99 protein-coding genes and 2 pseudogenes (2 of these 101 only partly in view) are annotated in these 113,630 nt (G+C 61.8%); 52 read left to right on the forward strand and 49 right to left on the reverse strand.

The features are described from left to right. On the reverse strand, positions 1–672 hold the 5' portion of the coding sequence (locus HBO19_RS05825) for a 3-hydroxyacyl-CoA dehydrogenase NAD-binding domain-containing protein (protein WP_170042795.1). The gene continues 189 nt to the left of window position 1, outside the view; 672 of the gene's 861 nt are visible here — the first part of the coding sequence; its start codon is at positions 670–672; the stop codon falls past the left edge of the window. Positions 673–978: 306 nt separating this feature from the next. Between HBO19_RS05825 and HBO19_RS05830 the strand changes: the two genes are divergently transcribed. Continuing rightward, the gene (locus HBO19_RS05830) at positions 979–1,314 is read left to right on the forward strand and encodes a helix-hairpin-helix domain-containing protein (protein ID WP_170042796.1); all 336 of its coding nucleotides are present in this window, start codon (positions 979–981) and stop codon (positions 1,312–1,314) included. Positions 1,315–1,331: 17 nt separating this feature from the next. Here the strand turns inward: HBO19_RS05830 and HBO19_RS05835 are convergent, their stop codons facing one another. From HBO19_RS05835 to eat, 3 genes are all read right to left on the reverse strand, one after another. Then, the gene (locus HBO19_RS05835) at positions 1,332–1,922 is read right to left on the reverse strand and encodes a TetR/AcrR family transcriptional regulator (RefSeq protein WP_169952712.1); all 591 of its coding nucleotides are present in this window, start codon (positions 1,920–1,922) and stop codon (positions 1,332–1,334) included. 134 nt (positions 1,923–2,056) lie between these two features. Then, positions 2,057–2,224 carry a DUF2897 family protein gene (locus HBO19_RS05840; protein ID WP_003172675.1) on the reverse strand — a complete coding sequence of 56 codons (168 nt, stop codon included), beginning with the start codon at positions 2,222–2,224 and terminating at the stop codon, positions 2,057–2,059. Between the two features lie 111 nt (positions 2,225–2,335). After that, entirely contained in the window at positions 2,336–3,700 is a 1,365-nt protein-coding gene (gene eat / locus HBO19_RS05845; protein ID WP_170057046.1) for an ethanolamine permease, read from the reverse strand. A 377-nt stretch (positions 3,701–4,077) separates the two neighbouring features. Here eat and kdpF point away from each other — a divergent pair, with 377 nt between their 5' ends. From kdpF to HBO19_RS05875, 6 genes are all read left to right on the forward strand, one after another. After that, the gene (gene kdpF, locus HBO19_RS05850; protein ID WP_032863112.1) at positions 4,078–4,167 is read left to right on the forward strand and encodes a K(+)-transporting ATPase subunit F; all 90 of its coding nucleotides are present in this window, start codon (positions 4,078–4,080) and stop codon (positions 4,165–4,167) included. Between the two features lie 8 nt (positions 4,168–4,175). Then, positions 4,176–5,870, forward strand: a complete 1,695-nt coding sequence (kdpA, locus tag HBO19_RS05855) for a potassium-transporting ATPase subunit KdpA (protein ID WP_170057047.1) — start codon at positions 4,176–4,178, stop codon at positions 5,868–5,870. An 11-nt stretch (positions 5,871–5,881) separates the two neighbouring features. Then, a complete protein-coding gene (gene kdpB, locus HBO19_RS05860) occupies positions 5,882–7,939 on the forward strand; it encodes a potassium-transporting ATPase subunit KdpB (RefSeq protein WP_169952707.1) in 2,058 nt (685 codons plus the stop codon). Positions 7,940–8,053: 114 nt separating this feature from the next. Beyond that, on the forward strand, positions 8,054–8,599 hold the full coding sequence (gene kdpC / locus HBO19_RS05865) for a potassium-transporting ATPase subunit KdpC (protein ID WP_170057048.1): 546 nt from the start codon (positions 8,054–8,056) through the stop codon (positions 8,597–8,599). A 256-nt stretch (positions 8,600–8,855) separates the two neighbouring features. Then, a complete protein-coding gene (locus HBO19_RS05870) occupies positions 8,856–11,513 on the forward strand; it encodes a sensor histidine kinase KdpD (RefSeq protein ID WP_170057049.1) in 2,658 nt (885 codons plus the stop codon). Between the two features lie 49 nt (positions 11,514–11,562). Beyond that, positions 11,563–12,258 (forward strand): response regulator, encoded by a 696-nt coding sequence (locus HBO19_RS05875; RefSeq protein ID WP_170057050.1) that lies wholly within the window; start codon positions 11,563–11,565, stop codon positions 12,256–12,258. Between the two features lie 229 nt (positions 12,259–12,487). Here HBO19_RS05875 and HBO19_RS05880 read toward each other — a convergent pair whose 3' ends face one another. After that, positions 12,488–13,525 carry a patatin-like phospholipase family protein gene (locus tag HBO19_RS05880; RefSeq protein ID WP_169952699.1) on the reverse strand — a complete coding sequence of 346 codons (1,038 nt, stop codon included), beginning with the start codon at positions 13,523–13,525 and terminating at the stop codon, positions 12,488–12,490. Positions 13,526–13,741: 216 nt separating this feature from the next. Between HBO19_RS05880 and HBO19_RS05885 the strand changes: the two genes are divergently transcribed. The 3 genes from HBO19_RS05885 (at position 13,742) to HBO19_RS05895 (ending at position 15,776) form a co-directional block, all read left to right on the forward strand. Beyond that, entirely contained in the window at positions 13,742–14,020 is a 279-nt protein-coding gene (locus HBO19_RS05885) for a hypothetical protein (protein WP_029300795.1), read from the forward strand. A gap of 95 nt (positions 14,021–14,115) precedes the next feature. After that, on the forward strand, positions 14,116–14,877 hold the full coding sequence (locus HBO19_RS05890) for a CHAD domain-containing protein (protein ID WP_170042802.1): 762 nt from the start codon (positions 14,116–14,118) through the stop codon (positions 14,875–14,877). Between the two features lie 101 nt (positions 14,878–14,978). Continuing rightward, positions 14,979–15,776 carry a thioesterase family protein gene (locus HBO19_RS05895; protein WP_169952696.1) on the forward strand — a complete coding sequence of 266 codons (798 nt, stop codon included), beginning with the start codon at positions 14,979–14,981 and terminating at the stop codon, positions 15,774–15,776. Between the two features lie 7 nt (positions 15,777–15,783). Here the strand turns inward: HBO19_RS05895 and HBO19_RS05900 are convergent, their stop codons facing one another. The 3 genes from HBO19_RS05900 to HBO19_RS05910 all read right to left on the reverse strand — a co-directional run bounded on the left by HBO19_RS05900 (position 15,784) and on the right by HBO19_RS05910 (position 18,676). Further along, the gene (locus HBO19_RS05900; protein ID WP_170042804.1) at positions 15,784–16,146 is read right to left on the reverse strand and encodes an Mpo1-like protein; all 363 of its coding nucleotides are present in this window, start codon (positions 16,144–16,146) and stop codon (positions 15,784–15,786) included. A 145-nt stretch (positions 16,147–16,291) separates the two neighbouring features. Further along, positions 16,292–17,773, reverse strand: a complete 1,482-nt coding sequence (locus tag HBO19_RS05905) for a methyl-accepting chemotaxis protein (protein WP_169952692.1) — start codon at positions 17,771–17,773, stop codon at positions 16,292–16,294. Between the two features lie 96 nt (positions 17,774–17,869). Then, positions 17,870–18,676: a TatD family hydrolase gene (locus HBO19_RS05910; RefSeq protein WP_169952689.1), complete on the reverse strand. Its 807-nt coding sequence runs from the start codon at positions 18,674–18,676 to the stop codon at positions 17,870–17,872. Between the two features lie 235 nt (positions 18,677–18,911). Between HBO19_RS05910 and HBO19_RS05915 the strand changes: the two genes are divergently transcribed. The 3 genes from HBO19_RS05915 to HBO19_RS05925 all read left to right on the forward strand — a co-directional run bounded on the left by HBO19_RS05915 (position 18,912) and on the right by HBO19_RS05925 (position 21,427). After that, positions 18,912–20,333 (forward strand): transglycosylase SLT domain-containing protein, encoded by a 1,422-nt coding sequence (locus tag HBO19_RS05915; RefSeq protein WP_170057051.1) that lies wholly within the window; start codon positions 18,912–18,914, stop codon positions 20,331–20,333. Between the two features lie 103 nt (positions 20,334–20,436). Continuing rightward, the gene (locus tag HBO19_RS05920) at positions 20,437–20,871 is read left to right on the forward strand and encodes a DoxX family protein (RefSeq protein ID WP_057439195.1); all 435 of its coding nucleotides are present in this window, start codon (positions 20,437–20,439) and stop codon (positions 20,869–20,871) included. A 247-nt stretch (positions 20,872–21,118) separates the two neighbouring features. Beyond that, entirely contained in the window at positions 21,119–21,427 is a 309-nt protein-coding gene (locus HBO19_RS05925; protein WP_169952685.1) for a class I SAM-dependent methyltransferase, read from the forward strand. Between the two features lie 10 nt (positions 21,428–21,437). On the opposite strand, the gene HBO19_RS05930 is transcribed toward HBO19_RS05925, so the two are convergent. The 3 genes from HBO19_RS05930 to HBO19_RS05940 are packed head-to-tail and all read right to left on the reverse strand — an operon-like array spanning position 21,438 to position 24,893. After that, on the reverse strand, positions 21,438–23,207 hold the full coding sequence (locus tag HBO19_RS05930; protein WP_346266479.1) for a Gldg family protein: 1,770 nt from the start codon (positions 23,205–23,207) through the stop codon (positions 21,438–21,440). Positions 23,208–23,244: 37 nt separating this feature from the next. After that, a complete protein-coding gene (locus tag HBO19_RS05935) occupies positions 23,245–23,970 on the reverse strand; it encodes an ABC transporter permease (RefSeq protein ID WP_169952681.1) in 726 nt (241 codons plus the stop codon). After that, positions 23,967–24,893, reverse strand: coding sequence for an ABC transporter ATP-binding protein (locus HBO19_RS05940; protein WP_170057053.1), 927 nt, complete (start codon positions 24,891–24,893; stop codon positions 23,967–23,969). The genes HBO19_RS05935 and HBO19_RS05940 overlap by 4 nt, the downstream gene beginning before the upstream one ends. 300 nt (positions 24,894–25,193) lie before the next feature. Between HBO19_RS05940 and HBO19_RS05945 the strand changes: the two genes are divergently transcribed. Further along, positions 25,194–26,339, forward strand: coding sequence for a hypothetical protein (locus HBO19_RS05945; protein WP_178121056.1), 1,146 nt, complete (start codon positions 25,194–25,196; stop codon positions 26,337–26,339). Between the two features lie 139 nt (positions 26,340–26,478). Continuing rightward, entirely contained in the window at positions 26,479–26,952 is a 474-nt protein-coding gene (greB, locus tag HBO19_RS05950; RefSeq protein ID WP_170057054.1) for a transcription elongation factor GreB, read from the forward strand. A gap of 70 nt (positions 26,953–27,022) precedes the next feature. Here the strand turns inward: greB and HBO19_RS05955 are convergent, their stop codons facing one another. Both HBO19_RS05955 and HBO19_RS05960 read right to left on the reverse strand, forming a co-directional pair. Then, positions 27,023–29,533, reverse strand: a complete 2,511-nt coding sequence (locus HBO19_RS05955; RefSeq protein WP_170057055.1) for an ABC transporter permease — start codon at positions 29,531–29,533, stop codon at positions 27,023–27,025. Beyond that, positions 29,533–30,216, reverse strand: coding sequence for an ABC transporter ATP-binding protein (locus HBO19_RS05960; RefSeq protein WP_029297972.1), 684 nt, complete (start codon positions 30,214–30,216; stop codon positions 29,533–29,535). The genes HBO19_RS05955 and HBO19_RS05960 overlap by 1 nt, the downstream gene beginning before the upstream one ends. A gap of 10 nt (positions 30,217–30,226) precedes the next feature. Here HBO19_RS05960 and HBO19_RS05965 point away from each other — a divergent pair, with 10 nt between their 5' ends. From HBO19_RS05965 to HBO19_RS05975, 3 genes are read left to right on the forward strand one after another with little or no spacing between them, the layout of a single operon-like run. Further along, positions 30,227–30,832: an arylesterase gene (locus tag HBO19_RS05965; protein WP_169952673.1), complete on the forward strand. Its 606-nt coding sequence runs from the start codon at positions 30,227–30,229 to the stop codon at positions 30,830–30,832. Positions 30,833–30,888: 56 nt separating this feature from the next. Beyond that, positions 30,889–31,185 (forward strand): hypothetical protein, encoded by a 297-nt coding sequence (locus HBO19_RS05970; RefSeq protein ID WP_029297976.1) that lies wholly within the window; start codon positions 30,889–30,891, stop codon positions 31,183–31,185. A 59-nt stretch (positions 31,186–31,244) separates the two neighbouring features. Continuing rightward, positions 31,245–32,213, forward strand: a complete 969-nt coding sequence (locus HBO19_RS05975) for a L,D-transpeptidase family protein (protein WP_169952671.1) — start codon at positions 31,245–31,247, stop codon at positions 32,211–32,213. Between the two features lie 134 nt (positions 32,214–32,347). Here the strand turns inward: HBO19_RS05975 and oprI are convergent, their stop codons facing one another. Continuing rightward, positions 32,348–32,599, reverse strand: coding sequence for an outer membrane lipoprotei OprI (gene oprI / locus HBO19_RS05980; RefSeq protein ID WP_003172710.1), 252 nt, complete (start codon positions 32,597–32,599; stop codon positions 32,348–32,350). 614 nt (positions 32,600–33,213) lie between these two features. Here oprI and HBO19_RS05985 point away from each other — a divergent pair. After that, positions 33,214–33,495 carry a GNAT family N-acetyltransferase gene (locus HBO19_RS05985; RefSeq protein ID WP_029297992.1) on the forward strand — a complete coding sequence of 94 codons (282 nt, stop codon included), beginning with the start codon at positions 33,214–33,216 and terminating at the stop codon, positions 33,493–33,495. Between the two features lie 56 nt (positions 33,496–33,551). Here HBO19_RS05985 and HBO19_RS05990 read toward each other — a convergent pair whose 3' ends face one another. Beyond that, positions 33,552–34,628, reverse strand: coding sequence for a 3-deoxy-7-phosphoheptulonate synthase (locus HBO19_RS05990; RefSeq protein WP_099169512.1), 1,077 nt, complete (start codon positions 34,626–34,628; stop codon positions 33,552–33,554). Between the two features lie 187 nt (positions 34,629–34,815). Between HBO19_RS05990 and HBO19_RS05995 the strand changes: the two genes are divergently transcribed. From HBO19_RS05995 to cysB, 5 genes are all read left to right on the forward strand, one after another. Next, entirely contained in the window at positions 34,816–35,151 is a 336-nt protein-coding gene (locus HBO19_RS05995) for a thioredoxin (RefSeq protein WP_346266478.1), read from the forward strand. Beyond that, positions 35,148–36,110 carry a putative 2-dehydropantoate 2-reductase gene (locus HBO19_RS06000; protein WP_170057056.1) on the forward strand — a complete coding sequence of 321 codons (963 nt, stop codon included), beginning with the start codon at positions 35,148–35,150 and terminating at the stop codon, positions 36,108–36,110. Before HBO19_RS05995 ends, HBO19_RS06000 begins: the two co-directional genes overlap by 4 nt. A 9-nt stretch (positions 36,111–36,119) precedes the next feature. Further along, positions 36,120–37,037: a 5'-nucleotidase gene (locus tag HBO19_RS06005; protein WP_169952665.1), complete on the forward strand. Its 918-nt coding sequence runs from the start codon at positions 36,120–36,122 to the stop codon at positions 37,035–37,037. Between the two features lie 70 nt (positions 37,038–37,107). After that, on the forward strand, positions 37,108–37,608 hold the full coding sequence (locus HBO19_RS06010) for a universal stress protein (protein ID WP_169952663.1): 501 nt from the start codon (positions 37,108–37,110) through the stop codon (positions 37,606–37,608). A gap of 104 nt (positions 37,609–37,712) precedes the next feature. After that, positions 37,713–38,687: an HTH-type transcriptional regulator CysB gene (gene cysB / locus HBO19_RS06015; protein WP_010176165.1), complete on the forward strand. Its 975-nt coding sequence runs from the start codon at positions 37,713–37,715 to the stop codon at positions 38,685–38,687. A gap of 5 nt (positions 38,688–38,692) precedes the next feature. Here the strand turns inward: cysB and HBO19_RS06020 are convergent, their stop codons facing one another. Both HBO19_RS06020 and HBO19_RS06025 read right to left on the reverse strand, forming a co-directional pair. After that, entirely contained in the window at positions 38,693–39,175 is a 483-nt protein-coding gene (locus HBO19_RS06020) for a GreA/GreB family elongation factor (RefSeq protein WP_170042812.1), read from the reverse strand. 13 nt (positions 39,176–39,188) lie between these two features. Then, positions 39,189–39,557 carry a hypothetical protein gene (locus tag HBO19_RS06025; RefSeq protein ID WP_170057057.1) on the reverse strand — a complete coding sequence of 123 codons (369 nt, stop codon included), beginning with the start codon at positions 39,555–39,557 and terminating at the stop codon, positions 39,189–39,191. A 132-nt stretch (positions 39,558–39,689) separates the two neighbouring features. On the opposite strand from HBO19_RS06025, the gene earP reads away from it, so the two are divergent. Together earP and HBO19_RS06035 are read left to right on the forward strand one after the other, a co-directional pair. Further along, positions 39,690–40,823, forward strand: a complete 1,134-nt coding sequence (gene earP / locus HBO19_RS06030; protein WP_170057058.1) for an elongation factor P maturation arginine rhamnosyltransferase EarP — start codon at positions 39,690–39,692, stop codon at positions 40,821–40,823. A gap of 49 nt (positions 40,824–40,872) precedes the next feature. Further along, entirely contained in the window at positions 40,873–41,445 is a 573-nt protein-coding gene (locus HBO19_RS06035) for an elongation factor P (protein ID WP_170042815.1), read from the forward strand. 61 nt (positions 41,446–41,506) lie between these two features. Here HBO19_RS06035 and HBO19_RS06040 read toward each other — a convergent pair. Continuing rightward, positions 41,507–41,686: pseudogene (locus HBO19_RS06040) on the reverse strand (organic hydroperoxide resistance protein); the annotation flags it as partial. A gap of 38 nt (positions 41,687–41,724) precedes the next feature. After that, positions 41,725–42,675, reverse strand: coding sequence for a LysR family transcriptional regulator (locus tag HBO19_RS06045; RefSeq protein ID WP_170057059.1), 951 nt, complete (start codon positions 42,673–42,675; stop codon positions 41,725–41,727). A gap of 110 nt (positions 42,676–42,785) precedes the next feature. On the opposite strand from HBO19_RS06045, the gene HBO19_RS06050 reads away from it, so the two are divergent. Further along, entirely contained in the window at positions 42,786–43,535 is a 750-nt protein-coding gene (locus HBO19_RS06050) for a sulfite exporter TauE/SafE family protein (RefSeq protein WP_169952650.1), read from the forward strand. On the opposite strand, the gene HBO19_RS06055 is transcribed toward HBO19_RS06050, so the two are convergent. Further along, a complete protein-coding gene (locus HBO19_RS06055) occupies positions 43,525–44,406 on the reverse strand; it encodes a LysR family transcriptional regulator (protein WP_169952647.1) in 882 nt (293 codons plus the stop codon). The genes HBO19_RS06050 and HBO19_RS06055 overlap by 11 nt on opposite strands. Positions 44,407–44,476: 70 nt before the next feature. Here HBO19_RS06055 and HBO19_RS06060 point away from each other — a divergent pair, with 70 nt between their 5' ends. Both HBO19_RS06060 and HBO19_RS06065 read left to right on the forward strand, forming a co-directional pair. Beyond that, complete coding sequence (locus tag HBO19_RS06060) at positions 44,477–44,683, forward strand: DUF1127 domain-containing protein (RefSeq protein WP_169952645.1); 207 nt, start codon at positions 44,477–44,479, stop codon at positions 44,681–44,683. 43 nt (positions 44,684–44,726) lie between these two features. Next, the gene (locus HBO19_RS06065; protein WP_170057060.1) at positions 44,727–45,959 is read left to right on the forward strand and encodes a winged helix-turn-helix domain-containing protein; all 1,233 of its coding nucleotides are present in this window, start codon (positions 44,727–44,729) and stop codon (positions 45,957–45,959) included. An 89-nt stretch (positions 45,960–46,048) separates the two neighbouring features. Here the strand turns inward: HBO19_RS06065 and HBO19_RS06070 are convergent, their stop codons facing one another. Then, the gene (locus HBO19_RS06070) at positions 46,049–47,395 is read right to left on the reverse strand and encodes a 3-deoxy-7-phosphoheptulonate synthase class II (protein ID WP_169952641.1); all 1,347 of its coding nucleotides are present in this window, start codon (positions 47,393–47,395) and stop codon (positions 46,049–46,051) included. Between the two features lie 142 nt (positions 47,396–47,537). Here HBO19_RS06070 and HBO19_RS06075 point away from each other — a divergent pair, with 142 nt between their 5' ends. Further along, positions 47,538–48,293, forward strand: a complete 756-nt coding sequence (locus HBO19_RS06075; RefSeq protein WP_169952639.1) for a spermidine synthase — start codon at positions 47,538–47,540, stop codon at positions 48,291–48,293. Between the two features lie 122 nt (positions 48,294–48,415). Here HBO19_RS06075 and HBO19_RS06080 read toward each other — a convergent pair whose 3' ends face one another. After that, a complete protein-coding gene (locus tag HBO19_RS06080; protein WP_169952637.1) occupies positions 48,416–49,207 on the reverse strand; it encodes a crotonase/enoyl-CoA hydratase family protein in 792 nt (263 codons plus the stop codon). Positions 49,208–49,629: 422 nt separating this feature from the next. Between HBO19_RS06080 and HBO19_RS06085 the strand changes: the two genes are divergently transcribed. Beyond that, a complete protein-coding gene (locus HBO19_RS06085; protein WP_017136163.1) occupies positions 49,630–51,303 on the forward strand; it encodes a DEAD/DEAH box helicase in 1,674 nt (557 codons plus the stop codon). Between the two features lie 97 nt (positions 51,304–51,400). Here the strand turns inward: HBO19_RS06085 and HBO19_RS06090 are convergent, their stop codons facing one another. Next, on the reverse strand, positions 51,401–52,168 hold the full coding sequence (locus HBO19_RS06090) for a class III extradiol ring-cleavage dioxygenase (protein WP_170057061.1): 768 nt from the start codon (positions 52,166–52,168) through the stop codon (positions 51,401–51,403). Positions 52,169–52,271: 103 nt separating this feature from the next. Between HBO19_RS06090 and HBO19_RS06095 the strand changes: the two genes are divergently transcribed. Next, the gene (locus tag HBO19_RS06095) at positions 52,272–52,928 is read left to right on the forward strand and encodes a thiopurine S-methyltransferase (protein WP_170057062.1); all 657 of its coding nucleotides are present in this window, start codon (positions 52,272–52,274) and stop codon (positions 52,926–52,928) included. Positions 52,929–52,985: 57 nt separating this feature from the next. Here HBO19_RS06095 and htpX read toward each other — a convergent pair whose 3' ends face one another. Together htpX and HBO19_RS06105 are read right to left on the reverse strand one after the other, a co-directional pair. After that, on the reverse strand, positions 52,986–53,873 hold the full coding sequence (gene htpX / locus HBO19_RS06100) for a protease HtpX (protein ID WP_029298042.1): 888 nt from the start codon (positions 53,871–53,873) through the stop codon (positions 52,986–52,988). Between the two features lie 313 nt (positions 53,874–54,186). Beyond that, positions 54,187–55,398 carry a pyridoxal phosphate-dependent aminotransferase gene (locus tag HBO19_RS06105; protein WP_029298044.1) on the reverse strand — a complete coding sequence of 404 codons (1,212 nt, stop codon included), beginning with the start codon at positions 55,396–55,398 and terminating at the stop codon, positions 54,187–54,189. A 203-nt stretch (positions 55,399–55,601) separates the two neighbouring features. Here HBO19_RS06105 and msrB point away from each other — a divergent pair, with 203 nt between their 5' ends. The 3 genes from msrB (at position 55,602) to HBO19_RS06120 (ending at position 57,072) form a co-directional block, all read left to right on the forward strand. Further along, a complete protein-coding gene (msrB, locus tag HBO19_RS06110) occupies positions 55,602–55,994 on the forward strand; it encodes a peptide-methionine (R)-S-oxide reductase MsrB (RefSeq protein WP_029298046.1) in 393 nt (130 codons plus the stop codon). Positions 55,995–56,128: 134 nt separating this feature from the next. Further along, on the forward strand, positions 56,129–56,614 hold the full coding sequence (locus HBO19_RS06115) for a glutathione peroxidase (protein ID WP_169952630.1): 486 nt from the start codon (positions 56,129–56,131) through the stop codon (positions 56,612–56,614). Beyond that, entirely contained in the window at positions 56,611–57,072 is a 462-nt protein-coding gene (locus HBO19_RS06120; protein ID WP_169952628.1) for a MarR family transcriptional regulator, read from the forward strand. Before HBO19_RS06115 ends, HBO19_RS06120 begins: the two co-directional genes overlap by 4 nt. Here HBO19_RS06120 and HBO19_RS06125 read toward each other — a convergent pair. Continuing rightward, the gene (locus HBO19_RS06125; protein ID WP_169952863.1) at positions 57,056–59,380 is read right to left on the reverse strand and encodes a response regulator; all 2,325 of its coding nucleotides are present in this window, start codon (positions 59,378–59,380) and stop codon (positions 57,056–57,058) included. The two genes, HBO19_RS06120 and HBO19_RS06125, sit on opposite strands and share 17 nt — an antisense overlap. Before the next feature lie 166 nt (positions 59,381–59,546). Here HBO19_RS06125 and HBO19_RS06130 point away from each other — a divergent pair, with 166 nt between their 5' ends. Next, positions 59,547–60,437 carry an ATP-binding protein gene (locus HBO19_RS06130; RefSeq protein WP_170057063.1) on the forward strand — a complete coding sequence of 297 codons (891 nt, stop codon included), beginning with the start codon at positions 59,547–59,549 and terminating at the stop codon, positions 60,435–60,437. Continuing rightward, a complete protein-coding gene (locus tag HBO19_RS06135) occupies positions 60,434–60,916 on the forward strand; it encodes a GAF domain-containing protein (protein WP_169952624.1) in 483 nt (160 codons plus the stop codon). Before HBO19_RS06130 ends, HBO19_RS06135 begins: the two co-directional genes overlap by 4 nt. Positions 60,917–61,015: 99 nt before the next feature. On the opposite strand, the gene HBO19_RS06140 is transcribed toward HBO19_RS06135, so the two are convergent. From HBO19_RS06140 to HBO19_RS06175, 8 genes are all read right to left on the reverse strand, one after another. After that, positions 61,016–64,639 (reverse strand): transporter substrate-binding domain-containing protein, encoded by a 3,624-nt coding sequence (locus HBO19_RS06140; protein ID WP_170057064.1) that lies wholly within the window; start codon positions 64,637–64,639, stop codon positions 61,016–61,018. An 8-nt stretch (positions 64,640–64,647) separates the two neighbouring features. Further along, positions 64,648–65,274 (reverse strand): response regulator transcription factor, encoded by a 627-nt coding sequence (locus tag HBO19_RS06145; protein ID WP_169952620.1) that lies wholly within the window; start codon positions 65,272–65,274, stop codon positions 64,648–64,650. A 355-nt stretch (positions 65,275–65,629) separates the two neighbouring features. After that, complete coding sequence (locus tag HBO19_RS06150) at positions 65,630–66,031, reverse strand: response regulator (RefSeq protein WP_169952618.1); 402 nt, start codon at positions 66,029–66,031, stop codon at positions 65,630–65,632. A 247-nt stretch (positions 66,032–66,278) separates the two neighbouring features. Then, entirely contained in the window at positions 66,279–67,610 is a 1,332-nt protein-coding gene (locus tag HBO19_RS06155) for a deoxyguanosinetriphosphate triphosphohydrolase (protein ID WP_169952616.1), read from the reverse strand. A gap of 72 nt (positions 67,611–67,682) precedes the next feature. After that, a complete protein-coding gene (locus HBO19_RS06160) occupies positions 67,683–68,846 on the reverse strand; it encodes an EAL domain-containing protein (RefSeq protein ID WP_169952614.1) in 1,164 nt (387 codons plus the stop codon). Between the two features lie 94 nt (positions 68,847–68,940). Next, complete coding sequence (locus tag HBO19_RS06165; RefSeq protein ID WP_170042825.1) at positions 68,941–69,282, reverse strand: hypothetical protein; 342 nt, start codon at positions 69,280–69,282, stop codon at positions 68,941–68,943. Continuing rightward, complete coding sequence (locus HBO19_RS06170) at positions 69,279–69,665, reverse strand: phage holin family protein (protein ID WP_169952610.1); 387 nt, start codon at positions 69,663–69,665, stop codon at positions 69,279–69,281. Before HBO19_RS06170 ends, HBO19_RS06165 begins: the two co-directional genes overlap by 4 nt. 2 nt (positions 69,666–69,667) lie before the next feature. Beyond that, on the reverse strand, positions 69,668–69,982 hold the full coding sequence (locus HBO19_RS06175) for a YqjD family protein (RefSeq protein WP_029298079.1): 315 nt from the start codon (positions 69,980–69,982) through the stop codon (positions 69,668–69,670). Between the two features lie 355 nt (positions 69,983–70,337). On the opposite strand from HBO19_RS06175, the gene HBO19_RS06180 reads away from it, so the two are divergent. Further along, entirely contained in the window at positions 70,338–71,546 is a 1,209-nt protein-coding gene (locus tag HBO19_RS06180; RefSeq protein ID WP_169952608.1) for an ammonium transporter, read from the forward strand. Here the strand turns inward: HBO19_RS06180 and HBO19_RS06185 are convergent. Beyond that, positions 71,533–73,263, reverse strand: coding sequence for a monovalent cation:proton antiporter-2 (CPA2) family protein (locus HBO19_RS06185; RefSeq protein ID WP_170057065.1), 1,731 nt, complete (start codon positions 73,261–73,263; stop codon positions 71,533–71,535). The genes HBO19_RS06180 and HBO19_RS06185 overlap by 14 nt on opposite strands. A 154-nt stretch (positions 73,264–73,417) precedes the next feature. Between HBO19_RS06185 and HBO19_RS06190 the strand changes: the two genes are divergently transcribed. The 3 genes from HBO19_RS06190 to HBO19_RS06200 all read left to right on the forward strand — a co-directional run bounded on the left by HBO19_RS06190 (position 73,418) and on the right by HBO19_RS06200 (position 75,004). After that, positions 73,418–73,654 carry a glutaredoxin family protein gene (locus HBO19_RS06190; protein ID WP_170057066.1) on the forward strand — a complete coding sequence of 79 codons (237 nt, stop codon included), beginning with the start codon at positions 73,418–73,420 and terminating at the stop codon, positions 73,652–73,654. Between the two features lie 75 nt (positions 73,655–73,729). Further along, the gene (locus HBO19_RS06195) at positions 73,730–74,065 is read left to right on the forward strand and encodes a transcriptional regulator (RefSeq protein ID WP_169952600.1); all 336 of its coding nucleotides are present in this window, start codon (positions 73,730–73,732) and stop codon (positions 74,063–74,065) included. Between the two features lie 48 nt (positions 74,066–74,113). Continuing rightward, positions 74,114–75,004, forward strand: a complete 891-nt coding sequence (locus HBO19_RS06200; protein WP_169952597.1) for a pseudouridine synthase — start codon at positions 74,114–74,116, stop codon at positions 75,002–75,004. Positions 75,005–75,072: 68 nt separating this feature from the next. Here HBO19_RS06200 and HBO19_RS06205 read toward each other — a convergent pair whose 3' ends face one another. Together HBO19_RS06205 and mobA are read right to left on the reverse strand one after the other, a co-directional pair. Then, a complete protein-coding gene (locus tag HBO19_RS06205; RefSeq protein ID WP_029298091.1) occupies positions 75,073–75,294 on the reverse strand; it encodes a YgdI/YgdR family lipoprotein in 222 nt (73 codons plus the stop codon). An 81-nt stretch (positions 75,295–75,375) separates the two neighbouring features. Then, on the reverse strand, positions 75,376–75,978 hold the full coding sequence (gene mobA, locus HBO19_RS06210) for a molybdenum cofactor guanylyltransferase MobA (protein ID WP_170042826.1): 603 nt from the start codon (positions 75,976–75,978) through the stop codon (positions 75,376–75,378). Between the two features lie 76 nt (positions 75,979–76,054). Here mobA and moaB point away from each other — a divergent pair, with 76 nt between their 5' ends. The 3 genes and pseudogenes from moaB to yegS form a co-directional block, all read left to right on the forward strand. After that, the gene (moaB, locus tag HBO19_RS06215) at positions 76,055–76,594 is read left to right on the forward strand and encodes a molybdenum cofactor biosynthesis protein B (RefSeq protein WP_029298095.1); all 540 of its coding nucleotides are present in this window, start codon (positions 76,055–76,057) and stop codon (positions 76,592–76,594) included. Further along, positions 76,578–77,804, forward strand: coding sequence for a gephyrin-like molybdotransferase Glp (gene glp, locus HBO19_RS06220; RefSeq protein ID WP_169952592.1), 1,227 nt, complete (start codon positions 76,578–76,580; stop codon positions 77,802–77,804). Before moaB ends, glp begins: the two co-directional genes overlap by 17 nt. A gap of 87 nt (positions 77,805–77,891) precedes the next feature. Then, positions 77,892–78,816 (forward strand): annotated as a pseudogene (gene yegS, locus HBO19_RS06225) (lipid kinase YegS); the annotation flags it as partial. On the opposite strand, the gene HBO19_RS06230 reads toward yegS, so the two are convergent. From HBO19_RS06230 to HBO19_RS06240, 3 genes are all read right to left on the reverse strand, one after another. Continuing rightward, a complete protein-coding gene (locus HBO19_RS06230; RefSeq protein WP_169952586.1) occupies positions 78,778–79,437 on the reverse strand; it encodes a response regulator transcription factor in 660 nt (219 codons plus the stop codon). The pseudogene yegS and the gene HBO19_RS06230 overlap by 39 nt on opposite strands. Further along, on the reverse strand, positions 79,434–80,327 hold the full coding sequence (locus HBO19_RS06235; protein ID WP_170042827.1) for a sensor histidine kinase: 894 nt from the start codon (positions 80,325–80,327) through the stop codon (positions 79,434–79,436). Before HBO19_RS06235 ends, HBO19_RS06230 begins: the two co-directional genes overlap by 4 nt. Before the next feature lie 332 nt (positions 80,328–80,659). Continuing rightward, positions 80,660–81,109, reverse strand: a complete 450-nt coding sequence (locus tag HBO19_RS06240) for a hypothetical protein (RefSeq protein WP_169952581.1) — start codon at positions 81,107–81,109, stop codon at positions 80,660–80,662. A 551-nt stretch (positions 81,110–81,660) separates the two neighbouring features. Between HBO19_RS06240 and HBO19_RS06245 the strand changes: the two genes are divergently transcribed. Then, positions 81,661–82,596, forward strand: a complete 936-nt coding sequence (locus tag HBO19_RS06245; protein ID WP_057960227.1) for a chemotaxis protein CheV — start codon at positions 81,661–81,663, stop codon at positions 82,594–82,596. A gap of 91 nt (positions 82,597–82,687) precedes the next feature. Beyond that, positions 82,688–83,494, forward strand: a complete 807-nt coding sequence (locus HBO19_RS06250) for an MOSC domain-containing protein (RefSeq protein WP_170057067.1) — start codon at positions 82,688–82,690, stop codon at positions 83,492–83,494. Between the two features lie 63 nt (positions 83,495–83,557). Here the strand turns inward: HBO19_RS06250 and HBO19_RS06255 are convergent, their stop codons facing one another. The 8 genes from HBO19_RS06255 to HBO19_RS06290 form a co-directional block, all read right to left on the reverse strand. Then, positions 83,558–83,842, reverse strand: coding sequence for a pyrimidine/purine nucleoside phosphorylase (locus HBO19_RS06255; RefSeq protein WP_169952573.1), 285 nt, complete (start codon positions 83,840–83,842; stop codon positions 83,558–83,560). A gap of 48 nt (positions 83,843–83,890) precedes the next feature. After that, a complete protein-coding gene (locus HBO19_RS06260) occupies positions 83,891–84,433 on the reverse strand; it encodes an exonuclease domain-containing protein (protein ID WP_169952571.1) in 543 nt (180 codons plus the stop codon). A gap of 70 nt (positions 84,434–84,503) precedes the next feature. After that, a complete protein-coding gene (locus HBO19_RS06265; RefSeq protein ID WP_170057068.1) occupies positions 84,504–86,438 on the reverse strand; it encodes an acetyl/propionyl/methylcrotonyl-CoA carboxylase subunit alpha in 1,935 nt (644 codons plus the stop codon). A gap of 147 nt (positions 86,439–86,585) precedes the next feature. Next, entirely contained in the window at positions 86,586–87,368 is a 783-nt protein-coding gene (locus HBO19_RS06270; protein WP_170057069.1) for an enoyl-CoA hydratase-related protein, read from the reverse strand. Beyond that, positions 87,365–88,522 (reverse strand): citronellyl-CoA dehydrogenase, encoded by a 1,158-nt coding sequence (atuD, locus tag HBO19_RS06275; RefSeq protein ID WP_170042830.1) that lies wholly within the window; start codon positions 88,520–88,522, stop codon positions 87,365–87,367. The genes HBO19_RS06270 and atuD overlap by 4 nt, the downstream gene beginning before the upstream one ends. Before the next feature lie 20 nt (positions 88,523–88,542). Then, on the reverse strand, positions 88,543–90,159 hold the full coding sequence (gene atuC / locus HBO19_RS06280) for a geranyl-CoA carboxylase subunit beta (RefSeq protein WP_170057070.1): 1,617 nt from the start codon (positions 90,157–90,159) through the stop codon (positions 88,543–88,545). A gap of 3 nt (positions 90,160–90,162) precedes the next feature. Then, entirely contained in the window at positions 90,163–91,035 is an 873-nt protein-coding gene (locus HBO19_RS06285) for an SDR family oxidoreductase (RefSeq protein WP_170042832.1), read from the reverse strand. 12 nt (positions 91,036–91,047) lie between these two features. Then, a complete protein-coding gene (locus HBO19_RS06290; RefSeq protein ID WP_170057071.1) occupies positions 91,048–92,826 on the reverse strand; it encodes an acyclic terpene utilization AtuA family protein in 1,779 nt (592 codons plus the stop codon). 157 nt (positions 92,827–92,983) lie between these two features. Between HBO19_RS06290 and HBO19_RS06295 the strand changes: the two genes are divergently transcribed. The 3 genes from HBO19_RS06295 to HBO19_RS06305 all read left to right on the forward strand — a co-directional run bounded on the left by HBO19_RS06295 (position 92,984) and on the right by HBO19_RS06305 (position 95,597). Continuing rightward, entirely contained in the window at positions 92,984–93,607 is a 624-nt protein-coding gene (locus tag HBO19_RS06295) for a TetR/AcrR family transcriptional regulator (protein ID WP_169952556.1), read from the forward strand. A 97-nt stretch (positions 93,608–93,704) separates the two neighbouring features. Further along, entirely contained in the window at positions 93,705–94,502 is a 798-nt protein-coding gene (locus HBO19_RS06300; protein ID WP_170042834.1) for a transporter substrate-binding domain-containing protein, read from the forward strand. 81 nt (positions 94,503–94,583) lie between these two features. Beyond that, positions 94,584–95,597: a GNAT family N-acetyltransferase gene (locus tag HBO19_RS06305; RefSeq protein WP_170057072.1), complete on the forward strand. Its 1,014-nt coding sequence runs from the start codon at positions 94,584–94,586 to the stop codon at positions 95,595–95,597. An 89-nt stretch (positions 95,598–95,686) separates the two neighbouring features. Here the strand turns inward: HBO19_RS06305 and HBO19_RS06310 are convergent, their stop codons facing one another. Beyond that, positions 95,687–96,238 carry an RNA polymerase factor sigma-70 gene (locus HBO19_RS06310; RefSeq protein ID WP_029298131.1) on the reverse strand — a complete coding sequence of 184 codons (552 nt, stop codon included), beginning with the start codon at positions 96,236–96,238 and terminating at the stop codon, positions 95,687–95,689. A gap of 312 nt (positions 96,239–96,550) precedes the next feature. Between HBO19_RS06310 and HBO19_RS06315 the strand changes: the two genes are divergently transcribed. From HBO19_RS06315 to HBO19_RS06325, 3 genes are all read left to right on the forward strand, one after another. Further along, on the forward strand, positions 96,551–97,309 hold the full coding sequence (locus tag HBO19_RS06315; protein ID WP_169952550.1) for an alpha/beta fold hydrolase: 759 nt from the start codon (positions 96,551–96,553) through the stop codon (positions 97,307–97,309). Positions 97,310–97,379: 70 nt separating this feature from the next. Continuing rightward, positions 97,380–110,324, forward strand: a complete 12,945-nt coding sequence (locus HBO19_RS06320) for a non-ribosomal peptide synthetase (RefSeq protein ID WP_170057073.1) — start codon at positions 97,380–97,382, stop codon at positions 110,322–110,324. 186 nt (positions 110,325–110,510) lie between these two features. Then, positions 110,511–113,630 carry the 5' portion of a hypothetical protein gene (locus HBO19_RS06325; RefSeq protein ID WP_170057074.1) on the forward strand. 291 nt of this gene lie beyond the right edge of the window, so the window shows 3,120 of its 3,411 coding nt (coding positions 1–3,120); its start codon is at positions 110,511–110,513; its stop codon lies off the right edge, out of view.

Genomic DNA, 113,630 nt, shown 5'->3' on the forward strand with positions numbered 1-113,630 from the left:
ATAGCGCATCGCCTTATCAATTTCTTCGGCTGTGGCGACGCCCTCCGCGAGAATACCAATGGCCTCGTTGATCATAGGGATCAACATCCGGTTTACGATAAATCCTGGAGCTTCGTTAACAATTACGGGTTCTTTTCCCAGACCTTTGGAGAAGTTGACCGCCCAATCCAATGTGGCACTTGAGGTAGCAAGCCCCGCGATAACTTCAGTCAGTTTCATGACCGGCGCCGGATTGAAAAAGTGCAGGCCTACCACGTTTTCAGGGAAAGCGCACAGCGACGCTAGGCCAGTGATGGAGAGCGAGGAGGTATTTGACGCGAGGATCATATCGGCCGACGATATGGTCGAAAGTTCTTTGAATATTGCTTGTTTGGCATCCATGTTCTCTGCAATAGCTTCAATGATCAGCTTCGAGTCAGACAGGGATGTGTAATGCTCAACAGTAACTATTTTTTCGCGATATTGGCGGGCAAGTGATTCTTCGAGTCTGCCTTTTTTAACTTGGCGACTCCATTGGCTTTCCAATTCAACTAGAGAGTCATTAACAGAAGCCAGGCTGCGCCCTTTCCAGAATACGGTCGAGATTTGATTCGACTGCGCGAGGATCTGTACTATTCCTTTACCCATAGTGCCTGTTCCAATTACCGCTACAGAGTACAGGTCTGTCGACATTCGCATTTCGTCCCGGCTCGCTTCTTTTCGAAAAATTCCATGATATCCAATTCACCTGGCAAGATGAAGCAATCAGTGCGTGCTCTGGCACAGCGCGTTTAGATAAACGTTGATATTTTCGGGCAGGTGTTGATTGTGCCTTGCCCGCTCGGCTCCTTGCCCCGAGGCCGCTTGAGGCGGTACGCGCTTATTTTCAGCTGCCATATGTTGTAACTCACCCATTTTTGACTATCCCCCCACATCACCTAAGTTTGAAAAGCAGCTTCGCAAAGCTGCTTTTCCCACTGATGTCATGGAGCGTCTCCAATGCGTAGATCGGTTTTTTCCTCCCTGTTTTTTGCCATTCTCACCAGCCTTTCCATCACGGCCATCGCCGCCCCATCGTCCAAACCCGAGGCGCCTGTACCGCTCGCGGCCCAGTTGAGTGCAAGCGAACAAGCAACCCCCAAGGTCAACCTCAATGCAGCAGACGCTGAAACCCTGCGCCGTGATCTGTTCGGCATTGGCGCCGCCAAGGCCAAGGCGATCATTGCTTATCGCGAGTCCAATGGATCGTTCACGGCGGTGGATGAGTTGCTGGAAGTGAAGGGAATTGGCAAGTCGCTGCTGGAGAAGAATCGCGACAGGCTGGAAGTTAAGTAATCAAGGCACGAGGCCGGTCATTGACCGGCCTTTTTTATGTCTGCAGAGGCTGTATTGACCCCGGTTTTCAGGCTTTCTCGCACCACGTCGAGAATGCGTGTCGCCAGTTCCGGGTTTTCGACGCTACGCGCCAGGACCAACGCGCCCACCAGTGTGGACATCATCACCAGGCTTTGCTCGTCTGCGTTGGGGTTGCCCAATGCGGTTTCGATTTGATTGAGACGGGCGCCGAGAACTGTATCGGTGGTGGGGCTCTGTTGCCCGCGCTGTCCCAGTTCCGAGGACATGGTGGGTAACGGACAGCCTTGGTCCGGGGAGGTGTGGTGCCACTCGGACAGGTAACTGTCGATGAAGGCTTCCAGCGGTCGTTCCTGGCTGAAGAGCATCGCACAATGTGCGTCCAGCTCGGCGGAGGCCGCTTGCAGGGCCTTTTCCACCAGTTCGTCCTTGGATTTGAAGTGGGCGTAGAACCCGCCATGGGTCAGGTTCAGGGCTTTCATCAGGGGTTGCAGACCGGTGGCGCCGATGCCATCGCGACGAAACCGGACCGACGCCTCTTTAATGATGCGCTGGTGGGTTTGAGCTTTGTGATTTTGCGAGTAGCGCATAAGAAGGCCCTCTGAAACATCAGGCCATATTAACCAAGGTTTGGCGGCGTTTCTCGGTGCGATTACAAATTTGCACTACTCTAAATCGATTCGCCTGGCGTGCTGCCAGTAGCGGTCAGCACGAGGCGTTTGTTTCAGCGATCCTGCGCATCCTTGGCGTCCGCCTGAGCATTGCGCTCGGCGACGCGTTTGCGTTGTTCGTCGGTCAGTTCCACTTTGTTGGCGCTGTCACGCAGCATCATCAAGCCACCGACGATCGAACCGATAGCGACCACCATGATCAACCAGGCATACCAGGGCATAGGGCTCTCCTTGAGGCCGACTGCCATGGGGAAAATTCCCCACGGCACTATCAGCTTTGAGTGACGGCATTCGTCAGTCGTTCCATTGTAGGCCCGTTCTGCCTCGCTGGTTTAGAGCCCGGTCAACATTGCATCTGCCGGTGCATCGGCGCGGTCTTGGGCGGTTAGTTGGAAGTAGATGAAACCTGCGGCCATGAACCCGAGGAAGATCAGGCCGATCAGGGTGTTGAACCACGCCATGGCCACCAGGCACACCAGCGCCAGGATCAGGGCGATGGCCGGCACGATAGGGTAGCCCGGCGCGCGGAAGGTGCGCTCCAGCAGCGGTTCGCTCTTACGCAGTTTGAACAGGCTGAGCATGCTCATGATGTACATGACGATGGCGCCGAACACGGCCATGGTGATCATCGCGGCGGTCAGGGTCATGCCGCCAAGGTTGATCAGGCCGTCGCTGTAGATTGCGGCGATGCCCACCACGCCGCCGGCGAGGATGGCCCGGTGGGGTGTCTGGAAGCGTGACAGTTTGGCCAGGGAGGAGGGCAGGTACCCGGCGCGGGCCAGGGCGAAGAACTGCCGCGAGTAGCCGAGGATGATGCCGTGGAAGCTGGCGACCAGGCCGAACAGGCCGATCCACACCAGCATATGCAGCCAGCCGGAACTGTCGCCCACCACGGTTTTCATCGCCTGGGGCAGGGGGTCGTTGATGTTCGACAGGGTGCGCCAGTCGCCCACGCCGCCGGCAAAGAACATCACGCCCATGGCCAGGAACACCAGGGTCAGGATGCCGCTGATGTAAGCCCTGGGAATCGTGCGTTTCGGGTCCTTGGCTTCTTCGGCGGCCATGGCGGCGCCTTCGATGGCGAGGAAGAACCAGATGGCAAAGGGGATCGCCGCGAACATCCCGGCAACGGCCGGTGCGCCAAAGGTGTCGGCGCCCGCCCAGCCGTTGAGGGCGAAGTTGCTGAAGCTGAACGCCGGGGCGACCACGCCCATAAACACCAGCAGTTCGGCCACGGCCAGCACGCACACCACCAATTCAAAGGTCGCAGCCAGTTTGACCCCGAGAATGTTCAAGCCCATGAACACGAAGTAGGCCCCGACCGCTGCGTGTTTCGGGTCGAGTGCCGGGAACTGCACATTCAGGTAGGCGCCGATGGCCAGGGCAATCGCCGGGGGCGCGAAGACGAATTCGATCAAGGTGGCCAGCCCGGCAATCAACCCACCTTTCTCGCCGAACGCTCGGCGGCTGTAGGCAAACGGCCCGCCTGCGTGGGGAATCGCGGTGGTCAGTTCGGTGAAGCTGAAGATAAAGCAGGTGTACATGGCGGCGACCATCAATGACGTCACCAAAAAGCCCATCGTCCCGGCCACGCCCCAGCCATAGCTCCAGCCGAAGTACTCGCCGGAGATCACCAGCCCGACGGCGATGCCCCACAGGTGCAAGGTGCCCAAGGTGGGCTTGAGTTGTGTGTTCATCGTGCTGCTCCCTGAACGGTTTGGAATGTTTCAGGACATTGCAGCGGCCATGCCAGCTTGGAAAAGGGCGTCGTAAAGGGCAGCAACTGTCGCCTGGGAGATAGTTTGTTGTTTGAGACTGTTATTTCGTGCACCAGGGTAGGGCGGTGGTGACTGCACTGGCGCTATCGCGGGCAAGCCCGCTCCCACATGGGCTCGGTGAACACGCTCAAGCGCAGGCGCCGGGCTTAGCCGCGATAGCCATCTCGCAGACCTAAGCCCAGCCCACTCTTTACGCCGTCTTTACGCCTCCACCACCCACTCGCCCTCGCTCCTTTACGCGCCTCCTGCGGACAATGCCCCATACGCGGCAGTGGCCGTTTGACGGAGAAACTTCCATGAGTGTTCTGGACGGGGTGTCACTGCTACTGGCCGTGGCGCTGTTCATTTATCTGCTGGTTGCGCTGTTGCGCGCGGACCGGGGTTAGGAGCGGCTATGCACAGTTATGACTATTGGCTGATCATCGCCTTCTTCGCCGTGGTGCTGGTTCCGGCGCCATTTCTGGGGCGGTTCTACTACAAGGTGATGGAAGGGCAGCGCACGTGGCTGACGCCGGTGTTCGGGCCGGTGGAGCGCGTGTGTTATCGCGTGGCCGGGGTTGATGCGCAACAAGAGCAAAGTTGGCAGAAGTACACCCTGGCCCTGCTGGCCTTTAACCTGGCGGGCTTTTTGTTGTTGTTTGCAATCCTGTTGTTCCAGGGTTACCTGCCGCTCAACCCGCAGCAATTGCCGGGTCAGGAGTGGACGCAGGCGTTCAACACCGCCGTCAGTTTCATGACCAACACCAACTGGCAGTCCTACAGCGGTGAAGCCAGCCTCAGCTACCTGAGCCAGATGGTGGGCCTGACCGTGCAGAATTTTGTCAGTGCGGCCACTGGCCTTGCGGTGCTTGTCGCCCTGTGTCGTGGGATCGGTCGCAAGTCTGCCAGCACCCTGGGCAATTTCTGGGTGGATATGACCCGCGCCACCCTCTATGGCCTGCTGCCATTGTGCCTGGTGCTGGCGTTGTTTCTGGTCTGGCAGGGCGTGCCTCAAACCTTCGCCCACTATGTCGACGCCCTGACGATGCAAGGCGTCGATCAGGTGATCCCGCTCGGTCCGGCCGCCAGTCAGATTGCGATCAAGCAACTGGGGACCAACGGCGGCGGCTTCTTCGGGGTCAACTCGGCGCATCCGTTTGAAGACCCAACCGCCTGGGCCAACCTGTTTGAACTGGCGGCGATCATCATGATCCCGGTGGCGTTGGTGTTCACCTTTGGCCACTACGTCAAGGACCTGCGCCAGAGCCGCGCGATCCTCGGCTGCATGTTGGCGCTGTTCCTGATCGGTGGCTCGGTGTCGTTGTGGTCTGAGTACCAGCCCAACCCGACCCTGAACAACCCGGCCGTCGAGCAGGCTGCGCCGCTGGAAGGCAAGGAATCGCGCTTCGGTACCACCGGCACCGTGTTGTGGTCGGTGACCACCACGGCGGCGTCCAACGGTTCGGTCAACGGCATGCAGGACAGCCTCAACCCCCTGAGCGGGATGGTCGCGCTGGTCAATATGATGGTCGGCGAAGTGATCTTCGGTGGCGTCGGTGCCGGTATGTACGGGATGTTGCTCAACGTGCTGATCGCGGTATTCCTCGCCGGCTTGATGATCGGCCGCACCCCGGAATACCTCGGCAAGAAACTTCAGGCCCGGGAAGTGCAGTTGCTGGTGGTGACGCTGCTGGTGATGCCTGTCGGCGTACTGGTACTCGGCGCGATTGCCGCCAGCGTGCCGGCCACCGCCGCGACCATCAGCAACCCCGGCCCCCACGGCTTCAGCCAGTTGCTTTATGCCTACACCTCGGCCAGTGCCAACAACGGTTCGGCCTTCGGTGGCCTGGGCGCCAACACCCCGTTTCACAACCTGATGCTGGGCCTGGGCATGTTGATCGGCCGCTTTGGCTACATCCTCCCGGTCCTGGCCCTGGCCGGCAGCCTGGCGATGAAGAAAAGCGCACCGATTGGCCAAAACAGCTTCCCGACCCACGGCCCGTTGTTCGTGACGCTGCTGACCGTGACCATTTTGCTGGTGGGCGGCCTGACGTTCCTGCCGACGCTGGCACTGGGCCCTATTGCTGAACACCTGAGCATGGGCTTCTAAGGGGTATGAACATGAATATGCCTGTAAACAATACCGCTGCGGTCAAGACCCAGGAGTCGGCCAAGACCGCGATCTCGGCCCTGTGGCGCCCGGCGCTGATCCAGGCGTTCGTCAAGCTGGACCCGCGCCAGCTGAAGCGTTCGCCGGTGATGCTGGTGGTCGAGCTGACCGCGATCCTCACCACCGTGTTGTGCCTGGTGCCGGACAGCAGCGTACCGACCTTTGTCGCGGTGCAGATCGCCCTGTGGCTGTGGTTCACCGTGCTGTTCGCCAACTTCGCCGAAGCCTTGGCCGAAGGCCGTGGCAAGGCCCGCGCCGATAGCCTCAAGGCTGGCAGCGAAGGCCTGAGTGCGCGGCGCCAGGAGGCCGATGGCAGCTTCACGGTAGTGCCTGCCACCAGCCTGCGCAAAGGCGATGTGGTGCGGGTCGCGGCCGGGGAAATGATCCCTGGCGACGGCGAAGTCATTGAAGGCATCGCGGCGGTCAACGAGGCGGCGATCACTGGTGAGTCCGCGCCGGTCATCCGCGAGTCCGGCGGCGACCGCTCGGCCGTCACCGGCAATACCCGGCTGGTCTCGGACTGGCTGCTGATTCGCATCACCGCCAACCCCGGTGAGTCGACGCTGGACCGCATGATCGCCCTGGTCGAAGGTGCCAAGCGCCAGAAAACCCCCAACGAAGTGGCGCTGGATATCCTGCTGATCGGCCTGACCCTGATCTTCCTTTTGGTCGTGGTGACCTTGCAGCCCTTCGCCCATTTCGCCAATGGCAGCCTTCCGCTGGTGTTTTTGGTGGCACTGCTGGTGACGTTGATTCCCACCACCATCGGCGGCCTGTTATCGGCCATCGGCATCGCCGGCATGGATCGCCTGGTGCGCCTCAATGTGATCGCCAAGTCCGGGCGCGCCGTGGAGGCGGCGGGGGACGTGCATGTGCTGCTGCTGGACAAGACCGGCACCATCACCTTCGGTAACCGTCGCTGTGCAGGCATTTATGCCGCGCCTGGCGTCAACGGCAAGGAACTGGCCGAAGGCGCGCTGCTGGCCTCGCTGGCCGACGATACGGCGGAAGGCAAATCCATCGTCGAATACCTGCGCGCCCTGCATCCGTACAACGAGCCCTCCGTGCAAGAGCTGACAGGCGTGCCGTTCAGCGCCGAAACGCGCTTGTCTGGTGTGGACTATCAGGGCCGGGTCTACCGTAAAGGTGCGGTCGATTCGCTGCTGGCGTTTATCGGCCTGCAACGCCAAGACCTGTTGCCCGCGCTGTCCCGGGAAATCGACAAGATCGCCCAGAGCGGCGGCACCCCGTTGCTGGTGTGTGCCGACGGTAAATTGCTTGGCGCAATCCACCTCAAGGACGTGGTCAAGCCGGGTATCCGTGAGCGCTTTGCCGAGCTGCGCAAGCTGGGGATCCGCACGGTGATGGTGACCGGCGACAACCCATTGACCGCCGCCGCGATTGCCGCTGAAGCCGGCGTGGATGATGTGCTGGCAGAAGCCACGCCGGAGAAAAAACTGGCGCGCATCCGCCATGAGCAGAACGACGGGCGCCTGGTGGCCATGTGTGGCGACGGTGCCAACGACGCCCCGGCCCTGGCCCAGGCGGACGTGGGCATGGCCATGAATGACGGGACCCAGGCGGCCCGCGAGGCGGCGAACATGGTCGACCTCGACAGCGACCCGACCAAGCTGCTGGACGTGGTGCAGATCGGCAAGGAATTGCTGGTGACCCGGGGCGCGCTGACCACCTTTTCCATTGCCAACGACGTGGCCAAGTACTTCGCGATCCTGCCGGCGCTGTTTGCCTCGATCTACCCGCAACTGGGGGTGCTTAACGTGATGCACCTGAACAGCCCGCAGAGCGCGATCCTTTCGGCGATTGTGTTCAACGCGCTGATCATCGTGGTGCTGATCCCGCTGGCCCTGCGCGGTGTGCGGGTGCAGGCGGCGAGTGCGGCGGCGCTGCTGCGACGCAACCTGTTGATCTATGGCGTGGGCGGGCTTGTGGTGCCGTTCGCCGGGATCAAGGCGATCGACATGCTTTTGACCGCGCTGCACCTGGTCTGACCCAACCCTGTAGGAGCCGGCTTGCCGGCGATCCGCTTGACGCGGTGTAACTGACACACCGCTGTCGCCGGCAAGCCGGCTCCTACAGGTCCCGAATCAATTGAGGAAGATGAAATGTCCAGCATGATCCGTCCGGCCTTGAGCCTGTTGGTATTGATGACCCTGATCACGGGCGTGGCCTATCCGTTGGTAGTGACCGGTGTCGCCCAGGTGGCCTTTCCCGACCAGGCCAATGGCAGCCTGGTGCGTGACGACCAAGGCAAGGTGCGCGGTTCCAGCCTGATTGCCCAGGAATTTACCGGCGAGCGCTGGTTCCACTCGCGGCCTTCGGCGGGTGCGTTTGCCACCGTGTCCAGCAGCGCCAGCAACCTCGGCCCGAGCAACCCGGCGCTGGCGACGCGGGTGTTTGACGACGCCGCGAAAATCCAGGGCCCCGGCCAGGGCCCGGTGCCCCTGGCGCTATTGACTACCTCCGGCAGCGGTCTTGATCCACACTTGCCACCGCAGGCGATTGCCTATCAACTGGTGCGGGTAGCGGCGGCACGCCAGTTGCCGGTGTCGACCCTGGAGCGCTTGATGGACGAGCATATCGAACAGCCGCTGGTTGGGCCGCCGGTGGTGAATGTACTGGCGCTGAATATGGCGCTGGAAAAGTTGTAGACCGTTGCGCCGCCATCGAGGGCTTGCCCTGGTGCCGATCAGTTAAGCGAACGCAATGCTCAAAGCAGTGAAGATCAAATGTGGGAGCGGGCTTGTCGGATCGCCGCATCGCCGCGAAGACGCCGGCCCATGACCCACTGCTTTCGCGAGCAAGCCCGCTCCCACAGGGGGTCTGCGCTTAACTGACTGGCATTAGGGCAAGCCCGCGATGGCGCCAACCTGTTCCCAACATCCCTAACTGAAAGAAGACTGCCCCATGAGTGACTCCGGCCGCGCCGACGCCCTTCTAGCCGACCTACCCAAGCACGGCCGTGGCCGGCTCAAAGTGTTCCTCGGTGCCGCACCGGGCGTGGGCAAGACCTACGCGATGCTCCAGGCCGCCCACACCCAACTGCGCCAGGGCGTCAAACTGGTGGCCGGCGTCGTGGAAACCCACGGCCGCGCCGAGACCGAGGCCTTGCTCAGTGGCTTGCCCCAGCAGCCGCTGCTGCGCTCCGAATACCGTGGGGTGATGCTCGAAGAAATGGACCTCGACGGCTTGCTCGCCACCAAGCCCAAGCTGGTGCTGGTGCTGGTGGACGAGCTGGCCCACAGCAACGCCCCCGGCAGCCGCCACGAAAAGCGCTGGCAAGACATCCAGGAGCTGCTCTCTGCCGGGATCAACGTGTTCACCACGGTCAACGTCCAGCACCTGGAAAGCCTCAATGATCAGGTACGTGGCATCACCGGCGTGCAGGTGCGTGAAACCCTGCCGGACTGGGTATTGCAGGAAGCCGATGAATTATTGCTGATCGACCTGCCATCCCGCGAGCTGCTGGAGCGCCTGCGTGACGGCAAGGTCTACGTGCCGGAGCAGGCGCGCGCGGCCATCGATGCGTTCTTTACCCAGACCAACCTCATGGCCCTGCGCGAGCTGGCGATGCAGACCGCCGCCGCGCACGTCGATGACGATCTGGCCCAGGGCTACCGGCAACTGGGCCAGGCCGCGCCCACCGTGCGCGGGCGCTTGCTGGTGGGGGTGGATGGCGATGCCGAGGCCGAACGCCTGGTGCGCCACGCCAGCCGTGTGGCCCAGCGCCGGCATTTGCCCTGGAGCCTGGTGCATGTGGACAACGGCCGGGTACGTGACGAACAGTCGCGGCTGCGCTTGCAAAACGCCCAGCAACTGGCCGAGCGCCTGGGCGGCGAAGTGGTGTTGCTGCGGGCCGGCGAAGTGGCCAAGACCCTGATCCAGCACGCGGCCGAACGCCGTGCCAGCCTGGTGCTGGTGGGGCAGTCGCGCCCGCGCTGGCGCCGCCGGCTGTTCGGCGGTGGCTTGGCGGCGCGCTTGTTGCGCAATGCCCGGGGCCTGGAGATCAACGTCCTCGATAGCGATGAAACGCCGGTGCCGCCGCGCTTGCCCGATGTACGTGGTCTGGTGTGGTTCGACTACGCCCTGGCGCTGCTGGCAACCGTGCTGGCCAGTGCATTGGCATGGGGCGTGTCGAGTGTCCTGCCGCTGCCCAATATCTCCCTGGTGTTCCTCGCGGCGGTGCTGCTGGTGGCGGTCCGCAGCAGCCTGGGGCCGGCATTGGCGTGTGCGGCGTTGTCGTTCATGACCTATGACTTTTTGTTTATCCCGCCGAATTTCTCCTTCGCCATCCAGCGTGAAGAGGATGTGCTGACCTTGCTGTTCTTTCTGCTGATGGCGGCGCTGACTGGCAACCTGGCTGCGCGCCAGCGTCGGCAGTTGCAGGCATTGCGCGACACCCAGGAAGAAACCAGTGAACTGCTCGACCTGTCGCGCAAACTCACCGCCGCCACCGATCGCCAGGCGGTGGTCAGCGCGGCGGCCCACCATCTGCAGGGCTGGAGCGATTTGCAGCTGTGCCTGGTCAATCGCGACGGGCCCAGTGACTGGAAGGTCGAGACCGGTGGGCCGATCACCTTCACCGAGGCTGAACGTGCCGCCGCCGACTGGGCCTGGCAGCACGATCAGCCAGCGGGCATGGGCACCGGCACCTTGCCGTTTGGGCGTTGGTGGTGGTGGCCGTTGTCTGCTGAAAACGGTCCGCTGGGCCTGCTCGGCGTCAGCCCCAAGGCCGGCCTGGAACTCAGTGGCCAACGCCGGCGCTTGCTCACGGCCTTGAGCCAACCGTTGGCCCAGGCACTGGCCCGCGCGCAACTGGCCCAGAACCTGGAGGCCGCCCGTTTGCACGGCGAGACCGAACAACTGCGCAGCGCCTTGCTGGCCTCGGTGTCCCATGACTTGCGCACGCCGCTGACCTCCATGCGCGGCAGCATCGACAGCCTGCTGGCGCTGGGCGAAGCGATTCCCCTGGAAGATCGGCGTGAGTTGCTGGAAGGCACCCGCGATGAAGCCGAGCGCCTGGACCGCTACATCCAGAACCTGCTGGACATGACCCGCCTGGGCCATGGCGCCTTGAAGCTGGCGCGGGACTGGGTGTCGCCCGGCGATATCGTCGGCAGTTCCCTCGCCCGTTTGCGCGCGGTGCTGGCGCCGTTGCAGGTGAGCACCGATGTGCCGCCCGAGTTGCCGTTGCTTTATGTACATGCCGCGTTGATCGAGCAGGCACTGGTGAATGTGCTGGAAAACGCTGCACGCTTTTCACCGCCCCATGGCCGCTTGCAACTGCGCGCCGGCGTCGCCGAGCAGGCGCTGTTTTTCTCGGTCAGTGACGAAGGGCCGGGGATTCCCGAAGACGAGCGGGCGAAGATTTTCGATATGTTCTACACCGCCGCACGGGGCGACCGGGGTGGGCAGGGCACCGGACTCGGCCTGGCAATCTGCCAGGGCATGGTTGGCGCCCACGGCGGGCATATCAGCGTGGCCGAGGGCATCGAGGGGCGGGGCACTTGCATCACCTTGTTCCTGCCGTTGCAGACGCAGCCGAGCCTGGAGAGTGAAGCGTGATACCCGCTGCGCTACTCTTATCTTTTTTCAGCGATTGTGATGGAACACCATGAGCCAGACTGCGACGATTTTGGTCATTGACGACGAGCCGCAGATCCGCAAGTTCTTGCGCATCAGCCTGGCCTCCCAGGGCTACAAAGTGATTGAGGCCGGGACCGGCGCCGAAGGGCTGGCCCAGGCGGCCTTGAGCAAGCCGGACCTTGTGGTGCTGGACCTGGGCCTGCCGGACATGGACGGCCAACAGGTGCTGTGCGAGCTGCGCGAATGGTCGAGCGCCCCGGTGCTGGTGTTGTCGGTGCGTGCCAGCGAAGGGCAGAAGGTCCAGGCCCTGGATGGGGGCGCCAACGACTATGTGACCAAGCCATTTGGCATCCAGGAGTTCCTCGCCCGGGTGCGTGCGCTGCTGCGCCAGGCGCCCACCGGCGAAGCGCAGCAAGCCGCACTGAGTTTCGGCCCGCTGACGGTCGACCTGGCGTATCGGCGGGTGCTGCTGGACGGTGTCGATGTGGCCCTGACCCGCAAGGAATACGCGGTCCTGGCGCAACTGGCGCGTCATCCGGGCCGGGTGATCACCCAGCAGCAACTACTCAAGGATATCTGGGGCCCGACCCATACCGAAGACAGCCACTACCTGCGGATTGTGGTGGGGCACTTGCGCCAAAAGCTGGCGGATGACCCAACCCAGCCGCGTTTTATCGTGACCGAGGCGGGGGTGGGGTATCGGTTGTTGGGGGGGGAGTGCTGAAAGATTGTGGTTGCTGGGCCGGCCCTATCGCGGGCAAGCCCGCTCCCACATTTAGCTGTGTGAATACATGCAAAAGGTGGGGTATTGGTTGTTGGGGGCTGCTGAGGGACTGTGGTTGCTGGGCCGGCCTCATCGCGGGCAAGCCCGCTCCCACATTTAGGTGTGTGAATACATGCAAAAGGTGGGAGCGGGCTTGCCCGCGATGAGGCCATAAAACCCGCCGCAGAGCTCAACTCTGCTCACTCTCATACCGATCCAGCGTATCACTGGCAATCTCCCGCCCCAACGCGATCAGTTCCGGCGCCTTGTAGAACTCAAAGAACCGGCACACGCGCTTGGGCACGTTGATCAGCACATCCGGCGGGTAGCCGGCAATTTTGTACTGGGCCAGCGACGTCTGCATCACCTCGAAACTCTGGTTGATCAAGTCCAGCAGCGATGCCGGCCCCACGTTGTCGATGATGAACGAACCGGTGGCCGACTTGGGGGCGCCGGGCGTTTCCGGGGCCGCAGCCGGTTGCTGGGATTCGGGCTCGGCGCCTTCGAGCCAAGGGTTGATATCGGCGGCTTGCGCCTGCAGTGCTTCCTGTTCCAGCAACAATAATTGCTCGGCCTGCTTGCGCCGAAACGGCAGGTGCGAGCCCAGTGAACGCACCAGGTTATCGAAGCGGCTCTTGAACGCCGGCGGGCGCTGGATCACCGGCAGGGTGTAGTGTTTCTGGTTGGTGGCGTTGAGGTTGACCGCAATGATCAGGTCGCAATGGCTCGACACCACCGGCACGATAGGCAGCGGGTTGAGCAGGCCGCCGTCCACCAGCATGCGGTTGCCTTGCATCACCGGGGTAAACAGGCTGGGGATCGCTGCCGAGGCACGCATGGCCTGGTGCAGGCAGCCTTCCTGGAACCAGATTTCCTGCTGGTTGGTCAGGTCGGTGGCCACCGCGGTGTAGGGAATGCGCAGGTCTTCGATATTGATCTCGCCGACGATCTTGCGGATCTGCCCGAAGACCTTCTCGCCGCGTATCGCCCCCAGGCGAAAGCTCACATCCACCAGGCGCAGCACATCCAGGTAATCCAGGCTTTCGATCCAGTTCCGGTAGTCCTGCAGCTTGCCCGCCGCATAGATCCCGCCCACCACCGCGCCCATGGAACAGCCGGCGATACAGGCGATTTCATAGCCTCGTTTTTCGATCTCTTCGATCACCCCGATATGGGCATAACCCCTTGCTCCGCCGGAGCCCAGGACCAATGCAACGCGTTTTTTCATGACCGGATCCTTCGCAAAACAGCTGTCCACAATGCACCTAACCAGGGGGCTGCTTCAATCCTAGTTGACCGGAGCGATAAATTTCGTAAACCGACCTATTTGCTCGGGTATGCTTTGGCTATCAGTACTGGGCATTTCAGGCTGTGTGACAAGGCACTTTTCGATGTAGGCAGCGTCTACATCCCACGACTGTTTTCTTTTCTTGAGGTGTCATTGATGAAAGCCTGGATGTGTTTGCCTGTGATTGTGTTGGCCCTGGCCGGTTGTGCCGGCAAAACGGCCTATCGCGATAGCTGTGGCAGCCAGTTGGATGCTGCGTGGCACGAACTGGACCTGGCCAAGGCCGAAGGGTTTGCCGGCACGGTCAGCTATTCCAAGGCCCTGTCGTTGCTGACCGGCGCCAAGACCCAGCAGCAATTCGAAGCGTTTGAAGGCTGTGCCAGCAAAGCCGAAAAAGCCCGTTTCTATATCCGTGAGTCGCGCGCCGGGCGTTGATCCGAGTCAGCGCAACCCGCGGGGGGAATGGTTAAGGTGGTTCCAGACACCTGTTTTGCGCAGGTGCATGGACGTTGTTTAACAGGGGAAGCAGCATGTCGGCGTTGGTGGATCAGTTAGTCGCCCAGGTCATTGGCCTGGAAGTCGGATTGTTGAGTTGCCAGGCGCGCCTGGCGGCGGTTACCGATGACGAAGCGTTGCACGACCTGCGCACCACCGTGCGCCGTCTGCGCAGCCTGTTGCGGCCCTTGCGCGGGCTGCCCGGCGTCGAGCAACTGGAGACGGCCGCCAGCGCAGTCGGCCAATTGACCACGCCGCTGCGCGACCGCGAGGTGTTGGCGGCGTATCTGCAGCAGCACGGTTATCACCAAGCAGCCGCCCGGCGCCTGCGCCTGCAGTCGCAGACCTATCAACAGGTGGCGAAAAGCCCGGAGTTGGCGCGACTGCTGCTGATCCTCGAAGCCTTTCCACGATTTATCCGCGCATCCCAGCAGCAAAAACTGCTCAAGGGCCTGCGCACGCGCATCGAAAAGCGCCTGGCCAAGCAATGGCAGGCACTGGAAGTGGCACTGCACGATCCCGATCACGATCGCCATCGCCTGCGCTTGTTGATCAAGCGCGTGCGCTACGCGGCCGAGGCCTACCCGCAATTGGGCCAGGTGCCGGCCAAGGCCATGTCCCGCCTCAAGTCTGCCCAGGGCGCGCTGGGGGATTGGCATGACTGCTGGCAATGGCTGGCGCAAGCCGCGCAGCAGGCCGATCTACAGCCCTGTGTCGCGGTCTGGCAGCGCACCATGGCCCAGGCCGAGGGCAAGGCGGACCGGGTCCTCGACAAGCTGGCGGCGGACTGTTTCTGAGTCTGCGGCTTATCTGTCTGGGTATTTGGCCGGAATAAGTGCTGTACCGGGCTGGCGCGCTGGTTAAGATCGCTCATCGGTTTTCTTGATGTGAGGTCGCCATGCGCTTTAGTGATTTGCTCGACGCTGCCCGTAACAACCCGTTGGACGTGTCTATTCCGGCCGAGTGGGCCCAGGGTCGCGCCACGTTTGGCGGGCTGGTTGCCGCCTTGCAATACGAAGCGTTGCGCGCCCAGGTGCCGGCTGATCGCCCATTGCGTTCGTTGGCCGTGACCTTTGTCGGGCCAGTGGCGCCAGATCTATCGGCGAGCTATCAAGTGGAAGTGTTGCGCGAAGGCAAGGCGGTCAGCCAGTTGCTGGGGCGGGTGGTGCAGGGCGGTGAAGTGATGACCCTGGCCCAGGCCAGCTTCGGCGCATCGCGGCCTTCAGAGATCGACGTGCCGGCCTTGCCCGCGCCGGCCTTCAAGCATTGGGACGAGTGCCAGGAACTGCCCTATATCAAAGGCGTGACGCCTGAATTCATGCGCCACCTGGCGATGCGCTGGAGTGTCGGTGGCTTGCCGTTCACCGGCAACAAATCCCGGGAAATGGGCGGCTGGGTGCGCTTGCGGGGGGATGTGAAAGAAGAGCCTCTGACCGAAGCCCATATCCTCGCCCTGGTGGATGCCTGGCCGCCGGCGCTCTTGCCGCACCTGAAGAAGCCGGCACCCGGCAGCACCCTGACCTGGACCATCGAATTCATCCAGCCCCTGGCGCAGTTGACGACGCTGGACTGGTGCCAGTACCACGTCCAGATCGAGCATGCCCGCGACGGTTACGGCCATGCTGCGGCGATGTTGTGGGGGCCTGACGGCCAATTGATCGCCATCAGCCGCCAGACCGTGGTGGTCTTCGCCTGAGCCATCCTCAGTGGCGGTGGCGCTGACGCCAGGCCTGCCACCAGCCACCGCTGAGGACAAAGCGCGGGAAGGTCACGAACTGCTCGACCACCAGGCGCTGCACTGCATCTTTACGATCACTGAACGGCTCGCTGGCCTGGGCTTCCAGGCTATGGCCGTGGCGTTGCAGCGCCAGGCCGGCCATTACGCCGACCACACCGATGGCGAAACTGGCCAGGCTCAGGCTGAACACGCCGGACACAATCAGCAGGAACCCGACGATGAACAACGGCACGGCAATCAGGTGCAATACCAGGTTGGTCGGGTGCTGATGGTTTTGCGGGTAGGCGCGCCATTGCCAGGCCGGGAGATTGGGGTGACGTTTGCCCATGATGATAAATCCTCTGTCCATTGATACTTGATGAACAGAGTTTAGGTCGGGCGGGCAGGGGTGGCGAATTGGGGTTGGCTATGGGGGTTATAGCGTTTTGATGGAGCAAGCCAGCGGCGTGCGCTGGCTGATCGGTGGGCAAACGTTACAGTTTGAGCTGGCCGATAGCCTTGCTCAACTCGCCGGCCAGGGTCGCCAGTTCGTTGCTGGTGGTGGCCGAATCCACAGTCTGTTGCACGGTGTTTTCCGTGACATCGCGAATGCTCACCACCGCGCGGTTCATCTCTTCGGCCACATGGCTCTGCTGCTCGGCGGCAACGGCAATTTGCGTGTTGCTCTCGCGCATCTGCGCCACGGCGCTGGTGATTTCGGCGAGTGAAGCGCCGGCTTCCTGGGCCTGCTGCACGCAGTCGTCGGCCTTGAACGAGCTTTCCTGCATAAAGTCCACCGCATCCCGGGTACCGGCCTGCAGGGCAGAGACCATGCGGGTGATCTCATCGGTGGAGCTTTGCACGCGCTTGGCCAGGTTGCGTACTTCATCGGCCACCACCGCAAAGCCGCGGCCCATTTCCCCGGCGCGCGCGGCTTCGATGGCGGCGTTGAGGGCCAGCAGGTTGGTTTGTTCGGCGATGCTGTGGATCACGCCGACCACGCCATTGATTTTCTGGCTGTCCTCGGCCAGCTTCTGGATCATCTCGGCGGTTTGCTGCACTCCGGTGGACAACCCGGCAATCGAGCGCTGGACCCGGCTCACCACTTCCTGGCCGCTGCCGGCCAGGGTGTCGGCGGTCTGGGACAAGTCGCGGGTGGCACCGGCGTGTTGGGCGATGTGATACACGGTGGCGGTCATTTCATTGATCGCGGTGGCCGCCTGGTCGGTCTCGCTTTGCTGGCCGAGCATGCCGTGCTGGACCTCATTCATGCTGCTGGCCAGGCGCGCGGCGCCATCGTCCAACAGCTTGGCGGTGCGTGCCACGGTGCTGACCACCCGCTGGTACCCGGCCTGCATGGCGTTGAAGGCACTGGCCATCTGCCCGACTTCGTCCTTGCACGCCAGGGGCACGCGGGCCGAGAGGTCGCCGGTTTTCTCGACGTGCAGCATTACGTCTTTCAAGGTGTTGAGTTGGGCCAGCAAAAAGCGGATCAGTAACTGCGAGGCGCAGAGCATGGCGAGCATCAGGATCAGCACCGCCACCGCGTAGTTGGTGAAACGTTCGGTAAACACCTGGCTCAGGCTCGGTGCATAGGCCAATACGGCGACTTGCTGGCCATCGGCGCGGGAGACGACTTCGGCGCCCATCAACGGGTTCTCGCCGAACAGCGGCATGTGATTGAACTCGACCCAGCCGCTGGCTTCGCTGAGGGCGGACAAGTCCTGGTCCGCCAACTCGGGAACCTGGCCCCGGGCAAATGTCAGCCAGTGCTCGCCTGTGGGCAGCGCTTGCCCGGCCGGCCAGGCACCGAGCAAGCGGCCCTGGGCTTGTGCCGAGGCTTGGGAGGCATGGCTGCGGGCCTGTTGTTCAAGCTGCACGGCATACAGCACCAACAGCAGTGTGGTGATGAACGCGACCGCATTCACGGCCCAGAATTTGTACTTCAGCGAGATATTGCTAAGCCAGGCACCCATGGAAGGTTTTCTCTGATAGCGGAAACAGTATTGGCAAGGTGCCATTATTGTGCCGCTATCCGGGAAATGGGTGTTGATATGGGTCAATGCACCGCGTCAATCCAACGCAGGCAGGCCGAAAAAGGCGCGGGCGCAGGCGGTGCTGTGTTGGGCCAGGTCTTCCAGGCTTTCTTCGCGGTGCAGGGCGACTTCGCGCAAGACTTCCGGCAGATAGGCCGGCTCATTGCGCCCGTTCTTCGGTTTGGGGCGCAGGGTGCGTGGCAGCAGGTAGGGCGCGTCGCTTTCCAGCATCAGGCGGCCCCGAGGGATTTCCCTTACAAGCGGGTGCAAGTGCATTCCACGGCGTTCGTCACAGATCCAGCCGGTGATACCGATATGCAGGTCCAGATCGAGGTAGCTGAACAGCGCGCGTTGCTCGCCGGTGAAGCAGTGCACCACGGCGGCGGGCAGTTGATCACGGTAGTCGCGCAGGATCTCCAGCAGGCGCTGGTTGGCGTCCCGTTCATGGAGAAACACCGGCAACTGCAATTCGACGGCCAATGCCAGGTGGGCTTCGAGGACTTTTTCCTGCTGGGGGCGGGGTGAGAAGTCACGGTTGAAGTCCAGCCCGCATTCACCCACCGCGCGTACCCGGTCCTGGCTGAGCAGATCACGCAGTTGCCGGGCGCTGTCGGCGTTCCAGTCGCTGGCACTGTGGGGGTGAATGCCCGCAGTGGAGAACAGTCGCCGGGCGCTTTCATCCCAACGCTGGCACAGTTCCAGGGCCTGTTCGCTGCCTTGCACACTGGTGCCGGTGACGACCAATTGGCCCACGCCAGCGGCATAGGCGCGGTCGAGCACGGCCTGGTGCTTGTCGTCGAAACTGGGGTTGGTCAGGTTGACGCCAATATCAATGAGTTGCATGGTGCTATCTCCGCCTGCGGCCGGAAAGTCTATCAGAGCTGTAGATTTATAAGAAAAACCAAGAACTACAACGAGTTATCGCTGTCTTTGAACGTCGCAAGTAACACCGTGGTTGGCCGATGGCCTGCTGCTGTGACACCCTTGCGTGCAAAGTCTGCGCCTCTGGCGCTCTGTTTCTGTCCCCCAATGCGGCGTTTTTCGCGGTGCATGGGGCCTTGTTCTTTCCGGAGAGCGGATGATCCGACCCTCGGTAATGCTCATGGTGTGCCTGACCCTGCTGCTGCCCACTGCGGCGGTTGCGCGTCTGGACGGGCCGCTGGAAGTGACCAAGCCGAGCAAAGTCCGGGACCTGGCAGAAATCCGCAGCAGCCGCACCTTGCGGGTGCTGGTCAACCAGAGCCGTAACAGTTCCGGTGAGGTCCAGGGCCAGTCCATTGGCGTTGAGTACCACCGCCTGCGCGCCTTCGAACACTACCTCAATGGCCGTGCCCGCGATGGCCAGGAAATCAACCTCAAAATCATCCCCAAGGCCAAGGATCAGTTGCTGGGCGCGTTGGCCCGTGGTGAAGGTGACCTGGTGGCGCCCGGTGAACTGCTGGATGCGACGGCGGCCCACAAGATCAGCAGCAGTGACCCGATTGCCAGCGATGTGCCGCTGTGGCTGGTGGGCCTCAAGGGCGAGCGACGGGTTACCCGCTTGGAGCAGTTGTCGGGGCGCACCCTGGCCCTGACGACGGGGAGTGCAGCGGGGGAGGCGGTCAACCAGATCAACCAGAAACTGGCGCTGCGCAAACTGCCGCCGGTCAAGGTGGAGTGGGTGGACCCCAGCCTGGCGGTGGAAGATGTATTGGAGATGGTCCAGGCGGGGATCTTCCACCTGACCATTGTCGAGCGGCCGATTGCCGAGCGTTGGTCGAAGATCCTGCCCAAGTTGCGTTTTGACAAGCAAGTAGCGATCAGCGAGCCGGGGGAGGAGTACTGGTTCGTACGTCAGGATGCCTCGATGCTGCGGGCGAGCATCGATCGCTTCCTGAAAACCTACAAGACTCCGTCAGACCAGGATGTGGCCTTCCAGCGTATTTATCGCCGCCTCTATCAGGTGCGTTACCCCTTGGCACGGGCGGATCGACAGCGCCTGGAGAAACTGCGCCCGGTCCTGCAAAAGCATGCACGTGAGCAAGGCATGGACTGGCTGAACCTGGCGGCCCTGGCATTCAAGGAATCGTCCCTCAATCCCGGCGCGAAAAGCGGCAGCGGGCCAACCGGCCTGATGCAGATCACTCCGTCGGCCGCCCAGCGGGTAGGGGTCAACAATATCCAGACCCTGGACAGCAATGTGCAGGCGGGTGCGCGCTACCTGGCGTTGATTCGGCGCAAGTTCTTCGCCAGCCCCAAGCTCAATGAGCGCGAGCGCATGGCGTTCGTCCTGGCGGCCTACAACATGGGCCCGGAACGGGTGCAGGGCATGCGCGCCGAGGCGCGACGCCGGGGCTTGAACCCCAATCAGTGGTTCTTCCAGGTCGAGCGCATCGCCATGGAGCAGGTCGGAATGGGCGGCGTCAGCTATGTTAATAGCGTGAACAAGTACTACTTGGCCTTTGATCGGGAGCGGGACTCCCTGGAGCCGGTGGGGGCCAAGATCGTCTCACGCAAATAATCTAATTTATCGATATTGATTAGCGCTTTTTTCGGCTTTTATCATTATTTAAACTGATTAATATAGCGGCCAACCAACCCCTACTTCGAAAAGGATTATCACTATGAGCCCAATGATCAAAAACCTTCTGTCCACCCGCGCAGGCTACGGCCTGACAGTCCTGCGGATTTTCGTCGGTATCATTTTTGCCGCCCACGGTTCGCAAAAACTTTTCGGCTGGTTTGGCGGCGGCGGCCTGGCAGGCACGGCGCAGTGGATGGAGAGCATCGGCCTGGCCCCGGGTACCCTGATGGCACTGTTGTCGGGCGGTACTGAGTTCTTTGCCGGGCTGGCGCTGATCATTGGCTTGCTGGCACGTCCAGCGGCGCTGGGCTTGACCATTGTCTCGCTGGTGGCGATCTTCTCGGTGCATATCAGCAACGGTTTGTTCATGGCCAACAACGGCTATGAGTTCGCCCTGGCATTGCTGGGTGGCACAGTGGCGGTGCTGTTCGAAGGTGCTGGCAAACTGTCTGCTGACCGCGCCATCGCCAATTGATCGCGCTGCACACGTGTTAAAGGCCCGCCCCGTGCGGGCCTTTTTCGTTGTACGGGATTCTTGACACCGCCCCACCGGCTTCTCTAGGATGCTGCATGCGCCGATTTAAACAGCTAATTGCGGGGCGCCACAGGGACTCGCTGCAGTTCCGACAGAAGCCTGCTCCAGGTTTCGAAATACCGCTAAAGCGCTGGTTCGGTGTTGCCTCTCACCTGCCCGCAGACTTTTGAGGCAGAGACACGACACGATGAATGCACTACGACCTCTTGTACGCCTGGCCCCGATCACTGCGGGCCTGACTCAGCGCAACCCGAAAATCCTCCTTGGCGGCAAGCACCAGCCGACGCTATTGCGTTACCTGGATGGCTGGCCCCGCCGCACTGGCCGTCCTTCGGCGTTCCTGATCCAGTTTGTCGAGGACGGCGAGTCCCTGGCGCGCTTTGCCACCAACAGCTTTGACCTGGCGGTGATCCAGGCGCCGAACGCCGAGGATGCCAGCGAGTTCATCCGCCACCTGACCCGCGTGGCGCGCCAGGGTTTGATTACCCGGCGTTAAGCCGCGACGCTCAGTAGAACGCTGCGGCAGGCGGGTGTTGGCGACGGCGACGCGAGACGAAGATCCCCAAGCCCAACAGGCTTACGATCAGCGCAACGGTGATGCTGGTGAGCACCACCACGCTGAGCTCCAACTGGCGGACGCTCTTGTAGGCCGTATTTTCCAAGGTGTGAAGCTCCATGCGTAATCGCAGGCGTTCTTTGTTCAGCGCCTGCAACAGCGCGCTCGAAGGGACAGCCTGCCCCCCCAGCATTGATGGCGGCGTGTTCAGCGATTGCCATTCCTTTTCTGCCTGGTCCAGGCGTTGTTCCAGCAGGGCCGCCTTTTTTCGGTAGGTCTGTGCAGCCTCGTTGCGCAGCCGGTCCAGCAACCCGGGTGGTTGCTGGTCACTCGCACGCGGGCTGATCGCGCGCAGCATGTCGGGTGCTGCGAGGTTGTCCAGGGTATTCAAGACAAACCTGGCATTGCCTGGACGCGGCGCTTTTTGCCCGTTGGCATTGCGTGGGGCCAGCCAGACGCGATCGCTGAGCAGGTCAATGTCGGCAACCACAACTACTTGGATATTCGTGGCCTTTTGCAGCGTAGCTTTCTGGCCGTTGATACCGTCCGCAAACGCGGAATAGGCGGGCCCTTCGATACGGGCGGCGATTACATTCCTCCGACCACGATTGGCCGCCTCGCCGAGCATGGCGTCGAAAGCGTCCTTTTGAGTGAAACGTGCCCCATCGAACGTGCTGGCTTGCTCGGAACTTTGCAGGAGCGGGGTGAAGGTGGTGCGGCTTTTTTTCAGTGGTATGAGTGTGCCGGGATTTAACAGCGTCACACTGTCGACGCCCCAGCTACTGATATCGTGCTGCGCCATCGCCTCTCTGGGCAGGGTAATTGCCCCGGGGTGGCGTACAGGCGGCTGGCCGCTGGTCATGACTACCGGGGTTGCATAGAGGCTGTCCGCCAATACCATATTCGCCGGCATCTGCACGCCCCAAGCCGCGAGCAGGCTTTGCTGGATGGCGGTGTGGGCGGTCGAGTCCAGATCGTTCAGCGGGTCGATAAACATCATCAACCTGCCCCCTGCCAGGACAAATTGGTCAATGGCAAAAAGTGTCTGTTGCGCCAGTCGAGCGGGTTGGACGACCATCAAGGTCTTGATGTGTTCGGGGATGCGCGGGATGTCGTTGCCCAGGCTCATCAGGTTGAAATGGCTGCGCAACTCCTTGAGCAGCTGCCACGGCGGCGCGGTGGCCTGATTGAGCTCGTCCCGGCTGCCATCTATGGGTAATCCGGAGATCAGCCCGATAGTCGGTTGCTCCTGGCGGGCGACGTTGTGGATCAGGCGGCTGATCTCATATTCCAGGAAGTCCGCTTGGCTGGGGTCGAACCTTTCGATTTTCTGCGGCTCCTGGTTTGCACGGATGCCGATCAGGCCAAACAGTCCTTGTTTACTGTCCAGTCCCAATACCTGCGCCTTATATTCATCTTCGGAAAAGGGCCGGGGGTCGATCAGGTGCAGATTGATGTTGCCGTTTGCCGCGCTCTCATAAGCCTTGAGCAGCATTGCGATGTGTTCGCCATGATTGTTCAAAACTTCACTTTTACGGGGGTGGCTGGCGTTGAAAAAGTACAGGTCCATGGGCATTTCAAGTGTCGCGAGCAGGGCATCGGTGGAGGGAGACAGGGTATGGATTTGGTGCCCGGAAAGGTCCAGGCGATAGTTGGGCAGTTTCAGGACCCAGACCAGATTGAAGGCGAGAAAAAGCAGGGCGATGACGACCAACGTCACGCCAAAGTTTATAAGGTTCCTCATGGGATATCCGTTCTCAGCCTTTTCTGAAATTTAAAGTGAGGGTGGTTGCAGTGAGGAAAGCGATGATCATGCTGACGAAGTACGAGGTGTCCTGCAGCGTCAACAGGCCGCTGTCGATGGCGCTGAAACGTAGCCGTGGATTGAGTGAGATCAAACTGTCAATAATCCAGATCGGTGTCTGATGGGCCAGCATATCCAGCACGGATGATAAAGTGCTGGTTATTAATAGCAACGTAAGGGTGAGGCTGAAGATAATCAGTCGGTTACAGGCCAGTACGCAGATAAGACCGGAGAACGAAAGATAGGCCCCAGCCAGCAGCCAACTCCCGATACATTGCGCGAGGATCGTTGAGTTGTCCGCCGGGGCCAGATAGTTGATGGCAATAATCAGCGGAAAGTTTAACAGCAGGGTCAGGGCACACAGGACCCATGCGGCGAAAAATTTGCCCAATGTCAGTTCTAATGCGGAAACTGGCAGGGTGTTGGTAAAGACCAGTGCAGTGTCTTTATGCTCATCCAGCCAAAGTAATGTGGAAATAAATGGAATGAAAATTAGATAGAGCCAGGGATGGAACTGAAAAAAAGCATGTAAATTAGTCGGGGCTTTATCTAAGAAGTGTCCTACATAAAAACCCAGCGCAGCATTGGTCAGCAGGAAGAGTGCGATGCCGAAGTAAGTGGCTGGGCTCGACAAGTAACTGCTGAGTTGGCGCTTGAATATCACGGGTAGACGTTTCAATTGGGTGCCTCCTGGCTCATATGGTGGATGACATCGCTTAGGCGTCCCGGCTCAATGCTCAAGGCGTTGATCTTCCAACGACGATTGGCGACCAGGGCATTGACGTGGGGATAAATGATTTGCCCCGGCATCGCGAGTACCGTCACGCTGCCGTCGGCATGCCGGTCTTCTTCAATACCGGCCACCCCAGGAAGTACGGCCAGCGCCAGCAGGTCCAGGGGAGCATCGGCGGCCAGGGTGATTGCCTGGTAATGACGCGAGCTGCGCAGCAGTTGCGTGACCGGGGCATCAGCCAGTAGGCGGCCTTCGGCCAGGACCAGCGCCCGCTGGCAGATCGAGGAAAACTCCTCGGGGTTACGCGAGGCGATCATCACGGTCATGTCTTCGGTCAGTGACTGGATGAGCATCCCGACCTTATGTTTTTGCAGGGCGTCCAGGCCTTCGGTGGGTTCATCGAGCAGCAGCAGCTTGGGGTCATGCACAATGGCCTGGGCCAGTGCCACTTTGCGTCGGTGCCCCGCAGGCAAGGCGGCGACGGGTGAGTTGAGTACCCGCCATAGCTCCAGGCGGGTGATGGCGCGATCCACCATCTTGCGTTTTTCCAGGCCCCGGAACCCACGAACTTCAGCCATGAAACCCAGAAAGCTCTTAACCTTCATGCTGCCATGGCTTAGTGCGGATTCAGGCTGGTAACCTATTATCTTTCTGGTCTTTATAGGGTGTGTGGATATAGCCAGATCGTATATTTTTATATTTCCGGAAGTTGCCGGAATGCCACCTGAAAGTAGTTTTAGTAGGGTGCTTTTGCCGGCGCCATCATGTCCGAACAATCCTATGCATTCCCGGGGCTGAGCGCTGAATGTCAAGTTGTCGAGGATCGTAGTGCGTCCGGCTTTCTTTGTTAGATTTGTTATTTTGATCATTATTCTTTTCTGCTTGGTTGTTTGCCAGGACGCGCCAGGTTGGACACGGCCTCAATTAACCTGTGTCTTCAGGCTGCGAGTTGCCAAAGGTTTAAGATGAAAAGTATTGATCTGCGGCATTGTTAAAAAATGGTACGTTCAATGGGGGCGCTTGGAAACGCTAGGACGCGCGAATAAGGTAAGTCCTACATGTGCCCCAATCACTCGCTGAAACAATTGCATTGCTCTTGGTGTGGTGTTGATTTTTGATTTTATAGATGGCGTGTATATGAAGTACTACCGTAATGGAGTTCGACACTCATGATGCTTCTACGTACTCTTGTTCTTGAACACTCTGGTCATGATTCCCCGGTTAACGGTGCATTGCTCTGTTGTTTTGCGGTACCGCAAATCGCATCGAACTTTCTTGTCTATAGCCTGGATGAAGAGGTCGAGCCCGGAAGCTCCCGGGTCTATCTCGCCGCCTTGCGCAAAAAAGCCGAGCGGTATTTTCTTGGAGGCATCGAGTCCAAGGAGAGCCTGCAACTGGCAATGAGCGTCCTCAAGCAGATCATCACCCTGGCCACGGCATCTGGCGCTAAGGATGGCAACGCCTCAGAGTCGCAGGTGCCTTATCACTTCATCGACCTGAAGGGCAGCAAGCTGCCGACGGCTCGGCCGGAGGATCACCATTCGCTGATGATCAAGAAAGCATTGGTGATGAAGGTGATCACCCTTGGGACGTCAGTCATTGGCTTGCCCGCGATTGAGAGCACCGAGTTGATTGTGCCGTCTATTCGCTTCTCATCAAAAATGGTGTCGCCACCCGGTATAGCAAGTCATGCGGAGGATTTGCCGCCTGAGTCCCAGGAAGAACCGCCGGTGGTGGTGCCCGCCATCCGGGCCGTTGAGTCCTTGCCATTGCCGACGCCAACCGCCCCCGTTCAGCAGGTGCAGGAGCGGCCACCTGTAGTCGCGGATCAGTCGACCCTGGTTGAAGTAGACACCACCCTGACCAATCTGGCCCGAGTGGCACATGAGTTGACGCAGCAAAAGCGCGCGGTGCTCCAGCAACAGGAGGAGTTGGAGGAACAGCGCAGCCAGTTGCTCCAGGAAAAAGCAACATTGGAGCGGGCTCACCAACAAGTCAGCGCCCAGGAAGTTACCTTGCAACAGCGTACAGAAGCCTTGGATAGCCGCGAGGCAAATCTGGTCCGGGATACGCAGTTGCAGGAGGCGGAACAACGGCGCCTGGAAGATTGGGCGCGACAGCTGGAAGATGAGTCGTTCAGGCTACAGGCCCATGACAGGGCATCCCAACAGCAGGCTGAACAGTTGGCGAATGGCCTGGGGCAATTGTCGGGTTTCAGGGGGGATCTAAAGGCGTTGCTCTATCGCCTGGATGGAACCTTGTTTCCTGTGGGAAAGGTCGAGCAGGAGCCGGGCAACGTGCCTAGGGCCGACTGACCTGAGGGAATCAGGCCTGGCTACTTTTTGGCGTTCATTTATTATCAAACCTGACCGGTTGCCGGCAGCCAGCCAGTGCATCCGTGGCTGATGCAAGGCTGGTTTGAACCAATGGATATTTCCTGGGGATGTGACGCTTTTGAGTACCAAGCTGATTACCAAAGAAGGTCATGAGGCGCTGAAGAAAGAGCTGGATTACCTGTGGCGAGAAAAGCGTCCGGATACTACGCGCAAGGTGACCTGGGCCGCTTCGCTGGGAGACCGCAGCGAGAACGCCGACTACCAGTACAACAAGAAGCTGCTGCGCGAAATCGATCGCCGGGTGCGTTACCTGCGCAAGCGCCTGGAAGACATGCGGGTGGTGGAGTACATGTCCGAGCAGGAGGGCAAGGTGTTCTTCGGGGCCTGGGTGGATATCGAGAACGAGCAGGGCGAGACCAAGCGTTTCCGGATCGTGGGTTATGACGAGATCTATGAGCGCATGGACTACATCTCCATTGACTCACCCATGGCCAGGGCCTTGTTGCGCAAGGAGGTGGACGATGAGGCCATTGTGCAGACGCCAGGCGGCGAAGTGTGCTGGTGGATCACCGGCATCGAGTACATCACGTAGGAGCCGGCTTGCCGGCGATGGCGCCTGCAAGATTGCCGTCCCGGCTCCCAGAGGGGAGCCGGTTTTTTCCTCAGCCTTCGCGCAGTACCGCCAGCGGGCTGGCGTTCAACGCGCGGCGGGTGCCGAATACCCCGGCACCGCCGATCAGCACGGCGCCGATCAGCGGAAGCACTAGCAGCCACGGGTGTGGGTGCCAGACCAGGTCGAAGGCATAGCGATACAGCACCAGGGTCACCAACTCGGTACCCAGCGCCGCCAGTAGTCCGCTGACCGCCCCCAGCAGCCCGAACTCGATACGCCGGGCCTTGACCAGCAACTTGCGTTCCGCCCCCAGGGCGCGCAACAGGGCACCCTGGCGAATGCGCTCGTCCAGGGTGGCCTGCAGGCCGGAGAACAGCACCGCCATGCCCGCCGCCAGGACGAACAGCAGCACGTATTCCACAGCCAGCGTGACCTGGGCCAGGATGCTGCGCAGTTGGGCCAGCAGTGCCTCGACCTGCAGGATGGTCACTGCCGGGAAAGCCCGGGACAGATCGACGATCTGCTGGTCATGCCCGGCGGCCAGGTAGAAGCTGGTCAGGTACGTGGCCGGCAGGTCTCTCAAGGTGCCCGGTTGGAAAATCATGAAGAAATTGGGTTGGAAGTTATCCCAGTTGATTTCCCGCAGGCTGGTGACCCGAGCCTCACGGTTTTCCCCACCAACGGTGAAGATCAGGTGGTCGTTGAGCTTGAGCTTGAGGCTTTCGGCGACCTTGGCTTCTACCGATACTCCAGGTATTTCATCGCCCGGCTGATCCGCCCACCAGGCGCCCGATGTCAGGGTGTTACCAGGGGGCAGGTCCGCCGCCCAGGTCAGGCTCAGGTCCCGTTGTATCGCACGATCGCCACTGGAATCCTTGCTGACTATTTCCTGCACCGGCTCACCGTTGATGCTGATCAGGCGCCCCGGCACCACCGGATACAAGGGCGCGGCCTGGGCCTGCAGTGCAAGCAGGCGAGCACCGAAGGCATCCTTGTCGGCCGGCAGGATGTTGAGGGCGAAATAGTTGGGTGCATCCTTGGGCAACTGGTTCTGCCAGGTGTCGAGCAACTCGCCACGCAGCAGGGCGATCAAGCCCATCGACAGCAGGATCAGGCCGAACGCCAGGGACTGGCCCGCCGCCGCCAGCGGGTGACGCAACAACTGGCCCAGCCCCAGGCGCCAGGGCAGGGCGGCGCGCGCCAGCAGGCGGCGCAGGCTTTGCAGCAGCAACAGCAGCAGGCCACCGAGGATCAGCGCGGCGATCACCCCACCGCCCAGCAGGGCGAAGGTCAGCACCAGGTCCAGGCTCAGGCGCCACATGATCAGGCCCAGGGCAAACAATGCCGCGCCATACACCATCCAGGTACTGGAGGGGATCGGCAGCAAGTCGCGGCGCAGAACCCGCAGCGGCGGCACTCGGCCCAGGGCGGCCAATGGCGGCAAAGCGAAGCCGGCCAGGGCCACCAGCCCGGTACCGATGCCGGCGACAGCGGGCAGCAATCCGCCGGGTGGCACGTCTGCCGGCAGCAGATCATGCAACAGGTAAAACAGGCCCAGTTGCGCGAGCCAACCCAGCGCCGCACCGGCGAGGCTGGCCAGCAAGCCCAGGACGGTCAGTTGCAGGCTGAACAGCAGCATGGTTTCCCGGCGCGACAGACCCAGGCAGCGCAACAGCGCACTGGCGTCGAAGCGGCGGCTGGCAAAGCGGTTTGCCGACAGGGCCACAGCCACCCCGGACAACAGCACAGCGACCAGGCTGGCCATGTTCAGGTAGCGCTCGGCCTTGCCCAGGGCGCCGCCGATCTGTTGGTTGCCGTCCCGTGCGTCTTGCAGGCGCTGGTTGGCGGCCAGCCCCGCGGTGATCTGATCGCGGTAGGTTTGCAGGGCGGTGCTGGCTTGTTGCGCGCGCCACAGTTCGCGGTAGCTGACCCGGCTGCCCGGCTGGACTACGCCGGTGGCCTCAAGGTCGGCCAGGTTGATCATCACCCGTGGGGTGAGGCTATAGAAGTTGCCCGCCCGGTCTGGCTCATAGGTGAGCACCCGGGCCAGGCGCAGGGTTTTCATGCCGACATCGATACTGTCGCCGACTTTCAGGTCCAGTGCCGTCAGCAGGCGTGCCTCGACCCAGGCCTCGCCGGCTTTCGGCCCGCCGCCCGAGGTTTCTTCGGCGAAGGGTTCGGCCGCGCTTTTCAGTTGGCCGCGCAGCGGGTACTGCTCGTTGACCGCCTTGATACTCGATAACTGAATGCCGTTGTCAGTGGCGATAACGCTGGAGAATTCCACCACCCTGGCGTGCGTCAGGCCCAGTTGTGTGCCGCTGGTTATCTGCTCGGGACGGGCTGGGGAACTGCCCTCCAGCACCAGGTCGGCGCCAAGGAACTCGGTGGCGCGCAGCAGCATCGCACCGTTGAGCCGTGCACCGAAGTAGCCGATGGCAGTGCTGGCGGCCACCGCCACCAGCAGGGCGAAGAACAGCACACGCAATTCACCGGCGCGGGCATCGCGCAGTAATTGGCGTAGGGCAAGGCTGAACAGACGCAACAGCGGCAATCGTGCCATCAAGGCTCCAGGGGCTCGACCATCAGGCCGGCTTCAAGGCGGATCAGGCGTCGGCAGCGATGGGCCAGGCGCTCGTCGTGGGTCACCAGCACCAGGGTGGTGCCGTTCTCTTTATTGAGCTCGAACAGCAGGTCGCTGATGCGTTCGCCGGTATGGCTGTCGAGGTTGCCGGTGGGTTCATCGGCAAACAGTACGTCCGGCTCGGCCGCGAACGCCCGGGCAATCGCGACCCGCTGTTGTTCGCCACCGGAAAGCTGGCGGGGCGAATGGGTCAGGCGCTGGCCCAGGCCGACCCGCTCGAGCAAGTGCCGGGCGCGTTCGCGGGCATCCTTACGACCGTCCAGCTCCAAGGGCAGCATGACGTTTTCCAGGGCATTGAGGCTGTCGAGCAATTGGAATGACTGGAACACAAAGCCGACGTGTTCGGCGCGGATACGTGCCCGTTGGTCCTCATCGAGGACGCTCAGGGCCTGGCCGGCGAGGGTGACTTCACCGCTGCTGGGCAGGTCGAGCCCAGCCAGCAGCCCAAGGAGCGTGGATTTTCCGGAACCGGAGCTGCCGACGATAGCCAGGCTATCGCCCTTGTTCAGTTCCAGGCTCAGTTCGTGCAGGATGGTCAGTTCACCTTCCGCGCTGGGAACCACTTTGCTAAGGTTCTGCGCGGTGAGAATGCATGCGCCCATGGAGAATCCGATGCGAATATGGTTTTTGAGTGCTGGCCTGGCCCTGATGTGCATGGCCCAGAACGCAGCGGCGGGTACTGTCCTGATCGTTGGCGATAGTATCAGTGCCGGTTTCGGCCTGGATACCAGCAAAGGGTGGGTAGCACTGCTGGAGCAACGGCTCAAGAAGGAGGGTTTCGACGATAAGGTGGTCAATGCCTCCATCAGCGGCGACACCAGCGCCGGAGGCTTGGCGCGGCTGCCGGCGGCGCTTGCAGAGCATAAGCCGGACGTGGTGGTGATCGAGTTGGGCGGCAACGACGGCTTGCGCGGGCAGCCTCCAGCGCAATTGCAACAAAATCTTGCGTCGATGATTGACCAGTCCAAGGCCGGTGGCGCCAAGGTGTTGCTGCTGGGGATGCAGTTGCCGCCCAATTATGGCCCGCGATATACCACGGCATTTGCTGAGGTCTATGGTGTGCTGGCCAAGGAAAAAAACGTCCCGCTGGTGCCGTTTTTCCTGGAGGGCGTGGGTGGCCATCCGGACATGATGCAGGCTGATCAGCTGCACCCGGCAGTCGGTGCCCAGGCCAAGTTGCTGGAAAATGTCTGGCCGACGCTAAAACCGCTGTTATGACGCTTTTCTAGCAGCGGCCTTTCGGCTAAGGTGGCGCCCCCGATTTGGAGCCCCCGATGTCGTCGCGTCCCGCCTGGTCCCTGTTTGCCTACCAACTGATCGAGCCCGACGAGCAGTTGGATCTGTTCGCCTGCCAGGAAGTGAAGGTACACCTGGTGACGCGCCAGCTGGAACTGGGCGGTACCATCGACCGGACGCTCTGCGGCACATTGCTGCCAGCCCAGCCACGCTGGTCCTCGGTGGATCGCTCGATCTTCCAGGACCAGCGCCTGTGCCCCTTGTGCCGGGCGATTCTCGAATCGCAAAAACGTGGTACGCCGCCTATCTGGCCTGAGCTGCGCTTCGAGCTTTAAGGGCAGGTACACGCTACAATCGCCATTTTACCCCCGTCGATCTGCGAAGGATTTTCCGGATGTTGTCGCGCTTGCCTGTCGTCACCCGTTGCCTGTCTCTCGCTGCCTTGTGTGCAGCCGGTCCTGTCGCGGCCCTGCAACTGCCCCTGCCGCCGCCGGGTGAAGACATTGTCGGCCAGGTCCAGGTGATCAAGGCCAAGTACGAAGACACCTTTGCCGACCTCGGTGCTACCTATGACCTGGGCTATTCGGAGATGGTCGCGGCCAACCCCGGCGTGGATGCCTGGTTGCCGGGGGCTGGGGCGGAGATTGTGCTGCCGACCCGTTTCATTTTGCCACCGGGTCCCCGGGAAGGCATCGTGATCAACCTGGCCGAGTACCGTCTGTACTACTACCCCAAGGGCCAGGACGTGGTGTACACCTTCCCGTTGGGGATCGGTCGTGAAGGCTGGGGCTCGCCGATTGCCCATACCAGCATCATTGCCAAGACCCCCAACCCGACCTGGACCCCGCCCGCGTCGATCAAGGCCGAGCACGCGGCAGACGGCGACCCGCTGCCCAACGTGGTACCGGCCGGTCCCGACAACCCCCTGGGTCCGTTCAAGTTCACCCTGGGGACGCCGGGCTACCTGATTCATGGCTCCAACAAGAAGTTCGGCATCGGCACCCGTACCAGCCATGGCTGCTTCCGCATGTTCAACAGCAACGTGCTGGAGATGGCCAAGATGGTTCCGGTGGGCACGCCTGTGCGGATCATCAATGATGCCTACAAGTTCGGTATCAGCGGCGGCAAGGTCTACCTGGAGGCGCACGCGCCCTTGAATGACGACGGTACGCCGTCGGTGGTCGACAAGCACACCGCTGTGATCAACGCCATGCTTAAGCGTGAAGACCTGGCCAATAACCTGCGGGTCAACTGGGATGAGGTGCGTGATGTGGTGGCGGCCGAAGATGGCTTGCCTGCGCAAATCGGCGAGCCGGGCACGGCGCCGATGGTCAGTAGCATGCCGGTCGATCTGCAGCAGTAGTGACTGGTGCCAGACGAAGCCCGCCACGGATTGCCCCTGGCGGGCTTTTTATTGCCTGGAATCTGAAGCCCAATCCCGGGCAATAAAAAGCCGATCCAAAAATGGATCGGCTTGATAACAACCCCGAAGGATTATTACTTGCGGCTAGCTTTTTCAAGCATGCGCAGAGCGCGCTCGTTAGCTTCGTCAGCAGTCTGTTGTGCTTTTTGAGCAGCAGCCAGAGCTTCATCAGCTTTACGGTAGGCTTCGTCTGCACGAGCCTGGGAGCGAGCTGCTGCGTCTTCAGTTGCAGTCAGACGAGCTTCGGTTTCTTTGGAGACGCTGCTGCAACCGGTAGCCAGAACTGCGGCCAGAGCCAGAGCAGAGAATTTCAGAACGTTGTTCATCGTGTTCCCCTTCAAGGACTTTCTATTTAATGGCTAGTATCTCAGAGTGAGCTAATAGCCGGCGTACATACTACCCATTACTTGTAGTAAGTAAACTGACGTAGCGCAAGAAGCAAAAAAAATTCTTGTGCCGAATCTATTTTGGCTAATCTTTAGCGAGTTTGTATAAAAAATATCCAGTTTTTGCTGCGCGGTCAAAGATTGGATCCAGGCTGAAAGCGCCGCCTGGCAAGTGTTAAACGTTGTAAGTCGATGTCAATTTATATATCTGCGCCAATACTATTGTTCAGATTGTCCAGACGCTGATGGGCATCTTTCGCGCATGTAGAGGTGACTTTAAAAGCGGTGGTTCGTCTCAAGCTTCAACTGTCGGCAATGTTCAGGCTATCGACCACAGGATGTTCGATCAGCCCTTTCTATGTCCGCCAGCCCGATGGTTGACGAGCGTCTCTTGAGCAATGACAGGATTGGTGCCTACTATTCCTTGGTGCGGGGCGTGAGTACTGTAGGGCTTTTCTCGTTGTCGAAACCGGCACGGGGTGGCGTAGATGTTCCTTCGCCGGAAAAACATCGGTAAGGTAGGGGTCAGAAACCAAGACCCGCGAGGAGTAGTGATGAGCGAGGCGTTGTCCATCCACCATGACCAGGCTGGTCATCAGTTCGAGACCAATGTGGACGGTCATCGTGCCTATCTGACCTACATGGACCTGGGGAAGCAGACCCTGGATATCTACCGCACGTTTGTGCCCAATGCCCTGCGTGGGCGTGGCATTGCCGCTGCGTTGACCGAAGAGGCGCTGCAATACGCCGAGAGCATGGGCTATACGGTAATCCCGTCCTGCTCCTACGTGGAGCGCTACATGGAGCGCCACCAGCGCCACGCCGCGAAGCTGTAAAAGCCAGCATGCAGGCATAAAAAAACGCCGGGCTTAGCCCGGCGTTTTTGTGTGCGTCAGGTGCGTTTGCGCTTGGGCAATACGTCCTTGAGCTTGGCGTGCATGCTGCGCAGGGTGGTCTCGGTGGCGGACCAGTCGATGCAGGCATCGGTGATCGATACGCCGTATTGCAGGTCGGCCAGATCCTTGGGAATCGCCTGGCAGCCCCAGTTCAGGTGACTCTCGACCATCAGGCCGATAATCGACTGGTTGCCTTCCAGGATCTGGTTGGCCACGTTCTCCATCACCAGCGGCTGCAGGGCCGGGTCCTTGTTGGAGTTGGCGTGGCTGCAATCGACCATGATGTTCGGCTTGATCTTCGCCTTGCTCAGGGCCTGTTCGCACAGGGCCACGCTGACCGAATCATAGTTGGGCTTGCCATTGCCGCCACGCAGTACCACGTGGCCATAGGCGTTGCCCTTGGTGGTGACGATGGACACGCCACCTTCCTGGTTGATCCCCAGGAAACGGTGCGGGCTGGAAACCGACTGCAGCGCGTTGATCGCCACGGTCAGGCCGCCATCGGTCCCGTTCTTGAAACCCACGGCCGAGGACAGGCCAGAGGCCATTTCGCGGTGGGTTTGCGATTCGGTGGTACGCGCACCGATCGCCGACCAACTGATCAGGTCCTGCAGGTATTGCGGGGAAATCGGGTCCAGGGCTTCGGTGGCCGTTGGCAGGCCCATTTCAGCCAGGTCCAGCAGCAGCTTGCGACCGATGTGCAAGCCGTCCTGGATCTTGAACGAGTCGTCCAGGTACGGATCGTTGATCAGGCCTTTCCAGCCGACGGTAGTGCGCGGCTTCTCGAAATACACGCGCATCACCAGGTACAGGGTGTCGGACACTTCCGCCGCCAGCACTTTGAGGCGCTCGGCGTACTCGTGGGCAGCCTTGAGGTCGTGGATCGAGCAAGGGCCGATCACCACGAACAGGCGGTGGTCAGTGCCGTCGAGGATGTCACGAATGACTTCGCGGCCCTTGGTGACGGTCTGCAGGGCAGCGTCGCTCAAAGGGATTTCGCGCTTGAGCTGATCGGGCGTGATCAGGGTCTCGTTGGATTCGACGTTTAGGTCGTTGATCGGTAAATCAGCCATCGTGTTACTCGTCAGGGTCACGGGTGCCGGCCGCCAGCGAACCCCGTGCGGCGGAGCACAGCATGATTTAAATGCAGCGGGGAGCCGAACCTTAGCGCGTACAAGCCTGCTCGACAATGGGCAATTGCGCGCGTTGTCGTGCGGCCTGATAGTGTGTTGCCTGGTTGAAGGTCGTGGTGCAGATCGAGTGAAAGCGTTTGAATTGACGGATTTGGATATCGACCAGCAGTTGTTGGCGCTACCTGGCGCTTCGCTGCTGGTATTTACCGGCGCTGGCTGTGCCAGTTGCCGCTGGGCACGCCAACAGATGCCGGGGTGGAACCTGCCGGTTGCGCGCATCTGCTGGGTCGACGCTGGGCATAATGGTGGCGCAGTGCAGCGTTACGGGATCTTTCATTTGCCGGCCATATTTGTAGTGTGCGAGGGTCAACTGCACGGTGCGCTACAGGTTGGCCTGAACGCCGGCGAGCTCAGTGCCGCTATAGATGAGGCGCTCAAACAGGAACCAGAGGAGTTGCCATGACGAATGCAGTTGAGCCAGGGCCACGCATTGGGATTATCGGCACCGGTGCCATCGGTGGTTTTTACGGGTTGATGCTGGCGCGCGCCGGGTTCGACGTACATTTCCTGCTGCGCAGTGAGTTCGCAGCGGTCAGTGAGCGCGGCTTGCAACTTAATAGCGCGGTGCATGGCGCCTTGAGCCTGCACCCGGTCCAGGCCTACGCCAATGCGGCCGACATGCCGCCTTGCGACTGGCTATTGGTGGGCACCAAGACCACCGGCAACGTTGAACTGGCGCCAACCATTGCCCAGGTGGCGGCGCCCGATGCCAAGGTTGTCCTGTTGCAAAATGGCCTGGGTGTCGAAGATGGCCTGCGCGAGCATCTGCCGCCGTCCCTGCATTTGCTTGGCGGTCTTTGTTACATCTGCGTGCACCGTTCCGGGCCGGGGATCGTCGAGCACCAGGCCATGGGCCGGGTCAGCCTTGGCTATCACAGCGGCAACGCGACGGATGATGCTGTACGCCGCCAGGCGATTGTCGAGGAGGGCGCGGGCCTGTTCCGCCAGGCCGGGATCGACTCCCAGGCCATGCCAGACCTGGACCAGGCGCGCTGGCATAAACTGGTGTGGAATGTGCCGTACAACGGCCTGTCGGTGTTGCTCGGTGCCAATACCTCGCAGTTGATGGCCGACGAATCCAGTCGGGAGTTGATCCAGGGCCTGATGGCCGAAGTGGTGCAGGGCGCCCACGCGTGCGGCCATGAGATCGCGCCGGGGTACGCTGAGCAGATGTTCAGCATGACCGAGCGTTTGACGGATTACTGGCCCAGCATGTATCACGATCACCTGCACCAGCGCCCCCTGGAACTGGCCGCGATCTACGCCCGCCCGCTGGCCGCCGCCCGGGCCGCCGGCTGCCAATTGCCGCGGATGCAGGCGCTGTATCAGGCCTTGGGCTTTATTGATCGACGCAAGAGCTGAGGAGCAGACATGGCCAAAGGCATGAGCGACAAACTGGTACTGGCGATTTCCTCGCGGGCCCTGTTCGACCTGGGCGAAAGCCATAAGGTTTACCTGGCCCAGGGCGTCGAGGCCTACCGCAAATACCAGATCGACCACGAGGAAGAAATCCTTGAGCCGGGGGATGCCTTCCCCCTGGTCAAGAAACTCCTGACCCTCAATGCCAGCCTCGGCCGTGCGCGGGTCGAAGTGGTGCTGGTGTCGCGCAACAGTGCCGATACCGGCCTGCGCGTGTTCAATTCGATCCAGCACTACGGCCTGGATATTTCCCGCGCAGCCTTTGTCGGTGGGCGTAACCCCCACCCTTATCTGGCGGCGTTTGGCAGCCACCTGTTTCTCTCGACTCACGCCGAAGATGTGCGCAGCGCGCTGGATGCCGGTTTTGCGGCAGCGACCATTTTGTCCGGCGGCGCCCGTCGCGCGTCCAGTGCCGAGCTGCGGATTGCCTTTGACGGTGACGCGGTGCTGTTCTCCGACGAGTCCGAGCGCGTCTACCAAAGTGGCGGCCTGGAAGCCTTCCAGGCCAGCGAGCGGCAAGCGGCCCGCGAACCGCTACGGGGTGGGCCATTCAAGGGATTCCTGGCGGCCCTCAATCTGTTGCAGCGCGAGTTCCCCGATGAGTCATGCCCGATCCGCACGGCGCTGGTGACGGCACGTTCGGCGCCGTCCCACGAGCGGGTGATCCGCACCTTGCGTGAGTGGGATATCCGCCTGGACGAGTCGCTGTTTCTCGGTGGCCTGGAAAAATCAGCGTTCCTTGAAGCGTTCGCTGCCGATGTTTTTTTTGACGACCAGGCCGGCCATTGCGAAAAAGCCAGGGAGGTCGTGGCCACCGGACATGTGCCCCATGGCGTGAGCAATGAGCCCAAAGTCCAGGTCCAGAGCTAAGTTCATCGCAGTCGCGGAGGCGCTGCTAAGCTGAAACAATCCCCGCCATCCTGGCAGTCCAGGAGGTTCTATGATTCGGTCGATGTTGTATGCCTCAGACCTGGGTGTGTATGCGCCTTACGTGATGCAACATGCGCTGGCGATGGCGCGTACGTTCAAGGCGGACCTGTATGTGATTCATGTGGTGGAGCCGATCGGACTGTTCGCAGAATCGGTGCTGCAAACCTATCTTGATGAGCAGGCCTTGAGCGAATGGCAGAGCCAGGGGCTGAACACGGTAATGGCGAACATCGAACAGCGGGTGCTGGACAGTTTTCGTGAAGAGTTGCAGGACGGCGAGCAGGACTTGCAGGCGATTCGTTCGGTGCGGGTGATCCAGGGGGACCCCGCCCAAGTGATTCTCGACCAGGCGCAGAAACTCTCGGTGGATTTGTTGATCGTAGGAAGTCATAGCCAGGGCGCAGGAATCTCGACCCCGTTGGGGCGGACGGCGGCGCGGGTGTTGCAGTTGTCCCAGGTGCCGGTGTATCTGGTGCCTTTGTTGCAGCGTCGACGCAGTGAAGATGTGTGATGGGGCGTAAACGATAAAAAGTTCTAGATTTATCAATCCAACCTTTAATATAGTTATATACCGTCGCTGATATCCGTGGCGTCTATCTGCTTTGAGGGACACATATGAAGCTTCAACAACTGCGCTACATCTGGGAAGTGGCGCACCACGACCTCAACGTTTCCGCCACGGCTCAAAGCCTCTACACCTCGCAACCGGGTATCAGTAAACAGATCCGCCTGCTCGAAGATGAATTGGGCGTCGAAGTGTTCGCCCGCAGCGGCAAGCACCTGACCCGTGTCACGCCTGCCGGTGAGCGCATCATCACCACTGCCGGCGAAATCCTGCGCAAGGTCGAAAGCATCAAGCAGATCGCCCAGGAATTTTCCAACGAGAAAAAAGGCACCCTGTCGATTGCCACCACCCACACCCAGGCCCGTTACGCGCTGCCGCCGGTGATCAGTTCGTTCATCAAGCAGTACCCGGACGTGGCCCTGCACATGCACCAGGGGTCGCCGATGCAGATCGCCGAGATGGCGGCCGATGGCACCGTCGACTTCGCCATCGCCACCGAAGCCCTGGAGCTGTTCGGTGACCTGGTGATGATGCCGTGCTATCGCTGGAACCGCTGCGTCGTGGTGCCCCAGGGCCACCCACTGGCCAAACTGCCGAAGCTGACCCTAGAAGCGCTGGCGGAATACCCGATTGTGACCTATGTGTTCGGCTTCACCGGCCGCTCCAAACTCGACGAAGCCTTCAGCCATCGCGGCCTCACGCCAAAAGTAGTGTTCACTGCGGCTGATGCCGACGTGATCAAGACCTACGTGCGCCTGGGCCTGGGCGTCGGCATCGTGGCCAAGATGGCCGTCGACACCAAGCTCGACAGCGACCTGGTGGTGCTGGATGCCAGCGAACTGTTCGAGTCCAGCGTGACCAAGATCGGCTTCCGTCGGGGCACGTTCCTGCGCGGCTTCATGTGCGATTTCATCGAGAAGTTCGCCCCACACCTGACCCGTGAAGTCATGGCCAAGGCGATCCAGTGCCATAACAAGCAGGAACTCGAAGAACTGTTCGACGGCGTTGAACTGCCGGTTCACTGATCGGCCTAGCGGGCCTCGGTCACCACGAATTGTTGCCGGGCGCCTGCCACCAGAATCTCCACCTCATCGCCCTCGAACTTGCCCAGCAGGCTTTTGCCCAGCGGCGAGCGAGGGGTGATGACGGTCACCAACTGTCCTACTACATAGACTTTCAGGCCTGCCGCGTCCGGCGCGAGGAACAGCCATTGCTGACGGCCGTTGTCATCTTCCAGGCCGAGCAGGGCGCCCACCTCGATCCCCCGTTGTTCCTCGTAGGGCCGCAGGTTGAGGTTCTGGCACACCACCAGTGACTGCTTGATTTCCTCGACGCGCTTGGCTTGCCCGGCGGCCAGGTAAGAGGCTTCCAGGCCCAGGGTGTCGTACTTGTTCTCGGCGATGTTTTCTTCGTGGGTTGCGGTTTCGTAGGCGGTTTGCGCGGCGCGTTGCGCCACATCCAGGTCGGCGGCGAGTTTTTCCAGGATCAACTGGAGGACGGCGTGTTTATTCATGGGGGCTTACAGCTCAATCACAAAATTGCAGGACGTTGGCCCGGCTCTTGTCGTTGGGGGCGTTCTGGTCCTGCTGGAGCCAGAACTGGCATTTGGGGTTGGCCAGGTTGCGCGGGTTGTCCCGGGCCTGATCCAGCGCCTGTTGTTGTTCCTGCTTGTGCAGGTTTTGCTGGTATTGCTCGAACATCCGGTTTGGCGGCTCTGGGGTTGCGGCTGGCGGCTTGCCCAGTTGTTGAACGGCCTGGGTGACGGCGGCCACGGGTTGTTCAAGCAGGTAGCGCGAGGCCAGCCAGCCTGTCAGCGCGATGGCGACAAAGCCCAGCCACAGGCCCAGGGCCACGGCAATACTGAGTTTGAACATCGACAACGGACGATCGGACATGACGGCCTCCTGGCGGGCGGTTGCGGCAAGCTTTGGATTGTCGCACAGCCTGTGTGCAGAATAATCGCGATCAACCCTTCTGCCTGGCGGCATTTATGCGGACAATCGAGCCTTTGACTGATGGAGCCCGGAATGAAAGCCCGCTGGGATATTTTTTGCAGCGTCGTCGACAACTACGGCGACATTGGCGTGACCTGGCGCCTGGCCCGGCAACTGGTGGCAGAACAGGGCTGTGCGGTGCGACTGTGGGTCGATGACCTGCGGGCATTCGAGCGCATGTGCCCCGAGGTGGATGTGCAGTTGGCGCAGCAGTGGCGCGAGGGTGTGGATGTGCGCCACTGGCCCGCAGACTGGCCGGCCACGCCGACGGCGGACGTGGTGATCGCCGCCTTCGCCTGCCAATTGCCACCGGACTACATGGAGGCCATGGCAGCCCGCGAGCGCATGCCATTGTGGATGAACCTGGATTACCTGAGTGCCGAGGAGTGGGTGGTCGGCTGTCACGGTCTGCCATCGGTCAAGTTCAAGGGCGTGCAAAAGTACTTCTTCTTTCCAGGCTTCCGTCCGGGCACAGGCGGCTTGCTGCGTGAGGCCGGGTTGATCGAGCGGCGTCAGGCGTTTCAGGGTGATCCCCAGGCCCAGCAACAGTTCCTACAGTGCTTGGGTGTTTTTCCGGCGGTGGGCGCGCGGTTGATCTCGCTGTTTGCCTACGAAAATGCCGGCCTGGCCAGTTGGCTGCAGGTATTGGCAGCGGACGGGCAAGCCACCCATCTGCTCGTGCCGGAAGGGCGCATCCTCGGCGATGTGCAGCGCTGGCTGGGAGTGGAGGCATTGGCGGCAGGGGATATTCATGTGCGCGGTATGCTGACGGTGCAGGTGCTGCCGTTCGTGCGCCAGGAGCAGTACGACCGCTTGCTGTGGTGCTGCGACTTCAATGCCGTGCGCGGTGAAGACTCCTTTGTGCGCGCGCAATGGGCTGGGCGCCCGTTGCTATGGCATATCTACCGCCAGGATGAAGACATTCACCTGGACAAGCTCGATGCGTTCCTCGCGCTGTACACCCAGGACCTGTCTGCACCCGCGAAAACTGCGCTGATTGCCCTATGGCAGGCCTGGAACACGGATAGCGACATGGCCTCAAGCTGGGAAACCGTGCTTGAACATTGGCCGGAACTGACCGTGCATGCCGAGAAATGGTGTCTGGAACAGGCCTCGCAGGCTGATCTTGCGACGGCGCTGGTACAGTTTTATGAAAATTGGATATGATACGCCACCTTGATTTTTGTCAATCCCATCCAAATTTCGGATATATGCAATGAAAACTGGTAAAGAACTGAAACCCGGTACCGTAATTAAGATCGACAACGATCCATGGTTGGTTCAAAAAGCTGAGTTCACCAAATCGGGCCGTAACAGCGCGATCATGAAGACCAAGCTGAAGAACCTGCTGACCGGTTACAAGACCGAAACCGTTTACAGTGCCGATGACAAGCTGGAAGACGTGATCCTCGACCGCAAGGAAGCGACCCTGTCCTTCATCAGCGGCGACACCTACACGTTCATGGACACCACCGACTACACCATGTACGAACTGAACGCTGAAGATATCGAAGGCGTTCTGCCGTTTATCGAAGAAGGCATGACCGACGTCTGCGAAGCTATTTTCTTCGAAGAGCGTCTGGTTTCCGTAGAGCTGCCGACCACCATCGTGCGTAAGGTTGCCTACACCGAAGGTTCCGCTCGCGGTGACACTTCGGGCAAAGTGATGAAGCCTGCCAAGCTGGCTAACGGTACCGAACTGCAAGTTGCTGATTTCATCGAAATCGACGACATGATCGAGATCGACACCCGTGAAGGTGGTTCGTACAAAGGTCGCGCCAAGAAGTAATTCTGGCGTCACTGATAAAAAACCCGGCCAAGAGTCGGGTTTTTTTATGCCTGCTGGCCAGTCACACGGTGATATGCAAACGCACATCGACATTGCCACGGGTCGCGTTGGAGTACGGGCAGACCTGATGCGCGGCGTCCACCAGGCTTTGCGCTTCGTTTTACTCCCGTCCGTGGAGGGATACGTAAAGGTCGATATCCAGGCCAAAACCACCGGGAATCTGGCCGATGCCTACATGAGCGGCGAACAGTTGCTCCGGGTTGCTTGCTACAGCAGCAGTCAGCCCCAGCCACTTTGCAACGCCAGATCCCACGGTGGGACGGGGCTGAAACGGCTCTTGAGGTACTCCAGCAGCAGGCGGCTGCGCGCGTTGGCCTGCTGCTCCAGGCGCAGGGCGTAGATGCCGGCACTTTCTGCGGTCGGTAGGCCATTTTCGCAGAATAACGGCACCAGTTCTCCGCGAACCAGGTATTCGCTGGCCAGCCAGGTAGGCAGGTGAGCGATGCCCAGCCCGGCCAGGGCACCGGACAGCAAGGCTTCGGCATTGTTGGCACTCATGCGGATACGCTGCGGACGGTAAATGTTCTTGCGCCCATCAAGTTCAAAGCGCCAGGCGAACATCGGCGCCAGGCCTTCCCAATCCAGGCCGTCGTGTTCGTTGAGCTGGCTGGGATGGGTCGGTGTACCACGGTTTTTCAGGTAGGTTGGGCTGGCACAGGCGATTCGCACAATGCTGGCCAAGGGTGTGGCGATCAACCGCGTGTCGACGATATGCCCCGCGCGCAGCACCAGGTCCACCTTGCCCAGGTGCTCGCCCTGCATGTCGACAAAGCTGTCGATCAGATGCAGGTGTACGTCCAGGCCCGGGTAGACCGTCAGGAAGTCCGCAATTGCCGGCGCCAGGTGTCGCCGGCCAAACGCGGCGGGTGCGTCCACGCGAATCAGGCCTTCGGGCGCATGGCTCAGCGACACGGCCTCGGCCCGAGCCAATTGCAGCTCCCGCACAATCCGCCGCGCGCGCTCGGCAAACGCGAGCCCGGCAGGGGTGGGCAATACCGCATGAGTACTGCGCAGGAACAGTTGGCTGCCCAAGGTGCTTTCCAGGCTGTCGATGCGCCGGGCCACGGCGGAGGGGGTCAGCGGATGGCGTCGCGCGGCTGCGGAAAAACTGCCGGCCTCCAGCACATCGAGAAACAGTCCCAGTTGATCGGTCAGGGTAGTGGGGCTCATAGGGCGCTCGCTTGTGCGGATTTGGCATAGCCATTGTGCGTTGCTATGCGTATCCATGCCAGAGTGGACTGCGTAGCATGCAGGGCTTGAGACAGTGCAGGGGTGTGGTTGTGGTGGATATGGCGATGTATGTGGTGCTGGGCATAGCCCTGGGTACCGTGGGCGGGCTATTTGGCATTGGTGGCGGGCTGATCGCGATTCCGGTGCTGGGCGTGCTGTTTGGCCTGGATCAGCAGATTGCCCAAGGCACGGCGCTGGTGATGGTCGTACCCAATGTGATGCTGGCGCTGTGGCGTTATCACCAGCGCAATCGCATTGAGCTGCGCCATGCCTTGCCGCTTGGAATCACGGGTTTTTGCTTTGCCTGGCTGGGGTCGATCTGGGCGGTGGGCATCGATGCGGGCGTGATGCGCATTGGCTTTATCGCATTTTTGCTGGCCCTGTCGGCATACAACCTGTTGCGCATGGTCACCAGCAATGCGCCACCTTCTGCGCAGATGCGCTATTCCTGGCCATGGCTGGGTGTGTTGGGCGCGGCGTCGGGATCCATGGGAGGCCTGTTCGGTGTCGGCGGCGCGGTGGTTGCAACGCCGGTCTTGACCAGTGTGTTCGGCACCACCCAGGTGGTTGCCCAGGGCCTGTCCCTGGCACTGGCCTTGCCCAGTACCGGGGTGACCCTGGTGACCTACGCATGGCACCAGGAAGTGGACTGGCTGATCGGCGTGCCCCTGGCGGTCGGCGGGCTGCTGAGTATCAGTTGGGGGGTGAAAATCGCCCACGCATTGCCAGAGCGCCTGCTGCGCGGTCTGTTCTGCGGCTTCCTGGTGGTGTGCGCGGTGATGTTGACCTTTAAAGTCTGAAGCCGTCGAGGATGTACTCGGCCAGGCATTCGGTGATGGGCGAGGTCATGTTCGGGTTGCGCAGCAGGCGCAGGTTGACCGTATGCAGCGGGCCGAAACCTTCGTCGCTGCCAAGTATGCGCAGGTCTTCGGTGACCAGGCTTTCCATCATGACCGTCACCGCCAGCCCGGCTCCGACCACTGCCTGGATCGCCGCGCCGTTGGAGCTGTGATAGGCCAGGCGGTACTCGCGCCCCACGGCGTCCAGCGAGGCGCGGGCCCATTGCGTGCAAAAGCTGTCCAGGCCGGCGATCGCCAGGGGTAGGGTCTCGTGTTCATCCACGCAGAAGCACGGTGACGCTACCCAGACCATGCGCTCGTTGCGCAGCAGTTCGCCGATTTCATTTCCCGGTTCGCGGCTGACCACCGTCAACGCCAGGTCACGTCGCTGCATCAACACTGGCGTGCCTTCGCAGTGCATCTCGATCTGGATCAGCGGGTAGGCCTTGGAAAAGCGCTTGAGGATACCGGGCAGGTAGCGCATCACGTAGTCGTCCGGCGTGCCGATGCGCACCAGCCCGACCATATGCGGCTCGCGCAAGGTATTGAACACCTCGCTGTGCAGCTTCAGGATGCGCCGCGCATACCCCAGCAACACCTGGCCCTCGGGCGTGAGCCGGACCTGCCGGCCGTCGCGCTCGAACAGCTTGCGTTGCAGCACGTCCTCCTCCAGGCGCTTCATTTGCATACTCACCGCCGACTGGGTGCGATTGACTTTCTCGCCGGCGCGGGTGAAGCCACCTTGGTCGGCGATGGCGACGAAGGTGCGCAGCACGTCGGTATCGATGCTCGGGTAGTGGTTCAATTGATCAATCTCAGAGATGTATTGCATAAGAAACATTCGTTGGATTGATCATAGTCCTGGGCACAGACTTTAGTCATCCCCACTGGAGGGCGAGATGATGAAAGGCCAAAAAGGTTATGTGTTGCTGGTGAGACGTCCATTCGCCGGGCTGTTTCAAAGGGTATTTCGTTGGTACGCCATGCAGCGCGAGCGTCAGGTGCTGGCGCAAATGAGCGATGACTCACTCAAGGATATTGGCTTGACCCGGGCCGATGTCGAGCAGGAACGCCACCGCCATTTCTGGAACGACCCGTTGGGTAAATGACCGGCATCGCGCTACAGTTCGCGGGCGCAATCAGGAGATGCACATGCCCGCAGAACTGAGTTTTTCCCTCAAGCAGGCGCGCCGCCTGGCACTGGCGGCCCAAGGCTTTTCCGGGCGCCAGCCGCCCGCGCAGATCAAGGCCGCCCAGGTTAACCGTGTGATCGAGCGCCTGGGCGTGTTGCAGATTGATTCGGTCAATGCCGTGGTGCGCTCCCACTACCTGCCGCTGTTTTCCCGCCTGGGCAGTTACTCGCCGTTGTTGCTCGAGCAGGCGGCCTGGAGCCAGGGGCGCCAGCGCACGTTGTTTGAGTATTGGGGGCATGAAGCCTCGCTGCTGCCCATGGCCCTTTATCCACTGATGCGCTGGCGCATGCAGCGTGCATCTGAGGGGCAGGGGATCTATCAGCAGATGGCGCGTTTTGGTCGCGAGCAACAGGCCACTATCCGCCGCGTGCTGGCCATCGTCGAGCAGCAGGGCGCGTTGGGCGCGGGCAGCCTGTCGACCCGTGAAGAGCGCGCCGGGCCATGGTGGGATTGGAGTGATGAAAAGCACGCGCTGGAATGGCTGTTTGCCGCAGGCCTGGTGACGGTGGCCGGGCGCCGTGGTTTCGAGCGCCTGTACGACCTGCCGGAGCGGGTCATCCCGGCGGCGATTCTGCAACAGGCGCCCTTGAGTGAACACAGCGCCCAGCGTGGCCTGCTGCGGCATGCCGCGACGGCGCTGGGTATCGCTACGGAAAAGGACCTGCGCGATTACTTTCGCCTGGACCCAGCAGACAGTCGTGGGCGCCTCGCCGAATTGGTCGAGGACGGGCAATTGCAGGTGTGCCAGGTCCAGGGCTGGAAACAGCCAGCGTATTGCCTGCCCGAGCCAACCGTCCCGCGCAAGGTCGCGGCCAGTGCCTTGCTGTCGCCCTTTGATTCATTGATCTGGGAGCGTAGCCGTACCGAGCGCCTGTTCGACTTTCGCTATCGCCTGGAAATCTACACCCCGCAGGACAAGCGGGTGTACGGCTATTACGTGCTGCCGTTCCTGCACAACGAACGGATCGCCGCACGGGTGGACTTGCGCGCCGAGCGAGCCAATGGCCGGCTGGCGGTGCATGCCGTGCACGAGCAAGAGCCGGGGTTGGATGAGGCGGGGATGTTGGCGCTGGCATTGAACCTGCGGCAGATGGCGGATTGGTTGGGGTTGGAGCAGGTGCAGATCAATTGTCAGCGGCATAGCGCGACCCGGTTGCGGGTGGCGATGCTGGCACTGGAGGCTGGCAGATAGGGCGCTATCGCGGGCACGCCCGGCTCCCACATTGACCACGGTGGGAGTCGGGTTTGCCCGCGATAGCGGTGGATCAGGCCACGCCTGCCCTAGCGTTTGACCTGCTTGAGCGTCTCGGCAATCAAGAACGCCAGCTCCAGCGACTGATCGGCATTCATCCGCGGGTCACAATGGGTGTGGTAGCGGTCCGACAAGCCATCCTCGGTAATCGGCCGCGCGCCACCGATGCACTCGGTGACATTCTGCCCGGTCATTTCGATATGAATCCCACCGGCATAAGTGCCTTCGGCTTCATGGACCTGGAAGAATTCCTTCACTTCGCTAAGGATCTGCGCGAAGTCCCGGGTCTTGTAGCCGCTGCTGGCCTTGATGGTGTTGCCATGCATCGGGTCGCTGCTCCACAACACCTGCTTGCCTTCGCGCTGCACGGCGCGGATCAGGTCGGGCAGGTGATCGCCGACCTTGTTGGCGCCCATGCGCGCGATCAGGTTCAGGCGGCCGGGGTCGTTATCCGGGTTGAGGATGTCGATCAGGCGAATCAGGTCGTCGGGGTTCATGCTCGGGCCGACCTTGACCCCGATCGGGTTGTTCACCCCGCGCAGGAACTCGACGTGCGCGCCATCGAGTTGGCGCGTGCGGTCGCCGATCCACAGCATATGGGCCGAACAGTCGTAGTAATCGTTGGTCAGGCTGTCACGACGCACGAAGGCTTGCTCGTAATTGAGCAGCAGTGCTTCGTGGGCGGTGAAGAAGCTGGTCTCGCGCAATTGTGGCGAGCTGTCCATGCCGCAGGCGCGCATGAAGGCCAGGGTCTCGTCGATACGGTCTGCCAGTTGGCTGTACTTGTCGGCCAGGGCGGAGTTGGCGATAAAGTCCAGGTTCCACTTGTGCACCTGGTGCAGGTCGGCAAAACCGCCCTGGGCGAAGGCGCGCAGCAGGTTCAGGGTGGCGGTGGACTGGTGATAGGACTGCAACAGGCGGTCGGGGTCCGGGACGCGGCTTTTCTCGTCGAAACCAATACCGTTGACGATGTCGCCACGGTAGGCAGGCAGGGTGATGCCATCGATGGTTTCATCGTTGGCCGAGCGCGGCTTGGCGAACTGGCCGGCCATGCGCCCGACTTTGACCACCGGACAGCCTGCGGCGAAGGTCATGACAATGGCCATCTGCAGCAACACTTTGAAGGTGTCGCGGATTTTCGCGGCAGAGAACTCGGCAAAGCTCTCGGCACAGTCGCCACCTTGCAGCAGGAACGCGCGACCCTGGGTCACCTCGGCAAACTGGCGGCGCAGCTCCCGGGCTTCGCCGGCGAACACCAGCGGCGGGTAGCTGGCCAGGCTCTGCTCGACCTGCAGCAAGTGCGCGGCGTCGGGGTAGCGGGGTTGTTGCTGGATCGGCAGGGCGCGCCAGCTGTCGGGGCTCCAGGGTTGGCTCATCGTGAACTCGAATGAATGTCGGGAGCGTGCATGTTATCAGCAATTAGTGCGTGACCTGCTGGCGCCGCTTGGCCGACAATCGCGCCTTTCCCGCTTGCTACCAGGCGGCTTGAACCCGTGCCCGGGCCCATTAGGAGATGAAATGACTGAGGAGCGCGTCGAGCGCCTGTTGGCTGAGGTCCATGATGACTTCGGCTTGATCCGTGTGCTGGAAGTGGCTGACTACCGCTTTCTCGAGTTTGGCGATGCCATCGAACAGAGCTGTGTGTTCACTGCCGACCCCAGCTGGCTGGAGTACGACTACACCCGCGCCATGTTGATTGGCGCCTTGTGCCATGAGCAGCCCGAAAGTGCGCTGTTTCTTGGCCTGGGGGCTGGGACGCTGACCCAGGCCTGCCTCAAGTTCCTGCCGCTGGAAGACGTCGAGGCCATTGAGCTGCGCCCGGATGTGCCGCGCCTGGCCATTGAATACCTGGGGCTGGATGATGATCCACGGCTGTACATCCGTGTTGGCGATGCCCTGGAATTGCTGGAGACAGCGGAGCCGGCGGACCTGATTTTCGTCGACTTGTATACCGATGTCGGGCCGGGGGTTGGTCACCTGGCCTGGACTTTCCTGGAAAACTGCCAGAAGAAGCTCAATCCGGGTGGCTGGCTGGTGATCAACCAGTGGGCCACCGATGATGGCAAGCCCCTGGGCGCTGCGTTGTTGCGTGGGCTTTATCATCGACATTACTGGGAGTTGCCGGTGAAGGAGGGCAATGTGATCCTGATCGTGCCGGCGGACCTGGACCAGACGCTGGACCTGGCGGCGGTTTCTGCGCGGGCCGAGGCGCTGGCGCCGCGCCTGGGGTATTCGTTGCAGGCGTTGATCAAGGCGGTTCGGCCGGCGACTTAGGTGCCTGCACTGGCCTCATCGCGGGCAAGCCCGCTCCCACATTTGTTCTGTGGCTATTCTGCATGGCCAAGATCTCCCCCTGTGGGAGCGGGCTTGCCGGCGATGAGGCCATCACTGTCTGTTCACAACCCCTTGAACACCCCCGGCCGCTTCTCCAGCATCGCCCGTACCCCTTCCTTGGCATCCTCGCTGCCCAGCAGTTTCTCCACCAGCGCCGGCAACCCGGCCGCCGCAGCGGTCTCGCCCTCATCCCGCGCCTGGCGTGCCGATGTCAACGTCGCCTGCACGCCCAACGGCGCCTGGCTGGCAATCCGGTTGGCCAGCGCCAGCGCCCGGGGCAGCAGGTCTTCGCTGGCCATGACCTCCTGCACCAACCCCAGGCGCAGGGCCTCATGGGCATCGAACTCGTCACCCGTGAGCAGCCAGCGCATGGCGTTGCCCCAGCCGGCAATCTGGTGCAGGCGCAGGGTGGCGCCACCAAAAGGAAAGATCCCACGCTGTACTTCCATCTGCGCAAAGCGCGTATTGCTGGCACACAGGTTGATGTCTGCTGCGAGCATCAATTCGATACCGATGGTCAGGCAGTAGCCCTGGGCGGCCACGATCACCGGTTTGCTGACCCTGGGCCCGGCGAACACACCCCACGGATCGCAGCCGCCCAGTGGCGGTTGCCAGCCTTGGGCCATGGTGTGCGCGACGTTGATCAGGTCCAGCCCGGCGGTGAAGTGGTCGCCATGCCCGAACACCACGGCCACCCGTGCTTCTTCGTTGCGGTCGAATTCGCCATAGGCCAGGCTCAGTTCGTTGAGCAGGTCGAGATCAAAGGCGTTGCGCTTGGCTACCCGATCGAGCCCCAGCAGCAGGACATGCCCTTGTAGTTCACGGCTGACGCGGCTGCTGCTGGCTTGACTCATGGCTGGATCCTCGGGCGCGAAAGGCAGTTTCGGACCGAAGGGCCCGCTGCAAAAGGTGAAGCGTTTAAGCGCAATGACCAACAGGGCCGGGCCTTTGAAAAATAGACGCTCCTGCGAGGATGCGCAAAGCCTGTGACGCAGAGCAGTCGAATGGTCTTTTCCGATAAAAAAAGCTCCCTTTTTCAGGGATTTCCGGTATAGTGCGCGCCGGCCTTTAACCGGGCCGCGTTTAGGTAGCGCAATTCCCCGAAGTCAGCTTCGGCTGCACGTCCGCACAGCGGACTCTCCCTTGACGAATCTTTTTCATTCATTCGTTTTCGCAAATCCCCGCCGACAAAGCAGCCAGGGCGACTCTTGAGTCTCAACACGGCATGCGCAGCTTTGGAGCATGGGTCTTTGCGGATGCACTTAGAGGCAGACCCATGACCCAGGAAACCGGCGGCTTCGCCGCTTTTAATCTTAACCCGAACATTCTTGCTGCCGTCATCGCGACCGGCTACGAAGAACCTTCGGCTATTCAGCAGCAATCGATCCCGATCATCATGGCCGGCCAAGACATGATTGGCCAGGCGCAAACCGGTACCGGTAAAACCGCCGCGTTCGCCCTGCCTATCCTGCACTGCATCGATCCTGCCAAGCGCGAGCCGCAAGCCCTGATCCTGGCGCCAACCCGTGAGTTGGCGCTGCAAGTAGCAACCGCTTTCGAAACCTACGCCAAGCAAATGCCAGGCGTTACCGTTGTGGCCGTTTACGGCGGCGCGCCTATGGGCCCACAACTGAAAGCAATCCGTAATGGTGCACAGATCGTTGTCGCCACCCCGGGCCGTCTGTGCGACCACCTGCGCCGTGACGAAAAAGTACTGTCGACCGTGAACCACCTGGTTCTCGACGAAGCTGACGAAATGTTGAAGCTGGGCTTCATGGATGACCTGGAAGTCATCTTCAAGGCACTGCCACCGACCCGTCAGACCGTACTGTTCTCGGCTACCCTGCCACAGTCTATCCGCGCCATTGCCGAACGCCATCTGCGCGATCCGCAACACGTGAAGATCCAGACCAAGACTCAGACCGTTACCGCGATCGAACAGGCTCACCTGTTGGTTCACGCTGACCAGAAGACCTCGGCTGTATTGAGCCTGCTGGAAGTCGAAGACTTCGACGCCCTGATCATGTTCGTGCGCACCAAGCAAGCGACCCTGGACCTGGCCAGTGCCCTGGAAGCCAAAGGCTACAAAGCCGCTGCGCTGAACGGTGACATTGCCCAGAACCAACGTGAGCGCGTGATCGACTCCCTCAAGGATGGCCGTCTGGACATCGTTGTGGCGACCGACGTAGCGGCTCGTGGTCTCGACGTTCCGCGTATCACCCACGTGTTCAACGTGGACATGCCGTACGATCCAGAGTCCTACGTTCACCGTATCGGCCGTACTGGCCGTGCCGGTCGCGAAGGTCGTGCACTGCTGCTGGTGACTCCACGTGAGCGCCGCATGCTGCAAGTGATCGAGCGTGTAACCGGTCAGAAAGTTGCTGAAGTCCGTCTGCCGGATGCCCAGGCTGTTCTCGATGCGCGCATCAAGAAACTGACCAACAGCCTGTCGCCGCTGGTGGCTGACGCTGAATCGACCCACGGCGACCTGCTGGACCGCCTGACCGCCGATATCGGTTGCACCCCGCGTGCCCTGGCTGCGGCCCTGCTGCGCAAGGCTACCAACGGTCAGGCCCTGACTCTGGCAGCGATCGAGAAAGAACGTCCACTGGTGCCGAACAACGCTCCGCGCGGTGATCGTCCAGAGCGTACCGGTGATCGTCCAGACCGTGGTGATCGTGAGCGTCGTGCTCCGGTTCCATTGGCCGAAGGCCGTGCTCGCTGCCGTACCGCGCTGGGCGCGCGTGATGGCATCGCAGCCAAGAACCTGCTGGGCGCTATCCTCAACGAGGGTGGCCTGGCACGTGAAGCGATCGGTCGCATCCAGGTGCGTGACAGCTTCTCCCTGGTGGAGCTGCCGGAAGATGGCCTGGAGAAATTGCTGGCCAAGCTGAAGGACACCCGTGTTGCTGGCAAGCAGCTCAAGCTGCGTCGCTATCGCGAAGATTGATCGACCCTTGGGTTGATTGATCGAACATAAAAAATCCCCGACTGGTTCGGGGATTTTTTATGCCTGGGTTTTACCGGGCCCCTACAAAAAGCCGCGGCTAATCAAAGCGATAGATATCCATCCCCAACGCGCCCAGGGTGAACCCCTGATGGGCCACACTGAACTGCCCACCCGCGCCGCGGGCGAAGTACAGCGGCAATAAGTGCTCATCGCTGGGATGGCTGCGCACCGCGTGGGGCGCCTGGCGGCGGTAGTCGTGCAAGGCGGCTTCATCCTGGGTGTCGAGTTTGTCGACGACCCAGTCGCGGAACTCTCGTGCCCAGGGCTCGATGCTTTCCGGGCCGGCCCGCCAGTCCAGCTCACCGAGGTTATGGGTGATGCTGCCCGAGCCGATCAACAACACGCCTTGTTCGCGCAAGCTGCGCAATGCCTGGCCGATTCGGGTTTGCAGCGCCGGGCCCATGTGGCTGGGCAGGGAGACCTGCACCACAGGGATATCGGCCGTCGGGTACATCAAAGACAGCGGCACCCAGGTGCCATGGTCGAACGGGCGCTGGTGGTCTAGGCGGGCGGGCAGGCCATCGGCGGCGAGCAGCTCGACGATCTGTTGCGCCAGTGCCGGATCGCCGGGCGCTGGATACTGCACCGCAAACAGCTCGCGAGGGAAACCACCGAAGTCGTGCCAGGTCTCTGGGGCAGGGCTGGCGCTGACCAGCAGTTCACGGCTTTCCCAATGTGCGGACATCACCACGATTGCCTTGGGGCGGGGCAGGGTGGCGGCCAGGCGTGCAAGAGCCGGCCCGCTGGCGCCAGGTTGTAGGGCAAGCATGGGCGAGCCGTGGGAAATAAACAGGCTGGGCAGCATGAGCAGGGTCCTCAAGGTTAAGATGGGACCATCTTTAATCAGATCATTGATCTAAATCTAATATAAGTTTTAGCGCCATTTGATCGAATTTTCTGGGCTATTCATGGAATCCACCTTTTGGCATGACCGCTGGGCACGTAATCAGATCGGCTTTCACCTGCCTGAGGTCAATCCCTATTTGCAGCGACACTGGCCGCGGCTGGGGTTGGTCAGCGGGGCCCGGGTGCTGGTGCCGCTGTGCGGCAAGAGTCTGGACCTGATGTGGCTGGCGCAGCAGGGCTGCCGGGTCCTGGGTGTGGAACTATCGGAAAGGGCCGTGGAGGAGTTTTTCCAGGAGCAGTGCGTGGCTGCACAAATCAGCCAGCGGGACAGTTTCAAGGTTTATCAGGCTGGCACTATCGAGCTGTGGTGCGGCGATTTCTTCGAATTGAGCCGTGAAGATGTGGCAGGGTGCGCCGCCCTGTATGACCGTGCGGCGCTGATTGCCTTGCCGCCGTTGATGCGTGAGCGCTATGCCGCGCATTTGCAGGCGATTGCGCCCCAGGTGCAAAGTGGCCTGTTGATCAGCCTGGATTATGAGCAGGCCCTGAAGGCCGGGCCGCCGTTTGCGGTCAGTGATGAGGAAGTCCGGAGGCTGCTGGCAGGACGCTGGCGCCTGAGCGTCCTGGAGCAGCGGGATATCCTGGCCGAGAGCCCGAAGTTCGCCCAGAGCGGTGTCACGCGCCTTGAGGAGCGGGTTTACCAGTTGGCGCAGCGGTAAAACACGCACCCACAAAAAAGGGGCGATTCAGTCGCCCCTTTTTCTACCCTTTGGCTGTCAGCCGCGACGACGCAGTGCGTCGATCCGCTCTTCCAGTGGCGGGTGGCTCATGAACATCCGCGCCAGGCCTTGCTTGACGCCACCGTTGATGCCGAAGGCATTCAGGGTGTCAGGCATGTGCACTGGCAGGCCCTGTTCGGAGCGCAGGCGTTGCAGGGCACCGATCATCGCGGCAGTACCGGCCAGTTGGGCACCGGCTTCGTCGGCGCGGAACTCGCGTTTGCGCGAGAACCACATCACGATGGAGCTGGCGAGGAAGCCCAGTACCAGTTCGGCAAAGATGGTCGCCACGTAGTAGGCGATACCCTGGCCGCCTTCGTTCTTGAAGATCACCTTGTCGACAAAGTTGCCGATGATCCGCGCAAAGAACATCACAAAGGTGTTCACCACGCCCTGCACCAGTGCCAGGGTAACCATGTCACCGTTGGCTACGTGGCCGATCTCGTGGGCCAGCACGGCCTTCACTTCGTCGGGCGAGAAACGCTCGAGCAAACCCTGGCTGACGGCAACAAGAGCATCGTTCTTGTTCCAGCCAGTGGCAAAGGCGTTGGCCTCGTAGGCCGGGAAGATCCCGACTTCAGGCATCTTGATCCCGGCTTCGCGGGACAGTTGCTCGACGGTTTGCAGCAGCCATTGCTCATGCCGGGTGCGCGGCTGGGTGATGATCTGGGTGCTGGTGCTCATCTTCGCCATCCACTTGGAGATGAACAGCGAGAAGATCGAGCCGGCAAAACCAAAGACGGCACAGAAAACCAGCAGCTGATTGAGGTTCAGATCAACCCCGTTGGCCGCCATGAACCCGTTGAAGCCGAAAAGGCTCAGGGTGATGCTGGCAATCAGCACGACCGCCAGGTTAGTGGCCAAGAACAGCAGGATGCGCATCATGGTTGTAGAATTCTCCTCATGCTTAATATGTCGCGTACTGCGGGGTATATAAGGTGCGGCAGTGGGCTATTCAACCGGGCGACTATTTCAAACTGTGTCCTACAGCGCGAACGTAGAACCTTGCAGGGATTTTCCGAGGCTTTATGCCCATGGAAATTCCCCTCCGTAAGCCGTTGGGCCCCGTGATTACTGGAAAGTGCAGGATAAAAGGGACGAGAGTGAAGCCAACGGGTGTTTCTGCCAGTGTGGCGCGTAGATGTGTTGCCAGATACTCGCTGTACGACCTCTTGTGGGTCGTACAGCGAAAGCGAGGTCACTGGCGATAGGACTTCAGGAAGTTGCCGATGCGGCCGATGGCCATGTCCAGGTCATCCACACGGGGCAAGGTCACCACGCGGAAGTGATCAGGCCACGGCCAGTTGAACGCCGTACCCTGGACCACCAGCAGCTTTTCCGAGAGCAACAGGTCGAGGACGAACTTCTCGTCGTTGTGGATCGGGCAGACTTTCGGGTCGATCCGCGGGAACGCATACAAGGCGCCCATGGGTTTGACGCAACTGACGCCGGGAATATCGTTGAGCAGCTCCCAGGTGCGGTTGCGCTGCTCCAGCAGGCGGCCGGCGGGCAGCACCAGGTCGTTGATGCTCTGGTAGCCGCCCAGGGCGGTCTGGATCGCGTGCTGGCTCGGCACGTTGGCACACAGGCGCATATTGGCCAGCATGTCGATGCCTTCGATGTAGCTCTGGGCATTGTGCTTGGGCCCGGAGATGGCGACCCAGCCGGAACGGAAGCCCGCGACCCGGTAGGACTTGGACAGGCCGTTGAAGGTCAGGCATAGCAGGTCCGGGGCCAGGGAGGCGGTGCAGATGTGCACGGCGTCGTCGTAGAGGATCTTGTCGTAGATCTCGTCGGAGAACACCACCAGGTTGTGCTGGCGCGCCAGTTCGAGCATGCCCAGCAGCACTTCCTTGGAGTACACCGCGCCCGTCGGGTTGTTCGGGTTGATGATCACCAGCGCCTTGGTGTTGGGCGTGATCTTGGCCTTGATATCGGCCAGGTCCGGCCACCAGTTGGCTTGCTCGTCACACAGGTAATGCACCGGATGGCCACCGGCCAGGGTCACGGCAGCGGTCCACAGCGGGTAGTCAGGCGCCGGCACCAGCACTTCGTCGCCGTTGTTGAGCAAGGCCTGCATGGCCATCACGATCAGCTCGGAGACACCATTGCCCAGGTAGATATCTTCAATACCAACCCCTTCTACCTGCTTTTGCTGGTAGTACTGCATGACTGCCTTGCGCGCGCTGAACAACCCCTTGGAGTCGCTGTAGCCCTGGGCGGTGGGCAGGTTGCGGATCACGTCCTGGAGGATTTCGTCCGGTGCTTCGAAACCAAAGGGCGCCGGGTTGCCAATGTTCAGCTTGAGGATGCGATGGCCTTCCTCTTCCAGGCGCTTGGCGTGCTTGAGCACTGGGCCGCGAATGTCGTAGCAGACGTTGGCGAGCTTGTTCGATTTGCTGACCTGCATGGCGATGTGATCCCGAAAATGAACGATCCAGACGATGTGAAGACTACCGTGCTGGGAATCCTGCGTGTGGCCTGACCCATAAATACGTTTGAATGCCGATAACGCGGGTGCCAGACTGGCGCTTTGAAGAGGCGCAATCATACGTGCCGCCTGATCCATGGAAAAGACACAGATCAGGCTTTTTCAGTTGTCGAGGTGCATTGATGGAAAAGTTGGATAAAACCCTGGATGAATGGCGGGAAATGCTCGACCCGGCGCAGTATCAGGTGTGCCGTCTCAAGGGCACCGAGCGGCCGTTTTCTGGCAAGTACAACGCCACTACGACCGATGGCGTGTATCACTGCATTTGTTGCAATGAGCCGCTGTTCGACTCGAAGACCAAGTTCGATGCCGGTTGTGGCTGGCCCAGTTTTTATGAGCCGATTGCTGATAGCGCGATGATTGAGATTCGGGATGTGAGCCACGGGATGATCCGTACGGAAGTGACCTGTGCCAAGTGCGATGCGCATTTGGGCCATGTGTTCCCTGATGGCCCGCCGCCTACAGGCCTGCGCTATTGCATCAACTCGGTGTGCCTGGACCTGGTTCCACGCTGACACCATGCCCCTCGTAGGGGCCGGCAAGCCGGTTCCTGCGGGGTGATGTCGAGTCATTAGTCTGGTCAATTAAATTGCATGCAATTTAATCGTACACTATGTTTCATGTTCTTCTTTGTGTCCGAGGCGATCTCATGAGCGATAACCTGCTGTCCATCCCTTGCACCACCATCAAGGGCGAGCAAAAGACCCTGGCGGATTTCGCCGGCAAGGCGATCCTGGTGGTCAACACCGCCAGCAAGTGCGGCTTCACTCCACAGTACAAAGGCCTGGAGCAGCTCTGGCAGCAGTACAAGGACCAGGGCCTGGTGGTGCTGGGCTTTCCGTGCAACCAGTTCGGCAAGCAGGAGCCGGGTGACGAGGGGGCTATTTCCGAGTTTTGCGAGCTGAATTTCGGCGTCAGTTTCCCCCTGTTCAAGAAGGTCGATGTCAACGGGGGCGAGGCCCATCCGCTGTTTGTGCAACTCAAACAGCGCGCGCCGGGCCTGCTGGGTTCCAAGGGCATCAAGTGGAACTTCACCAAGTTCTTGATCGGCCGCGACGGCCAGGTGGTCCAGCGTTTTGCCCCGACCACCAAACCCCAGGAATTGACCCAAGAGATCGAAGCGCTGCTCAAATGACTGACTTGCCTGCCGTATCCCTGGCCCTGGATGACCAGCTGTGCTTCAAGCTGTACGCCGCCTCCCGGGCGGTGACACGAGCCTATAAGCCAATGCTCGACCAGTTGGGCCTGACGTATCCGCAATATCTGGTGATGTTGGTGTTGTGGGAGTGGCATGCCGCTGCCCCGCCGCAGCCGACGGTCAAGGCGCTGGGGGAACGGCTGTTGCTCGATTCCGGGACGCTGACGCCGCTGCTCAAACGCCTGGAGCAACTGACGTTGATCACGCGCCGGCGCAGTACCCATGATGAGCGTGAAGTGCACTTGAGCCTTGCCGAAGCGGGCCAAGCGCTGCGTGAGCGCGTCCAGCCGCTGAAGGCTCGCCTGTTGTGCGACAGCGGCGTGGACCTGAGCCAGGCAGATACCCTGCGCCATGGCCTGGACCAGTTGCTCCGGCAGATCACAGATTTGTCGTAGTCGGCACCCAGAGGTCGAGTAGGGCGTTGAGTTCTTCGCGGCGAAAGGGTTTGGCCAGGTAGTCGTTCATGCCGGCGGCCCGGCACCGTTCGCGTTCCTCGGCCAGGGCATTGGCGGTCAGCGCGACGATCGGCAGCTGCGGCCAGCGCCCGCTGCGGCGAATCTGCCGGCTCGCCTCGTAGCCATCCATGACCGGCATGTTGCAGTCCATCAGCACCATATCGAAACGTTGTTCTTCCAGCTGCTTCAGCGCCTCGCCGCCATGGGCCGCGACCACCACCTCGCAGCCCAGCTTGCCGAGCATGCCCTTGGCCACCAGTTGATTGACCGGGTTGTCCTCCACCAAGAGGATACGCGCCCGATGGGCAACCGGGCTGGTCTCCAATTGGGCCAGGTCGAGGACGATTTCGCTGTCGGCGCGCAGGGTACGGTGCAAGACCTGATACAGCGCCGTGCGACTCAGCGGGCGCGCCTGCTGTTGCAGCGGTGCCAGGGCGGCCACTTCTTCGCTGGGCATGAAATTGCCGTAGGCGGTGACCAGCAGGATCGGAGCGCTGACGGTCGGCCGCAGGCGGAACAGGCATTCGGGGCAGTCGGTGATCAGGATGTCCGGTGCCAGGCCCGTCAAGTCATCGTCGATGGTGTAGCAGTGCGGCGTCAGCCCCCAGTGCGGCAACAGGGTGTGCAGCAGTTCTGCCAGCCCGCTGCTGGCCCCGGTAATCACCGCGACTTCGCCGCTCAACGGCGCCAGTCGTGTCGCCGGGGTGTGGGCGGGGAGTGGCAGTTCGGCGCAGAACTGGCTGCCGAAGCCGGTTTCCGAACTGATGGTCAGCCGACCGCGCATGGCTTCGCAAAGATTGTGGGTCAGCGCCAACCCCAGGCCGGTCCCGCCAAACTGGCGGGTAATGCCGGCGCCCGCCTGGGTGAAGGGTTTGAAGATCCGCGCCTGGGCTTCCTGCGCAATGCCGATGCCGGTGTCGCACACTTCGATGCGCACGCCGTCGGGTTGCGCACTGAGGCGCACATCGACGCGCCCGAACCGGGTGAACTTCAAGGCATTGGACAGCAGGTTACTGACAATCTGCCGGACCCGCGTCGGATCACCCACGACCTGGGCAGGAAACTGCGGATCGATCAGGCAGGTCAACTCCACGCTGGGCGCAGCGTTCTGCGACAACAGGTTGGCGGTGTCTTCCACCAGGGAGCCGAGGTCGAAGGGGATGCTTTCGAGTTCCAGTTGCCCGGCGTCAAACTTGGACAGGTCGAGAATATCGTTGAGCAGTTCTACCAAAACCTTGCCGGAGTCATGGGCGATCGACAATTGTTGGCGCTGCTCGGCGTTCAGCGCGCTGTCCAGAGACAGCGCGATCATGCCAAGCAGCCCATTGAGCGGGGTGCGGATTTCATGGCTCATGTTGGCAAGGAACGCCGCGCGCGCCTGGGCCATGCCCAGGGCGTTGATTTTCGAGGCCTCCAGCTCTTCGTTGGATTGGCTTAGCCGGTGGTTGATCGCCTTGAGTTCGGTGGTACGCGCCGAAACAATGTCTTCCAACTGGCCAAGGTACTCGGTCAGGCGGTCCTCGGCGTGGCGCCGCTGCTGGATTTCGGTTTCCATGTTCTCGAACTGTTGGTTGGCGACGTTGACCAGCACGCCGATCTCATCGTGTTCGTGCCCCGGCGGGCAATCCAGGCGAGCCAGGGGCGCGCTGCCGGGGCTGCGGGTGCTCAACTCACGGATGATCCGCACCAGGGGCTGGGTCAGCATCACGTAGAACAGGCCCAGGAGGATGCCGGTCAGGATCAGGCTACGGGCAAAGCCATTGAGTAGGGTGATCTCTGCTCGACGTAGGAATCGGCTGCCGAATGCGTAGGTGTCGACGTCAAGGCGTAACACGCCGAGGGATTCGCCGGGCATATGGGTGAGGTACAGGCGGTCTTCGAACTGGCGGTTGGCGCCGAACAAAAAGTCGCTGATAGGACGGTAGCTGCTCTCCTTGCGGGGCCGATCAACGTCAGCCAGCACCAGGCCATTGTTGTCGACCAACTGTGCCCGCGTGATGGCGGGGGAGTGCAGCAGGCCCAGGGTCAACTCCTGGGCCAGTTCGGCGTCGATGTTGTAGGCAATACGTGAGGCGGGGTTGTGACTGATTTCAAGCAGCGCGTGTATTTCACGGTTGATGGACGCGTCTTCGCTGGCATAATCAATGCCGATTTGGATCAGGCTGAGTAAGGTTCCCAACACGAAACCAACCAGCACAGTCAGTCTGGCTTGTTTATAAGACAAGCGGTGGGCGAACTTGATATCCATTGGGTGCTGAGCCACTTCACGTTTCCCTTCGCCCGGCAAGCATAGCTGAACATCCTCAGCGCCAGCCTTGCCCGGTATGAATCGTTTTTTAAGGTGCAGCCGTCTGGCAACTGCGTCAGGGTTGCCAATACGCCATCTTTTTCAAGAACTTGCCACAGGAATAGTCATGGATTCTCGATTGAATGCCTTTCTTGAGCGGGCCGATGCGGTGCTTGCTCGTCTGGAACCCCTGTTGCCCGCACCTCGCGTGGCGGTTGACTGGAACCACTGCCTGGCGGCCCGCTGGCAGCGCGAGGGGCGCAGCGGCTTTTTGCTGCCCCTGGAAGTCAGCCTGGATATGCGCCTGTCCGACCTGATCGGTGTCGACAAACAGCGCGAGCAATTGGCGCGCAATACCCAGCAGTTTCTCGACGGCCTGCCCGCCAACCATGCGTTGCTCTGGGGGTCGCGTGGCACGGGCAAATCGTCGATGGTCCGCGCCTTGCTGGCCCAGCATGCCAAGGCCGGCTTGCGCCTGATCGAAATCGAGCGTGACCACCTGGCCGATCTGCCGCGTGTGGTCGAGCAACTGCTCAAGCTGCCGCAGCGTTTTATCCTGTTCTGCGATGACCTCTCGTTCGAGGCTGGCGAAGGCGACTACCGTGTGCTCAAGAGCGTGCTCGACGGCTCGCTGGAGCAGGCCCCGGAAAACGTGTTGCTGTACGCGACCTCCAACCGTCGTCACCTGGTGCCGGAAAACCAGAGCGACAACGACAACTGGAAACGTGTGGATGGTGAGTTGCATCCCAGTGAGGCGGTGGAAGACAAGATCGCCTTGTCCGACCGTTTTGGCCTGTGGTTGTCGTTCTACCCGTTCACCCAGGAACACTTCCTGGACGTGGTGGAGCACTGGATCGGCGAGCTGGCGAACAAGGCGGGTTTGCAGTGGCAGCGCGATGAAGCCCTCGACATCCTTGCTGTGCGCTGGGCCACGGGTCGCGGCAATCGCAACGGCCGGTGCGCCTACCAATTCGCCCGGTACTGGGTGGGCCTTAAATTGCTGGAGCGCCAGCCATGATCGATTTACAGAAGGCGGGCAGCGGCCTTGATGGCTACGCCATGCTTTGTGCGCAACTGGAATCGCTGCTGGCCGATGAGCGTGACTTTATCGCCAACGCGGCGCAGTTTTCGGCGTTCCTGTTCAACCAACTCGATGACTTGAACTGGGCGGGCTTTTATCTCAACCGTGATGAGGAACTAGTCCTCGGGCCTTTCCAGGGGCAGATCGCGTGTGTACGGATTCCGTTTGGTCGAGGGGTGTGTGGTGCGGCGGCGGCTTCGCGGCAAACCCAGCGGGTGGAGGATGTACATGCGTTTGCTGGGCATATTGCCTGTGACAGTGCTTCCAACAGCGAGTTGGTGGTGCCCTTGGTCAAGGATGGGAGGTTGATTGGGGTGCTGGACCTGGACAGTCCGAAGCTGGCGCGTTTCAGGCCTGAGGATCAGGCGGGCATTGAGCGGCTGGCGGCAATTTTTCTGCGGTTGACTGCCTGCTGAATGAGCTGCATTGCCTGTGGGAGCTGGCTTGCCTGCGATGGCGTGGGGGTCTCAGGTGCCCCACGTCTTCGTTAGCGACCATCGCCGGCAAACCGGCTCCTACAGGGTGAGGGAATCCAGTTGTTCTTGCAGCACTTGCTCAAGATCGAACATGGCGTTTTCGATGGCCTTGACCCAGATGGCCAGTTGGGCCCGATCCGCGTCCTCGCCAGCCTGCTCCAGCATCTCGCATTGCTCGGCCAGCGTGCGGGCCTGGACGATCCTGGCGGCGCCCTTGATCTTATGGGCCTGGTCGATCAGGTCCTGGTGAGCGCCTTGTGCGAGCAATGCCATCAGTTCCTCGCGATCACGACGGCTGCTGCTCAACAGTTCTTCCAGCAGGCGCCGGCTTAACAACGGATCTCCGCCAGTCAGGGCGTTCAGGCTATCGAGATCGAAGATCCGCGCTGGCGCCAGCGGGGTGATCTCGGCCAGGTGGCGCTCCAGTGTCGTAAGGCTGATGGGCTTGAACAGGCAGTCACTCATCCCCGCATCCCGGCAGCGCTGTTTTTCCTCCGGCTGGGCATTGGCGGTGAAGCCCAGGATGATGCAGGGCGTCATGTTTTCCCGTTGTTCATGTTCACGGATCGCACGGGCCAGTTCATAGCCGTTCATGACCGGCATGTTGCAGTCGGCGATGATCAGGTCGAAGTGTTCCTGGCGCCAGGCCTGGAACCCCGCCGCGCCGTGCTGGACCGCGGTGAACCGGTGCCCGAGGAAGCCCAGTTGCTGGCACATGAGCAGGCGGTTGGCCGGATGGTCGTCCACCACCAGCACATTCAGGATTGCCGCCGCATCCTGGGGCGCAGGCTTGAGCTCGATCAGCGGGTAGGCAGGTGCCAGGCTGGTCATCTGCAGCGAGACAAATACCTGGGTGCCGACACTGGGCACGCTGCTCAAGGCCAGTTGCCCGCCCATCATCTCGCACAGGCTGCGACAGATCACCAGTCCAAGACCCGCGCCGCTCCTGGCCAGGTGCCCGGAATTGTCGGCCTGGGAAAAAGGTTCGAACAGGCGTTGCTGGTCGTCGCGGCTGATACCGATGCCGGTGTCCTCGACCACCAGTTTCATCTGGATTTGCTGCGGCTGCCCGGTGGCCTGGATATCCACCTTGATCTTCACCTCGCCCTGTTCGGTGAACTTGATGGCGTTGCTCACCAGGTTGGAGAGGATCTGCTTGAAGCGCAGCGGATCGATCTGCACGTCACGCTCGTCGACGCCGGGATTGAACGCCAACAGCAGGTTGAGATTCTTCTGGCGTGCCAGGCCATCGAACACCCGCACTACCGACTCGATCAGTTCGCGCAGGTTGACGCGCTCCGGCGCCAGGCTCAGGCGGCCCGACTCGATGCGCGCGATGTCGAGAATATCGCCAATCAACTCCAGCAAGTCCTTGGCCGAGTTGTAGGCCACCTCGATGGCCGGGCGGTCCAGGTGCCCGTGGTCGGCACGCTTGAGGGTCAACTCCAGCATGCCGATCACCGCGTTCATGGGGGTGCGGATCTCATGGCTCATGGTTGCCAGGAACGTGCTTTTCGCGCGATTGGCCTCATCGGCGCGGTCCTTGGCTGCGCGCAGGTCATCGAACAATTGGCGACGTTCGCTGATGTCGATCCAGCCGCCGATGATGCCCTGGACCTCACCAACGGAGTTACGGTAAGGCAGGATCCAGTGGTAGATCGTCAGGTGTTGCCCGCGAATATGCAGCGGGCGGTCAACGATCAGCGGCTTGCCTTCGGCCACCACCCGCAGATAGTCGGCATGATACTGGTTGGCTTGCGCCTCGCTGGCCAGGCTGCTCTGCATGACACTCTTGCCGATGACCTCCTCGCGCTTGACGCCGAAGACCTGCAGGTAACTGTCATTGCAGGTCTGCAGCAAACCGTTGCGATCGCGCACGTAGATCGGGTGCGGGGTTTCATTGACCAGGGCACGCATGAACTCGTATTGATCGCTCAGGGCCCGCTCTGCCATCTGCCGGTGCTTGATTTGCCGGCGCATATAGCCGTTCCAAGCCAGGGATGTAAACAGCAGCAGCCCGGCGGCGCTGATGATCTGGATAATCAAGCGGTGGTAGTTGCGCCAGTAGCTGTCGGACGCGGCTGTGTAGCCACGCCAGCGGTTGTTGATCACCCCAAGTTCATCCGGCGCGATGCTCAGCAGTGCTTTGTCGAGGATCGAGGCCAGTTCGGTGGCGCTGCGTGAGGTGGCCAGGGAGAACGAGGCCAGTTGTGTACCGATACTCGAACTGATCTGCAATTGGCCCTGGAAGAAATGAGATGAGAGGAAGTAGTTGGCAATAACCAATGAGTTGACGGCCCCATCCACATGCCCCTGGGCCAGCATTTCCGAGGCCTTGAAGGTATCGCTGGCCTCCACCAGGGTGATCTGCGAATACTCCCGGCGCAGATAGTCCACCAAGGGGTTGCCTTCGGTGATCGCGAGTTTTTTTCCCGCTAGTTGCTCAAGAGTCGAGGGCGCTCCAGGCTCCTTGCGTGTCAGTAGAACGTAGGAGTTCTGCAGGTAGGGACGGCTGAAGTCGAGCTTGGCTTCGCGTTCGCGGCTGGGACTGATGGCGGCAATAATATCGGCGTTGCCGTTTTCGACCTGCTCGATCATTTGGTTGACGTTACGGGTGTTCTGGAACTCCAGGTGCAAGCCCGTGCGTAGCCGTATCAACTCCAGCAGGTCAGCGGTCATGCCACGCAACTGGCCGTCGGAATCGATGAACGTCAGTGGCGCGAGGGTTCCGTTGATGACCACTTTTACCACCGGGTGGTCCTTAAGCCAGCGCTCTTCACGTTGGCTCAACTGCAGCTTGTGGTCGGTCAACAGGATATCGCTACCCGCACTCCAGCGTTTGGCGATGTTTTCCCGCTCGTAGGTCCCTACGCCTGCCAGGACCGCATCGACGATGCCCAGCAGGGTTTGCTGGTTGCGGTGTACGGCAAAGCTGAAGCCGTAGGCTTCGTGCTTGCCGAAAGTGGCCATGCGGATGTTCTTCAGGTAGCCCTTGTTGATCATGTAATGGGTGGAAATAGTATCGCCGAGGAACACGTCGGCCTGGTCGAAGGCCACGGCGTTCAGCGCATTCAAATAAGACGGATAGACCTGGATGATCGCATTCGGGTACAGCGCTTCGACGTCCTTTAGCGGCAGGTAGTGGTAGACAAGGCTCAAGCGCATGCCCGCCAGCCCGTCATTGAGCGGGCGGGTTTCTGCGTCACGGGTGACCAGTACCGGCTGGTCGACCGCGTAGGGCGTTGACAGGACAATGTCGGCGTTGCTCGCTTCAAATCCGTTGGCGCTGCCCAGCAAGTCGATTTTCCCGTCTTCCAGCGCCTGGATGGCCGCCTCCCGCGAGGGGTAGCGCAACACCGTGACGGGCAATGCCAGGGCTTTGGCCAGGATCCCCGCGTAGTCGGCAGTAATACCTTCGTAATCGTGGCCGCTGGCGGTTATGTCGAAGGGTGGGTAGTCGGGTGTCGAGGTTCCCAGCACCAACTCACGTTTGTTTTGTAGCCATTGGCGCTGCGTGGGGTTCAGTTGGGTGTCCAACTGAACGGTACCGGCACGACTCAGCAATGAGTAGCGTTCTGGAGCGGTTTGAGTGGCTGACACGGCTGTACTCAAGCACAGCCCGGCACTCAAAATGATTAGATAGTCCTTTAAACGCCTTGGCATCCTGTTTCTCACACTAACGCGTTGCGTTTTGCCATCTCGATAAGTTCTACCAAGGACTTGGCCTTGAGTTTTTGCATTAGTCGTTTTTTATAAGTGCTGACCGTTTTATTGCTGAGGAACATACCTTTGGCAATCTCCTTGTTTGTACGGCCTTGTGCAAAAAGTTGTAAGACCATAAGTTCTCGGTCATTGACTGACTTGAAAAGATTCAGTTCTTCATTTTCGCCGAGTTCGGCGCCGGTGGTGTTCAATGCTTGACTTGGGAAATAGTTGTAACCTGAAAGTACAGCCCTGATGGCACTTAGTAGTTCACTCAGATCACCTTCTTTGCAGACATAACCATCGGCTCCTGAACGCATGCAGCGTGTGGCAAAAAGTGTCGGGGACTGGGCGGTCAGAATCAACGTTTTCATTGGAGTACTCATTGCATTGAACCTGCAGAGAACCTCCAGTCCGTCGAGCTTGGGGATGCTGATATCAAGTATGATGAGGTCTGGCAGACATTCGCGGACCATTTGTATTGCATCACAACCGTTATCTGTTTCGCCGACAACTTTGTAACCTTCATGTTCCAGCAACATTCGGATTGCAAGTCGAATAACCGGGTGGTCGTCAATAATAAAGACTGTATTCATGAGCCAATTCCATACTAGTGCAAATAAGCGCGCACATTAGCTCAGAAGGTAGGGTAGGAGCATGAAGGGAAGGCTGAGCAGATATAAAACAGGAAAATTCCTACCATAAAAAAGGTATTGGACTACAACGCGCTAAGGCTTTGTTGGCCGTGTTGTAAGAGTTTCCTAGGTGAAAGGTTTGAAAGCTGTGCAGTGTTATTTGTAAGAGGGATGGGGGCGATATTTCATTTGTGAATGCGTTTAATGTCCTACGTTAAATTTTGAAAAGTTACTTTGGCAGCTCTCGGTATGTTGATGCAGTAGGGTACTTCAGCTTTGCCGGGTGATTTGGGGGTAAATGCCAGATGGGGACTCGTTAGTCGTGGGCTAGCGCTGATTGGTTGATCAATTCGATCCAGGCTTCTTTGTTCAAGGGCTTAGCCAAATATCCAAGCAGACGCAAGTCACGTTGTATTGCCAGGGTTTTCAAATATTCCAGTTCGAGGGCGGGCAGGCCACTTAGCAATACAGCACTTTTGACAAAGCCTGCATGGCTGGCTATCTCCACCAGCTCCAACCCGGTGAGGTCGGGCAGGCATTGATCACATAACATCACGTCGAAGGGGACCTCGGTTGTACGCATCAACTTGATTGCCTGCTCGGCATTTGCGGCGGGTGTCAGTTGGTCGTAGCCGAAACTCTTGAGCAGGCACTGAATGGCCAGGAGTTGAAACGGGTGATCTTCCACCAGCAGGATGCGCAATTGTCGTTCGGGCATAGGAAGTTCCGTGGAAGTAGCTGTAGGCGCAAAGATGCCAGCCAGTGCCTGTGTCTGTTTGCCCTGTGAGCAAGACGTCGGGCTATCTTGGGTTTGCGTGAATGTAGGAGCTGAGCGCTGGGGTGGATAAGAGAGGGGTGATTATTCATCGGGTGTTGGGGCAAATTCGATCAGGCTGCTCTGGTGCTTGCGTAGGTCGATTCTTCGAGGCAAGCGCCCAGGCAGGAAAACCTGCCTGGGCCATGGGTCATTGAGGGTAGGAACGCCCGGTCATTTCCCGGGCCATCTCACTGGCGTAGCTATCGGTCATGCCGGCGATGAAGTCGATCATGCGCAGGAATGAGCGATGCAGCGGCCAGTCAGGATGGGGTGCGCTGTTGCCCAGCAAATCCAGGACGCGTCGATTCTTGAAGGATGGAGTACGGCCGCCATGCTGTTCCAGGGCAGCGCCGCAGAAGGTGTTCAGCAGGATCTCCAGGGTGGTGTAGGCGCCGATCTCATGCAGGGTCTTGCGCTTGTCCTGGAAGATTTTCTTGCGTGCCATGTCCTTGGCATTCAGTACACAACGTTTGGCCGGGCCATGCATATGTTCCACCAGGTCGCCTTGCAAGGTCCCGGCCAGCAGCGCCTGCTGTTGCTCGACGAACGCCCGCGCGGCGGCGTTGGTCAGGTGCTCGATGGCCTTGCCCCGCAGGATCGCGAGTTTGCGTCGCCTGGAGTCCTGGGGCCCCAGTTGCCGGTAGGTTTCCGGCAGGTCATCGCCCACCAGGTTCAGCAGCAGCGACTCGACCTCGGCGTACTCCAGCAAGTCCATCTCCAGGCCGTCTTCCAGGTCGATCAAGGCGTAGCAGATGTCGTCGGCGGCCTCCATCAGGTACACCAGTGGGTGGCGTGCCCAGCGTTGTTCCTCGAGTTGCGGCAGGCCGAGTTTCTGGGCGATCTGTTCAAGGATCGGCAATTCGCTCTGGTAGCAGCCGAACTTGTGTTTCTTGTAGCCCAGGGAGTCGGCGTGGCGGGCGGTCCATGGGTATTTGAGGTAGGTGCCCAGGGTGGCGTAGGTCAGGCGCGTACCGCCGTCGAACTGGTGATATTCCAATTGCGTCAGCACGCGGAACCCTTGCGCGTTGCCTTCGAAATTGAGGAAGTCATTGCGCTCGGCGCTGCTCATGTCGTCCAGCCAGCCACGGCCGGCTGCCTGCTGGAACCAGTGGCGGATCGCATCTTCGCCGGAATGGCCGAACGGCGGGTTGCCGATGTCATGGGCCAGGCAGGCCGATTGCACCACCATGCCCAGGTCGCTGGGGTCGCACCAGTCAGGCAGGGCGCTGCGAATGGTTTCGCCCACGCGCATGCCCAGGGAGCGCCCCACGCAACTGACTTCCAGCGAATGGGTCAGCCGGGTGTGGATATGATCGTTGCTGGTCACCGGATGGACCTGGGTCTTGCGGCCCAGGCGCCTAAAGGCCCCGGAGAAGATGATCCGGTCATGGTCTTTGTGAAACGGGCTGCGGCCCAGCTCTTCTGGGCTGTGCAGCGGTTTTCCAAGGCGTTCGCGGGTAAGCAGGGTAGGCCAATCCAAGGCGAGGGCTCTCCGTGGGATGAATGTCGACCCCCAGCTTCCCGGTTCGGCGGGCCTGGAGCAAGCGAAAAACTACAGGCCGGCGGCGTCAATATCGATTAACAGCAGGCGCTGACCGTTATCGAAGAATTGTCCTGCTGTCAGGCAGTATTGATTGGTCGTGGCATCGCGGTAGGTACTGGACAGAATCAAACGGCGTTCCTCCCAGCCTTCGGCCAGCAGGTGATAGAAGTAAGGGCGCCATGACCAGTTGTGGCCCAGGTAGTGGCTGTCGGCTTGCCAGGCATCCTGGCGCCACTCGAAGTTGGGGGTCAGTTGGGTGCCGTGGCGATCGCACTGATAAAACCGCAGCAGCCGGGGAAAGCCCGGCAGCCAGGGCAATTGACTGAGAGGCTCCTGGGCCAGCGCCCAGCCTTGCAGGATCTGCATCAGTTCGATCAGTTGCTGGCGCAGCAGCATGATTCGCCCGCGCTCGGCCAGTTTGTGCTGCACGTAAGCCTGGCGCAGCACGGCGAAACGCGGGACGAATGCGTCGGCGGCGAACCACTCCAGTTGCGCCTGGGCAAACAGGTAGCCCTGGACATACCGTGCGCCACATTCAAGGGCAAAGCGCAGTTGCGCTTCGGTTTCCACGCCTTCGGCAATGATCCAGCATCCGGTTTTTTCCGCCATTTGCGCCAGGGCGCGCACCACCTCACCGCTGGGTCCGCCGAGGGCCGCTGCCTGGAACAGGCGCATATCCAGCTTGAGGATATCCGGGCGCAGGGCAAGGACCCGATCCAGTTGGGAATACCCGGCACCAAAGTCATCAATGGCAATCCGCGCTCCCGCCTCGCGGTAGCGGGCGACGACCTCGGCCAGGCGCTGGCTGTCGCCTCCCAGTTCAGTGATCTCAAACACGATGCGCTTTGGATCGACGTCATGGGCGTGTAGCTGTTTCAGGCTGGGCAGGGCTTGACCCGGTCGCAGCAGGGTGATCCAGCGTGGCGAGATATTGAGGCTCAGGAACCAGTCTTCAGGCGCTTCATGCAGGCGGCTCAGGGCGTTGTCGCGGATCTTGCGATCCAGGCGCCGCAGCGCCGAAGTGGGCGTGCGGGCATCGGCGAACAGTGGGCCGACCGAGTGCAGTTGGCCATCTGCCTGGCGCAGGCGGCCCAGTGCTTCCACCCCGGCAATGCGCCCGGTGGCGGTGTCGATAAATGGTTGGAAACAGGCGAGCGGTTGCCCGTCAATCACAGAGCCTCCTTAGGGTGCTTCGGCATGAAAAAAGCCCGGTACCTGTAGGGAGGGAACCGGGCCTGATCCGTTTGCAAGAATGCAGCCAATTGTCTCAGGACTTGCGGGAGGCACCCTGCATCGCGAGCTTGATCAAGGGAATCAGCCCCGCACCGAGCCTTACCAGGCGGGTCATGGTGCCGATGCTGCCACCCTTGGCGCCTTTGCCGGTGAAGAATCCCAGCAGGGTCACAGCGGCGACGCCCCACAGCGGCGCATGTTTGATCCCGAACCCGTCCTGCCAGCTTTGGCCCAGGTTGCGCACCTTTTGCAAGGGCAGCAGCAATTGCTGGGACTCGTGGCGAATTTCCTGGCGGTGCATTTCCATGCGCAGGCGGATCAAGGCCTTGCGCATTTCCCGCCGGGAATTGGTTTGCGGCAGTTCAGTCAGGCTCATGGCAGCAGGCGCTCCCGGTCGTTGGCCAACTCTTCGAGGGTGGCGTGGAAAGGCGTGGATTCATCGAACACCGCGGCCTTCAAGCGCAACCCGCAGAACGCTGCGGCGAGTACGTAAAACACGCATAGGCTGATGATCCCGGTCAGGCGATAGGTATCCCAGACCAGGATCATGACCAGCGCCGACAACCCCACCAGCAGCAACAGGGCGAACACCAGTGCCAGTCCGGCAAACAGCAGCAGGCTGACGGTGCGTGCCTTCTGTTCCTGCAACTCGATGCCGAACAGCTCGACATGGCTGTGCAGCAAGCCCAGGACAGCCGCGCCGAGGCGCCGCGATGAGGAACTTGGGCCCGTGGACGAGCCGGTTTCGCCGATAGACATGATTAGCGCCTTGTAGCCAGCAGGCCGATCAGAAAGCCCACGCCGGCAGCGATGCCAACGGATTGCCAAGGGTTGGCCTGTACATAATCTTCGGTGGCGGTGACCGCCGCCTTGCCGCGTTCGCGCAGGGAATCTTCGGTCAATTTCAGGGTTTCCCGGGCCTGCAGCAGGCTGTCGTGGATCTTCGAGCGCAGTTCATCAGCCTGGTCACCGGCCAGAATCGCGGTGTCATCCAGCAGCTTTTCGGTGTCGCTGACCAGGGTCTGGAAATCTTCCATCAGTATTTCTTGAGCAGTCTTCGCCGTTTTTCTGGCCATGGTTATCTCCGTGAGTGGCTGTCTGGTGCTTGAGCGGGGTTTTGCTTGAGAGTCGCCGGCATTGCTGAAGGTTCACTGCAATTGTCTGGTACAGCTTTTGCTTTGCCATGGTGCGCCAGCCCAAAGGTTTGCGCGCAATGTGGGCGGTTTCGGCCAAAGCCTTGAAAAACCTTACCCTAAATCACTAAAACCCGTGGAAAAACCCGCAAGTCATTGCTGTCTTCAACAGTCGTCGCGCCAAAGCGGTTCATATCCTCTGTAGAAGGGTAGAGCACGCAGTGCCAATTTAGTGCGCGATCGTTGGGCGATGAACTGCTTTGGTGCTTTTTCCTCAACTGCAGGCCTGCCAATCCCCATGGAAAATGTGCAAAGCGCGGTGGACACCTTGGTCCACAGCTCCAATACGCTGTTTATTCTGATCGGCGCGGTGATGGTCCTGGCGATGCATGCCGGCTTCGCGTTCCTGGAAGTCGGGACGGTACGGCAGAAGAACCAGGTCAACGCGTTGTCGAAAATCCTCAGTGACTTTGCGGTCTCGACCCTGGCCTATTTCTTTATAGGCTATTGGATCTCTTATGGGGTCAGCTTTATGCAGCCGGCCGCGGTGCTCAGTGCCGACCATGGCTACGGCCTGGTGAAGTTCTTCTTCCTGCTGACCTTCGCAGCGGCCATCCCGGCGATCATCTCCGGGGGGATTGCCGAGCGGGCGCGCTTTGTTCCACAGCTGTGCGCCACGGCGTTGATCGTGGCGTTCATCTACCCGTTTTTCGAGGGCATGGTGTGGAATGGCAACTTCGGCCTGCAAGCCTGGTTGCTGGCGACCTTTGGTGCGACGTTCCACGACTTTGCCGGTTCCGTGGTGGTGCACGCCATGGGTGGTTGGCTGGCGCTGGCAGCGGTGTTGCTGCTGGGCCCACGCCAGGGCCGCTATCGCGATGGGCGCCTGGTGGCGTTCGCGCCTTCGAGCATCCCGTTCCTGGCGCTGGGTTCGTGGATATTGATCGTCGGCTGGTTCGGTTTCAACGTCATGAGCGCGCAGACCTTGTCCGGGGTGAGCGGGTTGGTGGCGGTCAATTCGCTGATGGCCATGGTGGGCGGCACCGTGGCGGCACTGGTGATCGGGCGTAATGACCCGGGCTTCCTGCACAACGGCCCGTTGGCCGGGCTGGTGGCGATCTGCGCGGGCTCCGACCTGATGCATCCGGTGGGCGCGCTGGTTACCGGTGTGGTGGCTGGCGGCTTGTTCGTCTGGTGCTTTATCGCGGCCCAGGACCGGTGGAAGATCGATGATGTGCTGGGTGTCTGGCCGCTGCATGGCCTGTGTGGCGTGTGGGGCGGGATTGCCTGCGGGATTTTCGGCCAGAGCGCCTTGGGTGGGTTGGGCGGCGTAAGCCTGATCAGCCAGTTGATCGGCACCGCCCTGGGAGTGGTGGTGGCCCTGGCTGGCGGGTTGCTGGTGTACGGCGTGCTCAAGCGCATCTGCGGCCTGCGCTTGAGCCAGGAAGAGGAGTACTACGGCGCGGACTTGTCGATCCATAAGATTGGCGCCGTCAGTCAGGATTGATCGGGGCTGCACGGTTGTCGTCGGTGTGCTGGTAGAAACCGTGGAGCAAGCGGTAGCGGTTGCGCCGCACTTCGTCGACCCGGTCGCGCACCTGCTGGTCGGGCAGGCCGAGCATGATCATCGCGTGCGAGGCGAGCATCAGGCTTGACTCCAGTAGCTCGGGCACCACTTCACTGGCCCCGGCGGCTTTCAGTTCAGTCAGCTGGCTGTCGTCGCGGGTGCGCACCAGGATCGGCACTTTATGGTTGATCCGCCGTGCTTCCTTGAGCACCGCCAGGGCCACGTCGCTATTGTCCACGGCAATCACCACCAGGCGCGCGCGCTCCAGGCCGACGGCGCTGAGCAGGGCACCGCGCCGGCAATCACCATAATGCACGCTGCTGTCCTCGGTGGCGGCTTCCTGCACGCGCTCGGGGTCATCGTCCAGGGCAATGAACGCTTGTTGTTCACGGCGCAGGAAACGCCCGATGGATTGACCGACCCGGCCATAGCCGCAGATCACCACATGCCCGCGTAGCTCGGCATTGAGCGCGGTGATGGCCTCCAGTTGCACTTGCTGGTTGGGTTTGCGATGCAGGCGCAGCGCGATCGCGGGCGCGGCCCGCAGCAGCAGGGGCGTGAGCAGCATGGAGCAGAACGTCGCTGCCAGTAGCAGGCTGCTGATTTCGCCGGGCAGCATATTGCTCAATTGCATCTGCGCCATCAGCGCAAAGCAGAACTCGCCGCCCTGGGCCAGCGCCAGGCCACTGCGCCAGGCGGTTTCGCTGTCGCTGCCGCGCAGCTTGACCAGCGCGGCGACGATGCAGCCCTTGATCAACATCAGCGCCAGGGTCAGCCCGAGGATCTGCAGGCTGTGGCTGATGAACAGCTGCAAGTCGATCAGCATGCCGATACTGACAAAGAACAGCCCCAGGAGAATGTCGCGAAACGGTCGGATATCCGCTTCGATCTGGTGCCGGTAATGGCTTTCCCCCAGCAGCATGCCCGCCAGGAACGCGCCGAGGGCCGGCGACAGGCCCAGCAGGTGCGTGAGCCAGGCCGTGAGTAGCACGATCACCAGGGCCAGCAGTACGAACAGCTCCGCCGAATGCGAGGCGGCCACTTCGTGGAACAGGCGCGGCAGCAGCCAACGGCTTGCAAGCAGCAGGCCGAGGAACAGCACCACGGTCTTGCCCAGGGTCAGCGGCAGAGCCCAATACCAGGCCTGCTCGCTGCTGCCGGCGAACACCGGCACCAGGGTCAGCAACAGCACCGCGACCACGTCCTGGAACAACAGCACGCCTATTGCGTTTTGCCCATGGCTACTGAAAATCTCCCCCAGGCTGGTCAGCTCCTTGCTCACAATCGCGGTGGATGACAGCGCGAGCCCTGCCCCCAGCAGCAATGCGGCCACCGGCGACATGCCCATCAACAGCAGCAAGGCGCCCAGCACCACGGCGCAGCACAACACTTGCAGGCTGCCGAGGCCAAACACCACCCGGCGCAGGCTGAGCATCTTGGACAGGGAAAACTCCAGGCCCAGGGAAAACAGCAGGAACACCACGCCCAGTTCGGCGAGGTCTGGCAGGTCTTCGCTGTCATTGACCCAGTCCAGGGCGGTTGGCCCGACGGCCAGGCCCACGCACAGGTAGCCGAGCACCGGCGGCAGTTGCAGCCGGCGGAACAGTGCAATGACGACCAGGGATGAGGCAAGAATGATCAGCAGGTTGGCAAACACAGACATCTCCGTCGGGGTGTTGCAGGAAAAAAGCCGCGAGAATCGCTGAATCAGTTATAGGCCATGGTGATCTGGATCAGGTCTTTGGCATGACTCGACGAGGTTTTTCCCGCGGCCTAGAATGAGGACCTGTTTCTTATCGGGTCTGTACATCATGCCTCCTGAATGCCAGTTGTTCGGCACCCTGGGCTGCCATCTGTGTGAGCTTGCCGAAGATGAAATCATGCCGTTGGTCGAACATGGGCTGTTGGTCGAGTTGGTGGATATCGCTGATTCCGAAGCACTGTTCGAAGCCTACGGCCTAAGTATTCCGGTGCTGCGCCGGGTGGATACCGGGGCGGAACTGGGTTGGCCGTTCGACACTAAACAGGTGGTCGCCTTTCTAATCTAGCGCCATCCCCATGGCAGGTTGCTGATTATTCGGTTACTGTATGTTTGTACAGCGATTGAGTGAGAGGGAACGCCCGTGGTGAATGTCGAACAACTGAAAAGCAGCGTCAACCGCATGTCTGTCGACGTCGTGCGCGATGCGGTGAATGAACTGCGGCTCGATGGCCTGGTCACGGAAGGCAAGACGCCGTTCAACAAAGTGCATTTCAATACCTGCTTTGCCGAAATCGAAGCATTGTTTCAGCGCGCCGGTTATCACAAGCAACTGGACGTGGTGGGATACCAGGGATTGCTGTATGCCTTGTACGACCCTGGCCGCTGGGAGGCGGTGGACGTGCTGCGCTGGCTCAAGGAATTCACCGAGGCTGCCAGTGCTTCGCCGGTGTTGCGGGCCGAATTGGTCAGGGCTTGAGCTTCTGGGGGATAATGCCCCCTTTGTTTCCAGGCCTTGAGCGTACGCATGTCCGATACCGGTTTTTCCGCTGCCCAGAACCAAGCCAGTACCTTGTACCTGCCGCCTGGCCCCTGGGTGACGGTACTCGATTGCCTGTGCGAGCATTTTCGCGCCATCGGCCGCGAGCAATGGCTGGACCGCATCGCCCGTGGTCGGGTGCTGGATGGCAACGGCCAGCCCATCGCCGTGGATCTGGCCTACAAGGAAGGCTTGCGCATCCACTACTTTCGCGAAGTGCCGGATGAAAAACCGATCCCGGTGCAGGAAACCATCCTGTACGCCGATGAGCATCTGGTGGTGGCCGACAAACCACACTTCCTGCCAGTGACGCCCGCCGGCGAATATGTCGAGCAGACTTTACTGCGCCGCCTGATCCGTAGCCTGGATAACCCGTCGTTGGTGCCGCTGCATCGCATTGATCGCCATACCGCAGGGCTGGTGTTGTTCTCGGCCAACCCGCAAAGCCGCTCGGCGTATCAGCAACTGTTCCCCACCCGCCAGATCGATAAAATCTACGAAGCCATTGCCCCGGCCTTGCCTGCGCTGACATTCCCGCTGGTGCACAAGAGTCGCCTGGTGGAGGGCGAACCGTTCTTCCGCATGCAGGAAGGGCCCGGTGCAAGCAACACGGAAACGGCGGTGCAGGTGCGCGAAAAAAACGGCGACCTGTGGCGCTATGGCCTGTTTCCGGTGACCGGCAAGAAGCATCAACTGCGCGTACATATGACGGCGCTGGGCGCGAGCATCTGCAACGACCCGTTTTATCCCGAGGTCATCAAGGATGCCGTGGATGACTACGCCAACCCGCTCAAGTTGCTGGCCCAGGGTGTACGGTTTATCGACCCGGTAACCGGCGAGCAGCGCAGTTTCAGCAGCAGAATCGTGCTGGACTGGTGATATTTCCCACGCGCCAGATAAAACAAAGCCCGCTCAAAAGCGGGCTTTGTTGTATCTGGCGTTAAGACTTACAGGTCTTTAACGGTGCGAACCTGATCCTTGTTGATGCGGGTACGCTTACCATCCAGTTGTTCGAATTCGTAGAAGCCCGAATCCTGATCGAATTTAGGGGTGTCGACAGCCTGGATTTCGCGACCGTCATTCAGGGTGATCACTGTTGGCGAGGCGCAACCGGCGAGGGTGGCAAGGCCCAGTGCAAGCATGAGAGCGGCGATGGTCCGTTGAGTCATGAGTCTTCTCCGAGAGTAATGCTGTGTTGAGTTCTGACCTTGTGACGTGTGCAACGTCGGCAAAGTTCCTTGTTCTAGCACTCATTCTGACACGCCGGGGCGTGGGTGCAACAACTCTGGTGTATTGAGGTTGGCCAGGCGCGGATCGTTTTCGGCGCATTCGAGCGCCTTTGCCCCCAGTTTCAGCAGGATCTGGCGCGGGCTGCGCTCTGCAGCCTGCCAGGCGCGCTCCACATCACCGCGCAGGCGCGTCGGTATGACGCAGAGCAAAGGCTCCCAGAACTCGCCATGGCGGATCATCACCGGCACCTGTGGGTGTTGCCGTGCGGTGTCGAGCAGGTCTGCCAGCAACTGCCCATCGATGTGCGGCACATCACAGGGCAAGATCAATAGATGTTCATGGCGCGCGGCGGCCAGCCCGGCGCGGATACCGGCCAAGGGGCCCGGGAAGTCCGGACTGTCGTCGCTTACCAACTGGTCGGCATAGGCGGCGTACTGCACCTGGTTGCGGTTGCAGGAGATGATCAAGTCATCGGTCAACGGCCGCACCAACTGGTGCAGGTGAGCAATCAGCGGTTGCCCGTGCCAGTCGAGCAGGCCCTTGTCCAGGCCGCCCATACGCTGGCCGCGACCGCCGGCCAGCAACAGGATCGAGCAGGGCAGGGGCGAAGAATTGAATGGCATGACGGCTCCGCGCAGGCAGTGAAATAGGGGCCTGTGATATAACATCGGGCTGTTTCTTAGACAACCGGACCGAGCCATGAAAGCCAAGGCTGATGCGCCTTTCGTACCTCTTAACATCGCTGTACTGACCGTCAGCGATACCCGCACCCTGGAAACCGATACCTCCGGGCAAGTCTTCGTTGACCGCCTGCTCGCGGCCGGCCACCGCCTGGCCGAGCGGGTACTGCTCAAAGATGACCTCTACAAAATCCGTGCGCAAGTGGCGCACTGGATCGCCGAGGACGTGGTGCAAGTGGTGTTGATCACCGGCGGTACCGGCTTTACCGGCCGCGACAGCACCCCGGAAGCTGTCAGTTGCCTGCTGGACAAGCAGGTGGATGGGTTTGGCGAGCTGTTCCGGCAGATCTCGGTGGCCGATATCGGCACCTCCACCGTGCAGTCCCGCGCCCTGGCCGGCCTGGCCAATGGCACCCTGGTGTGCTGCCTGCCGGGCTCCACCAACGCGGTGCGTACCGGTTGGGACGGGATTCTCGCCGAACAACTGGATGCCCGCCATCGCCCGTGCAATTTTGTGCCGCACCTCAAGCTGGCCGAACCGTGTGAATCCCGTGGATAAGCCGGGCAAGACCGGCGCGTTGATGCCGGTAGAAGAAGCACTTGAGCGCTTGTTGAACATGGCCGAGGCCGCGCCAATCCGTGAGCAGCAATACCTGCCATTGGCTGAGTGCGACGGGCGCGTATTGGCCGAGGCGCTGGTCTCCACCCTTGACCTGCCGCCCTGGCCCAACAGTGCGATGGACGGCTACGCCTTGCGCACTGCCGATTGGACGGGTGAGCCGCTGCCGGTGAGCCAGCGTATTTTCGCCGGGCAAGCCCCGGAGCCCCTGGCGGCGGGGACCTGCGCGCGGATCTTCACCGGCGCCCCGGTCCCGCAAGGCGCCGACTGCGTAGAAATGCAGGAAAACGCCGAGGTGCAAGCCGACCAGCGCGTGCGCTTCACCCAGGCGCTGCACGTAGGGCAAAACATCCGGCCCAAGGGCCAGGAGACTACGGTCGGCGAAGAAGTCCTGACGGCGGGTACGCGGCTCGGCCCGATTGAACTGGGCCTGGCGGCCTCCCTGGGGCGCGACCGCCTGGCGGTGGTGCGGCGCGTGCGTGTGGCGGTGCTGTCGACGGGCGATGAATTGATCGAGCCCGGCCTGCCGTTGGGGCCGGGGCAGATCTACAACAGTAACCGGCGGGTGTTGTGCAGCTGGTTGCAACGCCTGGGTTGCGAGGTGATCGACGCGGGTATCCTGCCCGATGACCTGGAACTGACCCGTACCCGCCTCGGCGCACTGGGTTCGGTGGACCTGATTTTGTCCACCGGCGGGGTCTCGGTGGGAGAGGCGGATTTCCTCGGTATCGCACTGCGCGAGGAGGGCGAACTGGCCTTGTGGAAGCTGGCGATCAAGCCTGGCAAACCGCTGACTTTCGGCCACTTTCGCGGCGTGCCGGTGATCGGTCTGCCGGGGAACCCGGCGTCCACCCTGGTCACGTTCGCCCTGTTGGCACGGCCATACCTGTTGCGCCGCCAGGGGGTCGAGGTGGTGCAGCCCCTGCGTTTCGAGGTGCCGGTAGGGTTCGTCTGGGCCAAGCCGGGCAACCGTCGCGAATACCTGCGCGGGCGCCTGGAGCAAGGGCGGGCGGTGATCTACCAGAACCAGAGTTCTGGTGTATTGCGCAGCGCCGCCTGGGCCGAGGGTTTGGTGGAAGTACGGGAGGGCAGCACCTTGGCCATCGGTGACCGGGTGAATTTCATTCCCCTGAGTGAAGTGTTGGGCTGAAGAATTAATTTACAGCCCAATGGCTTTTTTCTGACTGCTGAAGGTCAACATCCCTCAGGTCCCCTCCAAAGATAGGAGCTTCACCCCATGAGCAAACCCAAGGCACTGTTGATTCTGCACGGCAAGCAAGCCCTCAACGAAGACGTGCGGGCGGCAGTGCAAGGCAAGCGCGAGCAGGGGTGGGAGCTGGCGGTGCGTGTCACCTGGGAGGGCGGCGATGCCCAGCGCCTGGTAGGTGAAGCCCTGGATGCCGGCTACACACGCCTGATCGCGGGCGGCGGCGACGGCACCTTGCGCGACGTGGCCGAGGCCATGGCACGCGCCAAGACTGACGCCAGCCTGGTGCTGATGCCCCTGGGCACCGCCAATGACTTCGCCCGGGCGGCCGGGGTGCCGCTGGAGCCGCGCCTGGCGCTGGAGCTGCTGGACGTGGCGCCGCAAGCCATCGACCTGGGGGAGGTGGGCGGGCAGGTGTTCCTCAATATGGCCACCGGCGGCTTTGGCAGCCAGGTTACCGCCAACACCTCCGAAGACCTGAAAAAGGTATTGGGTGGCGCGGCCTATCTGTTCACCGGCCTGTCGCGTTTCAGCGAGCTGCGGGCCGCCTATGGGGAACTGGTGGGCCCGGACTTCCATTGGCGCGGCGAGTTGCTGGCCCTGGGCATCGGCAACGGTCGCCAGGCCGGGGGCGGGCATGAGCTGTGCCCGGGCGCCCTGGCCGATGATGGCCTGCTGGATATCAGCATCCTGCCCGCGCCCCAGGAAGTGGTCGGCACCTTGCGCAGCCTGATGACCGACGGCTGGGGCCTGGACAACCTGTTCGTACGGGCACGCCTGCCGTGGGTGGAGATCAAGGTGGCCGAAGGGTTGGACATCAACCTCGATGGCGAGCCGCTCAAAGGCGATGACCTGCGTTTTTGCGCCTTGCCCAAGGCCTTGCAGGTGCACTTGCCGGTGGATTCGCCGTTGCTGGCTAATCGTCCAGGCTGATGATTTGTTCGCGCACGGCAAACAGCACCAGGCCGGCCACATCGAAAATCTGCAAGCGCTTCATGATCTGCGAGCGGTGGGCTTCCACGGTCTTGATACTCAGGCCCAGGCCGTGGGCGATTTCCCGGGTGGACTTGCCGCGCACGATCAGGCGCAGGATTTCCAGCTGGCGTGCCGTCAGGTTGTGGCGCTGTGTAGGAGGTGCCGGGTGGGACTGGCTGTGGATCAAGGCCTGGTTGATCACCGTGTGGGCGATCGCCGGGCTCAGGTAGCGCTCGTTGTTGCGCAGTGCCAGCAGCGCGTGTTCCAGCTCATTGGCGGTGGTGTCCTTGAGCAGGTAGCCGTGGGCACCGGCCTCCAGGGCCCGCATGATCAATTGCGGGTCGGTGTGCATCGAAAGGATCAGCACCTTGCTCTTGGGGTAGGCGTGCTTGAGTTGCTGCAGCGCATCCAGGCCGCTGGTGTGCTTCATCGACAAATCCAGCAGGACGATATCGGGCTGCAAGGCGTCGAATTGTGCGAGCACTTGCGCGCCGTCGTTGGCTTCGCCAATCACCGCATAGCCGGGGATATCGAGGATCAGCGCGCGCACGCCGGCGCGGATCAGTGCGTGGTCATCTACCAGGAGTAAATTGCAGGTCACTCTAGAACCTTAGGGGGACTGGCCCGCTCGAGGGTGCGCGGCGCCCAGGGGAACAGCGCTTCGATCCGCGTGCCAAAGCCGGGTTGGCTATTGACCGTCAGCAGGCCGCCCAGTTGATCAATGCGCTCGGACATGCCCGCCATCCCGCTTTGCCCTGCAAGGCCTGGGTCGGTGGCGGGCGAGAAGCCCTGGCCGTCATCGCTGATAAACAGCGAGAGCCCCTGGGGCAAGCGTCGCAGGCGCACCAGCAGGTTGCGCGCCTGGGCGTGGCGCAGCATGTTGGTCACGGCCTCCTGGGTAATACGGAAGGCTGCCACGGCCATCTCTTCCGGAATCCCGGTCAGGCGTTGCTGGCATTCCAGGCTCCAGTGCACCGGGGTGTTTTCCAGGGTCTTGAGCAGGTGCGCGCGCAGGCTCGCTTCCAGGCCCAGGCTGGTGAGTTGCCGTGGGTTGAGAATGGCCGACACGTCGCGCACTTTGGCCAGGGTTTCGTTGAGGGTGTTGCACAGTACGCCGCACTGTTCCTGCAATTCTGTCGGGAGGCGGCGCTGCAGCCAATCGCTTTGCAGCTTGGCGGCGGTCAGCAATTGGCCGATATCGTCGTGCAATTCGCGGCTGAGGCGATGACGCTCGTTTTCCTGGACCTGCAACAGGCGGTCGGCCAACTCCTGGGGCTGGAACTTGATCGATTTACGCGAGCGCCATCGCTGCAGGCCCGCTGCGGCCAGGGCGGCGAGGTTGAGCAGCAGCAAAAATATCGGCAGCGGCGCTTCGTGGGCATACACCCACAGGCTGACCAGGGTCGCGCACAGGCACAGGCCAAGCGTGACCCAACGGGTAGTGCCCGGGGAGACGAACCTGGCGATAAGTGACTTGGGGCTGGCGTACATAGCAGATGGAGCCGATGGAGGTTCGCTGCGGGTAGACCGGTCATGACCGCTGGCCGGGCTCTGTTTGGAAAGCGAGTGAGTTGGGTGTTGGTTCGAGGGGCTTCTCGGATTTTCTTACATCTGGGGCAGCCACGTCGAGCGCGGTAATAGTACCACCAACAATTACCGTTGGTCGCCTGTGCAGTACTTAGTTCAGCGAGCCCAAGTTGTACTATTAAACGAGACTTGCATCGTTATTACCAATACAGGCTTATTGATAGTTGGCTGGCTAAATACCTTCCGCAGACTTAGTTGGTCGCCCGCTGGCGGCCTGGCTTAATCGCACGAAAGGTTTAGGAGGCGCAGTGCAAGGATTGGCGAAAGTGCGTGCCAGCGTCCTTCTGGGGAATCTGCTGGGCAACGGTTTCAATCAAGATGGTTTGCTCGGCGTCATCCAGGCTGAGTTTACCGGTCTTGATATCGATCAATTCCAACTGCCAGGCCAGTAGCGTCAGGCAGTCATGCAGGGCGGCAAGTGCCGCGTCGTGGAGTTGCATCGGGCTTTGGGCGTTGCTGATCAGGTCCTGGATGTGCCGGGAAAAATTGCCAATGGCTGGCAGCGCCATGGCATCGGCTTTTTCGGCAAGTTTGACCAAGCTGCTTTTCATGCAATCGATGGCGTCGTTATCGTTGCGGATCAAATGCAGGTGGCTCAGGCATTCCTCTGACTTGGCCAGCAGCATTTCTGCCTCCAGGAGGAACTCGGGAAGTGCGTCTTGCCACTCTTTACCGTCGTTCATCATGAAAGTCTCCACAACATACGGTCAGATAATGAGATGTAGCACCGTAGCAACGGCTTCAAACTAGCGCCGAAATATGACCGGAATCTGTAGTTCGTTTCTGAATTTTGAGTAGTACTTTTATTTGAGTGATCAGCGTCGCGATGGCTGGCGCTGCGTGCAGTGGAAACAACCAGGGGTGTTCGCATGACTTCGATTGCCCAGGCGATAACGCCTGGAAGGCCCTTGGGCCGCGGGCTTGCGATAGCAAACAAAAGCCTGACTCCATTCATGCAATGAGAATGGCGTCACATTAATGGCTATTGGATATTGCGAATATCAGGTTGGACCTGATTGCGACTAGGGGAACCCCCTAGATGGCGGAACCTTGTGACCGTTTGAGGGTCTGGCGGCGCCGCTTGACTCCCGGATGGGAGGTGATGCCAGTAAAGCATGATGTCAGTGTGACATCAATGCATTTACGTGGCATTTTACCCAGGGTCAAGGTCTGGCGCCGTCTGCCGATAACCTTCTCCAGTAGGCAGCAAATCTTTCAGCACACCCAGGAGTCTTCAATGGCTGGCATTCTCGACACGGTAGATCAACGCACGCAATTGGTGGGTGAGAATCGCCTGGAGATCCTCATGTTTCGCCTGGCCGGGCGTCAGTTGTTCGCGATCAACGTGTTCAAGGTGCAGGAAGTCCTGCAGTTGCCCAAGCTGACCCTGATGCCACAGCGCCACCCGTTTGTCTGCGGCGTGGTCAACCTGCGCGGCCAGACCCTGCCGGTGATCGACCTGTCCCAGGCCATCGGCATGCGTCCGCTGGTGCCGGGGCCCAACAGCACCATTATCGTTACCGAGTACAACCGCTCGGTGCAGGCCTTCCTGGTGGGCGGCGTCGACCGCATCGTCAACATGACTTGGGAGTCGATCCTGCCTCCGCCGGCCAGCGCCGGTCGCCAGCACTACCTCACGGCCATCAGCAAGGTGGATGAGCAGTTGGTAGAAATCATCGACGTGGAAAAAGTCCTCGCCGAGATCGTGCCCTACAACGCCAAGGTCTCCCGGGAAAAACTCGAGGACCCGGTCCTCGAACGTGCCCGTGGCCGCGAAGTGTTGCTGGTGGATGACTCCAACGTGGCCCTGTCGCAACTGCGTGACACCCTGGGTCAACTGGGGGTGAAGATGCATATCGCCAGTGATGGCCTCAAGGCCTTGAACATGCTCAAGGCGTGGGCGGACAGCGGCCAGGTAATGACCGACAAGTTGCTGATGATCTTCACCGACGCCGAAATGCCCGAGATGGACGGCTACCGCCTGACCACCGAGATCCGCAACGACCCGCGCCTGCGTGGCCTCTATGTGGTGTTGCATACCTCGTTGTCCGGCAGCTTCAACGATTCGATGGTGAAGAAGGTCGGTTGCGACAACTTCCTCTCCAAATTCCAGCCCGACAAGTTGGTGGATGTGGTGCGCCAGCGCCTGATGCTGGACGAAGTCCCAGCCTGATACCTTCTGGCCACGTTGCCGACCGGGGAAGTTTTGATTCTGGCAGCGTGCTCGTATAGGGTGACGTTTTTGTTCACAGGAACCCAGGCTCATGCTTCGTCTCAGCGCGTTGTATCGGTACCCCTTGAAGTCGGGCAAGGCAGAGACCTTGGCGCATATCGGCCTGGATAAACTGGGGCTGGACGGGGATCGACGCTGGATGTTGGTGGACGAGGCCAACGGGCGCTTCCTGACCCAGCGCGCGGTAGCGCAGATGAGTCAGTTGTCGGCCCTCTGGAACGGCGCTGGAGGCCTGACCTTGAGTGCTGCTGGCCAGCCCACGCTGGACGTGGCATTGCCCGGCGCTGACGCCGAGTTGCGCGGTGTGACCATCTGGCGCGACACCCTGCGGGTTCCCGATGCCGGCGATGAAGCCGCGCGTTGGGTCAGCGACTTTGTCGGCAAACCGACCCGCCTGGTGCAGGTGCCCCTGGAGCGCGCGCGCACCACGGCGGCCGGCTATGGCAAGGATGATGACCAAGTGGCATTCGCCGACGGTTTCCCGCTATTGCTGATCGGCCAGGCGTCCCTCGACGACTTGTCGCAGCGCATCGGCCGGCCCATGGAAATGCTGCGCTTTCGCCCCAACCTGGTGATCGAAGGCAGTGAGGCCTTTGCCGAGGACGGCTGGAAGCGCCTGCGCATCGGGGAGGTAGAGTTCCGGGTGGTCAAGTCCTGCTCGCGGTGCATCCTCACCACCATCGACCCGGCAACGGGTGAGCGCAGCGCCGACCGCCAGCCGCTGGCGACCCTGGAAACCTACCGCAAGGAGCCCGATGGTGTGATGTTCGGCCAGAACCTGGTCAATGACGGGGTGGGCCACCTGGAAGTCGGTATGCCGGTGACGATCCTCGAATAACCCAGGCCCTATGAAAAATGCCCGTCTCAGCGAGACGGGCATTTTTTTGTGCGCGGGAAAGGCTTAGCCGCGGTATTCGCACAGGTAGGCGGTGTCTACAGCCACCTTGAGCTGGAACTTGCTGTCGGCAGGCACATTGAACTGGCTGCCGGCGGCGAAGGTTTCCCAACTGTCGCTGCCTGGCAGCTTGACGGTCAGCGCGCCCGAGACCACGTGCATGATTTCACGCTGGGCGGTGCCGAACTCGTATTCACCCGGGGCCATGACGCCGATGGTCGCCGGACCTTCTGGGGTGCCGAAGGCGATCGACTTGACGGTGCCGTCGAAGTACTCATTGACTTTGAACATGGGTGAATCCTCGAAAAAAGGGGCAAGAAAGGTCGGCCAGTATGCCTTCTACACGGGCAAAATCAACGGCAGCAAACGCGCCGTATTGCGCGCATCTTCCAGTGCCCGGTGTTGCTGGCCGTTGAACTGCATGCCCGCCAGTTGCAAGGCGCCATTGAGCCCCAATGGCTTGTCCAGGCGCCGGGCCTTGGCGAAGCGTTGCTTGAGGTTCACATGGGGCGTCTGGGCCAGCACGCTGGCCAGGCCATGGCGCTGCCACTCCAGTTCCAGTTGCTGGCGATCATAGTCACCCCAACTGGCCCAGCTTTCCAGGCGCGGATGATGCTGGCCCAGCCAGCGCTCAAACAGTGGCCAGACCTCGGTCAAGGGCGCCGCGCTGTCGATATTGGCCTGGCTGATGTGCGTCAACTGGCGGCAGAACGGCGTCAACAACGGCCGGCGCAAGGGCCGCACGAAGCGCTGGAAATGGTCCAGCTCGCGGCCCTGGCGGTTGACCAGGCTCACGCCGATCTCAATGATTTCCATCTCTGACACGGGCCAGCCGCCGTCATCCGTTGTGGCTTCAAGATCAATAATCAGCCAATCAGGCATCGCAGGTTCCCGTACTCATCCCTTTCTGATGGGGATAGAGCGTAGCCAAGCCTGGTAGTTCCGCCCAGGGCTACTCGATCTGCAGCAATACCTGGCGATTACGCACTTGATCGCCGGCGGTGACTGCAATGGCCTTGACCACCCCATCGATCCCTGCCTTGAGCGGGTGCTCCATTTTCATCGCTTCAAGCACCAGCAACAGTTGGCCCTTGCTCACCACATCCCCCTCCTGCACCTGCAGCAGGGTGATGGCACCGTCCATCGGCGCCTTGACCGTGCCGCTGCTGGCGGCCGCTTCCCGACTGGCCACGGTTTGCGTCTGGTTGCTCACGCACAGGCTGTGACCTGAGTACAACAGCCAGAGCTGGGAGCCTTGCAGGTGATAGGCAAGCCGCCGCCGGATGCCGTTGATGACCAGGCTGGCCCAGTGCCCGTCGCTGCCCTTGATGTGGATATCGACAGCGCCGACTTGCACGTGATCCTGCGCCAATACCCGCACGCTGACCTCATGACGCTGCTCATCAACACCCAGGCGATAGGTCCAGGGCACGCTGGCATTGTTGCGCCAGCCCGCCAGGGCAGGGTGATGCGCTGCCGCGCTGTGCCGATAGAACAGTGCGGCGGCCACTGCCAGTTGTTCGTCGCTGATGGCGGGGCGGGCAATGTCGCTGAAGTGTTCGGCGATGAACCCGGTGCTGAAATCCGCCGCGACAAACTGCGGGTGCTCGAGCAAGTCCACCAGTAAGCGCTGATTGCTGGCGATCCCCAGCAGCACGCAGTCCTGCACCGCGCGTAGCAGCTTGCGCCGCGCCTCTTCGCGGGTGGCGCCGTGGGCGATGATCTTGCCCAGCATCGGGTCATAGAACGGGCTGATGCGCTGGGAGGCCAGCAAGCCATGATCGACCCGCACCCCGGCAGCCGGCTCCCAGCGCAGCACCTCGCCGGTTTGTGGCAGGAAACCCTGGGCCGGGTCCTCGGCGTACAGGCGCACCTCCATGGCGTGCCCGCTCAGCGTCACTTGCTCCTGGCGCAAGGGCAGGGGCTGGCCGGCGGCGATTTGCAGTTGCCAGTCCACCAGGTCCAGGCCGGTGATCAGTTCGGTGACCGGGTGTTCCACCTGCAGGCGGGTGTTCATCTCCAGGAAATAGAAGCGTCCGTCCCGGTCCAGCAGGAACTCCACGGTGCCGGCGCCGACATACTCCACGGCGCGCCCGGCCTTGAGCGCCGCTTCGCCCATGGCCTGGCGCAGCTCGCTGGTCATGACCGGGCAGGGCGCTTCTTCGATGACCTTCTGATGGCGGCGCTGCACCGAGCAATCACGCTCGCCCAGGTAGATCAGGTTGCCGTGGGCGTCGCCGAACAGCTGGATTTCCACATGGCGCGGCGCGATCAGTGCCTGCTCCAGAATCAACTCGTCGCTGCCAAAGGCATTGAGGGCCTCGGAGCGTGCCGTGTGCAGTTGTTCGAGCAACTGCGCAGCCGTGTGCACCAGGCGCATGCCGCGTCCGCCGCCGCCGGCACTGGCCTTGATCATCAGTGGGTAACCGATGCGCTCGGCTTCGCTTTGCAGGGTGGCGTCGTCCTGCGCGCTGCCCTGGTAGCCGGCAATACACGGCACACCAGCGGCGAGCATGGCGATTTTCGACAGGCGCTTGCTGCCCATCAACTCGATGGCGTGGGCACTGGGCCCGATGAACACCAGGCCGGCGGCGAGGCAGGCCTTGGCGAACTCCGGGTTTTCCGAGAGAAAGCCATAGCCTGGATGCACCGCGTCCGCGCCGGTGAGGCGTGCGGCCTCGAGGATGGCCGGGATGTTCAGGTACGACTGCTGCACCGGGGCTGGGCCGATGTTCACGGCTTCGTCGGCCATGTGTACGTGCAGGGCGTCGGCGTCGGCCTCGCTATAGACCGCCACGGTGCGGTAGCCCAGGGCTTGGGCGGTGCGCTGGATCCGGCAGGCGATTTCGCCGCGGTTGGCGATCAGTATTTTATTGAAACTGGGCATTTTCGCTCCCTGTTTGATTGGTTGCGCAGGTGCGGGCTTGTGGGGGAGCTGGCTGCCCGCGATTGCATCATCTCGGTATCCCTGACAGACCGAGGTGCCCGCATCGCAGGCAAGCCAGCTCCCACAGGGAATGTGGTGTTTTCAAGATCAACTCACCCACCTGGCCTTGCGCTTCTCCACAAACGCCCGCGTCCCCTCGATTCCTTCTTCCCCGGTCACCGCCTCAGCAAACCAATCGGCAGCCTGGTCCAGCAGCAGTTCCAACGGTTGATCCAGGCTCTGGAGCAACAGCGCCTTGGTCCGCGCATTGGCGCGCGGTGCACAACGCAATACCTGCCCCAACACCTCATCCAGGCGCTGCGCCAACCCTTGGGGGTCATGCTCGACAAAATGCACCAGCCCCAGGCGCTGCGCCTCGACCCCGTCAAACCGCGCCGCAGTCAGCGCCAGGCGCCGGGCCTGGGTCAGGCCGATGCGCCGCACCACAAACGGCGCAATCTGCGCCGGCAGCACGCCCAAACTGGTTTCCGGCAAGCCGAACTGCGCCTGGTGATCGGCGATGGCGATGTCACTGACACACGCCAGGCCAAACCCGCCGCCCAGCACCGCGCCCTGCAACACCACAATCACCACCTGCGGCAGGGCTTCGACTTCCTGCAACAGCGCGCCAAACACCCGGTTCAGATCACGCAAGCCTTCACGGCTACCCGCGCCGCTCATGTCCTTGATATCGCCGCCTGCACAGAAGTGCCCGCCGGCACCACTGATCACCAATGCCCGCACCTGCTCGTCAGGCGCGACATCCGCCAGTACTGCGCGCAGTTCGCTGACCATCTGCACGCTCATGGCATTGCGGCTCTGCGGGCGGTTGAGGGTGATGTGCAGCACGCCGTTGTGCGGTTCCAGCACCAGGGTTTCACAGGCCTTCACGACTTTTTCCCCGGCAGCGTGCCCATCAGTTTGCAGATGATCCCCAGCATGATCTCGTCGGCGCCGCCACCAATCGAAACCAGGCGCACATCGCGATAGGCGCGGGCCACCGGGTTGTCCCACATAAAGCCCATGCCGCCCCAGTATTGCAGGCAGCTGTCGCTGACTTCGCGGCCCAGGCGCCCGGCCTTGAGCTTGGCCATCGAGGCCAGCCGCGTCACGTCCTGGCCCTTGATGTATTGCTCGGTGGCCTGGTAGACCAGCGCGCGCAGGCATTCGATCTCGGTGGACAGTTCGGCCAGGCGAAAGTGGATCACCTGGTTGTCGATCAGGGCCTTGCCGAAGGTCTGGCGTTCCTTGCAGTAGGCGATGGTGCTGTCGACGCAGGCCTCCAGGCCCTTGATCATATTGGCCGCACCAAACAGCCGTTCCTCCTGAAATTGCAGCATTTGCATCATGAACCCCGCGCCTTCATGGCCGATGCGGTTGCGCTGGGGCACGCGCACATCATCGAAAAACACCTGGGCGGTTTCCGAGCTGTGCATGCCGAGTTTTTCCAGGGGCGGGCTGACGCTGATACCGGGGGTGCTCATCGGCACCATGATCAGCGACTTGTTGATATGGGGCTTGCCGTCCGAGGTATTGGCCAGCAGGCAGATAAAGTCGGCGCTGGGGGAGTTGGTGATCCACATCTTGCTGCCGTTGATCACGTAGTCGTCGCCGTCCTTGCGGGCGTGAGTTTTCAAGCCGGCCACGTCGGAGCCGGCACCGGTTTCCGAGACGCCGATGCAGCCCACTTGTTCGCCGCTGATGGCCGGGCGCAGGAACTCATCGCGCAGCTCATCGGAGCCAAAACGTGCGAGGGCCGGGGTGCACATATCGGTCTGCACGCCGATGGACATGGGGATACCGCCACAGCGGATGGTGCCGAACTCTTCGGCGGCGACAATCGAGTAGCTGTAGTCCAGGCCCATGCCGCCGAACTTCTCAGGCTTGGAAATGCCCAGCAGGCCGAGGTCGCCGGCCTTGCGGAAAATCTCGTGGATGGGAAAGCGCCCGGCTTTTTCCCAGTCGTCGACGTGGGGGTTGATCTCGCGTTCGACAAAACCCCGTACGGTACGGCGCAGCTCTTCGTGTTCCTGGGTGAAGATCATTTTTATTGTTCTCCTGATCGTTAAAAGCGCGCGGCGCCGAAGCTGTTGGGTTGCAATTGGCGCACCTGGGCTTGCTGGCAGATATCCAGCAGGTAGCCCAGCAGCGTGCGGGTGTCCCGCGGGTCAATCAGCCCGTCGTCCCACAGGTTGGCGCTGCCATACAGGGCCGTGGACTGGCTATCGAGTTTCTGCGCGGTGACCTGTTCGAGCATGTCGAGCACCTTGGGGTCGGGCACCAGGCCGTCTTTCAATTGCTTGGCCTCGGTGACAATGCGCAGCACCTTGCCGGCCTGGGCGCCGCCCATCACGGCGGTGCGGCTGTTGGGCCAGGCGAAGATAAAGCGTGGGTCCAGGCCACGGCCGCACATCGCATAGTTGCCGGCGCCGTAGGAACCGCCGACCACCACCGTGAGCTTGGGCACGCGGGCATTGGCCACCGCCTGGATCATCTTCGCGCCGTGCTTGATCACGCCTTGCTGTTCGGATTCGGTGCCCACCATAAAACCGGTGGTGTTGTGGAAAAACAGCAGCGGCGTCTGGCTCTGGTCGCACAGCTGGATAAATTGCGCGGCCTTGCTCGCGCCCTTGGGCGTGATCGGGCCGTTGTTGCCGATAAACCCGCAGACCCGGCCCTGGATCTGCAAGTGACCGCAGACGGTGTGGGCATCGAACTCGCCCTTGAATTCCAGGAAGTTGGAGGCGTCGGCGATACGCGCGATGATTTCCCGTACGTCGTAAGGTTTTTTCGGGTCCTCGGGGATCAAACCCAGCAGTTCCTCAATCGCATACAGCGGCTCGGCATAGGCCCGCGCCGGCTGGGGCGGCAGCCGGTCGTCCCAGGGCAGCAGGCTGACAATCTCGCGCACGATACGCACCCCATCGGCGTCGTTTTGTGCCAGGTATTCGGCGGTGCCGGCGGTTTGCGCATGCATCTGGGCGCCGCCCAGTTCCTCATCGGTGGCCACTTCGCCGGTGGCGGCCTTGAGCAGCGGCGGGCCGGCCAGGAACAGCTTGGCCTTGCCGCGCACCACCACCACGTAATCCGAAAGCCCTGGCTGATAGGCCCCGCCGGCCGTAGCCGAGCCGTGCACCACGGTGATCTGCGGCAGGCCCATGGCCGACATCCGCGCCTGGTTGGCAAAGCTGCGCGCGCCTTCGACGAAAATCTCCGCTGCGTAATTCAGGTTGGCGCCGCCGCTTTCGGCCAGGGTCACCACCGGCAGTTTGTTCTCCATGGCGATCTGTTGCAGGCGCAGGGATTTCTTCAGGCCGCTGGGGGAGATCGTCCCGCCCTTGATTGCGCTGTTATTGGCCACCACCAGCAGGCGCACGCCGCTGACATAACCGATACCGGCAATCAGCCCACCACCGGCGGCGCTGCCGTCCTTGTCGTCGTGCAGCTTATAGCCGGCCAGGCTCGCCAGTTCGAGGAAGGGCGCGCCGGGGTCGAGCAACAGGTTGAGGCGCTCACGGGGCAGCAGTTGGCCGCGCTTGTCGAACTTGCCCTTGGCCTCGGCGGCCTTGTCCAACAGGTTCTGTTCCAATTGGCGCAGGTGGTTGATGGCGCTGAGCATGGCCTCGCGGTTCTGGGCGAACTGCGGGCTGTGGGTGTCGAGTTGGGAGTCGATGACCGGCATGGTTTATTGGCCCTCCTTGAGCACATCCGGCAGGTAGGCGCGGTGAAAACCATTGAACGACGGGCTCGGCGGCTGGGCCTTGTGCAGCGGCCAGGCGCGGCTGCCGAGGCTGGCCGCACCGTCGATGCGCAGCGTGCTGCCGCTGACGAACGCGGCGGCGGGGCTGAGCAAAAACACAATCGCCGCGCTGACTTCCGATTCGGTGCCAATGCGCTTGAGTGGCACATGTTCGCGCAGGGTCGGGATCACTGCCTTGAATGCGCCTTCGTAGGTGTCCATGCCGCTGGAGGCGATCCAGCCCGGCGCCACTGCGTTGACCCGCACCCCGGCGTAACCCCACTCGAACGCGGCGGTCTTGGTGAAGTTGTCCATCCCCGCGCGCGCCGCGCCCGAGTGGCCCATGCCGGGCATGCCGCCCCACATGTCGGCGAGCATGTTGACGATGGCACCGCCGTGTTTGCTCATCGACTGATTGAACACTTCCCGCGCCATCAGGAAACCGCCCACCAGATTGGTGCGCAACACGGTTTCAAAACCTTTTTGATTGATCGACGCCAGGGGCGAGGGGTATTGGCCGCCCGCATTGTTCACCAGGCCGTGGATCGGCCCGTGCGCTTCGATGACCTGGCTGACCAGTGCCTTCACTGCCTCTTCATCGCGAATATCACAGGCCTGCCAACTGGCGCGGCCACCGTCCTCGCTGATTTCCTGGGTGACCTGTTGCAGTTTTTCCGGCTTGCGCCCCACCAGCACCACATGGGCGCCGAGTGCCGCCAGCTCATGGGCGGTGCAACGGCCAATCCCACTGCCGCCGCCGGTGACGATAATGGTTTGCCCCTGGAACAGGTCGGCTTTGAAGATCGAGTCGAAGGCCACGGCAGGAGTTCCTTAGGTGAGTTGATCGGCGAGGTGACGGGGCACGGCAATCGGGATTTCCAGCAGTTGCTGGGCAAAGGCCTTGCCTTGCGGGTCGATGCGCAGGCTGGCGATACCGCCGCCGCCCAGGGCGTTTTCGAGGAGGAAGTTGAGGCTGTGGCTGCCGGGCAGGTACCAGCGCTCGACGCGCCCGTGCAGTGGGTCGAGCACATGGCTCATCCAGTCGACGATCACCTCCGGGGTCAATGCTTCGGCGACCCACGGCAGGTATTCGGGCCGCCGCGCAATCACGCCAATATTGCTGTGATTGCCCTTGTCACCGGAGCGCGCCACGGCCAGTTTGACCAGGGGCACGCTGGCATCGGCGCGGCCTTCGGGCTTGGGCGGGTCGAGGGGCGCGTGAGGCGTACCCAGGGCCGCGCTGGCAGGCAGTTCGCAGGGGTGGGACTGGCCCTGGAAGTCGACGCTCAGACGGCACGCGCTCTTGTCGATCAGGAATGAAAACAGGCGGATCAGTGGGTACACCGTGGGCCTGCCGCCGACAATGCCGGTCAGGCCCGGCGCCATGCCGGTGGCTGCCTGGGCGATTTCCCGGGCGAACAGCACCAGCGCCTGTTTGCTGGGGTGGCGCACCGCCAGCTTGAGCACCACTTCGCGGCAGTCCTGGCGCCGGGCGTGGGCGCCGTAGGTGGCTTCGCTGCCGAGCAATTCAATGTTGACCTCGCTGTAGGGCGCCCAGCCGCGTTGGCTGAACAGCTGCGAGGTCTTGTTGATGATTGCCTGGCTGACCCGCTCGGCCTTGGCCACCGCATCGATGCCGGCCAGCAGGCAACTTGCGGTGCAGCGAAAACCGTCGGGGTAGGTGGCGCTGACTTTGTACTGGTCGGTGGGTGCCAGGCCCTTGGCGCCGCGCAGGCGCACGCGGTTTTCGCCTTGTTGCTCCAGGGTGACCTGGCTGAAGTCGCAGATCACATCCGGCAGCAGATAGGCGCGCGGGTCGCCGATTTCATACAGCAGTTGTTCGGCGACGCTCAGTTGGCTGATCAGGCCGCCTGTGCCCGGCACTTTGCTGACGGTGAACTGGCCGTCGGCGCTGACTTCGACAATCGGGAAACCGATGTGCTCGTAGTCCGGCACCTGGCGCCAATCGGTGAAGTTGCCGCCGGTGCACTGCGCGCCACATTCAATGATATGCCCGGCCAGCGCGGCCTGGGCCAGGTGGTCGTAGTCCTGCCACGCCCAGTTGAATTCATGCACCAGGGCCGCACTGACCACCGCGCTGTCCACCACGCGCCCGGTGATGACGATATCGGCGCCCAGTTGCAGGGCCTGGACGATGCCCGGCGCGCCAAGGTAGGCGTTGGTCGACACGCACATCGCCGGCAACGGCGCGCCGCTGAACATATCCTCGATGCCCTGCAGTTGCTTGAACTGTGGTTGCAGGTCGTCGCCCAGCACCACGGCGATTTTCAGCGGCACCCGGGCCTGGTCGCAGGCGGCCTGCAAGGCGGCGGCGCAGGCCTGGGGGTGGATGCCACCGGCGTTGCTGATCACCCGGATGCCCTGGCGCTGGATATCGCCGAGCAAGGGCGCCAGCACTTCGATGAAATCCGTGGCGTAGCCGGCCTGGGGGTCTTTGATCCGCGCCCCGGCGAGGATCGACATCGTCACTTCCGCCAGGTAGTCGAACACCAGGTAGTCTAGCGCGCCGCCTTGCACCAACTGCGCGGCGGCGGTGCTGGTGTCGCCCCAGAATGCACTGGCGCAGCCGATACGAACGGTCTTGTCCATGGGAAGTCCTTCTCTGGAAAATCGCTGGGTCGAGACTACCAAGCAAGCGCTTGGTTTGTAAACTGGGAGCACAACTTCTGCCCAAGCGCTTGCTTGGGTGGCTGTCACGGCCTAAATTGCCGGCCATGACGCAATCAAAGTAGTTGAGGAGAGCAGCATGGACGAGCAAAAAGCCCTGGAGGTAATGCGCAGCATGGTGGACGGCGGGCAACTGACCGACCCCGACAGCGCCCGGGGCAAACTGCTGCAGACCGCGGCTCACCTGTTTCGCAACAAGGGTTTTGAACGCACCACCGTGCGTGACCTGGCCAGTGCGGTGGGGATCCAGTCCGGCAGCATCTTTCACCACTTCAAGAGCAAGGACGAAATCCTGCGGGCGGTGATGGAAGAAACCATCCACTACAACACCGCGATGATGCGCGCCTCCCTGGCCCAAGCGAGCAACGTGCGCGAGCGGGTGCTGGCGCTGATTCGCTGCGAGTTGCAGTCGATCATGGGTGGCAGCGGCGAAGCCATGGCGGTGCTGGTGTACGAATGGCGTTCGCTGTCGGCAGAAGGGCAGGCCCAGGTGCTGGCGTTGCGCGATGTCTACGAAGACATCTGGCTGCAAGTGCTGGGCGAGGCCAAGCAGGCGGGTTATATCAAGGGCGACGTGTTTATCACCCGGCGTTTCCTGACCGGGGCGTTGTCCTGGACCACGACCTGGTTTCGCGCCCAGGGCAGCATGACCCTCGAACAATTGGCCGACGAGGCGTTGCTGCTGGTGCTCAAGGCCGATTAGGCGGGGAGCGCAGGTCATTAATTGTCGGGTAGAAAGTTGTCTCTACAGACAAAAACGCCTAGCTTAGCGAGATTCAGATTTGAACGGTGCGTGCCTGATGTTTTCGCCATGGCGGCTGGCTGCAGGACTTACAGTGTTGGCGATGGGCACCTTGTGGCAGACGCAGGTTTGGGCGGCCCAATTGGTACGGATCGGTGCCGCGCATTTTCCGCCGTATACCGTGCGCCCGGAGCAGGGTGCCGACACCGGGTTGCTGCCGCAACTGCTGGAGGCACTGAACCGTGCGCAGAGTGACTACCAGTTTGTACTGGTACCCACTTCCATCCCCCGGCGCTTTCGTGATTTCGAGCAGGGTCGGGTCGACATGGCCATCTTCGAGAACCCGCAGTGGGGATGGCAGGATATTGCCCATACCAGCGTTGACATGGGCCTGGAGGACGCCGAGATTTTCGTCGCCCAGCGCCAGTCCGGTCGTGACCAGGCGTATTTCGCCGACCTCAAGGGCAAGCGCCTGGCGGTGTTCAGCGGTTATCACTACGCCTTTGCCAACTTCAACCCCGACCCCAAGGCCATGGCCGCGCAGTTCAACGCCACGTTGACCTATTCCCATGACAGCAACTTGCTGATGGTCACCCGTGGCCGCGCGGATATCGCCCTGGTGACGCGCTCCTACCTCAGCGACTTCATGGTGCGCAATGTCGACACCGCCGGGCAGTTCCTGGTGTCGGAGCGCATTGATCAGGTCTACCACCACTACGCATTGCTGCGGCCCAAGGCGGCGATCAGCGGCCCGGCGTTTGCCGCGTTGCTCAAGGGCCTGCGCGACAGCGGCGAACTGGTGAAGATCTTCGAACCGTACCGCATCGATGTGCTGCCGGTGGCTGACGCGCCCTGATCGCGACACCTGTGCCTTAAATTTTTGCGGCTGGTTCACGTCACTTCGTCTAACTGTCGACGATTACCGTGAGCCCCTTCCATGCCCAATCCCCAAGATTTGTCAGCCCTGCCACTGCCGGCAGGGCCCGCCCTGAACGCAGATGAAAGCGATAGCCGCCTGACCCTGACCCTTTCAGGCCAGCCCCTGGCGCGCCTGCGCCTGGAGCGCGGCGACGCGTTGCACCTGCATTTGCAAAACCCCGCTGAGGTGCCGTCGGGACAGGCCGTGTGGGCCGCGTGTTACTGGCTGTTTGCACGGGAGCCTGGGCGCCAGCAACTCTTCTGGCACCTCGAACACGCCCCGGATGAGGCCCTGCGCAGCGGCCTGCTGCTGGCCACGGACGTGGCGGGGCAGTTGCGTTGCGAGCGCACGCTGTTCTGGCAATTGCCACAGCCCTGGCTGGGCCAGCCGTCGAGCGGTGCCTATCCACAGCAGATGATCTTCAGCACGGGCAAGCGCCACCCGCTGCGTGCGCCCAAGCCGCAGGGTGAAGTCTACCGACGTTTTGACGCACGCCTGGGCGCGTGGATCTCACTGCGCACGCTGGAGATCGATGTGGACCTGGCTCGCTTCAATCGCTGGCAGAACAGCGCGCGGGTCGCCAACTTCTGGCAGGAAAGCGGCAGCCTGGAGCAACACCGGGACTATCTGCACAAGCTTGCCGCCGACCCGCATACCCTGACGTTGATCGGCTGTTTCGACGATGAGCCCTTTGCCTATTTCGAGGCGTATTGGGCCAAGGAAGATCGCATCGCGCCGTTCTATGACGTAGACGACTACGACCGCGGTATCCACATGCTGGTGGGTGAGGAGCATCATCGCGGGCCGCACAAGGTTGCCAGTTGGCTGTCGGCGCTGGTGCACTACCTGTTTCTCGACGACCCGCGCACCCAGCGCGTGGTAGCCGAGCCCAGGGCCGACAATGGGAAGATGATCGGGCATATGCAGAACCAGTGCTTCCACTGCGAGAAGGAATTCGATTTCCCCCACAAGCGCGCGGCGCTGATGATTCTGGGGCGGGAGCGGTTTTTTGAGCGGTGTGGGTTGGCCTGAGATCTTCGGGGCAATGAAGATCAAATGTGGGAGCGGGCTTGTCGGATCGCTCCCACACAAGCTCACCCCTCATTGCACTTGCCCGGTGGTTAGACCCGTCGGGCAAAGGTATCGCTATGGGTTCCCGACACCTTGCGACAGTGCACCAGTGCATCGCGGATCATAAAGTTGACCAGGGTCGGCGACACGCCCAGTTCCTTGGCGATGTCCTTCTGCGGCACGCCATGCAGGCGGTACATCTCGAACGCGTAGCGCGTGCGCTGGGGCAGTTCGGTCAGGGCGTCGGCGATGTTTTCCAGGGTGGAAAAATTGATGTGCGAGGTTTCCGGTGAAGCGCCATGAATAACCACATTCAAGCCTTCCTCTTCCGTCCCGGAATATTTCAGTTCCAGGGCCTGTTTACGGTAGTGGTCGATAGCCAGGTTGCGCACGATCTGGAACAGATAACTCAGCTGCGCCTTGAACGATGAGGTGATCTGCGGCGCCGATTGCAGTCTGAAGTAGGCGTCCTGCACTACGTCTTCGGCGCGGGAACGGCAGCCGGTAATGCGCGCCGCGATCTTGACCAGGATCAGCCGGTTATCGACAAACGCCTGGAGTAACGGTGAATCGCACCTGCTTGTGGATACTTGTTCCGTCATGGAAATCACCTTGCTGCAAATGAGGTTAGTGGAGGGCATCCCTGCTGAGGCCTCCTACACATCGGGCAACAAATTATTCTTAATGATAATGATTGTCAAATGAGAAGTGGAACTAATCTTATACCGAAATGCAAACTGTGAGGTGCATCTCTTTGTGTGCGGGCCCCGGCCTGCAGACTAATTATTTTGCCGTGCCATCCGTTCTCATTGGTGACAGGCCAGCCAACACGCCGGCCATGGATTTGCACCCGGAGGACGACGACATGCGTTTGTATCGCGAGAACCCAGCGTTCCAGGCAGGGGTGGTCTGAGATGAGCACGTCGACCCGCTTGCGCCTGTTTTGCCTGCCCTATTCGGGCGCCAGCGCCATGTTCTACAGCCGCTGGCGCCGGGCGTTGCCCGAGTGGTTGCAGGTGTGCCCGCTGGAGTTGCCAGGGCGTGGCATGCGCATGGACGAACCCTTGCAGCGCGATATCAAGGCGCTCGCCGCGCAATTGGCCGGCGAGATCAGCGCCGAACTCGATGGCCCCTATGCCTTGTTCGGCCACAGCCTCGGTGGCCTGCTGGCGTTCGAGCTGGCCCACGCCCTGCGCGAACGCGGCCTGCCTGCGCCGCTGGCGTTGTTTGCCTCGGCCACCGCCGGCCCGGCGCGCCGGGATGTCAGTGAATACGCCGAGGAAAAAGACGACACCCAACTGATCGAGCGCCTGCGCACGCTCAAGGGCACCCCCGAGGACGCCCTGGCCAACCGCGAGTTGATGCAGCTGACATTGCCGATCCTGCGCGCCGACTTCCTCTTGTGCGGCAGCTTCCAGTACGGCGAGCGCGAGCCGCTGTCGATGCCGATCCATGTATTTGGTGGCAAGCAGGACGACGTGCGCGCCGACGAATTGCTCGACTGGCAGGAAGACACTGCCAGCGGTTTCTCCCTGGACATGTTCGAGGGGCACCACTTCTTCCTGGTGCAGCAGCAAAGCTCGCTGCTGCGCTGCGTGCGGCGCTACGCCGACGAACATTTGACCCGCTGGCGCCATGGCGCTGCACGGCGGGCGGCCCTGGCGACCGGCTGAACACGCCGCCACACGCCCACGCCCTCTATCCCCGATTTCCCCGTAAGCCGATTTCAGGCAGGAACCCCTCATGATGGACGCCTTCGAACTTCCCCGTACCCTGGTCCAGTCCCTCCAGCGCCGTGCCGCGCAGACGCCGGACCAGGTGGCCCTGCGCTTCCTGGCCGAGTCCGCCGACGACACCGTGGTGCTCACCTACCGTGACCTGGACCTGCGCGCCCGCACCATCGCCGCCGCCTTGCAGGCCTCGGCCGGCCCGGGCGAGCGTGCGGTGCTGCTGTTCCCCAGCGGCCCGGACTATGTCGCGGCGTTCTTTGGTTGCCTGTACGCCGGGGTGATCGCGGTGCCGGCTTATCCGCCGGAGTCCACCCGCCGTCATCACCAGGAGCGGTTGCTGTCGATCATCGCCGATGCCGAGCCAACCCTGTTGCTGACCAGCAGCGGCTTGCGCGACGCCCTGGGGCAGATCCAGGCAGCGCCGCCGTTGCTCTGCGTGGATGAACTGCACAGCGAACTCGCTGCCGATTGGGTTGCGCCACAGCTGCAGGACGACGATATCGCCTTCCTGCAATACACCTCCGGCTCCACCGCCTTGCCTAAAGGCGTGCAAGTCAGCCACGGCAACCTGGTGGCCAACGAATTGCTGATCCGTCGCGGCTTTGGCATCGACCTCAACCCCGATGACGTGATTGTCAGCTGGCTGCCGCTGTACCACGACATGGGCCTGATCGGCGGTCTGTTGCAACCGATCTTCAGTGGCGTGCCGTGTGTGTTGATGTCGCCCGCATACTTCCTCGGCCGCCCCTTGCGCTGGCTGGAAGCGATCAGCCAATACCGCGGGACCATCAGCGGCGGCCCGGATTTCGCCTACCGCCTGTGCAGCGAGCGGGTCAGCGACTCGGCCTTCGAGCGCCTCGACCTGAGCCATTGGCGCGTGGCCTATTCCGGCTCCGAGCCGATCCGCCTGGACACCCTGGAACGCTTCGCCGAGAAATTCGCCCGATGCGGCTTTACCCCCAGCAACTTCTTTGCCTCCTATGGCCTGGCCGAAGCCACCCTGTTTGTCGCCGGCGGCACCCGTGGCCAGGGCATCCCGGCCTTGCGCCTGGACGAACAGGCGCTGGCCGCCAACCGGGCGGAGCCTGGGCAGGGCAGTGCGATCATGAGCTGCGGCAGCAGCCAGCCCGAACATGGGGTGCTGATCGTCGAGCCCCATACCCTGGCCGAACTGGCCGACAACTGCATCGGCGAAATCTGGGCCACCGGCCCGAGCATTGCCCACGGTTACTGGCGCAACCCCGAAGCCACCGCCAAGACGTTCGTGCAGCACGCCGGTCGCACCTGGTTGCGTACCGGTGACCTGGGCTTTATGCGCGACGGCGAGGTGTTTATCACTGGGCGCCTGAAAGACCTGCTGATCGTGCGCGGGCACAACCTGTACCCCCAGGACATCGAGCAAACCGTCGAGCGCGAAGTGGAAGTGGTGCGCAAGGGCCGTGTCGCCGCGTTTGCGGTGAATGACCAGGGCCTGGAAGGCATTGGCATCGCCGCAGAAATCAGCCGCAGCGTGCAGAAAATCCTGCCGCCCGAGGCCCTGGTCAAAGCCATTCGCCAGGCCGTGGCCGAGGCCTATCAAGAAGCGCCGTGCGTGGTGGTGCTGCTCAATCCCGGCGCTTTGCCGAAAACCTCCAGTGGCAAGGTCCAGCGTTCGGCCTGCCGCACCCGCCTGGCCGATGGCAGCCTCGACAGCTACGCGCAGTTCCCTGGCCAGGCCGTGCAGGCGGGTGATGAGGCGCTTGCGTCGGGGTTGCAACAGCAGATCGCCGCGATCTGGTGCGAACAGTTGCAGGTCGCACAAGTGGCGGCCGATGATCACTTCTTCTTGCTCGGCGGTAACTCCATCAGCGCCACCCAGGTAGTCGCCCGCCTGCGCGAGACCCTGGGCCTGGAACTCAATTTGCGCCTGCTGTTCGAGGCGCCGGTGCTGGCTGATTTCGCCGCCAGCGTCGGCCAATTGCAACAGGACGGTGGCGTGGCCCAAGGCGCAATCAGCGCTTTGTCACGCCAGCAGGATATGCCGCAATCCCTGGCGCAGAACCGCCTGTGGATCACCTGGCAATTGGACTCGCACAGCAGCGCCTACACCATCCCCGGTGCCCTGCGCCTGCGCGGCGAGCTGGACGAAGACGCGCTGCACGCAAGCTTCGCGCAATTGGTCCAGCGCCATGAGGCGCTGCGCACACGTTTCTATGAGCGCGACGGCCAGGCCATGCAGTGTGTCGATGCCCAGCGCGAGTTTGCCGTGCAAGTCATCGACCTGCGCGACTTGCCCGTGGCCGAGCGTGAAGCCCGCGCCGCGCAGATCCGCGAGGACGAGGCGCGCACCCAGTTCGACCTGGAACAGGGCCCGCTGCTGTGGGTCACCCTGTTGCGCCTGGACGATGAAGATCATCAGTTGCTGGTGACCCTGCACCACATCATTGCGGACGGCTGGTCGCTGAATGTACTGCTCGACGAATTCTCGCGCCTCTACGCCGCCGCGTCCCAGGGCCAGGCCCTCGAGCTGCCGGCCCTGGCCGTGCAGTACGCCGACTACGGCAGCTGGCAGCGCCAATGGCTGGCCGAAGGCGAGGGCCAGCGACAGTTGGCGTACTGGCAGCAGCAACTGTCGCACGACCATCCCACCCTGAGCCTGGCCACCGACCACCCGCGCTCGGCCCAGCACCGACGCAGCGCTTCACGCTACAGCGTGCGCCTGGATGTAAGCCTCGGCGCAGCCATCCGCCAGACCGCCCAGGCCCACCAGGCCACGCCATTCGTGCTGTTGCTGGCGGCGTTCCAGAGCCTGTTGCACCGCTACAGCGGCCAGCGCGATATCCGTATCGGCGTGCCCAACGCCAACCGGGGGCGCCATGAAACCCAGGGCCTGATCGGCTTCTTTATCAATACCCTGGTGATGCGCGCCGAAGTGGATGGGCGCCTGCCGTTCAGCGAGCTGCTGGCGGCCACCCGCCTGGCAGCCACCGAGGCCCAGGCCCATCAGGACTTGCCCTTCGAACAACTGCTGGAAGCCTTCCCGCAAGCCCGTGAGCAAGGCCTGTTCCAGGTGATGTTCAACCATCAGCAGCGTGATCTCGGCGCCTTGCGCCGCCTGCCGGGCCTGCTGGCCGAAGAACTGCCATGGCACAGCCGCGAAGCCAAGTTCGACCTGCAACTGCACAGCGAAGAAGACCGCAATGGGCGCCTGAGCCTGTCGTTCGACTACGCTGACGAACTGTTCGACGCCAGCACCATCGCGCGTCTGGCCACGCATTTCGTCAACCTGTTGCAGGCGGTCTGCGCGCAACCGCAGCAGGCCGTGGGCGACCTGGCACTGTTGCAGGCCGACGAACACGCCGAGCAACGCCATTGGAGCGAGGCACCCTGCGCGCCGGCGCAGTGCCTGGTGCCGGAGCAATTCAACCAGCACACCGACGAGCGCACCGCCCTGGTCTGGCACGGCGCCAGCCTGACCTTTGGCCAACTGCACACCCAGGCCAACCGCCTGGCCCATTACCTGCGTGACAAAGGCGTCGGCCCGGACGTGTGCGTGGCGATTGCCGCCGAGCGCTCGCCGCAATTGCTGATTGGCTTGCTGGCGATCCTCAAGGCCGGCGGCGCCTATGTGCCGCTGGACCCGGACTACCCAGCCGACCGCCTGGCCTACATGCTGGCCGACAGCGGCGTGCAATTGCTGCTGACCCAGACCCACCTGCTGCACCAGTTGCCGGTGGCCGCGGGCGTGTCGGTGATCGCCATGGACAGCCTCAAGCTCGACAGTTGGCCGACCCAGGCGCCGGGCCTGCATCTCAATGCCGACAACCTCGCCTATGTGATCTACACCTCCGGCTCCACCGGCCAGCCCAAGGGCGTGGGCAATACCCATGGGGCCCTGGCGGAGCGTTTGCAGTGGATGCAGGCCACCTACCAGTTGGATGAACGCGATGTGCTGATGCAAAAGGCGCCGATCAGTTTCGACGTGTCGGTATGGGAATGCTTCTGGCCGCTGATCATTGGTTGCCGCCTGGTCCTGGCCGGCCCCGGCGAACATCGTGACCCCCATCGGATTGCGCAACTGGTCCAGGAACATGGGGTGACTACCCTGCATTTTGTGCCGCCCCTGTTGCAGCTGTTTGTCGATGAGCCGCTGGCGGCCGAGTGCACCAGCCTGCGCCGGGTATTCTCCGGTGGCGAAGCCTTGCCCGCCCAATTGCGCAATCGCCTCCTGGCGCTACTGCCGGCGGTGCAGTTGCACAACCGCTATGGGCCTACCGAAACCGCGATCAACGTCACCCATTGGCACTGCCAGCGTGCCGATGGCGAACGCTCGCCGATTGGCCGCCCCTTGGGCAATGTGATTTGCCGGGTGCTGGACGAGCAATTCAACCTGCTGCCCGCAGGTGTGCCGGGTGAGCTGTGCATTGGCGGCATCGGCCTGGCGCGCGGTTATCTGGGGCGTGCAGGGCTGACCGCCGAACGGTTTGTCGCCGACCCACTGGGCGCGGCCGGCGCACGTCTGTACCGCACCGGCGACCGCGTGCGCTGGGCGGCCGACGGGGTACTGGAGTACCTCGGGCGCCTGGATCAGCAGGTCAAGCTGCGCGGGTTTCGGGTCGAACCGGAAGAAATCGAGGCGCGGTTGCTGGCCCAGGACGGTATCGCCCAGGCGCTGGTGCTGATCCGCGACACCGCCGGCGGTGCGCAGTTGATCGGTTACTACACGGCCAGCGGCGAGTTGGATGAGCCGGACGTGAAAGCCGCCCTGGCCGCCGAATTGCCGGAGTACATGGTGCCGGCGCAACTGATCCGCCTCGACGTCATGCCCCTGAGCCCCAGCGGTAAAGTGGACCGCCGTGCCTTGCCGGAACCGGTGTGGCAGGTGCGTGAACATGTGGAGCCGCAAACCGCCCTGGAACAGCAGATCGCTGCGATCTGGCGCCAGGTCCTGGGCCTGCCGCGCATCGGCCTGCGCGACGACTTCTTTGCCCTTGGCGGCCATTCGCTGCTGGCCACGCAGATCATCTCCCGCACACGCCAGGCCTGTGATGTGGAGCTGGCGCTGCGCACCTTGTTCGAAGCCAGTGAGCTGGGGGATTTTGTCGAGCAGGTGCGGCTGATCCAGGCCAGCGGCCAACGCAACCAGCAGACCGCGATTGGCAAGGTGGACCGCCGCCAGGCGGTGCCGTTGTCCTATTCCCAGCAGCGCATGTGGTTCCTCTGGCAAATGGAGCCGGAAAGCCCGGCCTATAACGTCGGCGGCATGGCGCGTTTGCGCGGGGTGCTGGATGTGGGGCGTTTCGAGGCGGCGTTGCAAGCCCTGATCATGCGCCACGAAACCCTGCGCACGACCTTCCCAAGTGTCAATGGCGTGGCCCAGCAGAAAGTCGCCGCGCAAAGCAGCGTGCGCATGAGCTGGCAGGACTTTTCGGCACTGCACGAGGCTGAGCGTCAACAGCGCTTGCAGCAACTGGCCGATCAGGAAGCTCACAGCCCATTCAACCTGGAAACCGGGCCGTTGTTGCGCGCCTGCCTGGTCAAGGCGGGCGAGCAGGAGCACTACCTGGTGCTGACCCTGCACCATATCGTCACCGAAGGCTGGGCCATGGACATCTTTGCCCGTGAACTCAGCGCGCTCTACGAAGCCTTTATCGATGAGCGCGAATCGCCCCTGGAGCCGTTGCCGGTGCAGTACCTGGACTACAGCGTGTGGCAGCGCCAATGGCTGGAGGCCGGCGAGCGCCAGCGCCAGCTCGATTACTGGACCACGCAGTTGGGCAACGAGCATCCGCTACTGGAACTGCCCGCCGACCGGCCACGCCCGGCGGTGCAAAGTCACCAGGGCGAGCTGTACCGCTTTGACCTTGGCGATGAACTCGCCGCCAAGGTGCGCGCCTTCAATGCCGAGCATGGCCTGACCCTGTTCATGACCATGACCGCGACCCTGGCGACGCTGCTTTACCGCTACAGTGGCCAGACCGACTTGCGCATCGGTGCGCCGGTGGCCAACCGCATCCGCCCGGAAAGCGAAGGGCTGATCGGTGCGTTCCTCAACACCCAGGTACTGCGTTGCCAGCTCGACGGGCAGATGCGTGTCGCTGAGTTGTTTGAGCACGTGCGTCACACCGTGATCGAAGGCCAGTCCCATCAGGACCTGCCGTTCGACCACCTGGTGGAAGCCCTGCAACCGCCGCGCAGTGCTGCGTATAACCCGCTGTTCCAGGTGATGTGCAACGTGCAGCGCTGGGAGTTCCAGCAAAGCCGGCAATTGGCCGGGATGACGGTCGAATACCTGGCCAACGACGCGCGTGCCACCAAGTTCGACCTCAACCTGGAAGTCACCGACCTCGACCATCGCCTGGGTTGCTGCCTGACCTACAGCACCGACCTGTTCGACGAGCCGCGCATTGCGCGCATGGCCGCCCATTGGTGCAACCTGCTGGAGGCGCTGATCGCCGATCCGCAACAGCGCCTGAGCGAGCTACCGCTGCTGCAAGTCGATGAACAGCGCGCCCTGCAAGACAGCCTCGGCATCGAGGCCGGCGAGCATCGTCTCGACCAGTGCATCCATCATCTGTTCAGCGCCCAGGTGCAAGCCCGTCCGGATGCGCTTGCGCTGACGTTCGCCGGCCACACCCTCAGCTACTGCGAGCTGGACAGCCGCGCCAATCGCCTGGCCTGGATGCTGCGCGAGCGTGGGGTGGGCCCGCAGGTGCGGGTCGGCCTGGCGCTGCCGCGGTCCCTGGAAATGGTCATTGGCCTGCTGGCGATCCTCAAGGCTGGTGGCGCCTATGTGCCGCTGGACCCGGAATACCCGCTGGACCGCCTGCACTACATGATCGAAGACAGCGGCATCGGCCTGTTGCTCAGCGATGCGGCGATGTTCGAGGCCCTTGGCGAGTTGCCCGCCAGCGTCAGTTGCTGGTGCCTGGAAGATGACCTGCCGGTGCTCGCCAACTACCCGGCCAGCGACCTGCCGGCGATCAGCCTGGCGCAGCATCAGGCGTACCTGATCTACACCTCCGGTTCCACCGGCAAGCCCAAGGGCGTGGTGGTGTCCCACGGTGAAATCGCCATGCATTGCCAGGCGGTGATCGAGCGCTTTGGCATGCGCCCCGACGATTGCGAGCTGCACTTCTATTCGATCAACTTCGACGCCGCCACCGAGCGCCTGCTGGTGCCGTTGCTCAGTGGCGCGCAGGTGGTGTTGCGCGCCCAGGGTCAATGGGATGCCGAAGAAATCTGCGGGCTGATCCGTGAGCATCGCATCAATATCCTCGGTTTTACCCCAAGCTATGGCAGCCAGTTGGCGCAATGGCTGGCCACGCAAAACCAGACCCTACCGGTGCGCATGTGCATCACCGGCGGCGAGGCGTTGACTGGCGAACACCTGCAGCGCATCCGCGCGGCGTTCCAGCCGGCGCTGTTCTTCAATGCCTATGGGCCGACCGAAACGGTGGTCATGCCCCTGGCCAGCCTGGCCCCCGAGGTGCTGGAGGAGGGTGCCGCCAGTGTGCCGATCGGCAGCATCATCGGCGCGCGGGTTGCCTACGTCCTGGATGCTGACCTGGCGCTGGTGCCCCAGGGTGCCACCGGTGAGCTGTACGTGGGCGGCGCCGGCCTGGCCCAGGGTTATCACCAGCGTGCGGGCATGACCGCCGAACGTTTTGTAGCCGACCCGTATGCCGATGGCGGACGGCTCTATCGCACGGGCGACCTGGTGCGCCAACGCGCCGATGGCCTGGTGGAGTACCTGGGGCGGATCGACCATCAGGTGAAAATCCGTGGTTTTCGCATCGAGCTGGGCGAAATCGAAACCCGCCTGCTTGAGCATGAGGCGGTCCGTGAGGCGGTGGTCCTGGCCCTGGATGCGCCGAGTGGCAAGCAACTGGCGGCGTACCTGGTCAGCGATGCCAGCGACCACACCGCCTTGCGCGAGGCACTCAAGACCCACCTCAAGGCGCAACTGCCGGACTACATGGTGCCCGCGCACCTGATGGTGCTCGACAGCATGCCGCTGACCGCCAACGGCAAGCTCGACCGCCGCGCCTTGCCGCAACCGGACCCCGAGGCCAATCGGCAAGCGTACGTGGCGCCGAGCAATGAGCTGGAGCTGAGCCTCGCCGCGATCTGGTGTGCGGTGCTCAACGTGCAGCAGGTCGGGCTGCACGATAACTTCTTCGAGCTGGGTGGCGATTCGATCCTGTCGATCCAGGTGGTCAGCCGGGCGCGGCAGGCGGGGATTCACTTCAGCCCCCGTGACCTGTTCCAGCACCAGACCGTGCAGGCCCTGGCCGCAGTGGCCACGCGCAGTGAGCAGATCACTGCCGAGCAAGGTGTGTTGACTGGCCCCTCGGGCATGACGCCGATCCAGCAGTGGTTCTTTGACAGCGAGATCCCGGCGCGTCAGCACTGGAACCAGGCCCTGGTGCTGGCGCCGGTGCAGGCCCTCGATCCCCGTCGCCTGGAGCAGGCACTGTTGGCCGTGCTGGAACACCACGACGCCTTGCGCCTGAGTTTCACCCAGCGCGACGCGCAATGGCATGCCGAGCATCTGGCCGTGCCGCAAGGCGGCGTGTTGTGGCTGGCCCAGGTGACGGATATGCAGCAGTGCGAGGCGCTGTTCGCCGATGCCCAGCGCAGCCTCGATCTGGAGCACGGTCCGCTGCTGCGCGCCTTGCTGGTGGACGGGCCGATTGGCCAGCAACGCTTGCTGATCGCGATCCATCACCTGGTGGTGGACGGCGTGTCCTGGCGCGTCTTGCTTGAAGACCTGCAAAACGTCTATCGCCAATTGGGCGACGGCCAGGCGGTCAGCCTGCCGGCCAAGACCAGTGCCGTGCGCGACTGGGCCGCCCGTTTGCAGGCCTACGCCAGCAGCGAATCCCTGCGCGAAGAACTGAGCCTATGGCAGCAACAGTTGGCCGGTCCGCCGGTTGCGTTGCCGGTGGACCGGGCGCACGGCAGCCTGCGCAATCGCGATGCCGAGACGGTCAGCGTGCGCCTGGATGCCGAGCGCACCCGGCAGTTACTGCAACAGGCACCGAGCGCCTATCGCACCCAGGTCAACGACCTGCTGCTGACGGCATTGGCCCGCGTGCTGTGCCGCTGGAGCGGGCATGCATCGACCCTGATCCAGCTGGAAGGCCATGGCCGCGAAGCGCTGTTCGACGAAATCGACCTGACCCGCAGTGTGGGTTGGTTCACCAGCGCTTACCCGCTGCGCCTGACCCCAGTGGATATCGAGGAGGCCAGCGGGCAGGGCGCGTCGATCAAGGCGATCAAGGAGCAACTGCGTGCGGTGCCCCACAAGGGCCTGGGCTATGGCGTGCTGCGCTACCTGGCCGACAGCACTTGTCGCCAGGCCATGGCGGCGTTGCCGAGCGCTTCGATTACGTTCAACTACCTCGGGCAGTTCGACCAGAGCTTCGACAGCCAGGCGCTGTTCCACCCGCTGGACGTATCTGCCGGCCCGGCCCATGACCCGGCCGCACCGCTGCCCAACGCCTTGAGTGTGGACAGCCAGGTGTACGGCGGCGAACTGGTGCTGCGCTGGACCTTCAGCCGCGAGCGCCACGACCACCAGACCATCAGCGAACTGGCCGATGCCTACCTGGGCGAGTTGCACAGCCTGATCGCCCATTGCCTGCGTGACGATGCCGGTGGCCTGACGCCGTCCGACTTCCCCCTGGCGCACCTGACCCAGGCGCAGCTGGATGCGTTGCCGGTGCCGGCCTGCGCCATCGAGGACGTGTACCCGCTGACGCCCATGCAGGAAGGCCTGCTGTTGCATACCCTGCTGGAACCGGGCACCGGCCTCTATTACATGCAGGATCGCTACCGCATCAACAGCGAGCTCAACCCCGAGCGTTTTGCCCTGGCCTGGAAGGCCGTGATCGCCCGGCATGAAGCCTTGCGTGCGTCATTCTGCTGGAACGTCGGCGAAGATATGTTGCAGGTGATCCACAAGCCCGGCAGCACGCCGATCGAGTACCTGGACTGGACCGGCACCCCGGCCGAGCAACAGGAGCCACGCCTGCAAGCCCTGCTGAAAAGCGAGCGCGAGGCCGGTTTCGATCTGCTCAACCAGGCGCCGTTCCACCTGCGCCTGATCCGCGTCGGCGAGGCTCGCTACTGGTTCATGATGAGCAACCACCACATCCTGATCGATGCCTGGTGCCGCTCGTTGCTGATGAATGACTTCTTCGATATCTACACCGCCCTGGGTGAGGGCCGCGAGGCACAACTGGCCGCGCCGCCGCGCTATCGCGACTATATTGCCTGGCTGCAACGCCAGAACCTGGCCGAGGCGCGGCAGTGGTGGCAGCAGAACCTGCAAGGGTTCGAGCGCACCACACCGATCCCCAGCGACCGGCCATTCCTGCGGGAACACGCCGGCCATAGCGGCGGCATGGTGGTGGGGGACTGCTATACCCGCCTGGATGAGCGCGATGGGGCGCAATTGCGCGAGTTGGCCCAGGCTCATCAACTGACCGTCAATACCTTCGCCCAGGCGGCGTGGGCCTTGGTGCTGCGGCGCTTGAGCGGCGAGCGTGACGTGCTGTTCGGCGTCACCGTGGCCGGGCGCCCGGTGGACATGCCGCACATGCAGCGCACGGTCGGCCTGTTTATCAACAGTATCGCCCTGCGGGTCAAGTTGCCCGAGGACGATCAGCCGTGCAGCGTGCGCCAGTGGTTGAGTGGCTTGCTCGACAGCAATATGCAACTGCGCGAATACGAGTACCTGCCGCTGGTGACCATCCAGGAGCACAGCGAACTGCCCAAGGGCCAGCCGCTGTTCGACAGCCTGTTCGTGTTTGAAAACGCTCCGGTGGAAGTCTCGGTGCTGGACCGCGCGCAAAGCCTGAACGCGACCTCGGACTCGGGCCGCACCCACACCAACTTCCCGCTGACGGCGGTGTGCTACCCGGGCGATGACCTGGGCTTGCACTTGTCCTATGACCAGCGTTATTTCGATCAAAGCACCGTGCAAGGCATGCTCGCCGAGTTCAAGCGCCTGCTGTTGGCGTTGGTGCAGGGCTTCCATGGCGATATGGCCGACCTGCCGCTGATTGGCGCGCAGGAGCGTGTGTTCCTGGTGGACGCTTGCAACCAGAGCGCCCATGAGTACCCGCTTGAGCGCAGCTACGTCGAACTGTTCGAGGCGCAGGTGGCGCAGCATCCGCAGCGCATTGCCGCCAGTTGCCTGGACCGGCAGTGGACCTATGCCGAGCTGAACCAGCGCAGCAATCGCCTGGGCCATGCCCTGGTCGCGGCGGGTGTCGGCCTCGACCAGCCGGTGGCGCTGCTGGCCGAGCGTGGCCTGGATCTGTTGGGCATGATCATCGGCAGCTTCAAGGCCGGTGCCGGTTACTTGCCGCTGGATCCCGGGCTGCCGAGCCAGCGCTTGAGCCGGATCATCGACCTGAGCCGCACGCCGTTGTTGGTGTGTACTGCGGCCTGCCGCGAGCAGGCGCAGGCGTTGCTCGAGGATTTTGCCTGTGGTGCGCGGCCGAAGTTGCTGGTGTGGGAGGAGTTGGCAGGTGTCGACAGCAATCCTGGGATCTACAGCGCCCCGGACAACCTCGCCTACGTGATCTACACCTCCGGCTCCACCGGGCTGCCCAAGGGCGTGATGGTCGAGCAGCGCGGCATGCTCAATAACCAATTGAGCAAGGTGCCGTACCTGCATCTGAGCGAGCAGGATGTGATCGCCCAGACCGCCTCGCAAAGCTTTGATATCTCCGTGTGGCAGTTCCTCGCCGCGCCCTTGTTTGGCGCGCGGGTGGATATCGTGCCCAACACCATTGCCCATGACCCGCAGGGCTTGCTGGCGCATGTGCAGGCCCAGGGCATCACGGTGCTGGAAAGCGTGCCGTCGCTGATTCAGGGCATGCTCGCCCAGGACCACATCAGCCTGGACGGCCTGCGCTGGATGCTGCCGACCGGCGAGGCGATGTTGCCGGCGCTGGCGCACCAATGGCTGCTGCGTTATCCGGACATCGGCCTGGTCAACGCCTACGGCCCGGCGGAATGCTCGGATGACGTGGCGTTCTTCCATGTCGACCTGGCCTCGACCCGTGGCACCTACCTGCCGATTGGCACGCCGACCGACAACAACCGTTTGTACTTGCTCGACGGCGCGCTGGAGCTGGTGCCGCAAGGTGCGGTGGGCGAGCTGTGCGTGGCGGGCACCGGGGTCGGGCGCGGTTATGTCAGCGATCCGCTGCGCACCGCCCAAGTGTTTGTGCCGGATCCGTTTGGAGCGCCGGGGGAACGCCTGTACCGCAGCGGCGACCTGGCGCGGCGGCGCAGTGATGGGGTGCTGGAGTACGTCGGGCGTATCGACCATCAGGTGAAGATTCGCGGCTACCGCATCGAACTGGGTGAAATCGAGGCGCGCCTGCATGAGCAGCCCGAGGTGCGTGATGCGGCGGTGGGCGTGCAGGAGGGGGTCAATGGCAAACACCTGGTGGGTTACCTGGTGGCGAGCGATGCCAGCCTTAACCCTGGCGAGCGCCTGGACCGCATCAAGCAGCGCCTGCGCAGCGAACTGCCGGAGTACATGGTGCCGTTGCACTGGCTGTGGCTGGAGCGCCTGCCCCTGAACGCCAACGGTAAGCTCGACCGCAAGGCCCTGCCGGCCCTGGAGATTGGCCAGTTGCACAGCCAGGACTACCTCGCGCCGCGCAGCGAACTGGAGCAGACCCTGGCCACGATCTGGGCCCAGGTGCTGAAGGTCGAGCAGGTGGGCGTGCTGGATAACTTCTTCGAGCTGGGTGGGCACTCGCTGCTGGCCACGCAAATCGCCTCGCGGGTGCAGAAGAGCCTGCAACGGGATGTACCGCTGCGGGCGATGTTCGAATGCAGCACGGTGGCAGAACTGGCGACGTACATCGAGGGCTTGGCGGCCCATGATATCAGCGCCGGCACAGTGGACCGGCTGAGTGATTTGATGGCTGAGCTGGAGGGGCTTTAAGCCGGCAAAGGCGGCGCCCGCAGATGCTGCGGGCGTTCCGCCGTTGGTCGGTTATGCGCATTGTCGGTGTGTGAACTGTCAATTCTGACAGTAGGCAAGGCTTGTATTCCAAGCGTTAGATAACAGCAGTTTTTGGCCTGGCGGTCAGGCCTGCTGGTTAACTTTCCCTGGACTGGAGGTCCTGTCATGGTTAAAAAAACTGCGCCCCAAAGTTCGTCACCGGCCGCTGCCCAGCCCGTTGTTGAAGCCACCGTCGAATTACCCTATCCGCAGATTCAATACGCCGCCAACAACAACATCCTGTATCCCATCGACGCCATCGACGGCACGCGCGCAACTATTGCATTTGCCGGGATGGGCGCGACACCGGTGACGTTGTACTGGGCCATCCGGGATCAGGACGAGCCGGTGTTCGAGCCGATTGTGCGAACAGGCAGTACCACTGGCAGCATTGACATTCCCATTCCCTGGCAGTGGGTCAGTACCTGCATCGGGCATACCGTGTTGATCTGGTACACAGCGTCTGTGGGCGGTCAACTCAAGCAGTCGCTGGTGCTGGAACTGGAGGTCCAACAGATCCGCGAGCAGGACCTCCAGGCATCGCTGCCGGTGTTTGCCCATGCGCAATACATCCATAGCACCTGGCAACTGGATATGAAGGCATTCAGCGGCGATGAGACCATCAGGGTCAAGGCGTGGCCGATGATCCAAGCCGGGCAGCGGCTGTTTATCAATGTGGCAGGCGATCAGCACAAGCCGCCGTTCGCGTTTAGCTGGGTCGCTCGGGACCATGTGGTGACGGCCGCCGAGGCCATTGCCGGGCATATCTTTGAATTCAAGCTCGCGCGCAGTTGGATGGCACGGCGCGAGGACTACTCGGCCCTGACCATCCACATGGCCGTGATCTTTGATGGCACCTCACCCCAGCCGCCGGTGCCGGTTGATCCGATCTACGAAACCCAGCTTCCGGAAAACGCCCACGAGTTTCATCCCCGTACAACCGTGCTGTTGTTTGTGGATGCGTCGTTGCACTTGCCCGAACCGAAATTGGTCGAGGCGCAAGGCCAGGCTGAGGTGGACCCGCTCAAATTGCTGGAGGGCGCAACGGTACGTGTCTGTTACGAGGATATGCGCAGCACTGACAGTATCTCCCTGTGCTGGGAATCGACCCACGGCGATTGTGCCCCTATCCCCCCACAGAGCGGTATGGACGAAGGCTGTATCGACTTCCATATCCCGCCGCAGTTCGTGGGTATGCGCCTGGATAACTTCGCGAATTTCAGCTACACCGTGACCCGTGATGGCGGCGAGCAAGCGTCGCCTGATGGCGTGGTCTGGATCCCGCTGCCGTCCAACCTGCCCCGGCCGCAGATCCTCGAAGCCCCGTTCAACAGCCTGGACCTTGGGCAGATGTGCTGTGATGACCCGGTGACGATCCATGTTGCGCCTTGGCCATTTATCGGCACCACGCAACGTGTGCAGCTGTATATCGGTGGTGTCTACCCGGATGGCTCAAAAGCCCGGCTGTACCTTTTTGACGGGGAGCCGGTCAGTGAAGAGGATATTCGCAACGGTTGGACCCGGACCTTGCCCCGGGCCGAACTGGCGGCGCTCAAGCATGACAGCGAGTTGTACATCCTGTTCAGCGTTGAGTTTCTGCCACCCAGGGATTCGCGGCCGGTCTATCGTGCGTTTCCTTCGCTGCTGGTGAACCTGCTCACCGAACCGCACCTGGAGTTGCCCAAGCCCCATCTTGTCGAGGCGGTGGACTGCGGCGCCGACGGCTGGATCGTCAACCCGGTGAACACGCAGGACGGCGCGCATATCCAGGTGGCGTACGAGCGTATGTGCCCGGGGGATATGGTTTGCCCCACGTTCATCGGCACGCCTGGGCCTGGGTCGCCGGGGCTGGAGTGTCGCGTTGTGGCGCAGGGGGAGCAGAGCCTGGTATTCGCCGTTGCGCCGTCGGCGATCAGCGCCAACCTGCGCCAGCAGATATTGCTGGGCTACAGCGTGTCACGTGTGTGTGGCGGCGAATGGGAGTCGCCGCCACAAAAAGTGCATGTCCTGGATATCAGCGGCCTGCCCAACCTGGCGGTGGAACAGGCGACGGGCAGCACCCTGGACCTCAGTACATTCGGCGGCGATGCTAGCGCAACGGTGGTTGCCTGGCCTTACATTGCCCTGGGCCAGCCCTGCTGGTTGTGGGTGACCGGAGAGTTGGAAGGCGGCAGCCCATACAGCTTTGAGGTGCTGGAGGGGGTACCGGTCACCGAGCAGTGGTTGACCGGTGTCGAGGCGCCGTTACCGCGCCACGAGCTGCAAAAACTGGCGGATTGCAGCGCTTTTGAAGTGCATTTTGCGGTGAATTTCAACGGCCAGCTGGACAAGGACAGTGCCCACAGATTCCCGGTATTGCTTCTGGACATCGCACAGGAGGGGCTGGAGCTCAAGGCGCCCACGGTGTGCGAAGCGGTGGGCACCCAGCTCACGGTTTACAACGGCCGGGATGGCGTGACGGTGCGCGTGGCCTACGCGCTGATCAACCCTAGTCATACAATCAGTGTGTGCTGGACGCGCACAGACGGTACTTGCCTACCAGTGATGTCGAAGCCTGGCAGCAGTGATCCAGGCTACGTGGATTTCCATATTCCCCGGGAAGCAGTGATCCATGGGATCGGCAAGACGGTGAAGATCAACTACACCGTCACCAGTCTGTGCAAAGTGGCAACTTCCCCGGACCTCGACCTGCAGATTAGTGTGCCCGTACGTTTGCCGACGCCGGTGGTGCCGCAGGCTACCAACAACATTCTGGATTTGCGCACTTTCAGCGCCGATGCGGACATTACCGTGCAACCCTGGTGGTTTATCTTGCCGAACCAGAGAGTCTGGCTGCGCGGGATTGGGACCAGGGAGGATGGCAGCCCGTACATTTTTAATGTTTACCTGGGCAAGGTCGTGACGGAGGCAGAAGTCAGCGCCGGGCTCAAGCAAGCGTTGAGGCGAATCGAGCTTGAGCTTTTGAAGGATCTCAGCACCTTGACGTTCACCTGCAAAGTCACTGCTGATGGAAGCAGCCAGGAAAGTACGGCGGTGGTGTTTCCGGCGTTGCAGCTGCTGTTAAGTAAGGCATTCTCCGACCACACCGACTTCGATCCTGCCGGCAAAGGCTGGAATGGCTGGAACAGAGGACCCGGCGCCACCAATCCTGGCGATCTGGTGCTCAAGCTAGGTGCTGTGCCTGGAGCGGCGAACGGGTATTTCTTGCAGGACTGGGGGTACACCGATACCAGCGATCCAGCCACG

This window comes from Pseudomonas sp. WS 5021 (assembly GCF_012985535.1).
Lineage (GTDB): Bacteria > Pseudomonadota > Gammaproteobacteria > Pseudomonadales > Pseudomonadaceae > Aquipseudomonas.

What these genes read in the sequence shown, in the direction of transcription:
- HBO19_RS06135 (WP_169952624.1), top strand. Translation starts at nt 60,434, where the DNA reads ATGATCGATTTACAGAAGGCGGGCAGCGGCCTTGATGGCTACGCCATG.
- HBO19_RS05920 (WP_057439195.1), top strand. Translation starts at nt 20,437, where the DNA reads ATGAGCCCAATGATCAAAAACCTTCTGTCCACCCGCGCAGGCTACGGC.
- HBO19_RS06190 (WP_170057066.1), top strand. Translation starts at nt 73,418, where the DNA reads ATGCCTCCTGAATGCCAGTTGTTCGGCACCCTGGGCTGCCATCTGTGT.
- HBO19_RS05885 (WP_029300795.1), top strand. Translation starts at nt 13,742, where the DNA reads ATGAAAGCCTGGATGTGTTTGCCTGTGATTGTGTTGGCCCTGGCCGGT.
- HBO19_RS05910 (WP_169952689.1), bottom strand. Translation starts at nt 18,676, where the DNA reads ATGCAACTCATTGATATTGGCGTCAACCTGACCAACCCCAGTTTCGAC.
- htpX (WP_029298042.1), bottom strand. Translation starts at nt 53,873, where the DNA reads ATGATGCGCATCCTGCTGTTCTTGGCCACTAACCTGGCGGTCGTGCTG.
- HBO19_RS06315 (WP_169952550.1), top strand. Translation starts at nt 96,551, where the DNA reads ATGAGCACGTCGACCCGCTTGCGCCTGTTTTGCCTGCCCTATTCGGGC.
- kdpF (WP_032863112.1), top strand. Translation starts at nt 4,078, where the DNA reads ATGAGTGTTCTGGACGGGGTGTCACTGCTACTGGCCGTGGCGCTGTTC.
- atuD (WP_170042830.1), bottom strand. Translation starts at nt 88,522, where the DNA reads ATGATCTTCACCCAGGAACACGAAGAGCTGCGCCGTACCGTACGGGGT.
- kdpB (WP_169952707.1), top strand. Translation starts at nt 5,882, where the DNA reads ATGAATATGCCTGTAAACAATACCGCTGCGGTCAAGACCCAGGAGTCG.
- HBO19_RS06090 (WP_170057061.1), bottom strand. Translation starts at nt 52,168, where the DNA reads ATGCTGCCCAGCCTGTTTATTTCCCACGGCTCGCCCATGCTTGCCCTA.
- HBO19_RS06080 (WP_169952637.1), bottom strand. Translation starts at nt 49,207, where the DNA reads ATGAGTCAAGCCAGCAGCAGCCGCGTCAGCCGTGAACTACAAGGGCAT.
- HBO19_RS05960 (WP_029297972.1), bottom strand. Translation starts at nt 30,216, where the DNA reads ATGGGCGCATGCATTCTCACCGCGCAGAACCTTAGCAAAGTGGTTCCC.
- HBO19_RS05830 (WP_170042796.1), top strand. Translation starts at nt 979, where the DNA reads ATGCGTAGATCGGTTTTTTCCTCCCTGTTTTTTGCCATTCTCACCAGC.
- HBO19_RS05965 (WP_169952673.1), top strand. Translation starts at nt 30,227, where the DNA reads ATGCGAATATGGTTTTTGAGTGCTGGCCTGGCCCTGATGTGCATGGCC.
- HBO19_RS05900 (WP_170042804.1), bottom strand. Translation starts at nt 16,146, where the DNA reads ATGGGCAAACGTCACCCCAATCTCCCGGCCTGGCAATGGCGCGCCTAC.
- HBO19_RS05955 (WP_170057055.1), bottom strand. Translation starts at nt 29,533, where the DNA reads ATGGCACGATTGCCGCTGTTGCGTCTGTTCAGCCTTGCCCTACGCCAA.
- HBO19_RS06145 (WP_169952620.1), bottom strand. Translation starts at nt 65,274, where the DNA reads ATGAATACAGTCTTTATTATTGACGACCACCCGGTTATTCGACTTGCA.
- HBO19_RS05990 (WP_099169512.1), bottom strand. Translation starts at nt 34,628, where the DNA reads ATGGCTGATTTACCGATCAACGACCTAAACGTCGAATCCAACGAGACC.
- HBO19_RS06105 (WP_029298044.1), bottom strand. Translation starts at nt 55,398, where the DNA reads ATGCAGGTCAGCAAATCGAACAAGCTCGCCAACGTCTGCTACGACATT.
- HBO19_RS06000 (WP_170057056.1), top strand. Translation starts at nt 35,148, where the DNA reads ATGACGAATGCAGTTGAGCCAGGGCCACGCATTGGGATTATCGGCACC.
- HBO19_RS06235 (WP_170042827.1), bottom strand. Translation starts at nt 80,327, where the DNA reads ATGTACGCCAGCCCCAAGTCACTTATCGCCAGGTTCGTCTCCCCGGGC.
- HBO19_RS06320 (WP_170057073.1), top strand. Translation starts at nt 97,380, where the DNA reads ATGATGGACGCCTTCGAACTTCCCCGTACCCTGGTCCAGTCCCTCCAG.
- HBO19_RS06305 (WP_170057072.1), top strand. Translation starts at nt 94,584, where the DNA reads ATGCCCAATCCCCAAGATTTGTCAGCCCTGCCACTGCCGGCAGGGCCC.
- HBO19_RS06060 (WP_169952645.1), top strand. Translation starts at nt 44,477, where the DNA reads ATGAAAGGCCAAAAAGGTTATGTGTTGCTGGTGAGACGTCCATTCGCC.
- HBO19_RS06245 (WP_057960227.1), top strand. Translation starts at nt 81,661, where the DNA reads ATGGCTGGCATTCTCGACACGGTAGATCAACGCACGCAATTGGTGGGT.
- HBO19_RS05945 (WP_178121056.1), top strand. Translation starts at nt 25,194, where the DNA reads ATGATGCTTCTACGTACTCTTGTTCTTGAACACTCTGGTCATGATTCC.
- eat (WP_170057046.1), bottom strand. Translation starts at nt 3,700, where the DNA reads ATGAACACACAACTCAAGCCCACCTTGGGCACCTTGCACCTGTGGGGC.
- earP (WP_170057058.1), top strand. Translation starts at nt 39,690, where the DNA reads ATGAAAGCCCGCTGGGATATTTTTTGCAGCGTCGTCGACAACTACGGC.
- HBO19_RS06010 (WP_169952663.1), top strand. Translation starts at nt 37,108, where the DNA reads ATGATTCGGTCGATGTTGTATGCCTCAGACCTGGGTGTGTATGCGCCT.
- HBO19_RS06255 (WP_169952573.1), bottom strand. Translation starts at nt 83,842, where the DNA reads ATGTTCAAAGTCAATGAGTACTTCGACGGCACCGTCAAGTCGATCGCC.
- HBO19_RS05895 (WP_169952696.1), top strand. Translation starts at nt 14,979, where the DNA reads ATGCGCTTTAGTGATTTGCTCGACGCTGCCCGTAACAACCCGTTGGAC.
- HBO19_RS06180 (WP_169952608.1), top strand. Translation starts at nt 70,338, where the DNA reads ATGGAAAATGTGCAAAGCGCGGTGGACACCTTGGTCCACAGCTCCAAT.
- HBO19_RS06300 (WP_170042834.1), top strand. Translation starts at nt 93,705, where the DNA reads ATGTTTTCGCCATGGCGGCTGGCTGCAGGACTTACAGTGTTGGCGATG.
- atuC (WP_170057070.1), bottom strand. Translation starts at nt 90,159, where the DNA reads ATGCCGGTCATCGACTCCCAACTCGACACCCACAGCCCGCAGTTCGCC.
- HBO19_RS06205 (WP_029298091.1), bottom strand. Translation starts at nt 75,294, where the DNA reads ATGACTCAACGGACCATCGCCGCTCTCATGCTTGCACTGGGCCTTGCC.
- moaB (WP_029298095.1), top strand. Translation starts at nt 76,055, where the DNA reads ATGAAAGCCAAGGCTGATGCGCCTTTCGTACCTCTTAACATCGCTGTA.
- HBO19_RS06125 (WP_169952863.1), bottom strand. Translation starts at nt 59,380, where the DNA reads ATGGATATCAAGTTCGCCCACCGCTTGTCTTATAAACAAGCCAGACTG.
- HBO19_RS06085 (WP_017136163.1), top strand. Translation starts at nt 49,630, where the DNA reads ATGACCCAGGAAACCGGCGGCTTCGCCGCTTTTAATCTTAACCCGAAC.
- HBO19_RS06240 (WP_169952581.1), bottom strand. Translation starts at nt 81,109, where the DNA reads ATGATGAACGACGGTAAAGAGTGGCAAGACGCACTTCCCGAGTTCCTC.
- HBO19_RS06020 (WP_170042812.1), bottom strand. Translation starts at nt 39,175, where the DNA reads ATGAATAAACACGCCGTCCTCCAGTTGATCCTGGAAAAACTCGCCGCC.
- HBO19_RS06065 (WP_170057060.1), top strand. Translation starts at nt 44,727, where the DNA reads ATGCCCGCAGAACTGAGTTTTTCCCTCAAGCAGGCGCGCCGCCTGGCA.
- HBO19_RS06260 (WP_169952571.1), bottom strand. Translation starts at nt 84,433, where the DNA reads ATGCCTGATTGGCTGATTATTGATCTTGAAGCCACAACGGATGACGGC.
- msrB (WP_029298046.1), top strand. Translation starts at nt 55,602, where the DNA reads ATGGAAAAGTTGGATAAAACCCTGGATGAATGGCGGGAAATGCTCGAC.
- HBO19_RS05985 (WP_029297992.1), top strand. Translation starts at nt 33,214, where the DNA reads ATGAGCGAGGCGTTGTCCATCCACCATGACCAGGCTGGTCATCAGTTC.
- HBO19_RS06310 (WP_029298131.1), bottom strand. Translation starts at nt 96,238, where the DNA reads ATGACGGAACAAGTATCCACAAGCAGGTGCGATTCACCGTTACTCCAG.
- HBO19_RS05835 (WP_169952712.1), bottom strand. Translation starts at nt 1,922, where the DNA reads ATGCGCTACTCGCAAAATCACAAAGCTCAAACCCACCAGCGCATCATT.
- HBO19_RS05875 (WP_170057050.1), top strand. Translation starts at nt 11,563, where the DNA reads ATGAGCCAGACTGCGACGATTTTGGTCATTGACGACGAGCCGCAGATC.
- HBO19_RS06150 (WP_169952618.1), bottom strand. Translation starts at nt 66,031, where the DNA reads ATGCCCGAACGACAATTGCGCATCCTGCTGGTGGAAGATCACCCGTTT.
- HBO19_RS05915 (WP_170057051.1), top strand. Translation starts at nt 18,912, where the DNA reads ATGATCCGACCCTCGGTAATGCTCATGGTGTGCCTGACCCTGCTGCTG.
- HBO19_RS06175 (WP_029298079.1), bottom strand. Translation starts at nt 69,982, where the DNA reads ATGGCCAGAAAAACGGCGAAGACTGCTCAAGAAATACTGATGGAAGAT.
- HBO19_RS06045 (WP_170057059.1), bottom strand. Translation starts at nt 42,675, where the DNA reads ATGAGCCCCACTACCCTGACCGATCAACTGGGACTGTTTCTCGATGTG.
- oprI (WP_003172710.1), bottom strand. Translation starts at nt 32,599, where the DNA reads ATGAACAACGTTCTGAAATTCTCTGCTCTGGCTCTGGCCGCAGTTCTG.
- HBO19_RS06120 (WP_169952628.1), top strand. Translation starts at nt 56,611, where the DNA reads ATGACTGACTTGCCTGCCGTATCCCTGGCCCTGGATGACCAGCTGTGC.
- HBO19_RS05870 (WP_170057049.1), top strand. Translation starts at nt 8,856, where the DNA reads ATGAGTGACTCCGGCCGCGCCGACGCCCTTCTAGCCGACCTACCCAAG.
- HBO19_RS06095 (WP_170057062.1), top strand. Translation starts at nt 52,272, where the DNA reads ATGGAATCCACCTTTTGGCATGACCGCTGGGCACGTAATCAGATCGGC.
- HBO19_RS06140 (WP_170057064.1), bottom strand. Translation starts at nt 64,639, where the DNA reads ATGCCAAGGCGTTTAAAGGACTATCTAATCATTTTGAGTGCCGGGCTG.
- HBO19_RS05905 (WP_169952692.1), bottom strand. Translation starts at nt 17,773, where the DNA reads ATGGGTGCCTGGCTTAGCAATATCTCGCTGAAGTACAAATTCTGGGCC.
- HBO19_RS06250 (WP_170057067.1), top strand. Translation starts at nt 82,688, where the DNA reads ATGCTTCGTCTCAGCGCGTTGTATCGGTACCCCTTGAAGTCGGGCAAG.
- HBO19_RS06290 (WP_170057071.1), bottom strand. Translation starts at nt 92,826, where the DNA reads ATGGACAAGACCGTTCGTATCGGCTGCGCCAGTGCATTCTGGGGCGAC.
- HBO19_RS06075 (WP_169952639.1), top strand. Translation starts at nt 47,538, where the DNA reads ATGACTGAGGAGCGCGTCGAGCGCCTGTTGGCTGAGGTCCATGATGAC.
- kdpA (WP_170057047.1), top strand. Translation starts at nt 4,176, where the DNA reads ATGCACAGTTATGACTATTGGCTGATCATCGCCTTCTTCGCCGTGGTG.
- mobA (WP_170042826.1), bottom strand. Translation starts at nt 75,978, where the DNA reads ATGCCATTCAATTCTTCGCCCCTGCCCTGCTCGATCCTGTTGCTGGCC.
- HBO19_RS06295 (WP_169952556.1), top strand. Translation starts at nt 92,984, where the DNA reads ATGGACGAGCAAAAAGCCCTGGAGGTAATGCGCAGCATGGTGGACGGC.
- HBO19_RS05970 (WP_029297976.1), top strand. Translation starts at nt 30,889, where the DNA reads ATGTCGTCGCGTCCCGCCTGGTCCCTGTTTGCCTACCAACTGATCGAG.
- HBO19_RS06070 (WP_169952641.1), bottom strand. Translation starts at nt 47,395, where the DNA reads ATGAGCCAACCCTGGAGCCCCGACAGCTGGCGCGCCCTGCCGATCCAG.
- HBO19_RS06200 (WP_169952597.1), top strand. Translation starts at nt 74,114, where the DNA reads ATGTCCGATACCGGTTTTTCCGCTGCCCAGAACCAAGCCAGTACCTTG.
- HBO19_RS05975 (WP_169952671.1), top strand. Translation starts at nt 31,245, where the DNA reads ATGTTGTCGCGCTTGCCTGTCGTCACCCGTTGCCTGTCTCTCGCTGCC.
- HBO19_RS05940 (WP_170057053.1), bottom strand. Translation starts at nt 24,893, where the DNA reads ATGATCAAAATAACAAATCTAACAAAGAAAGCCGGACGCACTACGATC.
- HBO19_RS06025 (WP_170057057.1), bottom strand. Translation starts at nt 39,557, where the DNA reads ATGTCCGATCGTCCGTTGTCGATGTTCAAACTCAGTATTGCCGTGGCC.
- HBO19_RS06170 (WP_169952610.1), bottom strand. Translation starts at nt 69,665, where the DNA reads ATGTCTATCGGCGAAACCGGCTCGTCCACGGGCCCAAGTTCCTCATCG.
- cysB (WP_010176165.1), top strand. Translation starts at nt 37,713, where the DNA reads ATGAAGCTTCAACAACTGCGCTACATCTGGGAAGTGGCGCACCACGAC.
- kdpC (WP_170057048.1), top strand. Translation starts at nt 8,054, where the DNA reads ATGTCCAGCATGATCCGTCCGGCCTTGAGCCTGTTGGTATTGATGACC.
- HBO19_RS06165 (WP_170042825.1), bottom strand. Translation starts at nt 69,282, where the DNA reads ATGAGCCTGACTGAACTGCCGCAAACCAATTCCCGGCGGGAAATGCGC.
- HBO19_RS06055 (WP_169952647.1), bottom strand. Translation starts at nt 44,406, where the DNA reads ATGCAATACATCTCTGAGATTGATCAATTGAACCACTACCCGAGCATC.
- HBO19_RS05890 (WP_170042802.1), top strand. Translation starts at nt 14,116, where the DNA reads ATGTCGGCGTTGGTGGATCAGTTAGTCGCCCAGGTCATTGGCCTGGAA.
- HBO19_RS05925 (WP_169952685.1), top strand. Translation starts at nt 21,119, where the DNA reads ATGAATGCACTACGACCTCTTGTACGCCTGGCCCCGATCACTGCGGGC.
- HBO19_RS05880 (WP_169952699.1), bottom strand. Translation starts at nt 13,525, where the DNA reads ATGAAAAAACGCGTTGCATTGGTCCTGGGCTCCGGCGGAGCAAGGGGT.
- HBO19_RS06115 (WP_169952630.1), top strand. Translation starts at nt 56,129, where the DNA reads ATGAGCGATAACCTGCTGTCCATCCCTTGCACCACCATCAAGGGCGAG.
- HBO19_RS06130 (WP_170057063.1), top strand. Translation starts at nt 59,547, where the DNA reads ATGGATTCTCGATTGAATGCCTTTCTTGAGCGGGCCGATGCGGTGCTT.
- HBO19_RS06265 (WP_170057068.1), bottom strand. Translation starts at nt 86,438, where the DNA reads ATGCCCAGTTTCAATAAAATACTGATCGCCAACCGCGGCGAAATCGCC.
- HBO19_RS06005 (WP_169952665.1), top strand. Translation starts at nt 36,120, where the DNA reads ATGGCCAAAGGCATGAGCGACAAACTGGTACTGGCGATTTCCTCGCGG.
- HBO19_RS05840 (WP_003172675.1), bottom strand. Translation starts at nt 2,224, where the DNA reads ATGCCCTGGTATGCCTGGTTGATCATGGTGGTCGCTATCGGTTCGATC.
- HBO19_RS06035 (WP_170042815.1), top strand. Translation starts at nt 40,873, where the DNA reads ATGAAAACTGGTAAAGAACTGAAACCCGGTACCGTAATTAAGATCGAC.